Raw genomic sequence first — 115,343 nt, forward strand, 5'->3', positions numbered from 1 at the left:
CCATCAAGGCGCTCCCTGCCGCGATCATCGGCGGCCTCGACTCGCTCGGCGGGGCGATCGTGGGCGGCCTGGTCATCGGCATCGCCGAGGTGACCGTCGCCGAGTACCAGGACGCCCTCTCCTTCCTCGGGCGAGGGCTGGGGGACGTCGTGGCCTACGTGATCATGATCTGCGTTCTGCTGTGGCGGCCCTCGGGCCTGTTCGGCGCGAAGGAGGTCAGCCGTGCCTGAGACGTCCCGGCTCCCGATGGCAGGGCGTGTGCCGGCCCTGTGCGCGCTGACCGCCGCCCTGGTGGTCCTGCTGGCACTGCCCCTGTATGTCTCCGCGTTCTGGCTGAACATGGGCCTGTTCGCGATGGCGGCGGCGGTCGGCGCGATCGGCCTCACCATCCTGCTCGGCGCGGCGGGACAGTTGTCCCTGGGACACGCCTTCTTCGTCGCCGTCGGCACATACGGCTATGCCTTCCTGGCCGGAGAAAGCGGCGGCGGGGTGTCCGGTCTCGGCCTCCCCCCGCTTCTCGCCGCGGTCCTGGCCGTCCTGCTGGCGGGCGTCTGCGGCCTGCTGTTCAGCCCGGTCTCCAGCCGCCTGCGCGGCATCTACCTAGGTATCGCCTCCCTGGGCCTGGTGTTCCTCGGCCACCATCTGCTGCAGAACATGAAGCCGGTGACCGGCGGCTTCGAGGGCCGGACCGTCGTGCCGATGTCGATCGGCGGGTTCTCCTTCTCCGACCAGGCGGACGTCACCGTTCTGGGCGTTCCGTTCGGTGCCGCCGAGAGCCAGTGGTATCTGTTCCTCGTCGTCACCGTGGGGGCGGCGCTGCTCGGCCGCAACGTCCTGCGCGGCCGGCCCGGCAGGGCGTTGAGGCTCATGAGGGACAGCGAGATCGGCGCGGGCGCCATGGGCGTCGACATACGACGCACCAAGGCAGCCGTCTTCGTACTGTCGTCGATGTATGCCGGCGCTGCCGGTGTGCTCACGGCACTGGCCTTCCAGCGCACCGTCCCCGACTACTTCAGCCTCCACCTGTCGGTCAGCTATCTGGTGATGGTCATCCTGGGCGGCCTCGGATCCGTGGGTGGCGCGATCGCCGGTGCGGTCTTCGTCGTGACGCTGCCCCTGCTGTTCTCCCGCTACGCGGATTCCCTGCCGTTCGTCACCGGAGCCGGCGGGCAGGGACTGGACGCGTCGACAGCGGCACAGTTCGTGTACGGCGCGGTCGTCATCGTGGCCGTGATCGTCCAGCCGGGCGGTCTGGCGGCGCTGGCCGGCGCCGTTCGACCGCTACGAAGCCGCCGCCCGGCCGCGGCCGCCACTCCCTGAACCCCTGCTCCCCAGCCGTCCGACGCCTCAGACACTCCAGACCCGCCCCCCACCTTGCCGGACGTGTGCTGTCAACCACCTCATCCGCTTCTCAGCGAGGAGACACACCGATGCATAAAGCGCGCACAGTCGGCCTGGCGGCCGCGGCCCTGGCCTTCACGCTGGCGGTTGCCGGCTGCTCCACCAAGGCCGAAACTGCCGGGACCGCCGCCGCGCCCGGGGTCAGCGACTCCACCATCAAGCTCGGGGTGCTGATGGATCTGTCGGGCCCGTTCGCGGGCACCGGCAAGACGATCCTCGACGCGAGCGACGTCGCCGTGAAGGAGATCAACGCGGCAGGCGGTGTCTGCGACCGGAAGCTGGCACTCGTCACCCGCGACCACGGCTACGACCCGCAGAAAGCCGTTGCCGCGTACGACGAGATGGATCCGCAGGTCCTCGGGTATCTGAACATCCTCGGCTCACCGGTCGTCACGGCGCTGCGGGACAAGATCGAGGCGAAGGACGAACTCGCCGGCCTGACCACGTTCGCGTCGACCCTGCTCGGGGACGAGCACCTGATCGTCCTGGGCGCGACGTACGACATCCAGACGATCAACGGCCTGGACTGGCTCGTGAAGAAGGGCGAACTGCGCAGCGGCGATTCCGTCGGGCATATCTACCTCCAGGGAGAAATAGGCGAGAACAGCCTGCGGGGCAGCAAGTTCGCTGCGGGGAAGCTGGGGTTGAAGATCGTCGGCCAGCAGATCGACGCCACCGCGACCGACCTCACCAGCCAGGTCAACGCGCTCAAGTCGGCGAAGGTCAAGGCGATCGTGGTGGACTCGACGCCCAAGCAGGCGGCTTCGGTGGCGGCAGTGGCGCAGGCAGCCGGCATGGAGGTGCCGATCATGGGCGGGGTGTCGACCTTCGCCACCAGCCTGCTCAGGACGTCTGCGGCGCCCGCGCTCACCGAGCACTACTCCAGGCTCTCCGGGCTGGGCGCCCTCGGCGCGGACAACGCCGCCGCTCGCAAGCTGGCCGCTGCCTGGACGGACCAGTACGGTAAGGCACCGGAGGCCAGCAGCGGAGTCGTCCACGCCTACGCCATGACCAAGCTGTACGCCGAGATACTCGGCAAGAGCTGCGAGGACCTCACCCGCCCGGGCGTGCTCAAGGCCCGCAGCTCTGTCACCGACTTCTCGCTACCCGGCCTGCTCCCGCCTCAGGACTTCTCCGATCCCGCTGAGCCCAGTTCGCGCGAGGCCCAGGTGTTGGGTGTGGACAAGGGTGTCTTCGCCGGAGTCAAAGCACGCGGTGACTTCTTCGCATCGGACCTGGCGAAGGAGTACAAGGTTCCTTCGGCCGGATGACACTGGGGACTGTGCCCGGCGGGTCGGCGGTGGCGGTGCGCCGGCCCTCGGCTCCGCATGGCAGGAGAGCCGGCTTTGTCGATCGTTCGTTCATTCTGGGAGGCTGGGGCCATGGATACGACGAGCGGCAAAGCGGCGGGCAAAAGCGGCAAGGCAGCGGGTAAGAGCGGCAAGGCGGGGGGCAACGGTTCCTCCAGCCCCCGGGGAAACGGCCGGGACGCCATCATGGACGCCGCACGAGATGTCTTCGCGGAGCGCGGCTACTTCGGCGCCTCCATTCGTGACATCGCCAAGCGGGCCGACATGAGTCTGTCCGCCCTCTATTACTACTACTCCGGCAAGGCGGAGCTCTTCCACGCCCTGATCGAGGACTCGCTCGACGACTACTTCCGTCACTGCGAGAAGGAACTGGCCCAGGCCGGTGACGATCCCGCCGCGCGGCTGGCCGCCCTGGTCAGGGTGACCGTCGACTACCGGGTCCGGCGGCGGGTGGAGAGTCTGCTGACCCTCCAGGAACTCCGTTACCTCGAACCCGAGTACCGCAACCCCATCATCGAAAGGCGGCACGCCGTATCGGGACTCTTCCAGAAGGCCATAGACGACGGCATGGCCGGCGGAGTCTTCCGGACCCCGCACCCGGACGACGCCCGCCGGGCGGTCATGGCCATGTGTAACGCCGTCGCCCAGTGGTACGACCCGTCCGGCGACCTCGGGACGACGGAGCTGTGCGACCGGTACGTGCGGCTGGCGTTCGCACTGGTCGGGCACGGCGAGGCGCCGGCCCGGTAGGTCGCCCGCACTTTCGTCGCGGTCATTGACAGTGGGTGAGACGGCAACCAAACTTAACGATCGTTCGACAAGTACCTTCTCTGTATCGGCTGCGGTCCCGACCGCAACGGCCGGGCCCGCAGCCCGGCGTACGACGGCAGTCGCCGAGCCTTCGCGGCGCGGGCGGCGGCAGATCCGACACCGACTCGACCGACTGGAGCGTCCATGCAGACCAGCGGAATATCCGCAGTGGTGACCGGCGGCGCGTCGGGGCTCGGCCTGGCGACGGCACGGCGGCTGCTCAAGGCCGGCGCCCGCGTCACCATCGCGGACCTGCCCTCCTCGGACGGCGACCGCGCCGTCCGCGACCTCGGCCCCGAGGCCGTCTTCGTCCCCGCCGACGTGACGAGCACCGAGGACATGACCGCCGTCCTCGACACCGCCGAGCGGACAGGAGCGCTGCGCGCGGTCGTCCACTGCGCGGGCCGCGGCGGTCCGCTCCGCGTGGTCAACAAGGACGGCACCGCCGGTGATCTCGACCATTTCCGCGCCGTGGTCGACGTCAACCTCATCGGCACCTTCAACGTGCTCCGGCTCGCCGCCGCCCGCATGGCCCGCAACGAACCACTCGACGGGGACCGTGGAGTGGTGGTCATGACAGCGTCGGTCGCGGCGTTCGAGGGGCAGATCGGACAGGCCCCTTACGCGGCATCGAAAGCCGGAGTGGCCGGCCTCACCGTGTGTGCGGCCCGGGATCTGGCGAGCAGGAGCATCCGGGTCGTCACCATCGCTCCCGGCTTGTTCGACACGCCGATGCTCGGCAGAAGGCCGAAGGAGAAGCTCGACGCGCTCGCTGCCGCGGTGCCGCACCCGCCGCGCCTCGGTGCGGCGGACGAGTACGCACAACTCGCCCTGCACATCATCGACAACGCGATGCTCAACGGAGAGACCATCCGCCTCGACGGCGCGATCCGCCTGGCCCCACGCTGAAGGCCGGCGCTCAACCGCCACTCCCCAACCGCGACCACCGCTTGGCCACCGCAAAGGAGCTTCCGTGGCAGACGAAGTACTGGTCGAGTACGGCGACGACGGCATCGCCGTCATCACCATCAACCGGCCCGAATCCCGCAACGCGGTCACCCGCGCCGTCGCGAAGGCGATCGCGTCCGCGCTGGACGAGCTGGACGAGCGTGACGACCTCGCGGTCGGCATCATCACCGGCGCGGGCGGCACCTTCTGCGCGGGCATGGACCTCAAGGCGTTCCTGCGGGGCGAGCGCCCCCACGTGCAGGGGCGCGGTTTCGCCGGCCTCACCGAGACCCCGCCGCGCAAGCCGCTGATCGCCGCCGTCGAGGGCTACGCCGTGGCGGGCGGATGCGAGATCGCCCTCGCGAGCGATCTGGTCGTCGCCGCCGAGGACGCCAAGTTCGGGCTGCCCGAGGTCAAACGCGGTCTGGTGGCGGTGGCCGGGGGACTGCTGCGACTGCCGGGCCGGATCCCGTACCAGATCGCGATGGAACTCGCCCTCACCGGCGATGTCCTCGCCGCGGACCGGGCCTACCACTACGGACTGGTCAACCGGCTCACCCCGCCCGGCGGCGCGCTGAAGGAGGCGAGGCTGCTGGCCTCCGCCATCGCCGCCAACGGTCCGCTCGCCGTACGGGTCACCAAACGTATCCTCGTGGAGTCTCCCGGCTGGCCACGCGACGAGCTGTTCGACCGTCAGAAACCGATCACCGAGCTGGTGTTCAACTCGGAAGACGCTCGGGAAGGCGCGTCGGCCTTCACCGAGAAGCGCGCTCCCGTCTGGCGAGGCCGGTGAGCGGCCGGTGAACGAAGAAAAAGACCAGGAACGTGCGAACGGCGCCGTACCCGACGCGGCCCCGGGGCCGCTCACCGGGCTGCGGGTCATCGAGCTGGGGGGCATCGGGCCGGGCCCCTTCTGCGCGATGCTCCTCGCCGACGCCGGTGCGGACGTGATCCGTGTCGAGCGCCCGTCGGACGTGGCCGGCAAGCCCGATCCCGTCCTGCACCGGGGCCGGCGCTCGGCCGCCATCGACCTCAAGCACCCGGAAGGCGTCGGCGCCGTCCTCGACCTGGTGGCGGATGCCGATGTCCTCCTGGAGGGCTTCCGGCCGGGGGTGGCCGAACGGCTCGGTGTGGGCCCCGGCCCGTGCCTGGACCGCAACCCGCGCCTGGTCTACGGACGGATGACGGGATTCGGGCAGGACGGGCCGCTCGCGCCGCGGGCCGGGCACGACATCAACTACATCGCCCTGTCAGGGGCCCTGGGAGCCATCGGACCGGCCGACGGCCCGCCGGTCCTGCCGCTCAACCTGCTCGGCGACTTCGGCGGCGGTGGCGCACTGCTCGCCTTCGGTGTGCTGTGCGCGGTCGTGCAGGCACGCGCCACCGGGAAAGGCCAGGTCGTGGACGCCGCCATGGTGGACGGGTCGGCTCAGCTGATGGCCATGATCTACGGCCGTCTGCACCAGGGGCGGTGGACCGACCACCGGGGCGTCAACTACCTGGACGGCACAGCACCGTTCTACGGCGTCTACCGCTGCCGCGACGGCGAGTACGTCGCGGTCGGCGCGATCGAGGCGCCCTTCTTCGCCACCCTCCTGGAACGGCTCGGCCTGGTCGCGGATGCCGACTTCACCGGGCAGTGGGACCGGTCCCGCTGGCCGGTCATGCGGCGGCGCCTGGCGGAGGTCTTCGCCACCCGGACCCGCGACGACTGGGCCGCCGTGTTCGCCGACGCCGACGCGTGCGTCACCCCCGTGCTGTCGCTGGTGGAGGCACCGCGCCATCCTCACAACGCCGCACGCGGCACCTTCCTCACCGACGGCACAGGAGTCCTCCAGCCCGCCCCGGCCCCCCGGTTCGGCTCCTTCACCCCTCGCCGGCACACCCGGCCGGCCCCCCTTCCGGGCGAGCACACAGCGCAGGTCCTCGCCGAGACGGGCCGTAACCCCGAGCAGATCAAGAAGCTTTTCGACGCGGAGGTCGTGCGATGAACCGGCGTACCACGCGAAAGCCCTGCATGGCCGGCCGCGGGCCGGCGCGTGAAGGGAACGGCACATGACCGACTACTGGCCCACAGGACTGCCTCGCCGCCTCGACTACCCCGATGTCCCGCTCGGCGCGGTACTCGCCGGCTCGGCCCGCCGCTACCGCGACCGGGCGGCCATACGCGACGGCGACCAGGTTCTCACCTTCACCAGCCTGTATGAACAGGCTGCCGCGTTCGCACGCGGCCTCAGGGCGCACGGCATACGGCGGGGTGACGTGGTCGCCCTTCACCTGCCCAACACCCTGTGGTTCGCCGTCGCCTACTACGGCATCACGCTCGCCGGCGCGACAGCATGCCCGGCCAACCCCGCCCAGCCGGCCAGAGCCCTGCGCGCCCAGCTCGCCGACTGCTCCGCGGCGGCTGTGGTGACCCATCCGGAACCGGCACCGGTGCTGGCCGAGGCGATCGACGGGCTGCCGGTCCGGCTGGTCGTCATCGTGCCGCCCAGCGCATCGGCCCCGGCCGACAGGCCGGATGACTGCGCAAAGCTCTTCGGGGAGGCGGGCACCGCCCTGGAGGCGCTCGTCGCAGGCCAGAGTACCCACCCGCCAGAGGTGCTGGTCCCCACCGACTCCGTCGCCCAGTACGGGTACACCGGCGGAACCACCGGCGCACCCAAGGGAGTGCGCATACTGCACCGCAACATCGTCGCCAACACCATCCAGGTCGCCTGCTGGCGCTCCGGGGCGCTCCCCGGGCTCGACAGCGAAGGCGGTGTGGTGCTGAACCCCTTGGAGACCTCCGGCGACTACGCCCTGACACCGGGTACCTATGCCACGCTGTGCATCTCGCCCTTGTTCCACGCCCTTGGCCTGATCAGCCTCAACTTCTTCCTCCTGTGCGGCGCCACCACCATCCTGAGCGGCCGCTTCCATGCGGAGTCGTACCTGGAGCAGGTGGAACGGCACCGGGTCGCGTACATCCCGGGCGCCCCGGCGCTCTATCACGCCCTGCTGGCGGCACCGGACATCCGCACGCGGGACCTCAGCTCGGTCAAGGCCGTGGTGTCGGGCGGCGCCCCCATAGACACGCACTCGTTGGAGCAGCTGACAGAGGTCTTCCCCAACGCCGCCGTCATCGAGGGTTACGGCCTGACGGAGGCGACAGCAACCGTGTCCAGCGGCCCGATCGCGAAGGCCGGGCTGCGCAAACCGGGCAGCCAGGGGGTTCCCCTGTTCGACACCGAGTTGGAGATCCGGGACCCGTTGGATCCCGGCCGGAAGGTGCCGCGGGGCGAGCGCGGCGAGATCTGGATGCGGGGCCCTCAGGTGGCCTCGGGCTACCTCGATCGCCCGGACGAGACCGCCGCGCAGTTCGTCGACGGCTGGCTGTGCACCGGCGACACCGGCCACCTCGACGCGGACGGCTTCCTGTACGTCTCCGGCAGATCAAAGGACATGCTCATCTACAAGGGCTACAACGTGTACCCGCGCGAGCTGGAGGACATCCTCGGCGGACACCCCGCAGTGCTCCAGGCATCGGTCGTCGGGAGGGCGGTGCCTGCCGTCGGCGAGGTCCCCGTCGCCTTCGTGGTCCCCGCCGCTGAGCCGCGCGCGATGGCCGAGGAGTTGATGGAGTACGTCGCGGAGCGCGTGACGCCGTACAAGCGGATCAGAGAGGTCCGTTTCGTCGACGAACTTCCCCTGTCCCCGGCCGGAAAGGTGCTGAAAACCGAGCTCCGCCGCCTGGCCCGGACGACTCGGGGCCCGGGCGAACCCCCTTCGGGCACACAGGAAACCAGCGCGCCGGATACGGCGGAAAGGCAGGTCTGAACATGCGTGACGCGGTCATCGTGGACGCCGTCCGTACCCCCGTGGGCAAGCGGAACGGCTTGTTGAGCACTGTGCACCCGGTCGACCTGTCGGCGGTGGTGCTGCGGGCCCTGGCCGAACGCAACGACCTGGACCCGGCGTTGGTCGAGGACGTGTTGTGGGGCTGCGTCTCGCAGATCGGTGAGCAGGGCGGCTGCGTCGGCCGTTTCGCCGTCCTGGCCGCCGGATGGCCGGAGGAGGTGCCGGGCGTCACCATCGACCGGCAGTGCGGATCCTCGCAGCAGGCGGCGCAGTTCGCCGCCGCGGGAGTGATGAGCGGCCAGTACGACATCGTGGTCGCGGGCGGCGTGGAGTCGATGAGCCGCGTACCGCTGGGCTCCGGCCGCGAGCGGGGCCCCGGCGAGCCGTTCGGTCCGGCCGTGCGGACCAGGTACGGCGTCTCGCGGTTCAGCCAGGGGCTGGGCGCGGAGGAGATCGCGCGGCGCTGGCGGCTGAGCCGGGAGCAACTCGACGCGCACAGCCTCCGGTCGCACGCCAACGCGGCGGCAGCGATCGACGAGGGGCGGTTCAAGTCCCAGATCGTGCCGGTGGACGTGACGGACGAGGACGGTTCCGTACGCACCGTCGACACGGACGAGGGAGTACGGCGGGGCGGCACGGCCGCCACGATGGCGGGTCTGAAGCCCGCGTTCACCGAGGACGGCGTGGTCACGGCCGGCAACTCCTCGCAGATATCGGACGGTGCCTCGGCGCTGCTGGTCATGAGCGGCGAGAAGGCGCGTGAACTCGGTCTGCGCCCGATCGCCCGCTTCCACTCCTTCGCCGTCGTCGGAGTCGACCCCGTGACGATGCTGACCGGCCCCATCCCGGCCACCGAGAAGGTCCTCAAGCGCGCCGGTCTGGGCATCGAGGACATCGGCGCCTTCGAGATCAACGAGGCGTTCGCCAGCGTGACCTGCGCCTGGCTCGCCGAGACCGGCGCCGATCCGGACCGGCTCAATCCCGATGGCGGCGCCATCGCCCTCGGCCATCCCCTGGGAGCCTCCGGCGCCCGGCTGACCACGACGCTGCTCCACCACATGCGAGCCACCGGCACCCGCTACGGCCTGCAGTCGATGTGCGAGGGTGGCGGCATGGCGAACGCCACCGTCCTGGAACTCCTTCCCCGCTGAGCCTGAGCAGCCCGAGCTCTGGGGCCCGCTCGACAAGGCGCCCACAACCGAGGAGTGCGAAAAGCCAATGGAACCAGACGAGTTCGACGCCGTTCTGGCGGCGGTGCGGGCCTTCGTGCGCGAGAAGGTCGTCCCGCGCGAGAACGAGATCGAGGAGAAGGACGAGATCCCGGCGGACCTCCGCGAGAAGGCCGCGGCCATGGGCCTGTTCGGCTACGCGCTGCCCCAGGAGTACGGCGGGCTGGGCTTCTCCATGACGGAGGACGTACGCCTCTCCCTGGAGATCGGCTACACCACGCCCGCGTTCCGCTCGATGTTCAGCATCAACAACGGGGTCGCCGGCCAGCTCCTGGCGAGTTCCGGCACCGAGGAGCAGAAGCGGCGCTATCTGCCGCGGATGGCCGCCGGGGAGTTGATCGCGGCGTTCACGCTCACGGAGGCGGAGGCGGGCTCGGACCCCAGCGGTATCAGGACCCGTGCCGTACGCGACGGGGACGGCTACGTCCTGAACGGCAGCAAACGGTTTATCACCAATGCCCCGCTCGCCGGTGTCTTCATGGTGTTCGCCCGCACCGGGCCGCAGAGCACGGGCGCCGAGGGGATCTCCGTCTTCGCCGTCGACGCGGACAGTCCCGGCGTCACCGTGGGACCGAGGGACCACAAGATGGGCCAGTCGGGGGCCTTGAGCGCGGAGGTCTTCTTCGACGACGTACGCCTTCCGGCGAGTGCCCTCGTCGGAGAACGCGAGGAAGAGGGATTCCGCACCGCCATGCGGTCGCTGGCAAGGGGACGTCTGAGCGTCGCGGCGATGTGTGTGGGGCTGGCCGGGCGCATCCTGGACGAAAGCGTCGCGCGCGCCTCGGTCACCCGGCAGGGCGGACGTCCCATCGGCGAGTTCCAGCTCGTCCAGGCCATGCTCGCCGAGTCGCACGCCGAGATGTACGCGGCCCGCGCCATGGTGCTGGAGGCGGCCCGCGCGTACGACTCGGGCGAGGACCGCAGGCTGGCGCCGTCCTCCACGAAACTGTTCTGCAGCGAGATGGTGGGCCGGGTGGCCGACCGTGCCGTCCAGATACACGGGGGTATGGGATACATGCGCCACGTTCCCGTCGAGCGCTTCTACCGGGACGTGCGACTGTTCCGCATCTACGAGGGGACGAGCGAGATCCAGAAGCTCATCGTGGGCAGGCAGTTGCTGCGGGAGCACGCGTGACGGGCGGCGCGGACGGCCCCGTGAGCGAGGCGCGCGAGGCCACCGGCCCGTACGGGGAAGGCCACCGGCTGTCGCGCTGCGGACGTGGGCCGGCAACGGGGCCGCCATGTGCGACCGGACCCCAGGTACCGCCGTGCTCGTGGAGGACGACGGGCCGGTACGGGTGCGCCTTCGGCAGGATCGGGCTGATCGCGGACGCCGGACTGCTCTGGTCGCTGCCGGCGCGGGTCGGGCTGGGCACGGCGAAGCGTCTGTTGCTGTTCGGCGACGTGCTGGACTCGGGGGAGGCGGCCGCTCTCGGTCTGCCCGACGTCCTCTGCGAGCCCGGATCCGCACGGCAGGATGCGGTGCGGCCGGCCGGGCGGCTCGCAGAAGGCGCTCAGTCCTCCATCGCGGAGACCAAGCGGATCCTGACGTCCTGGCCCGCCGAACTCGCCGAGGACGTACGGGCACAGCCGCGACTGCCGGCCGGAGCGGACTTCGCCGAGGGCAGCAGCGCGTTCTAGGCCGGAGGCGCTCCGCGGTTCACCGGACCGACCACGACGGAGCAGGCATGAGGCGGGCGGCGCGGGCCACAGCACCGACGCGCCCGGCACAGCAGGTACGACAAGGTCGAGGAGAAACCTATGGCGAGGCCCGGCTTTCCTCCCCGCACCCCGAAGGGTGATCGGGTGAACGTGGCAGACACCGAGGGGGCGGAACGCTCCGAGTCGAGGCGGACCGCTCGTGACGCGGCCAAGCCTGCCGGGCCACTGGCGGGCATCACGGTGGTGTCTCTGGAGCAGGCGGTGGCGGCCCCCATCTGCACCCGCACCCTCGGTGACTTCGGGGCTCGGGTGATCAAGGTGGAGAACCCGGATGGCGGTGACTTCGCCCGGCACTACGACGACGTGGTGGGCGGCATGGCGGCGCACTTCGTATGGGTCAACCGGGGCAAGGAGTCGGTCACGCTGAACCTGAAGGATCCGGCCGGGATGGCGGTACTCCACCGGTTGCTCGACCGCGCCGATGTGATGGTCTCCAATCTTGCTCCCGGTGCCACGGCGAGGCTCGGTATCGCGCCCGCCGACCTGGCCGTCAGCCACCCGGAACTCATCGCCGTGGAGATCGACGGCTATGGGCCGGGAGGCCCGCTGTCCCACAAGCGCGCTTACGATCTGCTGGCCCAGGCGGAGTCGGGCGCATGCGCGATGACAGGCTTTCCCGGTGCGCCGGCCAAGCCCGGTCCGCCGATGGCCGACGTGTGCACCGGCCTGTATGCCGCGTTGTCGGTTCTGGCGCTGCTCTGCGGCAAGGAGCGTGGCCATGGTCGCGGCGCCGCCGCGGTCGCGGTGAGCCTGTTCGACACGATGACGGAGTTGATGGGGTATCAGCTCACCTACACGCTGCACACGGGTGTGGACCAGCAGCCGGTCGGGATGGGCTCGCCCGCGGTGGCGCCGTACGGCGCCTACCGCACAGCGGACGGCCAGACCGTCGTCCTGGGCACGACGAACGACCGCGAATGGCAGCGCTTCGCGCGTGACCTTCTCGGCCGGTCCGACCTGGCCGACGACGAACGCTTTCGTACGACCTCCGGCCGGGCCGAGCACCGCGAGTTCCTGGACGCGGAGATCGCCGACTGGTGCGCACGCCATGACCTGACGCAGGTGCAGAGCGACGCGGATGCCGCAGGGATCGGGAATGCCCGGTTCAACACACCGAGCGAGGTCATAGCCCATCCGCATCTGATGGCCCGCGACCGCTGGCGCCGGATCGACACACCTCACGGTCAGGTACCCGCTCTTCTTCCACCTCCGGTCATCGCCGGCTACGAGCCACCGATGGGTGGGATCCCCGCACTCGGTCAGCACACCGACGCCCTGCTCACCGAACTCGGCGTCACCGAGGACGACATCGCTGTGCTGCGCGCACAAGGCACGGTTGCCCCGGCCCCTCGCTGAGGTGCCGGATCCATGCCTCGACGGCGCCATCGGGATGACCCTCGGCGGTCGCAGCGCGTACAAAGACCGTGGGCAATGCTGACGGCGTACGACATGCCCGGACGGCGGGCGTTCGCGCGACGATCGCTCGGTGTCAGGTTCCGGCGCGGGTCACTTCCGTTCCCGTCATTCTTCGCCGCCATCACCAAACCCGCGCCCAAGGGCCTGGTGATCGACTCCATGTACGCCGTCCACAGCGTCGACGGAGCCATCGACTTCGCCACCGAACTGATCGAACTGGCAGAGAAGGGCTGACGCCGTTCCGGCCGGAACGGCGAACGAAACAGACTGGCAAGCGTCGGGCGTCGGCCTGTGTCTCTCGGCGAACGCGGTCCGTGCGCTGTACCGCCTCGCCTTCGGTGACGAGGGGGCAAGCGTGCGGAACGCGTCGTGCGACAGTGGCTGCAGGACCACCGAGGACGCACTCTCGCGGAGTTCGATGCCGGCCAGATCTGGGGCGACGTCGGCGACTGCCGCGCAGTGTGCTTGACACGTCTCGACCCTCCACCGCTTCGGCTGTGGCAGGAATCCCCGGTGCCCGGGGTCGCGTTCGACGATCTCGACGTCCACGACGACTGGCCCTCCTGGCACCCGGAACAGGAGCTGCCCACCACCGAGGCCCCATCGCGGCCTCCGGTGGAAGTCATCTGATCCGGATCGGCGACGACGCGGACCTGGCGATCGTGGACACCAACCCGCTGGACGACTACGCCCAGACCCTGCGCGAGAGGCCGGTGCACGCCACGATGCCGGCGGGCACGTGGACGCATGGGCCGTACTGACACCATGCCTTTGCAGGTGCGCCAGAGGTCCGGTCCCAGGTGGCGGCGGTGACGCCGCGTTCACGCAGCACCGCTTTGCGGACCTTGCCGGTCTCGGTGAGTGGCAGGGACGGGACCGTTTCGATGTAGCGGGGCACGGCGAACGTGGGCAGCTCCCGCGCGCAGTGCCGGGTCAGGTCCTGCGGGTCCAGCACGTTGCCGGGCCGGATGACGATCGCGACCATGACCTCGTCCTCGGCCAGCTCCGAGGCCATGGGGAAGGCGGCGGCTTCGGCGACGGCCGGATGGGTGCGGACGGCCGATTCCACCTCGTACGAGGAGATGTTCTCGCCGCGCCGCCGGATGACGTCCTTGATGCGGTCGACGAAGCGGAACCAGCCGTCCGGCTCACGGATCACGCGGTCGCCGGTCCGGCGCCAGGAGTGGGCGGTGGTGCGGAATCGCCCAAGTAGCCGGTGCAGAAGGCGAACGGCCGGTGACTGCGGACGAGGAGTTCGCCGGGCGTGCCGTCCGGGGCGGGAACGAGGGCCTGGGCGGCGGCATCGGCGGGCATCCCGCGTGCCCACGCGCCGAGTACGCCGTCGATCAGGTCGCTCTCCCGCCTGCGGCCGTCCGCAGTCGACAGCCGTTCGTCGGCGGCCAGTTCGGGGAGCCCGATCGCATGGCAGAGAGCCGTCCACTCCTCGTCCGTGCGGACGCTGACGGCGAGCCAGCGGTCGGCGCCCAGGCAGCGGTAGACACCCTGAAGAAGCTGCATGCCAGCGCGGGATCCGTGCCCTCGGGTACGGCGACCGCGGCGGCGTCGGGCACGACCGCATGCTCGGCCCAGCACCCGTCCCGGCGCGGTCCAAGACCCTTGCCGTTGATCCTGACCAGGCTGCCCTCGGCGTGCGTGTCCGAGGCCAGAACCTCCCCGCACGCCGTGGTGCCCGGCACCGCGGGCAGATCCGGAAGGATGCCGAACTTGCCGTCCGCGACGTTCAGATCGAGGTGGCCGACCTGCGCCGCCCGTACGCGTACGAGGGTCTGGCCGGGCTCCCGTACGGGCACCGGCCGCTGTACCAACCGGGGCAGGGCGCCGAACTCTTCAGTGCTACGGGTGTCGAGCGCTGGACCCGCAGGCAGGCACTCACCTGGCGGAGGGCTCTTTGGCCAGCAGTGTCTGGGGGGCATACCGCAGCACGGTCTCGACCGCCTCGTGGCCCAGACGCCGACGCAACCGCGGGACGAAGTCCCTGCCGAGCACATCCATGCCCGGCCCGCCACCGTAGGCGGTGAGCGAGGACTTGCGTCCGACGTCGGTCCCCAAGCAGATCTGGCCCAGTTTGCCGGCCTCGGCCATGCGCTCGATGAGCTCGAGGACAACCGAGTCCGGGCGGTATTTGATCCGCCCGATCGTGTCGTAGACGAGGTACGCGCCCCGGGCGATGAGGTCGAGGTGGAGTTCCGGATCGGGGTTGCGGTCGGTGTGGGCCAGCAGGACCCGTCCGGCCGGAACGCCGTGCTTGTCCAGGAGGTCCAGGGCTGCGTGCGCGGCGGTTCCGATCTCGGTGTGCACCGCCACGGCCACTCCCGTGCTCCGGGCCGCCGCCGCTCCCGCGGCGAACCAGCGCTCCTCGTGGCGGTCGATCCGGTGGTACGAGGCTCCGAGTTTGATGATGCCCGCCTTGTGAGGGCTGGGTATGGGGCGGGGAAAGTCCCAGTCGTGACTGTCCATGCCAACGCGAAGGTCGTCCAGGAGTACGTCGAGAAGCGTCGCGTCGTCGGCCTGGCGGGCCCAGTGGAAGGCCGGATAGTGCGCGCTGCGGTGGAAGCCGGTCGCGGCGATCACGTGGATCCCGCTCGTGCGGGAGACCTCGGCGAGTTGGCCCGGGCGGCGTCCCAGGCCGACCGGTGTCAGGTCGACGACGGTACGCATGCCGCTTGACGCGACACGCAGGAGTTCGGCCGCCGCACTGTCGGTGTCGAGGAACTCGTCACCCGGGTTGACCGGGGTGCGCAGGAAGACGTGCTCGTGAGCATCCACCTCGCCGAGTTCATGAGCGGCGACAGGGCCCAGGACGGTCTCGACGACAGGCAAGGCTGAGTCTCCTTCCGGGTACCGCCCTGTACCGCCCTCTCCGGCGCTAGGCGAGTTCTATGTGGAACACGAACCGGGAACCCGCGTAGCGGGATTCCGTGAGTTCGACGGGTGTCCCGTCAGCGGTGGTGATCAGTCGGCGCTCGACAAAAATGGGCGCACCGATGGGCAGTTCCAGGAGGGCGGCGTCGTCGTCGGCGGCGATGGCCGCTATCTGTGTTCCGGTCGCGCGCGTGGGGGCCAAACCCTTGTCGGTGAGCGCCTGGTGGAGCGAGCCATGGGCCAGATCCTCGTCCAACAGCCAGGCGCATGACGGTGGCAGGACGACGTTCTCGATCGCCATCGGCTGGTCGTCGGCCAACCGCAGCCGTCGTACGTGAACGACGTTGGACTGGGGCGCGAGCCTGAGCGCGGTGATCTCCTCCTGACTGCCCACACGCAGTTCACTTGTCAGGACAGTCGACGACACGGTCATGCCGCGCAGCGCCATTTCCTCGGTGAAGGAGCGCAGTCGGCCCATCTGGCGGTGGACCTGCGGTTCCCCGACGAAGGTGCCGACGCCGGAGATCCGGTAGATCACGCCTTCGGCGACCAGGCGCTGGGTCGCCTGCCTGACCGTCATCCGGCTGACTTGGAACAGGTCGCACAGTTCCGCGTCGGACTCGATCTGATCTCCGGGGTTCAGCCCCGCGATCCGACTGCGGATGTGCCGTTCGACTGCTTCATGTCGCGGCATGGGCCGCCGAGCCACGTCTTCTCCTTTGTCTATACCGGTATACGCCCTGCAGCATAGGCCGTCACTCGGTGTGCGTCCACACCTGCCGCGCGGGAACAGAATCAAAGATCAGCCAGCACTAGTGCTTGACGTGGTGCCGGTCGTCACTCTAGCGTCCGGCCAGTACTACCTGTCTAGACATACTCGCCCATATGCAAGTGCATGGCTGGCCCCGCATCGGGGCCGACCCAGTCTCTGCCTTCGCACCGAGAGGTTTCCGCACGTGCCATCGTGGATCCGTACCGCAGTCGGGATCGTCGAGCAGATTGCCGAGTCCCAGGCCGGCGCCATCGAGGCCGCGGCCCAGATCGCCGCCGGGTCGATCGCCGACGACGGCGTCGTCTACACCTTCGGCACCGGTCATTCGCGCATGCCGGTGGAGGAGTTCTTTCCCCGCTACGGCTCCTACCCCGGCTTCCAGCCGCTCGTGGAGCTCTCGATGACGTTCCACACCCAGGTGGTGGGGGCCAACGGACAGCGGCAGGCGATGTTCATCGAGCGCGTCGAGGGGCTCGCCGACCAGATCCTGGCCAACTTCCGGCTGCGCCCTGCGGACAGCATGTTCATCTTCAGCGTCAGCGGGCTCAACGCCGTCCCCATCGAAATGGCGATGGGCGCGAAGAAGGCGGGCCTGCCGGTCATCGCGGCCACGTCGCTGCAGGAGACGCACGCCGCCGAAGCGCGGCATCCGAGCGGATCCCGGCTCGCCGACCACGCGGATGTCGTGATCGATCTGGGCTCGCCGGTCGGCGACGCCATCTGCCAAGTGCCCGGCCTGGACGTCCCGGTCGGCCCGGTGAGTACCTTCACCGCGATCGCCGTGGTCAACGAGATCAAGGTCCGGGTCGCCGAACTGCTGGCCGAACGGGGCGCCATGCCGCCGGTCATCACCAGCTCCCGCCTGGTCGGCGCGGATCGCAGTAACGAGCTGTTCGAGGGCGCCTACCTCGAATTCGCCCGCCGCTCCGCCGCCGCTCTGCGCACCGCGGACGGTGCACGGTGAGGCGCCTGCTGGTGGCCGGTGCTCAGGGCGGGATCGGCGCCGCGTGCGTCAAGGCAGCGCGTGCCGCCGGCGCCCAGGTCTTCGAGGCCGACCGTGACACGTACGACGTCACCGTGTCCGCGGGTGCCGATGCGGCGGTGGCACGAGCGGCCGAGGCACTGGACGGTCTCGACAGCATCGTGCACGCGGTGGGCATGTCCGGCCGGCGTCTCGGCGACGGACCGGTGGACGAGTGCAGCGACGAGGCATGGAACGAAGTGCACCGGGTCGATCTCGACTCGGTGTTCTATCTGCTGCGCGCCGGTCTACGGCAGTTGTCCGGCGCGGGCGGGTCGATCGTCGTCATCGGCTCGGCCCTGGCGAGCACACTGGACGAGGACTTCCTCACCGCTGCCTACGCCAGCGCGAAGGGAGCCCTGGTCCCCCTGGTGCGCTCGGCCGCGTTCACCGGAGCCCCCAAGGGTGTGCGCGTCAACATCGTCGCGGCCGGCCTGGTGGACACTCCCATGGCCGCACGCGCCATGGCCGATCCCGCGATCCAGGACCGGATGCCACGCCTGATGCCGCTCGGTGCGCGGGCCTGCAGCCCCGACGAGATCGCCGACACCGCCCTGTGGCTGCTGTCGGACGCCGCCTCCCGCACGACCGGTGCGGTGGTCCCCGTAGACGGAGGGTGGCACCTGAGGTGAACAGCGCACGCATCAGTCAGGTGGCGGCCGAGCGGCATCCGCTGCTGTGGGACGGCGATGTGGTGGTCGTCGGCGGCGGGTCGGCGGGCTCCGCGGCAGCCGTCGCGGCCGCCCGGCGGGGCGCTTCCACCTTGCTCGTGGAGGGCGCCGCTCACCTGGGCGGCACCGGTGCGAGTGTCCTGGACACCTTCTACGGCTTCTACGCGCCCGGCACGGGCGATCGCGTCGTCGGCGGCGTCGGCTGGGAGGTGTGCCAGGCGCTCACCGACCGCAAAGCGGCCTTCGAACGCCCCAACACCTACGGTGCGGGCACCGGCATCACCTACGACCCCGAGACGCTCAAGCTGGTCTGGGACGAACTCACCGGCTCTGCCGGGGTGCGGGTCCTGTTCCACGCCCGTGCATCACGGGTGGTGATGGAGGGCGAGAACGTTCTCGGCGTGGTCGTCGAGACGGTTGCCGGTCCCGGTCACGTACGCGCCCGGGTGGTCGTCGACGCCAGCGGCGACGCCGACATCGCCTGGCGCGCGGGGGCGGCGCTGGAGCGGCCCGCCGAGGACCGCGTCGTACAACCGCTCACGCAGACGTTCCGCCTCGCCGGTGTCGACGCCGCGGCGACCCCGACGGCGGAGCTGCACCGTCTGATGGCCCTGCACGCGGACTCGGGAGCGTACGAGCTGCCCCGGCGTGAAGGGTCCGTCCACCGGACCACCGAACCCGGGGTCGTCCACACCAACGTGACCCGTGTGAGCGGCGTCGACCCGACCGACCCGTGGCAGCTTTCGGCAGCCGAGCAGGAGGGACGCCGTCAGGTCGTCGAGTACACGCGGTTCCTCAGAGAGCAGGTTCCGGGGTACGAACAGGCTTTCCCTGTCGGATCCGCACCGCGCATCGGTGTGCGGGAGAGCCGCCGCCTGATCGGCGAGTACGTCCTGGAGAGGGAAGACGTCCTGACCGCGCGCCAGTTCGAGGACGCCATCGCGCTCTGCGGCGCTCCGATCGAGGACCATGCAGCCGGGCAGAGGACGATCTGGCAGTACGTCGGCTCAGGTGACCAGACGCCCACAGGCCGCACCTACGGTGTGCCCTACCGATGCCTGCTCCCTCGCGGGGTCGACGCTCTGCTGGTCGCGGGCCGGTGTCTGTCGGCCACCCACGACGCCCACGCCTCGGTCCGTTCCATCGGGCAGTGCATGGCGATGGGGCAGGCCGCGGGGACGGCGGCGGCCCTGACGGTCTCTGCCGGATCACGGCCCCGCGATGTGGACGCCGACGAACTGCGTGAGCAGCTCGCAGCCGACGGCGCCCTGCTCTCACCCGACTGACCGCCACTTCTGGACGTCAAAAGGCTAGACAGGTCCAACCCTTCTGATTCTTTACGGCTCAACTGATTGACTGGGCGATTTACGCAGCCTAGCTTCTCATTAAGTCTATACAGGCAGTACTGATCAGGGATCAGGGAGTTCGCATGGTCGCGACCCGGAGCGGTCCTCGCCTCGCAGGTTCCGCCCTGGGGGTGGACATCGGGGGCACGAACATCAAGTGGGTGCACCGTGCCGACGCGGCCGTCGTCGCGCGGGGCACCCTGCCCACCCCGGCCGCCGGGCCGGCGCACGTCGCCGCAGCCATCGCCGAGATCGCCGCCGCGCGCACCGTCGAGGCCATCGGCGTAGCGCTGCCCGGCCATCTGAGCCCGGACCTGCGCTCCACCACCACCATCCCGAACATCGACGGCGACTGGCAGGGCTATCCGCTGGCGGACATGCTCGAGTGCGCGACCGCGAAAACGGTCCTGCTGATGAATGACGCACGCGCGTTCGCCTCGGCGGAACTCGCTCTGGGCTCCGCGCGCGGCCACAGCGACGTGGTGTTCATGACCATGGGCACCGGGATAGGCGGTGCGATCGCCCTCGGCGGCACCGTCCTTCGTGGTCCCGGGGACAAGATCGGCGAGATCGGGCATATGACCGCCGCGCCCGGCGGTGACCGTTGCGGATGCGGAGCCCGCGGCTGCCTGGAGACGGTGGCGGGCGGCCGGGCGCTGGCGACCGCCTGGTCCCGGGCCCTCGCCTCTCGCGGGAACGGGACCGGGAACGAGAACCTGTCGACCGGGAACGAGGACCGGTCGGCAACACCCGAGGACCTGGTCCAAGCCGCCCGATCGGGCGACACCACGGCACGGAAGATCCTGGACACCGCTGCAACGGCCGTGGGCACGGTGCTGGGGAGCGTGCTGGCCCAACTCGGCCTCTCGACCGTAGTCGCGGGCGGCGGCGTCGCGCCCGCCTTGGACCTGATGCGGCCGGCCATCGAGCCGGCCCTGCGTGACCGTCGGCGACTGATCGGGCCGGTGACGCTCCTCGCCGCCGCGCTCGGTCCGTACGCCGGCGCGATGGGGGCGGCTCTGAACGCCACGGCGGAGCCCCTCGCCGTGCCTTCGGCACTGCCTCGGTTATCGGTGATCTGACGGCCTTTCGCACCCGTCGGCGGGCATCACGCCCCGCGAACGGCCTCGCTTCCCGCCGGCTGGTCCGGCGACGCGGCGACAACGCGGCTCCGCCCACCCAAGGAATCCGTACCCCCTTGGCTCCATCGCTCCTCCTGCCAAGCCGCCTCCCAGCGCCTTCCATGGCGCAGGATCCGGCGCTCTGTCCACCGGCCGTCGTCCTCCCCGCTCGGCGGCCGGTTTCCATCTCGCCCATCCCAGGACGGTTTCCCGATGATCGACGCGTTCGTCGACGACGGCCCGGTACAGAACGAACCGCGCCCCTCCGAACGGTCCGAGCACACCGCGCAACAGCAGTGGTGGCGTACGGCCGTGATCTACGAGGTGTACGTCCGCAGCTTCCTCGACAGCACCGGGGACGGCATCGGCGACCTGGCCGGTGTCCGTGCGGGCCTGCCGTACCTCAAGCGACTCGGCGTCGACGGCATCTGGCTCAACCCGTTCTACCCCTCACCGCAGTACGACCACGGCTACGACGTCGCCGACTACTGCGACGTGGACCCGGTCTACGGAGACCTGGCGGAGTTCGGACACCTGGTGGACGACGCGCACCGCCTGGGGTTCAAGGTGCTCATCGACATCGTCCCCAACCACTGCTCCAGCAAGCACCCTTGGTTCCTTCAGGCCCTGGCCGAAGGCCCGGACGGGCCGGCCAGATCCCGCTTCCACTTCGCCGAGGGCCGCGGCGCAGCCGGCGAACTGCCGCCCAACAACTGGCACTCCATGTTCGGCGGACCCGCCTGGACCCGGGTCACCGAGCCCGACGGGACACCGGGCCAGTGGTACCTGCACCTGTTCGGGCCGGAACAGCCCGATCTGAACTGGCGCAACACCGAAGTCGGCGGCTACTTCGAGCAGGTGCTGCGGTTCTGGCTGGACCGCGGTGTCGACGGGTTCCGTATAGACGTGGCCACCGGCCTCTTCAAGCATCCCGAACTGCCGGACTCCCCGGACCCGGCGGCCGACGCGCGGGCCCGCGACACGGTCAACCCCCTGGCGTGGAACCAGCCCGAGACGCACGGTGTCTGGCGCACTTGGCGTGCCATCTGCGAGGAGTACACCGCACGGGACGGCATCGACCGGCTGCTCGTCGGAGAGGTGTCCGTACGCACCCCGGCCGAGCAGGCCGCCTATGTCCGCCCGGACGAGCTCCATCAGGCGTTCTTCTTCCACATGTTGACGGCCCCGTGGGACGCCGCCGTCTTCCGCCGGGTCATCAAGGACGCGCTGCGGGACATCGCCGACACCGGCTCGACCATCACCTGGGTGCTCAACAACCACGACCAGGTCCGCACCGTCACCCGCTACGCGGCCGCGGCCCGCGCCCGCGCCGCCGCGCTGCTGATGCTCTCGCTGCCCGGCGCCGCCTATATCTACCAAGGCGAGGAGCTCGGTCTGCCGGAGGTCGTCGACCTGCCGGACGAGGTGCTCACCGACCCGATCTTCTTCCGCAGCGGCAGCCGCGTGGGAATCCGCGACGGCTGCCGCGTACCACTGCCGTGGTCGGGGCACCTGTCCCCGTTCGGTTTCACCCCGGGCGAAGGCGTCGCCAAGCCGTGGCTGCCCCAGCCCGCCTGGTTCGCCGCGCACACCACCGAACGGCTCATGGCCGACCCCGGTTCCTTCTGGCACCTCTACCACGACGCGCTTCGGCTGCGCGCGAGCCTGCCGTCACTCGGCAACGGGACGCTGCGCTGGCTGGAGTCTCCGCCGCAGGTCCTGGCCTTCGTACGCGGTGACGGGCTGGTGTGCGCCGTCAACTTCGGCGACGTCCCTTGTCCGGCCCCGGCCCCCGGCACGCCGCTGCTCGCGAGCGGTCCCTGCCCGCCCGGGACACTCCCCGGCGGTACCGCCGCCTGGTGGGCGGCCGACGGCCTCACGGGCTGATTCCGCCGTCCCTCCCCACAGGTTCCGTCCGTCGTCACATCTTCCGTTTCCGTCGCTACATGTTCCTTCCGCCTTTTCACAAAGGAGTGACCCGATGAATGGCAGAGCGGCAGCACTGACGGCCGTGGCCGTCCTGATGATGGGGGCCGCCGGGTGCGGCTCCTCGGACAATGACGCCGCCGGCACCCCGGCGACCACCGGTGCCGAAGAGGCCTCCACGCTGAAGCTGCCCCAACTCGACGGGCAGGAGCTGCAGGTGGCCGGAGTCTGGACGGGGGCCGAGCAGAAGAACTTCCTCAAGGTACTGGCCCGGTTCGACAAGCTGACGGGAGCGAAGACCACCTTCGTGCCCACCGGTGACAACGTGTCGACCTTCGTCGGCAGCAAGATCCAGGGCGGCTCGCCGCCGGACGTGGCTCTGCTGCCCCAGCCCGGCGTGCTCCAGCAGTTCGCCAAGGCCGACTGGCTCAAGCCGCTCCAGCCTGACGTGACCAAGGAGTTGGACCAGAACTACAGCCAGGCCTGGCGCGACCTGGGCACGTACAAGGACAAGCAGTACGGCGTGTTCTTCAAGGTCACCAACAAGTCCCTCTTCTGGTACAACACCGCGGCCTGGGAGCAGGCCGGACTGACCGACACCCCCACCACCTGGGAGCAGTTGCTCAAGGACGGTCAGACACTCTCCGACTCCGGAACTCCTCCGTTCTCCATAGGCGGCGCCGACGGCTGGCTCGTCACCGACTGGTTCGAGAACATCTACCTCAGCCAGGCCGGCCCGGCCATGTACGACAAGTTGACGAAGCATCAGATCAAGTGGACCGACCCATCGGTGACCAAGGCGCTCACCACGCTGGGCCAGATCTTCGGCAGGCCCGATCTGATGGCCGGAGGCACGCGGGGCACGCTGCAGACCGACTTCCCCACCTCGGTCGGCCAGGTCTTCGCCAAGCCGCCCAAGGCCGCGCTGGTCTACGAGGGCGAGTTCATCGCGACCAACATCACCCAGGAGACCACGGCCAAGGTCGGCACCGACGCCAAGGTCTTCCCCTTCCCTGCCGTGGACGGCGGTAAGGCACCGGTGCTGAGCAGCGGCGACGTCGCGGTCGCACTCAAGGACGGCGAAGGTGCACGGGCGCTGATGCGCTTCCTCGCCTCCCCGGAGGCGGGAGAGATCGCCGTTCAGCAGGGCGGTTTCCTGTCACCGAACAAGGCAGTCGACTTCTCCAACTACCGCGACGACACCGTACGGAACATCGCGAAGAACCTGATCAAGGCCGGCGACGACATCCGGTTCGACATGTCCGACCAGGCACCGGCCGCCTTCGGCGGAACCAAGGGGCAAGGAGAGTGGAAGGACCTGCAGGACTTCCTCGCCAAGCCCTCCGACGTCGTGGGCGCGCAGAAGCAGCTCGAAGCGGACGCCGCGAAGGCGTTCGCCAAGGCGGGCTGAGGCAGTCGCCATGTCACAGACCCTGTCTCCTCCGTCCCCCGCCGCCCCCGCGGCGGGGGTACCCGCCCGCCGCGCAAGGACACCCCGAGGCCGTAAGTGGATCGCCGTGTTCTTCCTGCTGCCCGCACTGATCCTGCTCGGCGCGCTCGTGGTGTATCCGATCGTGTGGTCGGTGATACGCAGCCTCTTCGGCCCCGACGGCTTCACCCACTTCGTCGGGCTGTCCAACTACACCGGCATCTTCACCGACCATCAGACCCTCGTCGCCATCAAGAACAACGCGATCTGGGTCGTGGTCGCACCCGTCGCGGCCACCGGACTCGGCCTGATCTTCGCCGTGCTCACCGAGCGGATCCGCTGGGGCACCGCCTTCAAACTGGTCGTCTTCATGCCGATGGCCATCTCCATGCTGGCCGCCGGCATCATCTTCCGGCTGGTCTACGACCAGGACCCCGGCAAGGGCGTGGCCAACGCGGTGGCGACCGGTGTCCACGACACCTTCTTCAAGGCATCGGCATACCCCGGGGCCCATCCGAGAGTGGCGGGCCCCGGCAGCACCCTGACAGGTCCGGTCGGCGGCCCCTACACCGGCAAACTCGTCAGCCCCGGTGACGGTCCGGCCACGCTGGCTCTGGTCGGAGTGCAGCCCACTACCCTGACCGGCGCGGCGCAGTCCGCCGCACCGGGTTCGTGCCCCTCGGGCGCCTTGTGCGGCACGGTCTGGCTGGACTTCCAGCCGGGCGGCGGCACCCCCGGGAAGATCGACCGAGGAGAGAAGGCGCTGGCCGGCGTTCGGGTCGAGGCTGTGCGCGACGGGCGCGTCCTCGCCACGGCAACCGCGTCCAAGGACGGCACGTTCGCTCTGCCCGCCGACCGTATCGGCACCTCGCCGCTTCAACTCCGCCTGCCCGCGACGAACTTCACCGCCCAGTATGCGGGCGTCAACTGGCTCGGTCCGACCCTCGTCACCTGGTCGATCATCGGCGCCTACGTCTGGATGTGGACCGGCTTCGCCATGGTCCTGATCGCTGCCGGGCTGGCCGGGATCCCCCGGGAACTGCTGGAGGCCGCACGTGTCGACGGCGCGAGGGAGTGGCAGGTCTTCCGCCGCATCACGGTGCCGCTCCTGGCGCCGGTGCTGGGGGTCGTGCTGGTCACGCTGGTGATCAACGTGCTGAAGATCTTCGACCTGGTGTACATCATCGCACCCGGTGCCAGCCAGCAGGACGCCAACGTGCTCGCCCTGCAGCTCTACCTGTCCTCCTTCGGCGGCGGCAACGACCAGGGCACCGGCAGCGCGCTCGCCGTACTCCTGCTCGCCCTGGTGGCGCCGGTCATGTTCCTCAACATCAAGCGGTTCCGAAAGGAGAAGTCACGGTGACAACCCTTCAGACCGCCCGAGCCCCGCAGACCACGGCCCCAACCGCCTCCGGCCGCAAGGGGCCGGGCACTGCCACCCGTGCGGCACGTCGGCTCGCCGGCGGATCCACACGGCTCGTTCTGCTGGCTGTCGCCCTGTTCTGGCTGCTGCCCACGGTCGGTCTGCTGCTGTCCTCGCTGCGCGGGCCGCTGGACATCCAGTCCTCCGGCTGGTGGACGGTCCTCACCGAGCCCGCGCAGCTGACCCTGCACAACTACACCAACCTGCTGGACAACTCGACGATCACGGATTCGTTCCTGAACAGTCTGCTGATCACCGTCCCGGCCACGCTGCTGGTCGTGGTGGTCGGCTCGCTCGCCGGATATGTCTTCGCGTGGGTCGAATTCCCGGGCCGGGACTGGGTTTTCCTGCTGATCGTCGGCCTGCTCGTGGTCCCTCTCCAGGTCGCGCTGGTGCCTATCACCAGTCTGTTCGGGAAGCTCGGGATCTTCGGCAGCATTGTCAGCGTCGTCCTCTTCCACGTCGCTTTCGGTCTGCCGTTCGCGATCTTCCTGCTACGGAACTTCTTCGCGGCCATCCCACGCGAACTACTGGAGGCCGCCCGCCTCGACGGGGCGGGCGAGTTGTGGCTCTTCCTCCGGGTGGTGGTTCCGCTGGGAGGGCCCGCGATAGCTTCGCTCGGCATCTTCCAGTTCCTGTGGGTCTGGAACGACATGCTCGTCGCGCTCATCTTCGCCGACCCCGGCTCGGCCCCGCTCACCGTGGCCCTGCAACAGCAGACCCGCCAGTTCGGCACCAATATCGACGTGCTGTCCTCCGGCGCCTTCCTCTCCATGATCATCCCGCTGGTGGTCTTCTTCGCCTTCCAGCGGCAGTTCGTCAACGGCGTCATGGCGGGAGCACTGAAGTAACCGAGTGTGATCCAGATCTTGGGAGGCGCCATACGTTCGCCCACGCGTGTGGCACACGGACTCCTTTACTCGGCCGAGTACGCTCGACACCGACCTCGAAGAACGACCCGTCGCACGCCGCTCAGTGACCACCCAACTGGGGGTCAAGGGGTCGCAGGTTCAAATCCTGTCGTCCCGACGGCACGAAGGGTCTTCGCAGGCGAGAGCCTGTGGGGGCCCTTTTCGTGTGGGTCGTTTCCGATCTTCGAGGGTGAGCATGCCGCTCTTGGACTTAGGTGCTCGCCCAGTGCTACGGCCTGCTGGGCCGGTGCGGGGAGCGGAGTACGAGCAGGGTGATCTCGCTGGGGGCGAAGATGCGGAACGGCGGGCCCCAGAAGCCGGTGCCGCGGCTGGTGTAGAGGAGGGTGCGGGTGCCGTGGTGGCTGAGGCCGGCGAGGGCGGGCTGGTCGATGCGGACCAGGTGGTGGAAGGGCCAGATCTGGCCGCCGTGGGTGTGGCCGGAGAGTTGGAGGTCGATGCCACCGGCTGCCGCCCGGTCGACGAACTTGGGCTGGTGGGCCAGGAGCAGGACAGGGTGGTCGGGGTCGGCGCCGTCCAGGGCTCCGGCGAGGTGGGCGCGGTGGCCCGCCAGGCCGGAGGACTCGGCGGTGACGTCGTCCACGCCGGCGACCACGAGGGTGTCGCCGCCGCGTTCGAGCAGCAGATGGCGGTTGCGCAGCGGCTCCCAGCCCAGTTCGTCCATCAGGTCGACCCAGCCCTGGGCCTCGCTGTAGTACTCGTGGTTGCCGGTGACGTAGACCCGGGCCCGGGTGGCCTGCACCGTGGCGAGTGGGGCGGCCTGGGCGCGGCGGCGTTCGGCCGTGCCGTCCGCGATGTCACCGGTGTGGCAGACCAGGTCGGCTTCCAGCGTGTTCACCGTCTCGCACACCCGTGCCGACCAGCGAGCGCGATCGAGCGGGCCGTAGTGGGTGTCGGTGATGAGGACGACGCGGGTGCCGTCCAACCCGGCACCCAGCCGCGGGAGTTGTACGTCGAGGCGGCGCACGCGTGGCACGCGGCGGGCCTCGGCGTACCCCCAGGCGAGCAGTACGGCGGTGATGCCGAGGACGGCCCACGCGACGATGCGGGCCCGGTCCTGACTCTCGCCGACGCCGGCCACGGTCAGGGCGAGCCGCAAGAGGACGCCGAACAGAACGGACCAGGTGAACAGAACCCAGCTGGCGCCCAACAGGGTGTCACCGACGATCGCCGCCCGATCCTGCTGGCGCCGGCCGTGACCGCGCGCCATCGCGAGCGGCATACCGACGAGGCCGAGGGCGAACAGAGCGGTGCCGACCAGCGTGACGGGCGGCGGCCAGTGCTGGCCGGCATGCAGGAGCACCCAGCAGGGCACGGCCCACAGCAGGACGGGGGCGATCAGGGGAAGGTAGCCCATCAGGCGGTGCAATCGGCTCCGCCGCGGAGCTCGCACCTCGCTGTCGGCGGGTCGGGTGTCGCTGGTGTCGGTCACGCTTCCCCTCCCTGACCGGGCTGCCGTCTCACGCACTGTATCCGGTCGCCCACGGGCCGGCCGGACGGGCGTCAAGGGCCCCGAAGGGCGGTGGGGCCCGCTATCCCCGGGTGAGCTCGAGCACGGTTGCCATGTCGCTGAAGGGGAGCAGTTTGTCGCCGATGATCTGATGGGGCTCGCTGCCCTTGCCGGCGATCAGGACGATGTCGTCCGGGCCTGCGGCGGAGAGAGCGAAGGCGACGGCCTGACGGCGGTCGGTGAACCGTTCGAACGGTGTGCCGGTCGCCGCGATGCCCGGGGCGATCTGGTCCAGGATGGCCTGGGGGTCTTCGCCTCGGGGGTTGTCCGAGGTGAGGACGCACAGGTCGGAGTGGGTTCCGGCGATCTGGCCCATGTCCGCCCGCTTGGTGGTGTCCCGGTCCCCGCCGCAGCCGAAGACGGTGATGACCTGGCCGCGTGCGAAGTCGCGGATGGTGGTCAGGACCTTGTCCAGGGAGTCCGGTGAGTGGGCGTAGTCCACGATCACCGACGTGCCGCCCGGCGTCTGGAAGCGCTCGAACCGACCCGGGATCGCCGGCATCCGGTCGAGGGCGGCGACCAGCCCGCCCAGATCGTGGCCCAGAAGGTGGCAGGCAGCCACCGTGGCCAGCGCGTTGGCCACCGAGAAGCGGCCCGGAATCGGGATCGCCGCCGGATACTTGCGGCCGTCGTGGTGCAGGATGAAACGCGTGCCGGAAGCGTCCACGGAGAGGTCGGTGGCCCGGTAGTCCGCCTCGGCGTCCAGGGCGTACGTGGTCACCGCGCCCGGCATCATCGCCTGGATCCCGGCGCCCACCGGGTCGTCGGCGTTGACCACGGCGCGCCTGCACAAGCCCTGGAACAGACGCAGTTTGGCGTCCCGGTAGTTCGCCATCGTCCCGTGATCGTCCAGGTGATCCTGAGTCAGGTTGGTGAACACGCCGACGTCGATGAACGTACGGTCCACCCGGTGTGTCAGCAGCGCCATGGACGTGGCTTCCAGCACCGCGCTGCCGACTCCGCGGTCGCGCATGCACCCCAGCAGGTACTGCAGGTCCGGCGACTCCGGCGTGGTCAGCACCGACCTCGGCATCGGGATCAGCTCGTCGCCGATCCGGCTGCCGGCGGTCCCGATGACCCCCACCTTCGCGCCCTCGGAGATCCGCAGGACCGACTCGACCATGTACGACACCGACGTCTTGCCGTTGGTACCGGTGATCGCCACCATGTCCATCTGCCGCCCCGGCTCACCGAAATAGCGGGAGGCGACGACCGCGGCCGCTGTCCGGGTGTCCGGCACCCGTACGACGCACACCTCCGGTGCCGACGCCCACACCGACGCCGCGGGTGCCGGCGTCGCGGCGTCGACGAGTACCGCCGCCGCGCCGCATGCGAGGGCAGGTGCCACCGAGTCGGGGCCGCCTTCACGGTGGCCGGGCACGGCGACGAACAGCGAACCCGGCGTCACGCGGTCGGCGTCGAAGGTGGTTCCCGCGGTGATCCACGTCCTCGCCGGGTCGCCCTGCAGAACGTCGTGCTCCTGCCCGGCCAGCAACTCGCTCAGCTTCACAGTGATCCCTTCGAAGGTGGCTCGGGCGTCGTGCGGCCGTCGCCAGGCGGCAGCCCCGGCGGTGCGCCGGAGCTGCGGTGGTGCCGTTGAGCGAGTGCGCAGGTGTCGCGGACGCGTCCGGTCAGAATCGGATGCGGCGGCTCAGGCCGGCAGCAGAAGTCCTGCCGTGTTGCCTGCGGTGTGGTTACAAGAACAGCGAGCCGAGCGAGGCCCCAGGGTCCCGCCCCGGTGAGGGCGCGGAGAGTCGCTAGCCGTGGCCGTGCAGCGCGATACGGCCGCTCTCAGCCGGACACAGCCGACAGACAGCCTGCGGCAGGCTCTCCCTCATGGCACGTGTGCGACTCATGTGCCGAGTGTACGTCCGCCTGAGCGGCCCGACGGCCACGCTCGGCGCACCACCGAGCGCAGCGGTGAAACGCAACAAAGCGGTGGGCGTCGTCAGTACGACGCCCACCGCTCGGTAGTCGGACTCAGCTGCACTTACGTCCGGTGTTGATGCACTGGACCGCCTTGTTCATCAGCTTCGCGTCGAAGACGTTGATGAAGTCACCGTGGTCGGTGACCGGCTTGTGCTCCTGCTCGGGGAAGCTGTCCAGCGAGAAGAACGGACGGGTCTTGCCGTTGTCCTTGATGCTGGGCGCGTCCACGTCGTACACCAGACGCTGCACCAGCTGCGGAATGGCCTTGAAGCCGGTCGGGCAGTTGCCGCTCGCGTCAGCGAAGGCCACGTGCGTACGGTGGTTGGCGCTGTCGATGTTCCTGCCGTCCCAGCAGCTCTGGAACTTGAAGGTACGCACCACGTCACTGCCTGACGGGCAGAGGGGGTACTTGTCCTTCAACTGCACCTTGTTCTCGAAGCCGGTGCAGCTCCAGGAGGCGTTGGCGTTGGCCGTGCCGTTGACGAACGCCTTGGCGTCACCGGTGATGATGCGCAGGAACCTGGGCATCGCCACCACCTTGCCGCGGGGGCTGCCCACGAAGTCCAAGGTGGCCTTCTTCGCCGTCAGAATCCGGCCCGTGTTGCCCTCGGCGCCGCCGCCCTGCTTGTCGGCGTCGAACTCCTTGGTGCCGTCCTGCAGGCGCAGCACCGGCCAGTAGTACGACGACTTGTCGCCCCTGTTCTGGCAGCTGGTCCCGGCCTTGGCGAAGTCCTGGTCGCTCGAGAACGCGTCGTTGTCCTGGTTGCCGACGTAATCGTGCACGTGGTGTGCGCCGTTGGTGACACCGGGCGCGACGATGACGTTGTCGCTGTTGTACAGCTTGTTGGCGTTCACCCCGCACTTGCTGACGAAGACACCCTTCGAAGCCTTCGCCGACCTGGCCGGCGTGCGCACGTTGGCCCTCACCTTGGTGATGTCCACGAAGTCGGCGGCGACGGGGCCGTTGCCGGTCCCTCCGGCATTGTTGTTGCCACCCTGGTTGCCGCCCTGACCGTCGGCGGGCTTGTTGCCGGTGGCGCGCAGCGTGCAGGCCGCCAATGCGTCGAGGCCCTGCGGCTTGGCTGCCACACGGCCGATGGCGATGGCGATCCGGTCGATCGTCGCCTTCCGCTTGTCCTTCAGCGGACCCACGATCGCGTTCTGGGCGAAGTTGGGGTCCTGCTGAATCGCCTTCTGGGAGGTGGAAAGGCGCTGGTATGCCTCGGATATCTGCTTGTCGAGGAGTGCCAGTTCCTTGTCGACCTGGGCCTTCGCCTTGGCGGGCACTGATGTCAACTGCTGGCCGACGTCGGGGCAGTCGATGGTGGAGGTACCGGCCGCGAGCGCCTGGTTCTGGGCAGTGCCCTTCGGCGCGCTGGTTTCGTCGGCCGAAGCGTAGATGTTGACCGCCACCAGTCCACCGGCCCCTATGGCCAGTGCGGCCGCCGCGCCTATCGCCCGGCGGGCAGTCGTCGATCTTCTTCGCGTGTTGCGTCTCATCAGGCCTCTCAAGGACATCGCCGGAGCCGGCAGGACTTCCGGCATGGGGGAAGCACGTCCTCAGATACGCATGTGAGCGCCGAATGCTCAGTGAATTCCCAGGTTTTTAGGATTCTCCATCCACAAAACAGTGCATGAGGGCCTAATCCGGGCCGGGGTGCCACCGCCGAACTCGAGTCGGCATGCTGAAGGCATGCGCACCCTCGGCGTCGATCTCTCCGCCAGCCCTCCCCGCACCGCCGCCGTCGTCATCGACTGGTCGGCGGGCCGGGCCACGGTCCGCACCCCGCTACTGGGGTGCACCGACGAGCAGTTGCTGAAGCTGCTCTCCGGTCTGGGGGAGGCGGACCAGGCCGGAGTGGACTGCCCCTTCGGGTGGCCCGCCGCCTTCGTCGCGGCCATGTCCTCCCATGCCGGACCCCGGCCCACGTGGCCGGGCCGCGACGCCGAGGGGGCCGATGATCTGCGGGCCATGCGTTACCGGCGTACCGATCTGGTGGTCGCACCCCATGCGCCGCGACTGCCGCTGTCGGTCTCCTTCGACAAACTGGGGGCCGTCGCGGCTCGCTGGGCACGTCTGCAGGCACTCCTGGAGCACCTCGGCCACCCCGTCGACCGCGTCGGAGCCGGCCCGGTGGCCGAGGTGTATCCGGCTGCCGCCCGCCACCAATGGGGTCTGACGCTCGGCTCCGTGGACGAGGTGCGGGCCGCGGCGCCCTGGCTGGACATCCCGGAGGAGGCACGGCGGCTGCTCGCCACCAGCCGTGACGCCTACGACGCCCTGATAGCCGCCCTCGTCGCCAGGGCGATCAAGGCGCGGCTCACCACATGGCCGACGGCCGACGAGGCCGAACTCGCCCGCACCGAGGGCTGGATCCACTTCCCGGGCCGTGACACGTTGCGACACCTTGCGGCACCCACCGACCTGCCTTCGGCCGGCTGAAGGACGGGGACGGGACGACGGATGACAGGGCCGGACGGGTCCGGAGCGGGGCCGGCCGGCCCGCCCAGACCGGTCAGCAGCAACGGCTCTGCGGGTGATCCTCACGGTGCCGGGCTCGCAGCGTCTCGTACTCGCGCGGTGTCGGTACCGGCTCGAGTGGGTGGTGACGCAGGTGCCGTTCGCAGTAGCGGTCGTACTCCGCCTCTCCCGTCAGCTCGCGCAGGTACCAGCGCACGGCCCGCGCCCATCGCCTGGCACTCATGACCGGGCTCCCGCCAGCGGTTCGGCGGACTGCTCCGGTATGTCGATGCGGGACTCGACGTACGGCGTCTCGGTCGTCGGCAGCGGGACGGGCGACCGTATGGCGCGCACGCACACCACGGCCGCGTTGACGATCACCACGGCGACCAGGACCATGAACAGGGCGATGAGGACGCCGTCGACCGTGGAGTTGGTGACCACCGTGTGCATGTCGTCCAGGGTCTTGGCGGGCGGCAGGACCTGACCGGCGTCGATGCCGTCGGCATAGCGTGCGCGCTGGGCGAAGAAGCCGACCCGGGGGTCGTCGGAGAAGATCTTCTGCCAGCCGGCGGTGAAGGTGATCGCGACCACCCAGGCCAGCGGGATCCCGGTGACCCAGGCCCAGCGCAGCCGACCGGACTTGACGAGGACGGTCGTGCAGACGGTGAGGGCGATGGCGGCGAGCAACTGGTTGGCGATGCCGAAGAGCGGGAAGAGCTGGTTGATTCCGCCGAGCGGGTCGGTGGCGCCGGTGTAGAGGAAGTAGCCCCAGGCGGCCACGACGAGTGCGCTGCACAGCCAGATGCCGGGCTTCCAGTTGACCCGGCCGATCGGCTTCCAGACGTTGCCGAGCATGTCCTGGAGCATGAAACGTCCGACCCGGGTGCCCGCGTCGACCGTCGTCAGGATGAACAGCGCCTCGAACATGATCGCGAAGTGGTACCAGAAGGCCTTCATCGCACTGCCGCCGAAGACCCCGGAGAAGATCTCCGACATGCCGACGGCGAGGGTCGGCGCTCCGCCCGAGCGGGCGATCAGGGTCTGCTCCTCCACCGCCTTGGCCGCCTGCGTCAGCTGGTCGGGGGTGATGCTGAAACCCAGGCCCGCCACCGCCTGAGAGGCCGACTCGGCCGTCGTACCGAGCAGTCCGGCGGGCGCGTTCATCGCGTAGTACAGGCCGGGTTCGAGGGTGGCCGCGGCGATCAGCGCCATGATCGCGACGAACGACTCCATCAGCATGGCGCCGTAGCCGATCATCCGGACCTGGGACTCCTTCTGGATCAGCTTCGGGGTGGTGCCCGAGGCGACCAGCGCGTGGAAGCCCGACAGCGCGCCGCACGCGATGGTGATGAAGAGGAAGGGGAAGAGGGCCCCGGCGAAGACCGGGCCGGCACCCGAGGAGGCGAAGTCGCTGACCGATTCGGCACGCAGCACGGGCGCGGCCACGACGACGCCGACCGCGAGAAGTGCGATGGTGCCGATCTTCATGAAGGTGGACAGGTAGTCGCGCGGCGCGAGCAGCATCCACACCGGCAGCACGGAGGCGACGAACCCGTATCCGACCAGACAGAAGACGAGCGTCGTCGGGCTGAGCGTGAAGGTGTCGGCCAGCGAGGACTCCTGGATCCAGCCGCCGCCGATGATGGCGAGAAGCAGCAGCGCCACACCGATCAGGCTGGTCTCGACGACCCTGCCCGGCCGGATGCGGTGCAGCCAGAAGCCCATGAACAGGGCGATGGGCACGGTCATGGCGACCGAGAACGTGCCCCACGGGGAGTGGGCGAGCGCGTTGACCACGACCAGGGCCAGCACACCGAGCAGAATGATCATGATGGCGAAGACGGCGATCAGGGCGGCGGCCCCGCCCGCCCGGCCGATCTCCTCACGGGCCATCTGCCCGAGCGACTTGCCGTCCCGCCGCATCGACAGGAACAGCACGACCATGTCCTGCACCGCCCCGGCGAAGATCACTCCGGCGACGATCCACAGCGTGCCGGGCAGATATCCCATCTGGGCGGCGAGTACCGGCCCCACCAGCGGCCCGGCGCCGGCAATCGCCGCGAAGTGATGGCCGAGCAGCACCCGCCGGTCGGTCGGCTGGAAGTCGACGCCGTCCTCGAGGCGTTCGGCGGGGGTGGCCCGCCGGTCGTCGGGCCTCAGCACACGCCGTGCGATGAAGCGGGAGTAGAAGCGGTAGGCGATGGCGTACGAGCCGAGGGCCGCCAGCACCAGCCAGACCGCGGAGATCTCCTCGCCCCTGGCCAGCGCGAGGACACCCCAGCCGAGCGCGCCGAGCAGGGCCACGGCGGTCCACAGCAGCATCGACCGCGGTGTCATCCGGGAACGTGCGGCGGGTGGCCCCTCGGGCCCTTCTGGCGCCGGAAGACCGGATTCGGGCATGACGGACGTGGGCATGGCGGCTCCTCACCTCGACGGTGATGGTGTGGTGGGACGGATGCGTACGGATGCGTACGAATCGGCGGTGCGGACGGAATGCGTACGGAAGGCGTACGGACTAGGGGTCGTGGCGGTCGTGCCTGCTCAGCGCATACGCGGCCAGCAGACACAGACCGCAGCCGGGCACCCAGGCGAGCTGGTACCAGTAGAAGAACGGCGTCCCGGCGAGCCGCGGGCTCTCACCGGCGTACCAGGGGACCCACAGCAGTCCCGCCGCGGGCGCGAGGAGCAGTACGGCGATCGCGACGCGCCGTAGCCGGTGCTGACCTGTGGGTGCCATGACCGGTGCTCCTCTCCCGCTCGCTGTCGGTCTGTGCAAGAGTTGCCCACCCGCCGGAAGTGGTTGACAGCGAATGTCCAGAAGATTTCCCGCCGGTTCTCCGTCATCCGAACGAGCCGTCCGCGCAACTAACCGGTGAAGGCACAGGCACACCAAGGACGGTGACCCATGGCGGATGGCGCCATGACGGCGACATTTCTCGCCGTGACAGGCGGAGCGTCGCTGCTCGCCGTCACCGCACGCCGGCTGCGCCCCACCGACCGGCTGCCGTCCCTGGAGGGGTGGGCGCTGGCCGACCGGAGCCTGGGCCCGGTGTGGACCTGGCTGCTGCTGGGCGGCACGATCTTCACCGCGTACACCTTCACGGCCGTCCCCGGACTGGCGTACGGGAACGGTGCGCCCGCCTTCTTCGCCGTCCCGTACACGGTGATCGTCTGTCCGCTCGCCTTCGTCCTGCTGACACGCTTGTGGGCGGTGGCCCGGCGCCACGGCTATGTGACCGCCGGTGACTTCGTACGCGGACGGTACGGTTCGCCGCCACTGGCCCTGGTCGTCGCGCTCACCGGAATCCTCGCGACGATGCCGTACCTGGCGCTTCAGCTGCTGGGCATCCGCGCGGTGCTCACCGCCGGGGGCGTCTATCCGCGGGGTGCGGCCGGCGACCTGGTGATGGTGGCGCTCTTCGCGGGCCTCGCGGTGGCGACGTACCGGCACGGGCTGCGCGCCCCCACGGTGATCTCCGCGCTCAAGGCGGTGGCCGTCTTCGTCTCGCTCACCGCGGTCTGCTGGCTGGTCCTCGAACGGCTCGGCGGCCCCGGCCCGCTCTTCGACCAGGCGGCACGACGGCTCGGCGGCACGGACGCGGCGCACTCCGCGCTGCTCCTTTCCCCCGAGCAGCAGCCCGCCTACGCCACGCTCGCCCTCGGCTCCGCGCTGGCCCTGCTGATGTACCCGCACGTGCTGACCGCGGGCTTCGCCGCCGACAGCCCCCGCACCCTGCGCAAGGTCGCCGTGGCCCTGCCCGCCTGGACCGGCCTGCTCGCACTCTTCGGCTTCCTCGGCATCGCGGCCCTCGCGGCGGGGGTACGGGCCCCGGACGGAGGTGCCGAGGCGGCCGTGCCGATGCTGGTCGACCGGTTGATGCCCGGACCGCTGGCCGGGCTGGTGTTCGGCGCGATCACCGTGGGGGCGCTCGTCCCGGCCGCCGTGATGTCGATCGCGGCCGCCACCTGCTTCGTACGCAATGTGTACGTCGAGTACGTCCAGCCGACCGCCACCCCCAAACGGCAGGTGCGCATCGCGAAAGCGGTGTCGCTCACCGCGAAGGTGGGGGCGGTCGCGTTCGTGTTCGGGCTGCGCGACCAGGACGCGATCAACCTCCAACTCCTCGGCGGCGTATGGATTCTGCAGATCTTCCCCGCGGTGGCCGTCGGGCTGTTCACGAGTCGGCTGCATCCGCGGGCGCTGCTGGCCGGATGGGCCGTGGGCATGGCGGCCGGCACGTTCCTGGTGGTGCGCGAGGGGTTCTCGTCCATCGTGGACCTCGGTTCCGGCAGCCGATCGCTGGAGATCTACGCCGGGCTCGCGGCCCTGGTGCTCAATCTGGCCGTCGCCCTGATCGGCACCGCGGCCCTCGAACGGCTCGGCGTGCCGCGCGGCGCCGACGTCACCGACCTACCGCCCCGCCTGACCGTCAGGCGCCACCCCGAGACGGGAGCTCCCAACCCGTGAGACGCAGACAGCACACCCGCATGACGGTGACGCAGGCTGCTCCCGCCGCCGTCCCCGAGCCACGCGTCCCACTCGCCGGGGCGCCCGAAGAAGCGCCCCTCACTCCTACGGTCGGCGATCCGGCCGACCTGGAACGGGAGGCCGCCCTGGCCCGGCTCTTCGAGGTGCACTACGCCTCGATGCTGCGCCTGGCCGTGCTGCTCGGAGCCGACGACCCGGAGAACGTCGTGGCCGAGGCCTACTACCAGATCTACCGGAAGTGGCGCCGACTGCGGGACGCCGCGGCGGCGGAGGCGTATCTGCGCTCCACGGTGTGCAATCTGACCCGGATGCGGATACGGCACCTGCAAGTCGCGCGCAAGCACGTCGAGAACCCGCCGAGCGACGTCGTGGCCTCCGCCGAGAGCACCGCCCTGCTCCACGACGACCAGCGCGTACTGATCGACGCGCTTCAGCAACTGCCCGCGCGGCAGCGCGAGGCGCTCGTCCTGCGCCACTGGCTCGGCCTGAAGGAGAGCGAGATAGCCGCCGCGATGGGCATCTCCTGCGGATCGGTCAAGACGCACACCGCACGCGGCATCGCCGCCCTGACCCAGGCGATGGAGGCCCGGCGATGAACGACACCTCTCCGGACCGCACGGAACAAGAGCTGCGCGAAGCCCTGGAGGCGCTGGCCGGTGGGGTACGGGCCGCGCCCGACGCGTACCGGACGGCTCGCGGTGACTGGGTGCGCCGGGAGCGGCGTCGACGGGTCGTCCTCGCCGTGCTGATCGCGGTCGTCTTCACGCTCGCCACGCTGATCGGCCTGTGGGTCCTCAACCAGGCTCCCTCCGAACCCGGAGTCATCTTCTCGGGCCTCGGGAATCCGGCTGCTTCCGGTGGGATCGTCAGCACACCCACTTGACCGGTCGTTGCGGACCACGTACGGGATCTTGAGGCCACGAGCAGCCCATGGCAGGCTCGTGCCGCATGATCGATGAATTCGCGAAGGACAACCTGCACCAGAGACTGCGGCGGGACCGAAACGCGCTGCTCTGGAAACTCGACGGCTTGTCCGAATACGACGCCCGCCGGCCTTTGACAGCGACCGGGACCAACCTCCTCGGCCTGGTCAAGCACGTGGCCACCGTCGAGGCCAGGTACTTCGGCGAGGTCTTCGACCGCCCTTCGCCGGAACCGCTGCCTCGGTGGCAGGACTCCGACGGCAGCGATCTGTGGGCGACCGAGGACGAGACCCGCGAGCAGATCATCGGCTTCTACCGGCGCACGTGGGAACACTCGGACGCGACGATCAACGAGCTTCCCCTCGACGCCCCCGGCCACGTGCCGTGGTGGCCGGAGCCTTACACCACCACGAACCTGTTCGCCGTCGTGGTCCACGTCCTCGGCGAGTCCATCCGGCATGCCGGGCACGCCGACATCCTGCGCGAGAGCGTCGACGGCCGGACCGGGTTGCGCGCCGAGAACGAGCAGCAGATCGACGAGGAAGCCCGTGCGGCCCACTGCGCGAAGATCGAGCAGGCCGCCAGGTCGGCCGCACCGATCAAGGCTTAGCGGTGGCTTACTGAGCCTGATGCCGTTGTCATGACCCCTGAGGGCGTAGGGCGCGCCCACAGCTGGGAGGGCTGAGACGGATGGGAACCCTCGATGGAAAGACCGCGCTGATCACCGGCGCGGGTACCGGCATCGGCCGGGAAACGGCGCTGTCGCTGGCGGGGGAGGGGGCGCGGGTGGTCCTCGTCGGACGCAGGCAGCACATCCTCGACGAGGTCGCCGCAGTGATCGAGAAGGCCGGCGGCACGGCCTTCACCCACTCCACGCACGTCGAGAACGCCGACGAGGTCCGCGAACTCGTCGCCTGGACACGGGAGGTGGCCGGACCCGTCGACATCCTCGTCAACAACGCGGGCGGCGCGAGCAAGGTCCTGGACGTCCGCTGGATCAGCGAGGAGGAGTGGAACCACGTCATGGGTGTCAACCTCACCGCCGTATACCTGCTCACCCAGGCCGTGCTCCCGGACATGCTGGAGCGCGGCGGGGGCTCGATCATCACGATGTCCTCGCTCGCCGCGGTGCGGCCCACCCTCCTCGGCGGGGCACCGTACGGCGCGGCCAAGGCGGGCGTGCGCAACTTCATGACCTATCTGCACAACACCTTCCGCAACGACCTCATCCGCGCCACCTGCATCCTGCCCGGCGAGGTGAACACACCGATCCTGGACAGCCGCGCCGCCCCGCCGAGCGAGGAGAAGCGGGCGGCCATGGTGCAGCCGGAGGACGTGGCGCGAGCCGTGCTGCTGTGCGCCTCGCTCCCGCAGCGGACGGTCGTCGAGGAACTGGTGATCGCGCCCACGCTGCAGCGGGACACGTCCGCCGACATCGAGATCAGCCGCTGGATCGGCGCCCCCGAGGAGGCCCGCCGATGAATTGAGTGCCTATCCGAGCCACGCCTTGACCTTGTCGGGGTTCGCGTCCACCCACTTCTTCGCCGCCGCCTCCGGCGTCATCTTGTCCAGCGCTATGGATTTCGCCACCGTGTTCTGGTCGTCGTTGGTCCACTTGAAGTTCTTCACCAGGTCGTAGGCGGGGCTGCCGGACTCGGAGAACTTCGTGCTGACGATCTTGTCGAGGTCGAACACGGGATAGTCGCAGGCGACCTTCGCCGGATCGGCGTCACAGCCCTCCGTGTGCTTGGGCAGCTCGACGTGGACCAGCGGGACCTCCGAGAAGAACCACTGGGGCTCGTAGAAGTAGCCGATCACCCATTTCTTGTTCTTCTCGGCGTCCCGGAAGGCCTGGATGAGCGCGGTCTCGCTGCCCGCGTACACCACCTTGAAGTCCAGCTTCAGGTTCTTGACCAGGGCCTCGTCGTTGGTCTGGTACGACGGGTCGCCGTCGAGGAGCTGGCCCTTGCCGCCCGACTCGGAGGTCTTGAAGTTGGCGGCGTACTTGTTGAGGTTCTTCCAGTCGGTGATGTCCGGGTACTTCTTCACGATCCACGGCGGGAGGTACCAGCCGATGATGCCCTTGTTGCCGGTCGAGCCGAGATCGACGGCGGTCTTCTGCTGGGTGATGTACTTCTTCTTCAGGTCCTCGTGGCCCCAGTTCTCCAGGATGGCGTCGACCTCGCCCGTCTCGAACCCCTGCCAGCCGATCTCCGCCTTCAGGTCCTTCTTCTCCACCGTGCAGCCGAGTTCCTTTTCGGCGATGTACGCGATGACCGCCGCGTCCGCCTCGTAGCCCACCCACGGGTTGACCGCGAGGTTGAACGTGCCGCACTTGCCCGAGCTGTCGGAAGCCGAGGAGCTGTCGCCGCCGACCTTCGCCCCGCCGCACGCGGTGAGGGTCAGGCCGAGAACGGCCAGGCCGGCTGTACCGGCTCTCCAGTGTCTTGTCATGGTGTCTTGCTCCTTACGCGTCCGCGCGTTGCGGTGAGGGCTGAGGGCTGAGTGAGGGAATCGAGTCGAAGTCCAGGGCGCACAGCGACTCACTGGGCCCCCATGACGCGCCGGTGCAGCCCACCGTCGAAGTCCGACGGTTCGCCGGCCGCGGCGGGGGCCAGGTCGATGCGCACGGTGTGCACGGCGCCCGTGAACTCGTTGTCGAGGACGGGATAGGCGTCGGTCACCGGCGTACTGAGGTCCACTCCCACGTCGAGCGTCTCGTCGAAGGAGAAGTAGTACGGGATGGTCCGCTCGACGCGTCCGGTCGCCCGCCGTTCGCCGTCCACCAGGAGCGCGGCGGTCCCGCCCTTGCCGAGTCCGCCGCCGTCGTAGTCGAAGGCGAGCCGTACCTCGTGCCGTCCCGGTGTCAGCGGTTGGTCGACGCGCACGGTGTACAGGCTCATTCCGAAGTAGTTGTAGACGTACGCCGGCCTGCCCCCGGTGACGTACAGGGACCAGCCGCCGAACCGGCCGCCCTGCGCGATGAGCACGCCCTCGGCCGTCGCGTCGGGCACGTCGATGTCCGCGGTGATGCTGTGCGAGCGGTTCTTGATGTTGGGTGTGGTCTCCTCCGTGAACCGTCGCATGCCGCCGCGGTAGGTCACGGACGTGCGGTCACCGAGCAGGTCGATGCGCCCGGCCACGGCGGGGTTCTCCCGCTCGGTGACCCGGTCGTCCAGCGGGAAGACCTGGTACTTGGCTGCTTCGATCAGGAACAGGTCCTGCAACTGGCGCAGCTTCTCGGGGTGTTCGGAGGCGAGGTCGTGCGCCTGGCTCCAGTCCTTGTCCAGGTCGTAGAGCTCCCAGACGTCGTCGGAGAACCTCCGGTTCTTGTCTCCCACCATCTCCCAGGGGATGCCGTGCCGGGTGACCGCCATCCAGCCCTCGTGGTAGATGCCGCGGTTGCCGCACATCTCGAAGTACTGGGTGTGGTGGAACTCGGGCGCCCGCGGATCGGCGAGCGTGCGCCACATGCTCGTCCCCTCCAGGGGCTGCTGGGTCACCCCGTCGACGCTGAAGGGTGCCGGGATCCCCGCACAGTCCAGGATCGTCGGCAGTACGTCGATCACGTGCGAGAACTGGTGACGCAGGCCGCCGCCCTCGGGCACCCCTCGGGGCCAGTGCAGGATCATGCCGTCCCGGGTGCCGCCGAAGTGCGAGGCCACCTGCTTGGTCCACTGGTAGGGGGTGTTGAGGGCCAGCGCCCAGCCCGCCGGGGCGATCGGGTAGCTGTACGGTCCGCCGATCTCGTCGAGGTGATCGATCATCTCGTCGGGGTCGTCCACGATGCCGTGCCCGAGCCGGTGTTCGACGATCGTCCCCTCGATGCCGCCCTCGCCGGAGGCGCCGTTGTCGCCGAGGATGTAGAGGATCAGGGTGTTGTCCAGCTCGCCCAGTTCCTCCAGCGCGTCGAGGAATCTGCCGACCTGCACATCGGCGTGTTCGGTGAACCCGGCGAAGGTCTCCATGAATCTGGCCGACAATTGGCGCTGGTTGTCGGTGAGTTCGTTCCAGTGGGGAACGCCCTCGGCCCAGGGGGCGAGTTCCGTCTCCGGGGGTACGACGCCGAGTTCCTTCTGCCGCTCCAGGGTCGCCTCGCGCTGGCGGTCCCAGCCGTGGTCGAAGCGTCCGCGGTACTTCTCCTGCCACTCCCGGCCGACGTGCAGGGGCGCGTGCGCGGCACCGAGGGCGAGGTAGGTGAAGAAGGGGCGGCCCGGGGTGAGGGTGCGCTGGGTGCGGACCCAGTCGATGGCGTGGTCGACCAGGTCCTCGGAGAGGTGGTAGCCGTCCTCGGGCCGGCGGTCCGGCTCGACGGGGGTGGTGCCCTGGTACAGGAGTGGGTACCAGTGGTTCATCTCGGCGCCCATGAACCCGTAGAAGGTGTCGAAGCCTTCGCCTGTCGGCCAGCGGTCGAAGGGCCCGACCGCGCTGATCTCCCGCGGCGGAGTCTGGTGCCATTTGCCGAAGGCGGCCGTGCTGTAGCCGTTGCCCTGGAGGATCTGGGCCATGGTGGCGGCGCTGCGCGGCCGGAATCCGTTGTAGCCGGGGGCCGCTGTGGTCATCTCGGTGGTGCCGCCCATGCCGACCGAGTGGTGGTTGCGTCCGGTCAGCAGGGCCTGCCGGGTCGGTGAGCACAGGGCCGTCACATGGAAGCGGGTGTAGCGCAGCCCCTCTTCGGCGAGCCGGTCCGCGGCGGGCATCTCGCAGGGCCCGCCGAAAGCGCTGGAAGTGCCGAATCCCAGGTCGTCGACCAGCACGATCACCACGTTCGGGGCGCCCGGGGGAGGGGGGACCGGGCCGATCGGGGTGAAGGGGGACTTCTGGTCGTGGACGTCCATCGCGGTGGTGAGCGGTCGGCGGGTGTCGGGCCGCGGGAGTACGTGCCGTCCGGCGTCGAACTCAGTCATGTATTTCTCCGATGCCATGCCCGGCGGGGAAATGTCACACGTTCTTCGCGCGGCCGAATTGTCGGCGCAATAAAACGGGCTTGAGGGCCGGTCCGGGAATCTCGCCGACTGTCGTGGAGCAAAAGTGACAGTCACTGGGACAGCGGTCAACCAGCCGACTTGAATACCCCTGAACCGGTTTTGAATGGGGCCGGTAGACAACTTCTATACCGGCAGTGGGTTTCAGTCCTCGGCGAGCGCGGCTGCCAGGTCGACGAAAGCCTGGGCGGCGGGGGACAGCGGGCCCGACCGCCAGACCAGCCGGCCGTGGCGCACCAGCCGTGGCCGGTTGGACAGCATCCGGGCCCCGCGCAGCGCGGCGTCCCGGGCCATGGAGCCAGGCAGGAGCGATGCGCCGACGCCCGAGAGGATCAACGGCACGATCATCGCGCGGTGCGCGGTCTCCACCACGATCCGCGGCGTGACGCCCAGCGCGGTGCATACGTCGTCCACCGCCGCCCGGGTCTCGGTGTCCGGCGGGGTCACGATCAGGTCCAGTGCGGCCAGTTCGCGCGAGGTGATGGTGTCGCCCGGCGGATGCGGGTGGTCCGGGGGCAGCACGACGTGCATCTCCTGCTCGGGCAGGTCCATCCCGCGCAGGTCCGCCGTGGGCACCGAGGCGTCCACCAGACCCAGTTCGCACTGACCGGCGGCGACCATGTGGGCCACGGCAGGGCCCTGCTCCGGGTCGACCACGCGCACGGAGACCTTCGGGTGCGCGCGATGGAAACGCCCCAGCATGCCGGCTAGTGGATCGACCGAAAGGGTCGTCTGGGAGACGATGTCGAGCCGGCCGCCGCTGAGCCCGAGGACTTCGCGGACCAGAGAACCGGCCGTGGTGAGATCGCGCAGCACCTGCCGGGCCGGCTGGACGAGCGCTTCGCCCGCCGCGGTGAGTACGACGCCGTGCGGGAGGCGGTGAAAGAGTTTTCCACCGAATTCGCGCTCCAGAGTGCGGATCGCATGGGAAAGCGAGGGCTGCGCTACGTGGAGGGCAATGGCCGCGGCTGTGAATCCGCCGTGCTCGACCACGGCGATGAAGTATTCCAGCTGGCGTCGTTCCATCGGGTCTCCGTAAATTCCGGGCAACGCTATCACCGGTCGGCGGGCCGTCGTGCGGCGACGGTTTCGTCCGTCCGTCAGGATCCCGGGTCCTTGACCCCCAGGTGACCCGCGGGGCAAGGGCGCCCCCGTCAGCCTGGAGACGATCATCGTGCCCGACCCCGGTCCGGGGGAGGCGCTGGTGAAGATCGAGGCTTGCGGGGTGATGGCGGGCATCGACGCCGCGATCAACACTGGCAATGTCGGTCGCGGGGACACCGTGGCGGTCATCGGCTGTGGCGGCGTCGGGGACGCGGCGGTCGGCGGGGCGAACCTGGCGGGCGCGGTGAAGATCATCGCCGTCGACATGAACGACCGGAAACTGGCCACGGCCAGGAAGCTGGGGGCGACCCACACGGTCAACTCCAAGGAGGCCGACCCCACCGAGGCGATCCGCGAGCTGACCGGCGGCTTCGGTGCCGACGCCCGCGATCTCGCCGGCACGGTCCTCGTCGGTGTCCCCACTCCGGAGATGAAGCTCGAACTGCCCCTGCTGGACGCCTTCGTCACGGAGACCATCGCCCTGGACGAGGTCGAGAAGGCCTTCGGACTGATGCACGGCGGCGACGTCCTGCGCTCGGTGGTGGTCTTCTGACGGACGTCGGCTCGGGACCTCTGACCGTCCGGCGGACGTTCGGCAGTCCCTGACATCGTTCTCTATCGCGCACACAGTTGCGCAACAAGCAACCATCGCTGGCGCATATCCGCCGCCCTGGAATCCCTTGACAAGGATTCCGGGCCGACCTCAGACTGACGTTGCGCTTACCGCAATCCGTTTCGTTATACGCACCGAGGTGTCATGATGATTCCCGCGTGCCGTCTCGCGGATCTTCCGCGAGGTGAGGCCTTCCGGCTCGACATCGATCCGCCGGTCTCGGTGTTCCACACCGACGACGGTGAGGTCTTCGCCATCGACGACACCTGCACCCACCAGGACGCCTCGCTCGCCGACGGCTGGCTGGAGGGCTGTGAGGTGGAATGTCCGCTGCACTCCTCGAAGTTCGACCTGCGCACCGGCGCCGTCGACGCCCCGCCGGCCAAGCTCCCGGTCCGCACGCACGAGGTCATGGTCGAGGACGGCGTGATCTATGTCCGGGTCTCCACCGACGCCCCCAACCTGCCGCCCTGCGTCGCGGCCCGGCTCGCCGCCGGTCCCGCGTGAGAACCGTGGCCGTGGTCGGCGCCTCGCTGGCCGGACTGTCGGCGGCGCGCTCGCTGCGGAAGCAGGGCTACGACGGGCGGCTGGTCGTCATCGGTGACGAGACCCATCGCCCGTACGACCGTCCGCCGCTGTCCAAGGAGTTCCTGGCCGGCGCCCTCGGCGAGGCGGATCTGGCGCTGGAGGCGGACGGGGAGGACCTGCGGGCCGAGTGGCTGCTCGGCACCCGCGCCACCGCGCTCGACCGCGCCGAGCGTGCCGTCCGGCTCGCCGACGGACGGGAGGTCCGCGCCGACGGCGTCGTCATCGCGACCGGCGCCGCCGCGCGCACCCTGCCCGGCAGTGAAGGTCTGGCCGGAGTGCACGCCCTGCGCACCCTGGACGACGCCCGCGCCCTGCGCGACGAACTCGCCCTGGGCGGAAGGCTGGTGGTGATCGGCGGCGGCTTCATCGGCGCCGAAGTCGCCTCCACCGCGTACGCCCTCGGCGTCGACGTGACGGTCGTCGAGCTGGCACCGACACCGCTCGCCGGACCTCTCGGCGAGACCATGGGCGGGGTCGTCTCCGCCCTCCATGCGGACCACGGCGTACGGCTGTTGTGCGGCGTGGGTGTCAAGGGGCTGAGCGGAGAGACCCGTGTCGACGCCGTCCTGCTCGAGGACGGCCGGTCCATCCCCGCCGACATCGTCGTGGTCGGGGTGGGGGCGCGTCCGTGCGTCGAGTGGCTGGAAGGATCCGGCGTCGAACTCGACAACGGCGTCAAGTGCGGCGCCGACGGCCGCACCAGCCTGGCCGGGGTGGTCGCGGTCGGCGACTGCGCCAACTGGTACGACCCCCGCCTGGGCACCCACCGCCGGGTCGAGCACTGGACCGGCGCGCGGGAACGCCCCGACGCGGCGGTTGCCGCGCTGCTAGCGGGTGGCGAGCTGGAACCGGCCGTGCCCAGGCCGCCGTACTTCTGGTCGGACCAGTACGGGGTGAAGATCCAGTTCGCCGGTCATGCGGGGGTCTCCGACAGTGTGACGGTGGAGGTGGGCGCCGTGGACGACCGGAACGTTCTGGCCGTCTACCGGCGGGGCGGAGTGCCGGTCGCCGTGCTCGGTATGAATCAGCCGCGGCTGTTCATGCGCTGGCGCAAGCAGCTGAGCGCGGCTTGATGGGTTGTTGTGATTCCGCGGCGCCATCGTGGCTGGTCGCGCAGTTCCCCGCGCCCCTTACGGGGCGCTCTCCCCGACGTCCTCCGAGGAGTGCACCGTGACCTCGACCAGTCTGCCGGACAGTCTGATCGCCACTCTCCCCGGCTCCTCCTACACGGATGCGGCGGTCTTCGCCCAGGAGCAGGAGCGCATCTTCGAGACCATGTGGTTCTGCGCGGCCCGCGCCTCCGACCTGGCCAAGCCGGGTGCCTTCCGGACCGTCGACGTGGGCCGCGAGAGCATCCTCGTCACCCGGGCACGGGACAACAGCGTCCGTGCGTACTTCAATGTCTGCCGGCACCGGGGCGCCAGGCTCTGCACGGAGGAGGCCGGCGAGGTCAAGCGGGCCTTCCAATGCCCGTACCACGCCTGGACGTACGGACTGGACGGCGAGCTCGTCGCCGCGCCCAACCTCACCAGGATGCCCGACGTCGGCCGTACCGAGTACGGCCTGGTGAGCGTGGCCGTCCGTGAATGGCTCGGCTATGTCTGGGTCTGCCTGGCGGAGAACCCGCCCGACTTCGACGAGGAGGTCATCGGTGATGTCGTCGCCCGCCTCGGCGACGTCGAGTCGATCGGGCGCTACGACATCGAGAACCTCTCCGTCGGCAAGCGGATCGTCTACGACGTGCGGGCGAACTGGAAACTCATCATCGAGAACTTCATGGAGTGCTACCACTGCGCGACCATCCACCCCGAACTGACGGAGGTGCTGCCGGAGTTCGCGGACGGTTACGCCGCCCAGTTCTACGTGGGTCACGGCGCCGAGTTCGGCGAGGACGTTCAGGGCTTCACCGTGGACGGCTCCGCGGGTCTGGACCGCATCCCCGGGGTCGCCGACGACCAGGACCGCCGCTACTACGCGATCACGGTCAGGCCCCAGGTGTTCATCAACCTCGTCCCCGACCATGTGATCTTCCACCGGATGTATCCGGTGGCCGTCGACCGCACGATCGTCGAGTGCGACTGGCTCTACCTCCCGCACGTCGTCGAGAGCGGCAAGGACGTCAGCCGGTCCGTGGAGCTCTTCGACCGGGTCAACCGCCAGGACTTCGACGCCTGCGAGCGCACACAGCCCGGCATGCGCTCCCGCCTGTACGCCAAGGGCGGTGTGCTGGTGCCCAGCGAGCACCACATCGGCGCGTTCCACGACTGGGTGCAGGAGCGTCTGGGCGCCTGAGGGCAGTGGCCGGGGCCGCTCAGCCCAGGTACCCCATGCGGTGGCTGATCTCGTCAGCGCCCTTCATCAGTACGGGAGCGAGTTCGTGCAGGCGCTCCTGGCTGAGTCGGTACGCGGGCCCGGAGGCGCTCAGTGCCGCGACGACCTCTCCGTCCCGGTTGCGGATCGGAGCGGCCATGGCGTGGAGGCCGAGCTCCAACTCCTCCAGGGCCCAGGCGTAGCCACTCTCCCGGACGTCGGCGAGGTTCTTCTCGAGCTTCGTCTTCGCGGTGATGGTGCGCTCGGTGACCTTCTTCAGGCCGGAGGTGGCCAGCACCGCGGCGCGTTCCTTGGCGGGGAGGTAGGCCAGCAGGATCTTGCCGCTCGAGGTGGCGTGCAGCGGGGTCAGTTGGCCGACCCAGTTCTGTGCGGTGACGGCCCCCGGACCGCGCACCTGGTAGAGGTTGACCGCGTAATGCTCCTGCCGCACGGCGATGTTGACGGTCTCTCCGATCTCCTCGGCGAGGTCCTCGCAGACCGGGCGGCCCTGCTGGGTGATGTCGATGCGTCCGGTGACCGCTCCGGCCAGCCGTACGATGCCGAAGCCGAGACGGTACTTGCCGCGCTCGCCCGCCTGCTCCACCAGGCCGCGCGCCTCCAGGGCGCCGAGCAGGCGGAACGCGGTGGACTTGTGAACATCGATCTCGGCCGCCACCTCACTGACTCCTGTCTCGCCGCGGCGGGCCAGGATCTCTAGGACGCTGATGGCGCGGTCGACCGACTGCACTCCGCCAGCATGTGAATTTGAGGTTCCGGTATCAATGTCGTAGTTGCTCACAACGCAACTATACCCAGAGTAAACAACGCTACTGCAAGTAACGGCGCCGAAACGAAGTTGCGCTCAACGCAACCTGGTGCATATAGCGATACGTAGCTAGCATGCTCGCGTATCTACGGCGCGAGCGAGACGAGGCACCATGGCTCCCCTGCACTACGACTTCGTCATCGTCGGCGGTGGATCGGCCGGCAGTGCGCTGGCGAACAGACTCTCCGCGGATCCGGCGAACCGGGTACTGGTTCTGGAGGCCGGCCGCTCCGACCACCCGTGGGACGTCTTCATCCAGATGCCCGCCGCGCTGACGTATCCGATCGGCAGCCGCTTCTACGACTGGAAGTACGAGTCCGAGCCCGAGCCCCACATGGGGGGCAGACGCGTCTACCACGCGCGGGGCAAGGTGCTGGGCGGCTCCAGCAGCATCAACGGCATGATCTTCCAGCGTGGCAACCCCATGGACTACGAGCGCTGGGCGGCCGATCCGGGCATGGGGACCTGGGACTACGCGCACTGTCTGCCGTACTTCCGGCGGATGGAGAACTGCCTCGCGGCCGATCCGGACGACGAGTTCCGAGGCCATGACGGTCCCCTCGTCCTCGAACGCGGCCCCGCGACCAACCCGTTGTTCGGCGCCTTCCTCAAGGCCACCGAGGAGGCGGGCTACGCGCCCACCGACGACGTCAACGGCTACCGGCAGGAAGGCTTCGCCAAGTTCGACCGCAACGTCCACCGCGGACGCCGCCTTTCGGCCTCGAAGGCGTACCTCAAGCCCGTCAGGAAGCGGGCCAACCTCACCGTCAGGACACGTGCCCTCGTCACGCGCGTCCTCTTCGAGGGCAAGCGCGCCGTCGGTGTCGAATACCGGCGCGGCAAGGGCGCCCCCCAGCAGGTCCGCGCCAAGGAAGTCATCCTGTGCGGCGGCGCGATCAACTCCCCGCAGCTGCTCCAGCTCTCCGGCGTGGGTAACGCTCAGGAGCTGAGCGCCCTCGGCATCGACGTCGTCCACGATCTGCCGGGCGTGGGCGAGAACATGCAGGACCACCTGGAGGTCTACATCCAGTACGCCTGCAAGCAGCCGGTCTCCATGCAGCCGTACATGGCGAAGTGGCGCGCCCCCTTCATCGGGCTTCAATGGCTCTTCCGCAAGGGCCCCGCCGCGACCAACCACTTCGAGGCGGGCGGCTTCGCCCGCAGCAACGAGGACGTGGACTACCCCAACCTGATGTTCCACTTCCTCCCCATCGCGGTCCGCTACGACGGCTCCTCGCCGGCGGGCGGCCACGGCTACCAGGTGCACGTGGGGCCCATGTACTCCGACGCGATCGGCTCGGTGAAGATCAAGAGCAAGGACCCGCGCGAGCACCCGGCGCTGCGCTTCAACTACCTCTCCACCGAGCAGGACCGGCGCGAGTGGGTCGAGGCGATCCGCGTCGCCCGCAAGATGCTCAACCAGCCCGCGATGGCCCCGTACAACGACGGGGAGATCTCGCCCGGACCCACAGTGGATTCGGACGAGGAGATCCTCGACTGGGTCGCCAAGGAGGGCGAGACCGCCCTGCACCCGTCCTGCACCTGCAAGATGGGCACCTCCGCCGACGAGATGGCAGTCGTCGACCCGGAGAGCATGCGCGTGCACGGGGTGGAGGGTCTGCGCGTGGTGGACGCGTCGGTGATGCCGTACGTCACCAACGGCAACATCTACGCCCCGGTGATGATGATCGCCGAGAAGGCCGCCGACCTGATCCTCGGCAAGCAGCCGCTGCCCGCATCCGAGGCCGCGTACTACCGGCTCCGCGATGCCGAGAAGCAGGCCGGGTAGACCTTCGACGGCATCGATCGCCGTATACGACAAGGGCGGGGCCGGAGTCCGGTCCCGCCCTCGGTCATGTGCGGCTCAGCGGAAGACCACCGTGCGGTTGCCGTCCACCATCACGCGGTTCTCGCTGTGCCACTTCACCGCGTGCGCGAGGACCTGGGCCTCGACGTCCCGTCCGACCGTGACCAGCTCCCCGGGGTCGAGCGAGTGGTCGACCCTGACCACGTCCTGCTCGATGATCTGCCCCTCGTCGAGATCGGGCGTGACGTAGTGCGCGGTCGCGCCGACGAGCTTCACTCCACGGTCGTAGGCCTGCTCGTAGGGGCGCGCGCCCTTGAAGCTGGGGAGGAAGGAGTGGTGGATGTTGATGGCCCGCCCTTCGAGCTGCTTGCACAGGTCGTCGGAGAGGACCTGCATATAGCGGGCCAGCACCACCAGGTCGATGTCCAGCTCGCGCACCAGCTCCAGCAGCCGCGCCTCGGCCTCGCCCTTGGTGTCCTTGGTGACCGGGACGTGATGGAAGGGAATCCCGTAGGTATCCGCCAGCGACTCGAAGTCGGGATGGTTGGAGACGATCGCGGGGATCTCGATGTTGAGGGAGCCCGTGCGCCGGCGGAAGAGCAGGTCGTTGAGGCAGTGGCCGAACCTGGACACCATGATCAGGGTCCGGGTCGGTGTCGAGGCGTCCTGTAGGGTCCAGGAGATCCGGTAGGCCTCCGCCACGGGGCCGAATCGGTAACGCAGAGTTTCCAGATCCGCGTTTGGGTCGGAAACGTCGAAGTGGACCCTCATGAAGAATCGGCCCTGGAGTCGATCATCGAATTGCTGGCTCTCCAGGATGTTGCCGGAGTTCCGGACAAGGAAGCCGCTCACGGCGTGGACCAGTCCCGCGCTGTCGGGACACGAGAGGGTGAGGACGAACTCACGGCCGGGCCGTGATCGAGGGTACTTAGGGGTCACGTCGACCTCCGTCGGTGCGTAATGCACAACATGGTGAGCGATACGCAACATAGTTCAGGCGTAAAGGGGCCTCGGTCAAGAGAGAAGGGGCCGATGAGGCGGTGCTGAATCGTCATCCGGCAAACCCTTGACGTATGTCCGCACATTCGCGAGGGTGTTCCACCACTAGCAATCTGATGCACAATGCGCAACGAATTTCGGCTGAGGGGCTTGGCGCATGGCACATCTGTATGTGGACGGTTCCTGGCGGGATCCGGTGGCCGGAGGCCTCCGCGAGATCCGCTGCCCCGCTGACGGCACGCTCTCGGCGACCGTCGCGGAAGGGACGCGTCCGGACGCCGAGGCGGCGATCGCCGCGGCTCGCCGCGCCTTCGACGAGGGCCCCTGGCCGCGCACCCCCGAGCGCGAGCGCGGCGCGCTGCTGCTGCGGACCGCCGAGATCATGGAGCGCGACGCCAAGGAGTTCGCCCGCGCCGAGTCGCTGGACACCGGCAAGCGGCTGGTGGAGAGCGAGTACGACATCGCCGACGTCGTCTCCTGCTTCCGCTACTACGGAGGGCTCGGCGGCACCGACGCCGGCCGGGTGATCGACACCGGACGGGACGACGCCGTCAGCCGCGTCGTCTACGAGCCCGTCGGGGTGTGCGGGCTGATCACGCCCTGGAACTACCCGCTGCTGCAGGCCAGTTGGAAGGTCGCCCCGGCCCTCCTCGCCGGCAACACGATCGTCCTCAAGCCGAGCGAGCTCACCCCCTCCACCTCGATCCTGCTGATGCGGGCGCTGGAGGAGGCCGGGCTCCCGGCCGGCGCCGCCAACCTCGTCCTCGGCGCCGGGCCCGAGGTGGGCGCACCGCTCTCCGAGGACCCCGCCGTCGACCTGGTCTCCTTCACCGGGGGCGTGGAGACCGGCAAACGGATCATGGCCACGGCCGCGGCGAGCGTGAAGAAGGTGGCGCTGGAGCTCGGCGGCAAGAACCCGAATGTGGTCTTCGCCGACGCCGACTTCGAGACGGCCGTGGACTTCGCGCTCACGGCCGTCTTTCTGCACTCCGGGCAGGTCTGCTCGGCCGGCGCCCGGCTGATCGTCGAGGACTCCCTGCACGACCGCTTCGTCGACGAGGTCGTCCGCCGGGCCCGGCAGATCCGCCTCGGCGGCCCCTTCGACGCCGAGGCCGAGACCGGGGCGCTGATCTCCGCCCAGCACCTGGCGAAGGTCGAGGCGTACGTCGCCACGGGGATCGCCGAGGGCGCCGTCCTGCGCTGCGGCGGGGAACGGCCCGGCGACCCGGCCCTGGCGAACGGCCACTACTACCCGCCGACCGTCCTCGACGAATGCCGGCAGGACATGCGCGTGGTGCACGAGGAGTCCTTCGGGCCCGTGCTCACCGTCGAGCGCTTCACCGACGAGGACGACGCCGTACGCATCGCCAACGACACCGAGTACGGACTCGCCGGGGCCGTGTGGACGCAGGACGGCGGGAAGGCCCAGCGGGTCGCCCGGCGGCTGCGTCACGGCACGGTGTGGATCAACGACTACCACCCCTATGTGCCGCAAGCGGAATGGGGTGGCTTCGGCCACTCGGGCGTGGGCCGGGAGCTGGGACCGACCGGCCTGGACGAGTACCGAGAGCCCAAGCACATCTGGCAGAACATCCAACCCCGGCCGCAGCACTGGTTCCGCGGCTGAACGCCCAGAGAGGTCGATCATGACCCCAACACAGACCGAGGTGCCGCAGCGGCGCGGCACCCCCCAGGACTCGGATGGCACTCCGGTCATATCCGTGCGCAATCTGTGGAAGGTGTTCGGGCCGAAGGCGGACCAGGTACCGGCCTCCGAGGAGCTGCGCGGGCTCACCCGACGCGAGCTCATGGACCGCGCGGGGTGCACCGCCGCCGTACGCGACGTCAGCTTCGAGGTCGCGCCGGGCGAGGTCTTCGTCGTCATGGGCCTGTCCGGCTCCGGCAAGTCCACGCTGGTGCGATGTCTGACGCGGCTGATCGAACCCACCACCGGTGAGATCGTCTTCGAGGGCGAGGACATCCGCGACGCGGACGCGAAGCGCCTGCGCGAACTGCGCCGCAGCAAGTTCTCCATGGTCTTCCAGCACTTCGGGCTGCTGCCCCACCGCCGCGTCGTCGAGAACGTGGGCTTCGGGCTGGAGATCCGCGGCATGAGCAAGGCCGCCCGCACCAAGCGGGCCCTGGAGGTCGTCGAGCTGGTCGGCCTCTCCGGCTACGAGAACTCCTACCCCGACCAGCTCTCCGGCGGCATGCAGCAACGCGTGGGCCTGGCACGGGCGTTGGCGGGCGACCCCGACGTCCTCTTCTTCGACGAGCCGTTCTCCGCCCTCGACCCGCTGATCCGCCGCGACATGCAGTCCGAGGTCATCCGGCTGCACCACGAGGTCGGCAAGACCATGGTGTTCATCACCCACGACCTCTCCGAGGCCCTCAAACTCGGCGACCGCATCCTCATCATGCGCGACGGCAAGATGGTCCAGTGCGGCACCGGCGACGAACTCGTCGGCGCCCCGGCCGACGACTACGTACGCGACTTCGTCAAGGACGTCCCGCGCGGCGACGTCCTCACCCTGCGCTGGATCATGCGCCCGGTGGCGGAGGGCGACGCCCTGGACGGCCCTGAACTGGGCCCGGACGTCGTCGTACGGGAGGCCACTCGCGCCGTCCTCGCGGCCGAGAAGCCGGTCAAGGTGGTCGAGGACGGCAAACTGCTCGGCATCGTCGGTGACGAGGAGATCCTTGCGGTGGTCGCCGGGCAGGAAGGCGACGCGTGATGACCGTCGCCGTGGAGAAACCGGAGACGCCACAGAAGACGCAGGAGCCCGCGCCGCCCGCCACCCGGGTCCGCCAGGTCAGCCGGCGCACGATGGTGGCCGCGATCCTGGTCGCCTGGCTGGTGCTGTTCGCCCTGCTGCGCGGCAAGCAGACCCTGACGCTCGCCGCTGCCGACCTGACCGATCTGCACCGGTGGTTCAACGACCTCAACGACTCGATCGGCGCGAACCGCAACTCCAACCCGCTCTTCCTCTACTTCTTCAACGAGATCCGGCTGGTCATCGACAACCTGGTGACCTTCGTCCAGGAGCTGATCTCCCAGCCCTCCGGCACCCGCCCCGTCCCGCAGATCGGCTGGCTCGGCGTCGTCGGCATCACCGGCTACGTCTCCTGGGCCGTGGGCAACTGGCGGGTGGCGCTGCTGGCGGTGGCCGGCTTCACCTTCCTCGGGCTTCAGGGCCTGTGGCAGGAGAGCATGGACACCCTGGCGCTCACCCTCTCCGCGGTCTTCGTCGCGCTGCTGTTCGCGATCCCGCTGGGTGTGTGGGCGGGGCTCAACGACCGGTTCAACCGGATCGTGACGCCCTTGCTGGACTTCATGCAGACGATGCCGACCTTCGTCTATCTGGCCCCGATGACCCTGTTCTTCCTCATCGGCCCTGCCTCCGCCACCATCGCCACCGTCATCTACGCGGCCCCGCCGGCCATCCGCATCACCGCGCACGCCATCCGCTCGGTGCCTGAGACCACCGTCGAGGCGGCCGACTCGATGGGCGCCACCCAGCGGCAGGCGCTGCTCAAGGTCCTGCTGCCGATGTCCAAACGGACCGTGGTGATGGGCGTCAACCAGTCGATCATGGCCGCCCTGGCCATGGTGACCATCACCGCCCTGATCGACGCGCCCGGCCTCGGCAAGACCGTCCTCCAGGCACTCCAGTCGCTCGACGTCGGCACCGCCTTCAACGCCGGCCTCGCCATCGTCGTCCTGGCGATCGTCCTGGACCGGGTCACCACCGCGGCGAGCACCCGCGAGGAGGCCGCCCGGAAGTCGTCCGGCCGGTTCCTCGCCTGGCGGCGGCCCCTGCTGGGAGCGGGCGCCGCGGTCACGGCCGTACTCGTCTACATGTCGCACACGTACCTCTGGGCTGCGGAGTTCCCCGGCGAGGGCACGACCGGAAGCAAGATCGCGAGCGCGGCGGACACCGCGACCACCTGGGCGCAGGACAACCTGTCCGGCCTGACCAACGCCTTCCGTGACGCGATCACCAACGGCCTGCTCAACCCGTTCCAGTCGGTGCTCACCGATTCCCCGTGGTGGCTCGTCGGCGCCGCCCTGATCGGACTCGGCGTGGTGCTCGGCGGCCCGCGCGCCGCGATCACCACCGTCGTGTGCGTGGGACTGCTCGTCGGCACCGGGGTGTGGTCCGACGCCATGACGACGCTCGCGTCCACCGCCGTCGCGACCGTCCTCGTGATGCTGCTCGGCATCGTCTTCGGGGTGTGGATGGGACGCAGCACGCTGGTGGACCGGCTGATGCGGCCCACCCTGGACGCGGCGCAGGTCATGCCGCCGTTCGTCTACCTCGTACCGTTCCTGGCGCTGTTCGGCGCGACCCGCTTCACGGCGATCGTCGCCGCGATCGTCTACGCGGCTCCCGTGGCCACGAAGATCATCGCGGACGGGGTTCGGAACGTGCCCGCCACCACCGTGGAGGCGGCCACCTCTGCCGGGTGCAACACCTGGCAGATCATCACCAAGGTCCAGCTGCCGATGGCACGCGGCGCCCTGACTCTCGCGACCAACCAGGGCCTGATCTATGTGCTGTCGATGGTTGTGGTGGGCGGCCTGGTGGGGGCAGGCGCTCTCGGCTACGACGTCGTGGCCGGCTTCTCACAGGGACAGCTGTACGGGAAGGGGCTCGCCGCGGGGCTGGCCATCGTCCTTCTCGGAGTCATGTTCGACCGGATCACTCAGGCAGCGGCGCGACGCACCCGTGCATAAAAGGAGCAACTGACCATGGCAAGGCAAGCAAGACAGTGGAGATTCGGCGCGGTCGGCATAGCGGTGCTCGGTCTCACCCTCACCGCATGCGGCGGTACGAAGGTCGATGACGGCTCCTCGGACGCAGGCGCCTCGGCCGGCTCCGGCAAGTGCGGCACCTTCAACCTCGCGGTCAACCCGTGGGTGGGCTACGAGGCCAACGCGGCCGTCCTCGCCGAGGTCGCGGAGAAGGACCTCGGCTGCAAGGTCACCAAGAAGGACCTGAAAGAAGAGATCGCCTGGCAGGGCTTCGGGACGGGCGAGGTCGACGCCGTCGTGGAGAACTGGGGCCACGACGACCTGAAGAAGAAGTACATCACCGACCAGAAGACCGCCGTCGACGCCGGCGCGACCGGCAACGAAGGCCTCATCGGCTGGTATGTGCCGCCGTGGCTGGCCGAGGCGCACCCGGACATCCTCGACTGGAACAACCTCAACAAGTACGCGGCCAAGTTCAAGACGTCCGAGTCCGGCGGCAAGGGCCAACTCCTCGACGGTGACCCGTCGTTCGTCACCAATGACGAGGCTCTGGTGAAGAACCTGAAGCTGGACTACAAGGTCGTGTACGCGGGCAGTGAGACCGCCCTCATCCAGGCCTTCCGCAAGGCGGAGAAGAACAAGGAATGGGTGATCGGCTACTTCTACGAGCCGCAGTGGTTCATGTCCGAGGTGCCGCTGAAGAAGATCAAGCTGCCGGAGTACAAGGCGGGCTGCGACGCGGACGCCGAGAAGGTGAACTGCGACTACCCCGTGTACAAGCTGGACAAGATCGTCAGCAAGAAGTTCGCCGAGTCGGGCAGCCCGGCCTATGACCTGGTGAAGAACTTCACCTGGACGAACGACGACCAGAATGTCGTGGCGAAGTACATCGCGGTGGACAAGATGACGCCCGAGGCGGCGGCCGAGAAGTGGGTCGCGGCCAACCGCGACAAGGTGGACGCCTGGATCAAGTAGGACCTTCACGGATGCCCGGTGGGTGGTGCGCACGGACGCGCATCACCCGCTGGGCATCGCTGTGTTCCCAGCCGTTCTCCGACGTCACTGGACCCCTTGACACTCAACCTGCCCGACAGGCACATTGAGTTGCGCAACCTGAATCATGTTGCGCAGAAAGCAACCGGAGGTGCGGCGATGGCGGGACCCCGAGTGGTGATCATCGGAGCGGGCGTCGTGGGAGCGGCCCTCGCGGACGAGATCTCCGCACGAGGCTGGACCGAAGTGACCGTGGTCGACCAGGGCCCGCTGCCCGCCACCGGCGGCTCCAGCTCACATGCCCCGGGCCTGGTCTTCCAGACGAACTCCTCCAAGACCATGACGGAACTGGCCCGCTACACGGTCGAGAAGTTCTGCTCCCTCGACGTCGACGGCAAGCCCTGCTTCCTCCAGGTCGGCGGCCTCGAAGTGGCCACCACCCCCGAGCGCCTCACCGAACTGCACCGCCGCCACGGCTGGATCACCGCGTGGGGCATCGAGTCCCGCCTCCTGACCGCCGACGAATGCGTCGAGCAGCACCCGCTGGTGAACCCGGACCGGGTACTGGGCGGCCTCCTCGTCCCGACCGACGGCCTCGCCAAGGCCGTCCTCGCCGTCGAGGCACAGATCCGCCGGGCCACCGAGCGCGGCGTGCGCTTCCTGGCCCGCCACGAGGTTCTCGACGTACTCCGGGCCGACGGCGAGGTGACGGGTGTCCGTACCGACCAGGGCGATCTGGACGCCGACATCGTCGTGTGCTGCGCCGGCATCTGGGGCCCGAAGATCGCCCGCATGGTGGGCATGAACCTCCCGCTCACCCCGCTCGCCCACCAACTCGCCTGGACCGGCCCGGTACCCGCCCTCGCCGGCCAGACCGAGGAGGCCGTCCGCCCGATCCTGCGCCACCAGGACGCCGACCTCTACTACCGCGACCGCTTCGACGCCATCGGCATCGGCTCCTACGGCCACCGCCCGATGCCGATCACCGCCGACGAGATCCTCTCCGTCGACGAGGCCGAGGACATGCCGTCGGTCCTCAAGTTCACCGAGGACGACTTCGCGGACGCCTGGACCGAGACGCAGTCCCTGCTCCCCGCGACGAAGGAGGCGAAGGTCGAGGAAGGCATCAACGGCCTGTTCTCCTTCACCACCGACAACTTCCCGCTGCTCGGCGAGTCCCCGGACGTCAAGGGCTTCTGGGTCGCCGAGGCCGTCTGGGTCACCCACTCCGCGGGCGTCGGCCGGGCCATGGCCGAATGGCTGGTCGACGGCCACTGCTCGTCCTTCGACCTGCACGAGTGCGACGTCAACCGCTTCGAGCCGCACCAGCTCACCCCGGAGTACGTCCTGGCCCGCGACTGCCAGAACTTCGTCGAGGTCTACGACATCCTCCACCCGCTCCAGCCCTCGGGTAAGCCGCGCCCGATCCGCACCAGCCCCTTCCACACCCGCCAGCAGGAACACGGCGCGTTCTTCCTGGAGGCGAACGGCTGGGAGCGCCCGCAGTGGTACGAGGCCAACGCGGGCCTGGTGGAAGGCCGTTCCATCCCCACCCCGAACGACTGGGCGGCGCAGTTCTGGTCGCCCATCGTCGGCGCCGAGGCCCAGGCCACGCGCGAGACCGTCGCGATGTACGACATGACGGCCCTCAAACGCCTCGAAGTCAGCGGCCCCGGCGCCGCCGCGTTCCTGGAGCGCCTGTGCACCGGCAAGGTCGCCAAGTCCGTCGGCTCGGTGACGTACACCCTGCTCCTCGACCACGACGGCGGCATCCGCAGCGACATCACCGTCGCCCGCCTGGCCCGCGACCTCTTCCAGGTCGGCGCCAACGGCAACCTCGACCTCGACTGGTTCACCCGCCACCTCCCCGCCGACGGCACGGTCCAGGCCCGCGACATCACGCCCGGCACCTGCTGCGTCGGCCTGTGGGGCCCGCTCGCCCGCAAGGTCCTCCAGACCCTCACCGACGAGGACTTCACGAACGACGGCCTGAAGTACTTCCGCGCCAAGCGCGCCCACATCGGCAGCGTGCCGGTGACGGCGATGCGGCTGTCGTACGTCGGTGAACTCGGCTGGGAGCTCTACACCACCGCCGACCTCGGCCAGAAGCTCTGGGACAGCCTCTGGGCCGCCGCCCAGCCCCTCGGCGGCGTCATCGCCGGCCGCGGCGCCTTCAACAGCCTCCGCCTGGAGAAGGGTTACCGCTCCTTCGGCACCGACATGACCTACGAGCACGACCCCTACGAGGCCGGCGTCGGCTTCGCCGTCAAGCTCGACAAGGACGACTTCATCGGAAAGGCGGCCCTCGAGCGCCGTAAGACCGACGTACGACGCAAGCTGACCTGCCTCACCATCGATGACCCGCGGTCGGTGGTCATGGGTAAAGAGCCGGTCTACGACGGGGAGCGCGCCGTCGGGTACGTCACCAGCGCGGCCTATGGCTACACGATCGGCAGGGGCATCGCCTACGCCTGGCTGCCCACGGAACTCACCACCCCCGGCACCACGATGCACATCGGCTACTTCGACCAGCGGGTCGAGGCGGTCGTCGCCGAGGAGCCGCTGTTCGACCCGACGATGTCCCGTCTCCGTGGCTAGCCGAGGGGTGTCGCAAGTGACCGCACAACTCCTCGACGGCAAGGCGACCGCTGCCCGGATCCGCGGTGAACTCGCCGAACAAGTGGCCAAGTTGACCGCCGACGGCGGCCCTGCGCCCGGACTCGGCACCGTCCTCGTCGGCGACGACCCGGGCAGCCGCGCCTACGTCGCCGGCAAACACCGCGACTGCGCGCAGGTGGGCATCGCCTCCATCCGCCGGGACCTGCCCGCCGACGCGTCCCAGCGGCAGGTCGAGGACGTCATCGACGAACTCAACGCCGACCCGGCCTGCACCGGCTACATCGTCCAACTCCCGCTCCCCGCCCACCTGGACGCGGGCGCCGTACTGGAACGCATGGACCCGGCCAAGGACGCCGACGGTCTGCACCCCGTCAACCTCGGCCGGCTCGTCCTCGGCGTCGAGGCCCCGCTGCCCTGCACCCCGCGCGGCATCGTCGAACTGCTGCGCCGGTACGAGGTCCCGATCGCCGGAGCCCGGGTGTGCGTGATCGGACGGGGCATCACGGTGGGACGGCCGATGGGGCTTCTGCTGACCCGCCGTAGCGAGAACGCCACCGTCACCCTCTGCCACACCGGAACCAAGGGCCTGGCCTGGCATGTGCGCGAGGCGGACATCGTCATCGCGGCCGCTGGCTCGCCCGGCCTGATCACCAAGGACATGCTGCGCCCCGGCGCGGCCGTCCTGGACGTCGGCATCACCCGCACCGGCCACGGACTCGTCGGCGACGTGCACCCGGAGGCCGCCGGGGTGGCCGGATGGCTCGCCCCGATGCCCGGGGGCGTGGGCCCCATGACCCGCGCCATGCTGCTCGCCAACGTCGTCGAGGCCGCCGCGGGTTCTGCAAGGCGGGCGACTGCTCAGTTCTCCTGAATCTCAGTCCTCCTGAAGCACGGACAGGACGTTGCCCGCCGGATCCTTGAACCAGGCGATCGCCGTCGGGCCGCCCTCCGGGCCGCGGACGATGCCCTTGTCGTCGGACCCGAACTCCGGGTAGCGCTCCATGCTCACGCCGCGCTGCGTCAGCCCGTCGACAGCCGCCTCGATGTCGTCCACGGGGAAGTTCAGGATGGTGAAGCTCGCGGGTGTGTGGTTGTCCTTGGGGTAGACGAAGACACTGGCGCCGCTGCCCAGCTTGATCGTGAGCATCCTCATGTCGCCCTGCCCGCTCTCCTCCACCTGGAGGCCGAGCGTCTCGCCGTAGAACTGGCCGGCCTTGCCGAGGTCGTCGACCGAGAAGCCGCTGAACGCCTTCGACTGTCCGAACATGCCGTTGTCTCCTTCGCGTGGGCTGCCCCGGATTTCCGAGGCCACCCCAGCGGACCATCACCCGGACACCCGCCTCGCGCGCTCGCGTCCGGATGGTCGCCACGCGTCACCCTCTGGGAGTGCTCGGGTGTCAGGAGACGGTGAAGTGCTCGAAGTCCGCGATGCCCCGCGTGCCGGTTCAGCCGTTCGCGGCAGTCATGAAGACGCCCACGTCCTGCGCTGTCGCGACGCCGCCGGGCGTGGCGGTTCCGATCGTGGTCCAGGTCGTGCCGTCGGTGCTCGCCTCGCCGGATGGAGTCGAAGGGGCCGTTCGCGCCGCTGTCCCAGGACAGGACACAGCCGTTGGACGGTGTCACCGCCAGGTTGAGGTAACCCGCCGATCCGTCCGTCGACAGGTCGACGCGCACGATCAGTCCCGCGCGGGCCCATCCGCCGATGGGGTCCTGGGAGGTGACGGTGACTGTGGCGGTGGCGTCGGGACCGAAGGCGCCGGGGCGGTAGATGGCCCCGAAATGGTTGGTGCCGCCCCACAGGTCCGCGCCCGCACCTTCGACGGCCAGGGCGGCGCCGGACTGCCCGAAGACGGCTTCGTTGAAGTTCGCGGTGCGGTAGGGGTCCCGGACCCCGGTGGCCGCCATCAGCCGCACAAACGGCCAGGCACACGACGTCCTGATCCATCTGAACGACGTCGAAGCCACCACGTACGCGGTGGAGGGACGCCGCCACTCTGCGCGGGGCGGGGTGAGTCGGCACCCAGGAGCCGATCTCGACCTTGCCGCGAGCCTCCGGATCGTGGCAGTCAACGGCCAACTCGGTGAACCTACTTGTCCCCGAACCCCGGACGGTTCACCTACCGTTTCGGATCAAGGGTCGCGGTGTCGAGTATCCCTACGATTTCGGCGAGGGTCGCGGCCGAGGCGCCTCTGAGGCAGACATGGGCATCGACAGGGAATGATGCCTCGACAGGATGCGTCACCCAGCCTCGTTGGACCAGCTCCTGGTTCCCTCCCAGCGACTGACAGCCCTCGCCGGGGCCGGCGTACGGAATGAGCTCGGCTTTCCTCCCCGAGTCCCGGGCCTCTGGGCGTTCCGTCTGCCGGAAGGAGATCAGCGCCTCTCCTCCCGCGAGAGTGGACCGGGGTGCGCAGTCATACTCACCAACAGTCGTCGGCGGGCAGGATTCCGTCGGTCCCAAGGGCCTGTTGGCGACGAAGACAGTGGCCGTTCCCAGCTGGTCCGCCTGGTCACGCACATACCAGCCGTGGGGCAGGTCGAGGCCGAGCGTCCCGTCCGAGAGGTTGATCCGGCGCTCCTGGGAAGAGGGGGAGGAAACCTGAGTCTGGGGAGACGTGTGCATCCCGAACAGCTGTGAGCTGAGGGAGCCGTAGAGCAACGCAATCGCCGTCACACCTGTCACGGTTGCCCCGATTGTCTTACGACGCCGCCTGCGCGCCACCACCCGCCGGTGGACCTGGCGCATACGATCTGGCGGTGCCTGCAGAGACGGCACGGTGCGTTCGAGGAGTTCGCGCAACTGCCGCTCCTGCGAGTCTTCCTCGTCAGCGTTGTGCACCCTGCTCACCATCCTCCACGTGAGTCTTCAAGGCCGGCACACCGCGCAGCGCATGCAGTGCCTTGATGGCCTGGCTCTTGACCGTGCCCGGTCGGCAACCCAGCATCCTGGCCGTCTCCTCGATGCTCAGGTCCTCGAAGTAGCGCAGGACGACCACCGCGCGCTGCCGGGCCGGCAACGCACGAACCGCAGCAGCGAGCGAATGCTGCAGATCGACCTCCGCGAACACGTCCGACGTGGCGAACTCGGGCAGTTCCCCGTGCGGAACCTCGCCGCGCCAGCGTCGCTGCCACCACGACGAGAAGGTGTTGACCAAGGCCTTGCGGGCGTACGCCTCCGGGTTCTCCTCGGCGATCCGGGGCCATTTGGGCCACATCTTGGCCAGTACCGTTTGCACCAGGTCCTCCGCCAGGTGGGCATCGCCCGTCAGCAGCCACGCCGCGCGAAGCAGCCGTGGACCACGTGCGCTCACGAACTCCTCGAAGTCCGACGATGAATCCCTCACCGACGCTGACGCCCTGTCACCATTACACGCCTGCCTGTTTCGTTGACCCTTGACGCGGTCGGCCGGAGGGAGAGGCGAGCCGGTCGCCTCGGCGCGCTCACATGCCTGGACAGCTTGTGCCAGCCACACTGCGAATCGTCCTGCTCCGCCTGTGCCGAGCGCCTCCGGTCCGCGGGTGGTGGCGGTGCCGGCCAGTTCACCGCTCACGCCGGCACGCCCGTTGCGGCGGGCACGATCAGTGATCGTAACGTCGCCACGCCCCGCGAGACGAGCGACGAGACAGTTCCCTGGGCGCAGTTCAGGTTGTCGGCGACCTGGCCTTCCGACAGGTCGCAGTAGTGCCGCAGCACCACAGCTGTCCGTTGCCGCAGCGGTAAGTGGACCAGGGCGGCTTCCAGCCGAACGCGGTCTTCCACCAAGCCGGCCGCATCGGCCGTCGCCGCGAGTTCCGGCAGTCTCTCCGTAGGCCGCTCGCCTTGCCAACTTCGCTTGGCGGCTCGTGCGGCCGAACGCATCAGTATCCGCCGGGCGTAAGCCTCCGGCGCTCCGTCTCCGATCCGTGGCCAGGCCAGCCACAGCTTGACGAGTGCTTCCTGCAGCAGATCCTCGGCCGCGTGGCGGTCTCCGCCCGCCAGTGAGCCCGCGTAGCCCAGGAGCGCCGACCGGCGGGCCGTCACGAAATCGTCAAACGCTCGCTCCGGTGCATTTCTCATCTGCATGCGCTGCGCCCCTCTTCCACTGTGCTTGGCCGGTCGGGTGTGCGGCCCTCGCCGCGTGTCTCCAGCCTTGTAACCGGGTGGGGAGGGAGTACGGCGGCCTGGCCCCCACGAACTGTGGCGCGCATCACATGGGAAACGTGCAGGGAACGAGCACGGCCAGTGCCTTTTCCAAGGCGTGGTGGCGTTACGGCGTTGGCAACCCAAGCCCGACGCGAGAACCCTTCCGGGCCCCTGCCACGGCCCGACGACTCCCCATCGAAGGACAAGTGATCACCTTGCGGTTCCGCACGATCTGGATGGTGCTCGCGGCAGCGAGCATGCTGTCACTGTCGGCATGCAGCCAGAGCGACTCCGACAAGTCCCCTTCCGCCGCAAGCGACGAAGGGGACGCCCAGAGCGGAGGCAGCCCGTCGGCCGCGCCGGCCGGCGCGCTGACCATCCCCGAGGACGCCGACCCGGACACGAAGAACTACTTCCTCACCGAGAACGCCATAGCCGCCTGCATGAAAAAGCGGGGGTTCACCTACACGCCGAATCCCGGTTTCACGGAGAACGAGGCGAGCTCGTCGATCGACGGGGCGGACTACGCACTGGCGAAGAAGTACCGGCAGAAGTACGGATTCGGTATCTACGCGCGCGCCGTCTACCCCAACGATCCGGCCGCACCCGGCCCCGCCGAGAACAAGAACCCCAACGCCTCCTACCGCGCTTCGATGCCCAGCGCCCAACAGAAGGAGTACGACAAGGCGTTGGGAGCGCCGGGCCCGCTCCACGACAACGACAGATACGAGGGTCCTCCCAAGGGCAGCTGCAGCGCGGAAGCCCACCTGAAGGTGTACGGCCCGGCCAAGTCGGCGGCGGAGCAGGAGCAGGAGAACGCGAAGCAGGCAGAGCGCGACAGGCAGGCCGGGCAGGCTCTCAACGGTGACCCGCAACTCGTCTCCCTCGCCCAGGAGTACGCCTCCTGTCTGCGCAAGGCCGGCATCACGGTCGGCACCACTCAGCCGACCAGCATCGGCGACACGGTGAAGTTCCAGGTGAGCGCCGAGATTCCGCCGGACGCCCAGTCGCCGAGCAAGGAAGAGGCGATGCCGAAGCTGACCCGCGAGATCGACCTCGCACTCAAGGACCTCGAGTGCGGCAAGAACTTCAGGGCCGCGTACTGGCCCAAGTACAAGAAGAACCCCTACGTCGGGAACAACGGGTGAAGCGCGACAAGAAGCGCCAGAGCAGTCGTACGACGCGACTGGGCGTGATCGTCGGTGTGGTCGCCCTGGTCGGCGCGGGCGGCTGGGTCGCCGGCACCCGGATGGAGTCGCCCGCGGACGCCGCGGCCGCGCACCAGCCGCCCGAGGCGGGTCCGGTGACCGTCCCCGTGGAACAGCGGGCGCTGACCGCCACGGTGGTGGCCCAGGGAAGTCTGGAGTACGGCTCTCCGAGAAGTCTCACCCTGGCCGGCACCGTCGGCGCTTCCGAGGGGGACGGCGAGGGCGATGCCGCGGTCCAGCGGGTCACCAAGGCGCCCACCCGCGGAAGCGTTCTCAAGGAGGGCAGTGTCCTCATGCAGGTGAGCGGCAGGCCGGTGATGGTGCTGCGCGGATCGGTACCGATGTACCGGACCATCGGCCCCGGTACGTCGGGGGACGACGTCAGACAGCTGCAGAACGCCCTGAACAGGCTGGGCTTCACGACTGGCGGCGTCACAGGGACCTACGGACAGGGCACCGCGTCCGCGGTCAGCCGCTGGTACCGCAGCAGGGGGTATACGGCGCAGGAGCCCAGCACCGCCGACCGGCAGGAGCTGGGACAACTCGAGTCCGCGGTGTCCGACGCACAGCTCGCGCTGCTCACTGCCCAGGGCTCCGGCGAGGGAACGCGGGGCGAGCAGGGCGACGGCGAGTCCGTACCGGAATCGGACGAGGCGCGGGCCTTGCAGATCAAGTCGGCGAAGAAGCAGCTCGAGCTGGCGAACTCCGCGCTGAGTGCCTTCAAGTCCGGCTACGGAACCAAGGTCCCGGCGGGAGAGGTGATCTTCCTGCCGGAGCTTCCGGTCCGGGTCGACAAGACAAAGGTGCGCGCCGGCGACGCTCCGGACGGGGAAGTCGCCACGGTGACGAGCTCCGACGTCGTGGTGGAGGCGGTGGTGCCCGGCACGGACGCCGGTTCGCTGAGGAAGGGGATGGCGGTGCAGGTCACCACCCCGGACGGCAGGGAAGCCAAGGGTGTCCTCAGCGAGATCGGTGGTTCAGGCGCAGGGCCGGAGGGTTCTGCGGGGAATGCCGGGACCGGCGGGGAGGCCGAGGGTGCCGGGGGCTCCGGTGGTGGGGCATCCGCGCCTGTGCCACTGAGAATCACCATTCCGAAACCCGGCCCGCTGGCAGACGCCGGGGCGGGCGGCGCGGCGACGGTGACCATCAAAGTGGGCGACTCGGACGGCAAGGTCCTGGCCGTGCCTGTCGCCGCGGTCCAGACCTCGGTGGGCGGTCAGGCGCGCGTGCGCGTCCAGCGGGGCAAGCAGGTGGTGCGTGTCGAGGTCGATCTTGGGATCTCCGCCGATGGGCTCGTCGCGGTGAAGTCGGAGGGCAGCGCGCTCAAAGAGGGTGACCTCGTGGTGGTCGGCCTGTGACCGAACCACTCGCACACGGTGACATGCCGGAAGAGGGCGACGTCATCAAGCTGACCGGAGTCAATCGCACCTTCGACTCGGATCCGCCCGTGCACGCACTGCGTGATGTGAATCTGACGATCCGGCGAGGGGAGCACCTGTCGATTGTCGGACCGTCCGGTTCCGGGAAGTCCACCCTGCTGAACACCTTGGGGCTGCTGGACAGGCCGAGCACGGGGGACTACTGGCTCGACGGAGTGCGGACCGGCGCCCTCCCCGACCGTCAGCGCACCGCGTTGCGCGGAAGCCGCATCGGCTTCGTCTTCCAGTCCTTCCACCTGCTTCCCTACCGGACTGTGGAAGAGAACGTCATGCTGGCGGAGATCTACCGCAAGCCCCGCCAAGGCAGGGGGCGTCGGAGCCGTGGCGAACGGGCCAGAGCGGCCCTGGACCGGGTGGGACTCTCACATCGGCACGGCTTCCGGCCCGATCGCCTGTCCGGCGGTGAACGCCAGCGCGTGGCCATCGCCCGGGCTCTGATGAGCGAACCGGCTCTTCTGCTGTGCGACGAACCCACCGGCAACCTCGACAGCGAGAACACCCTCTCGGTCCTGGAGCTCTTCGACCAACTCTGCGCCCACGGCCTGACGCTGGCCGTGATCACCCATGACGATGCGGTCAGCAGGCGTGCGAACAGGCGCGTACGCATCCGTGACGGGCGGCTCAGCGAGGAGGCCGCATGAGGACCCGTCACCGTACTGAGGGACAGGGCACCGAGGGAGTCGAGCGTCCCTGGATCTCTCCCAGAGACCTGTGGGCGGAGGCGTTGTCGGGCGTACTGGCCCGCCCGGTCCGATCCGCGCTCACCACTCTGGGCACGGTGCTGGGCATCGGCACGCTGGTCATCACGATCGGGGTGGCGTCGACGGCCGCCAACCAGATCGTGGGCCGGTTCGACGCCCTCACCGCCACCTCGGTCTCCGTGGTGGTGCCGCCTCCACCCCCGTCGTCCGACGCCGTCCCGCTGGTGGACTGGCGAGGAGTCGACGCCGTGGACCGGCTGGCCGGGGTGGAAGCGTCCGCCGCGCTCGCGGAGTCCGACAAGACGGCTGCTGTGCAGGTACGCGCCAACGATGTGGTCACGCCCGGTGGCGTGTCCGGCCAGACGCTGGCCGTCGTCGCCGCCTCGCCTTCCCTCCCCGCGGCGGTACGAGGCGACGTCAGCGCAGGCCGGTTCTACGACACCGGAGACATCGACCGGCACGACCGGGTGGCGGTACTCGGAGACCAGGCCGCTCGCCTCCTCGGCATCAAAGGGGTGGAGGACGCGCCCGCAGTCTTCTTCAACGGACACTCCTTCACCGTCATCGGGATCCTCGGCGGATTCAAGCGTGAACAGCGCCTTTCCACCTCGGTGATCCTGCCTCCCACCACAGCGAAGGACCGCCTCGGCCTGGACCTGGTGAACCGAGTCCTGATCAACACCTCACTCGGTGCCGCACAGCAGGTCGCCAGGCAGTCGCCCATAGCCCTCTCGCCCAACAACGCGAAGGCACTCACCGTGCTCGCGCCGCCCGATCTGTCGAAGGCCCGCAAAGGTGTTCAGGGCGATGTCAACGGCCTGTTCCTGGTGCTCGGACTCGTGTCGCTGATCGTGGGTGCCATCGGTATCGCCAACGTCACGCTGGTGACCGTGATGGAACGGGTCGGGGAGATCGGGCTACGGCGTGCCCTGGGCGCGTCGCGTCGGCAGATCGCCGGGCAGTTCCTCATGGAGTCGACCACGATCGGCCTGCTGGGCGGCGTCATCGGCGCGGCCCTGGGCATGGTCGTCGTCGTGTCCGTGTCGGCGCTCAAGGACTGGACTCCCGTACTGGACGGCCGACTTGCCCTCGGCGCGCCCGTCGCCGGTGCACTGGTCGGGCTGCTCGCGGGGGTGTACCCGTCGCTACGGGCTTCCCGCATGGAACCAGTCGAGGCGTTGCGAGCCCCGTCCTGAGCGCCGGTTCGAGGCAGCGGCAGTGCGCACCGCAAGCGCGGCACACCGCCCGCGGACCGCCGAGTCGCGTCCTGCGATCGCGGGTTTTCGTCTTCGTACTCCTTCAACGAAAGATATGGACAGCTTCCATGCGCAGACCAAGCGGATATCTGGCGGGCGTCATCGCCTTCGCCGTGGCACTCACCTCAGGATTAGCCGGCTCAGCCGCGGCAGCGCGACCGGGCGGTGGCCAGGACGTGGGCGAAGGCTTCGGCCGGGGCTCCGGCGCCCAGGCGACCACGGTGACACTGATCACCGGTGACGAGGTCTCGGTCGGTGCGGACGGCTCGGTCACCGGGATCGAGCGGGCCGAGGGGCGGGAGAACGGCTCGTTCTCGGTCCGGGAACTCGACGGGCACCGCTACGTGATACCGGGCGACGCGGCCTCGGCGGTGGCCCAGGGCAAGCTCGACCGGCGTCTGTTCGACGTGACGCAGCTCGTCGCGTTCGGGTACGACGACGCGCGCCGGTCCGACCTGCCGCTGATCGTCACCTACGCCGGGGACGAGACGCCCGCCGCGAGCGCCTTCAGCAGGGCACGGGCCAGGGTCGGCAAGGAGTTGCCGAGCATCAACGGCTTGGCGCTGCGGGCCGACAAGCGCGGTGGCTCCGCGTTCTGGGACACCTTCACCGACGGCGGCGACGCCGGGCAGGGGACGGCGCGGCTGTCCGCCTCGGCGGCGGCGACGAAGCAGGTGAAGAAGGTCTGGCTGGACGGCAAGCGCCAGGCCAGCCTGGACAAGAGCGTGCCGCAGATCGGTGCGCCGACCGCATGGGAAGCCGGGTTCGACGGCAAGGGCGTCAAGGTCGCCGTGCTGGACACCGGGGTGGATCAGACCCACCCCGACCTGGCGGGCCAGGAGATCGCCGAGCGGAACTTCTCCGGCTCCGAGGACAGCGTCGACCGGTTCGGGCACGGCACCCACGTGGCCTCCACCGTGGGCGGCACAGGCGCCAAGTCGGACGGCAGCTACAAGGGGGTCGCGCCCGGCGTGCGGATCCTCGACGGCAAGGTCCTCGACGACGGCGGCGGCGGCGAGGACTCCGGCGTCATCGCCGGCATGGAATGGGCGGTGGCCGAGGGCGCCCAAGTCGTCAACATGAGCATGGGCGGCCCCGACACCTCCGGCATCGACCCGCTGGAGGAGGCCGTCAACCGCCTCTCAGCCGAGTCGGGGGCGCTGTTTGTCATCGCCGCCGGCAACGAGGGGCGCCAGGGCGAGCGCACCGTCGGTTCGCCGGGCAGTGCCGACTCCGCGCTGACGGTCGGCGCGGTCGACAAGGCCGACAAGCTCGCTGACTTCTCCAGCCGTGGACCGCGCGTCGGCGACGGCGGGGTCAAGCCCGATCTGACCGCGCCGGGCGCGGAGATCACCGCCGCGGCCTCCACCGCGAGTGACCTCGAATCGCAGGACCCCTCGGGGACACCCGGTTACGCCACCATGGACGGAACCTCCATGGCGACTCCTCATGTCGCGGGCGCGGCCGCCATCCTGGCCCAGCAGCACCCGGACTGGAGCGGTGCGCGGATCAAGGCGGCGCTGACCGGCTCCGCGAAGCCGGGCCCGTACAGCGCCTACCAGCAGGGCGCCGGCCGCACTGATATCGCCCGTGCGATGGAACAGACCGTCGTCGTCGAGCAGGGCCCGCTCAACTTCGGTCTGCGGCCGTGGCCGCACACCAAAGACCAGCCGGTGACGAAGGAGATCACCTACCGCAACCTCGGCTCGGAGCCGGTCTCTCTCGACCTGTCCGCCGAGGCGGTCGGGGTGGACGGCAAGCCGGCCGCCGAGGGCATGTTCACGGTGGCGGAGCGGCGGCTGACCGTCCCCGCGGGCGGTACGGCGAGCACCACGGTGACCGCCGACACCCGCGTCGGCGAGACCGACGGCTCGTTCGGGGGCGCGGTGAGCGCGGTCTCGCCAGACGGCCGGATCTCGGTGCGCACCGCCATCGGTGTGGAGCGCGAGGTCGAGTCGTACAACCTCACGGTCAAGTTCATCGGCGACGACGGCCGGCCGGCCACGGGCGGCTGGACGGCGGTCGACGGCCGGGACAGCAACTACTACACGGAGCTGTCCGACGCCAACGACGGCGAGGTCACCGCGCGCCTGCCCAAGGGCGGCTACGGGCTCACCGGGTTCATCGGCGGCGATGACGAGACCGGGGCCTCCGAATCCGTACTGCTGGCACCGGCGATCCGACTGACCAAGGACACCACGGTCGTGATGGACGCCCGCCAGGCCAGGCCCACCCGGATCACCGTCCCCGATGCGACGGCCGAGAACACCTACGCCCATCTCGTTTCCGGCTTCACCCGCTCGGACGGGAGCGCCATCTCGCCGTTCCTCCTGGACTTCCCCGGGTTCGAAAGTTTCAAGGTCGGACACCTCGGCCCCGAGGCCGCGGAGGAAGAGGCATACGCCCAGTACGCCGGCTTCTGGCAGCGCCGGACCGCGGGCGATCTGCCGGTGAACTACCGCCTGGCGTGGAACCGTACAGGCGATCTGGCCGGCTTCACGGCCGACGTCGAGGCCAGGGATCTCGCCCGGATCGACCTCTCGGTCGGCAAGCCCGGAAGGGACGCGACCGCGCAGCTGGCCGCGGCACCCAAGCCTCCGCTCGACGGCCCGGCGATCGACTTCAGCACCCCCACCTCCCTCGAACTGCCGCTGCGGACAACCGAATACGTCCTCGGCAACGGGGTCCGGTGGCTGTACTCCGTACACCCGAATCCGTCGGAGAGTACCTTCCTGGGCGGGTACAAGACGTACAAGGCGGGCAAGCGCTACACCGAGCGATTCAACGCGGGTGTCTTCGGTCCGGCGCTGCCGAAGGGCGAGGACGAGCCGCGGTGGGGCAGCCCCGGCGTGGCGCGCAGCGGGAACGCGATGCTCACCTACCTGCCGGTGTTCGGCGACGGCGCCGGCCACGTGGGCATCAGCCCGGCCACCAGCGAGGAGACCTCCCTCTACGCCGACGGCAAGGAGGTCGCCGCCGACTCGCGCGACTGGTATGGCATGCTCCGCTACACCCTCCCCGAACAGGACAGACGGTACGAGCTGAACGTCGACGTCACCCGGGATCCCGAGCTGTTCCCCGTCAGCACCCGCGTACGGGCGCAGTGGACGTTCCGGTCGGCGCGCACTTCCGAGGAAAGCTGGACCCGGCTGCCGCTCTCCGTGGTCCGCTTCTCGCCCGAGCTGTCGCCGACCAGCACGGCGAAGGCGGGTGAACGGTACAAGGTGCCCTTCACGGTGGAGGGCGCGGCCACGGCACGAACCGTCAAGAAGCTTTCGTTCGAGGTGTCGTACGACGACGGCAGCACCTGGACCGCGGCCAAGGCCGTCGGCGGTACCCATCTGTTGCTCGACCATCCGGCGCGGTCCGGCACCGTCTCGCTGCGGGCCAAGCTGACCGATCGGGACGGCAACACGCTGGTTCAGACGATCAACCGCGCCTACATCACTGAGTAGGCCGACGTCGAGGGCGTGCCCGGGGGCCTGTCCGCCCCCGGGCACGCCTCAACCTGGCGCTGATGTTCTACGGGTTGCCGCTCTGGTTCACGCACGTACCGGATGGCCCTCCTAGGCTTCGACGGAAGGGACATCTCGGGGCAATATTGAGGGCAATTTTCATGAATTTCATCGGTGGTTCCGCGTTCCCGACGCAGTCCGATATCCGGGTGCGACAGGCCGATCTCGGCAGGGATGGCACGGTGAGCACGATCGGGATGGCGCGTTGGCTGGAGGACGCCCGGTTACGGGTGCGACTGCCCCGCTTCGAACAGCTCGTGGGCGCCGGCGGATTTACCCCGTTCCATGTCTTGCTTGTCAGTCAAAGCGTCGAACGACTCGCACCGGTCACCCGCGCGGACCTCAACATTCAGGTGCGCACCGGCGTTCGCCGCGTTGGGCGGTCATCATTCACATTCGTACATGCAGTCCTCGTCGGCGACAAAGAAGTAGGGAGTGGCGAGGCCACAGTGGTGCTGCACGCTGCTGCGGGGCCCCTTCCACTGCCTGATGAGTTGATCGCGGACCTCACGGACTTGCAGATGCCGGAGTTGAGCCAGGCCGTCATGACGCGTCCGGGGGACGAGCGCCGCCAGCGGGATTATTACGCACATTTCACCCCACTGTGTGCACGGATCGGTGACGTCGACTCCAATCAGCACGTCAATTTCATCGCCCTGGCCACCTGGTACGACGAGGCTGTCGCGGCGTTTACCTCAAAGGAAATCGGAGTGGGCGAGGGAGGGGCCGTGCCGGACCTTCCGCCGTGGTCGTATCGAATTCAGTACGTCGGTGAAGTCACTTATCCCGGGACCTACGAGGTAGGCCTTCTCGTCCGCTCTTTCGATGTTGATTCCGTCCAATATGAGCTCGGCGTCTTCTCCGGCAACACATGCTTGGGCATCGCCGACGCCGTCGGGGCCAGTCCGGTCGAGCGGGCGTAGTCGGTGGGTGTCTGGCCGTAGTGCTTCTTGAAGGTGCGGATGAAGTGGCTGCTGTCGGCGAAGTGCCAGTGGGCGGCGAGCTCCGAGATGCTCAGTCGGTCGGACGGCGCGGTGAGCGCGAGCCGGGCTTCTTCCAGCCGCCGGTGACGGATGTAGGCGCTCACCGAGTCTCCCGTCGCGGCGAACGCCCGCTGCAACGTGCGTACGGAGACGTTGAGTTCACGTGCCAGCGTCGCCGCGGACAGCTCGGGATCGGCGAGATGGGTGTCAGCGAGGTCTTTCGCGGCTTGGGCGAGCGCGGGCGCCAGCCTGGGTTCCACGTCGTCGAACCGGCCTACCGCCACCGCCTTGGCCAGCTCGATCAGAGCGCTGTGAGCGGCGTGCACACCCGTCGGGCCGAGACCCGCCATGGTTTCGTGGAGCATGCTCGTGTGTGCCATCAGCAGTCGCATCTCGGCCGAGTCCGCCGGTCCGGTGATGGTGCGGTTCCGGACCAGTGCGGTGAGCATCACGGAGGGCAGAGTCAGGATCTTCACCGTGGTGTGCGGCGGCGCGGCAAAGTGTGACGGCCGCCCGTGCCGGAGGAGGAACTTCCCGGCCGTAGCAGTGTGTTCGCTGCGATCGTGCGGGCTCAGCGTCCATGAACCGCGCCGCACCACGTACATCCGTACCTGATCTTCGTAACCGTACGGGGTGCCCGCGGTTCGTATGGCCGATACGCCGTGGAGATCGGTGATCGCCACGTCGCGGACCTTGGCGACGCGGCTCCTGACGCGGAAGTCATCCGTCGTGGCAGGATCGAAGGTCGGCAGCGGAAAGCCATCGCCGATCTGCGTCTGCCACCCGCGCCGGAAGGCGTCAAATCCTCGCGGCAAAGCATCCGGGGTAGTGGAGTCCAGTGAGAACGCCCCACGTGATCCTGCAGCTTCCGCTCCTGTGCTGGGCATCGCCGTCGGTCCACCTCGCTTCGTTGCTCCGACATCATTCTGTCGAACTTGATGCCCTGAGCGCCGTTCTGGTTCAGGCAGTCCGCGTACTTATCGGGCGTTCACCTGCTCCGTGAGCTTGCCCTTGCGCAGGTTGAGGACGCGGTCGGACTGCGCGGCCAGCTGCTGGGAGTGGGTGACGACGACCACGCATGTGCCCTGCTCGTGGGCGAGTTCGCGGAAGGTGTCGATGATGCCCTGGGCGGTGTCCTCGTCGAGGTTTCCGGTGGGTTCGTCGGCGAAGAGGATGTCGACGTCGCAGGCGAGGGCGCGGGCGATGGCGACGCGCTGCTGCTGACCGCCGGAGAGCTGCAGCACATTGCGGGTGGCCATCGCCTTGTCGAGGCCGATCTTCTCGAGGAGCCGCAGGGCGTGGGCCTTGCGGCTTCCGGTCGCGGGCTTGGCGCCGGTGATCTCCATGGCGGTGGTGACGTTCTGGAGGGCGGTCATGTAGGTGAGGAGGTTGTACTGCTGGAAGACCGTGGCGGCGTGCTTGTTGCGGTAGCGGCCGAGCCCGAGCTCGGTGAGGTCCTGCCCGTCGAAGCTGATCGTGCCCTTGGTGGGGGTGTCGAGCCCGCTGGCCAGGCTGAGCAGAGTCGTCTTGCCGCTGCCGGAGGGGCCCAGAATGGTGTAGAACGTGCCGCGTTCGAAGGCGTAGTCGATGCCCTTGAGGACCGTGGTCCTGCGGCGTTGGCCGGCGTAGGTGTGGCTGACGTCGGCGAGGCGCAGGACGGGCGGGGTGGTGGTGGCGCTGGTCATGGCGGGTCACTTGCCCTTCGTGAGGATGGTGCGGGGGCTGAGGCGCAGCACGGCGCCGGCCGGGATGGCGGTGGCGAGGAGGCCGATGCCGAGGCCGATGGCGCCTACGGCGACGAGGTCCGCCGGGTCGAGCGCCACGGTGATCTCGTCGATGGGATCGGCGTTCTCGACCGGCTTGTCGTCCATGTCGATGCCTTCGCCGAGCCCGGTGCTGCCAGGGCCCGGGGGCTGCCACGAGTCGAGCTTCTGCCGGGCGGCGGAGGCTTCGTCGCCGAGCAGGGACTGGCCGGCGCTCTGGGTCAGGCTCGGGGCGAACAGGGAACTCACCCCGATGGCGATGGCGGCCACCACGACGATCTCCAGGGCCTGTTGGGCGATGAGCTTGCTCTTCTTCTCGCCCATGGCCAACAGGACGCCGTACTCCTTGCGACGTTGCTTGACGGCGAGGTTGACCAGGAGGGACAGGACGGCCGCACCGGCGACGGCCATCAGCCACATGGCGACGGTGGCCGTGGAGCGGATGCTCTTGAGCGGGCCCGTCATCTGCTGGATGGCCTTGTCGTTGGCGTCCAGCCTGAAGCCCTCGAGCGCCGAGCCGGCGATCCGCTTCGCCTCGTCCTTGAACGCGCCCTGCACATCGGCGTCCTGGAGGAGGAACGTCGCCTTGCCGACCTGTAGCGACCCCTTCGCTTCGGGCGCGAGTGCGGAGAGGCCGCCCACCGTTCCGTACACCATGTTGGCCGGGCTGACGCCGTACTCGGCGTCGGCTTCGGTGGTGGGTCGCGGGTCGCGGTAGATGCCGCCGACGGTGAAGTCGGCCGTGGTCTTCTCGTCGTTGCCGGTCAGTGTGATTCTGTCGCCGACCTTGAGAGCGTTCTTTCTGGCCAGCCGCTCCTCGATCAGCAGTTGCTTCTTTTCCTTGTCGGCGGCTGTGAGGTGCTCACCGGACAGGAGCGTGAACTTGCCGCTGCGGAAGTCGGGCAGCAGTGAGGAGTCGAGCATGCCGATGCTCGCGGTGCCGCCGGGGCCCATGGGGTCGGCCGGGCCGCCCTCGACCAGCTTGTACTTGCCCTTGAGGATGGCGCGGTCCCACATCGAGTAGGTGTACTTCTGCACCTGGGGCAGAGCCCCGAGCTTGTCGATGGTCGCGGCGTCGATGCGCGGGGCTTGCAGGCCGCCACCACCGGCGCCTCCCATCTGACCCAGATCCATCTCGAGGTTGACCTCGGCGCCCACGGAGCGCTTGGCGTCCTGCTCGGCCCCGGCCGTCGCGTCGTTGATCAGGACACCGGCCAGCACCATCACGGAGATGACGAGGAAGGTGGCGAAGGTGATCAGGGTGCGGCCCTTGCGGGCCCACAGGCTGAACCCTGCGCGTTTGACGAAGTTCATGGGTATCTCGGCTCTCTCGGTGCGTGCCGGTGAGTGGTCGTGCGCTGTTGGCGGCTGGTCCATGCGGTGCCGGTGGCCGGCTACTCGGTGTCGGTGAGGATGGAGCGGGGGTGCAGACGGAGAATCCCGATGCCCGGGATGACGGTGGAGACCAGGGAGATCCCGAGTCCGATGCCGGCGACCCTGCCGACGGTGGCGGGCTCGACCCGCACTACGGGCGGAGCGATCTCCGCGTCCGGCGCACCGGCCGACGTGACCGGCTTGCCGCTCTGGCCGCCGAGGAGCGCGTCACCCGCGGACTGCCCGGCGAGCGAGCCGGCCAGAGCGGCGATCGCGACGGCGGGCAGGGCCACGGCCGCCACCTCCACGGCGTGCTGGCCGATGAGCTTCCACTTCTTCTCGCCCATGGAGAGCAGCACCCCGAGCTCAGCGCGCCGCTCGCGGATCTGGAGCGTCACGATGAGGCCGAGGATCAGTGCTCCGGCCAGGGCGATCACCCAGACGATCAGTCCCGCGAACGTGCCCACCCGCTGGATGGGGCGGACCTGGTCGCGGTACGCCTTGTCGTTGACGCGGAAGTCGAAACCGCCCTTGCCGAGGAGTCGTTCGGCTTCGGCGTGCAGCTGCTTGGCCTGGCCCGGCGACGCGATCTTGAACACCGCCTCGCTGACCGTCTCGCTGCCGGTTCCGGCTTTCCGGGCCGTGTTCACCGGTACGTACAGCGCGTTGCCGGGCAGTTCGTGCGGCGGCGTCCAGTTCGGCGGATCCCGCATCGGGTCCTGGTAGACGCCGACGACCGTCAGCCGTACCGTGCGCTTGCCGTCCGACGACCGCACCCGCAGGGTGTCGCCGACCTTGAGGTGGTTCTCGTCGGCCAAGCGCTGCTCGATGACGGCGACGTCGCGGGCCGCGTCCTCGGGCGTGATGCCGCGGCCCGCCGTGATCTTCGTCGAGCCGTACGAAAAGGGCAGCAGCATGCCCGAGTCACGGACGCCGTTCACGGCCAGCGGGCCCTGTTCCTTCTCCTCGGTTCCGGCGCCGCCCGGCTTCGGCGCATTCGACGCCAGTGGTGTGAAGTCGCGCGCCCAGGACCGCACCGGAAGCTCCGGGTTGTAGCGGTGCACCAGGTCCGAGGCGCCGAGCCGGTCGGCGAGGGCCGGGGTGAGGTTCTGCCGCTTGACGGTGACGTCGACGCCGATGGCGCGTTGCGCGTCGGCCTCCTGGCGGGCGGCGGCGGCCTGCAGCAGGAAGCCGGCGAGGAGCAGGGTGCAGATGACGACGAAGATCGCCAGCAAGGCGGCGGTCCTGGATCTTCTGGCACCAAGGCTCATTGCGGCGCGCTTGACGAAGTTCATGCCCAGACAGAAGCAGCCTGCTGTGAGCAGCGGGATAAGGGTGTTACAGCGGTATAAGGGCCGGTCCGGCCCTGTCCAGCCCCGACAGGCTTGGAGCACACCGCTCCGCGTCTTTATCCGGCTGAACCGTGATCTTGGTTTCATGTCTGCATGAGAGTCCTGGTAGCCGAAGACCACCGCGTTCTCGCCCGCACCATCGCCACCGGCCTTCGCCGGCAGGCGATGGCGGTCGACATCGCCGCCACCGGGGCGGAGGCCGAGCGGATGTGCCTGCTCACCGCCTACGACGTGTTGCTCCTCGACCGCGACCTGCCGGTCATCAGCGGCGACGAGGTGTGCAGGCGGCTGCGTGAACTCTCCGACCCTCCGCGGATCCTGATGCTGACCGCGGCCGGCGAACTCACGGAAAGGGTCTACGGCCTGACGACGCTCGGCGCGGACGACTACCTCGCCAAGCCCTTCGACTTCGCCGAACTCGTCGCCCGTGTGCGGGCGCTGAGCCGCCGCGCGCCGAAGCCGCCGCCCGCCGTGCTGCGCTTCGGGAGCATCACCCTGGACGAGACGCGGCGCGAGGTGTCCGTGGACGGCCGTCCGCTGGAACTGACCCTGAAGGAGTTCGCGGTCTTGCACCGGCTGCTGAGCGCAGGCGGAACGCCGGTGCCGCACGACGAGCTCGTCCGCACCGTCTGGGACGAGCACCTCGACCCGCGCACCAGCGCGGTCCGCGCCGCCGTCAGCCGGCTGCGCGGCAAACTCGGCGACCCCGGCCTGATCGTCGCCGACAAGGGAGAGGGATACCGGCTGTGCGACTGAGCCCGCGGGCACTGCTGGGCAGGCTGCCCTTCCGCGCCCGGCTGGCCGCCGCCTTCTGCGGGCTCTTCCTGCTCGCCGGCATCGCCCTGCTCGCTTTCGTGGTGCTGCTCGCGCGCTACGGAACGGAGCAACAGGTCGAGGGGATCGCGGTCACGTATGGCGATGCGCCGAGCGGCCCTGCGACGCCCTTCGAGCCCGCGCACCCCACTCGCCCGGATCGCGCACCAACGGCCCTGAACGACGTAGCCATGATCCAGAAGGTCGACCAGACCGTGCAGGCCGTGCAGGACACCGCGCTGCGCCAGATGGTGCTCTGGTCCGCCGTCGGACTCCTGATCACGGCGTTCCTTGCCGGACTGCTCGGCTGGTGGCTGGCCGGACGGGCCCTGCGTCCCGTCGCCTCCATGACCGAGGCCGCCCGCCGCATCAGCGAACAGAACATGTACCAGCGCCTCGCGCTCACCGGCCCCGACGACGAACTCCACCGCCTCGCCGACACCTTCGACACCATGCTCGACCGGCTCGAGAAGTCCTTCGAGAGTCAACGCCGCTTCGTCGCCAACGCCTCCCACGAACTCAAGACACCCCTGGCGGTCCAGCGCACCAGCCTCCAGGTCGGCCTCGCCGATCCCCTGCCCGACGGCCTCGCCGACGTCCGCGAGGACCTGCTCACCGCCAACCGCGAGGCCGAACAGCTGATCAACGCCCTGCTTCTGCTGGCCCGCAGCGACCGCGGCCTGGAAACGACCGAAAGCGTCGACCTCGCAGCCACCGCCCGGCTCGTGACCGCCGAACTCGCCCCGCAGGCAGCCGAGAACGGCGTACACCTCGACCTCGACGCCGACACCCCACTGGCCGTCCCCGGTGACCCTGTCCTGCTGCGCCACCTGCTGACGAACCTGATGCGCAACGCCATCCAGTACAACCACCCCGGCGGCCACGTCCGCGGACGTCTCGATGCCCGCACCGTGACGGTGACCAATACCGGCCCCCACGTGCCCGCCGAACGGATCCCCGAACTGTTCGAGCCCTTCCGACGCCTGGACAGGGACCGCACCGCCGCTACCGGCCACGGCCTGGGACTGTCCATCGCCGCCTCCATCGCCGAGGCCCACCACGCCACGCTCACAGCGCACCCCGGCACCGAGGGCGGGCTCGCCCTCACCCTGCGCTTCCCCTGAGCGCCGACCAGGGCGCGAGGTGAGTTCAACTCACGCGCGAGGCGCATGATGCTGCGCAAGTCCCGTGCCGAAGGTCTCGGTCGCGAGGTACGGGTTGAGGTGCGGGTGACGGCTGGCGACGGCGACGTCTCGCCAATACCGCTGGAGTACGTTCGCGTTGTGGAAGCCGCTCGCGCCGTGCAGATCGAGCATCCGCTCGACCGCGGCCCGGCAGTCCCGGCCGGCGTCGGCGAGAGCCATGTGCAGGCGGGCATTGTCGGCTTCGGACAGTTCGGCCGTGTCCGCCTCCCGGGCGACCGCGAGCATGGTGTTTTCGGCGCGGTTCACGAGGTGGGTCGCCTCGGCCAGCCAGTGCCGGGCCCCGGGGGACTCGCCCATCCGGGAGTAGGCGGTCATGAACGGCTTGCGGTCCGAGGCGAACATCGCGTTGATCGCGTCGAGCGCGCCCTGGGCGGCACCCACCACCGGGCCGAGCGCCGTCATCGCGTACAGCATGAGGTCCCCGAAGGCGAAGGGGTTCCCTGCCGCGAGCCGCTCAGCCGACGCGACTCGCTCTTCCGACACCAGTAGGTCCTCGGCGACCAGGGTGTGGCTGCCCGTGGCGCGCATACCGGCCATGTGCCAGGTCCGCTCGATGGTCAGGTCGGCCGCCGGTACGACGGCGAAGGAGAGCTCGCCGTCGATCAGCAGAGCGAAGCCGGCCCAGGCCGCGTCCTCGCAACCGGAGACGTTCGGCCAGCGGCCATTGACGCGCACGCCCCCGGGCACGCGCTCGCCTTGGCCTGCGGGGACACCCGTTCCGCACAGGAGCGCGTCCGGGTCGGTGAAGATCTCACTCACCACTGCATCCGGGAAACACTTGGCGGTGATGTTCTTCGAGGTCACGCACGTCCCGGCGATCCAGGCCGTGGACGGACAGGCTCGGCCCAGGTCGGTCAGGCACCGGGCGACGGTCTCCGCATCCGCCCAGGCACCCCCGTACTCCCGCGGTGTCCGCAAGGCGAAGACCCCGGTCTTGCGCAGCGCCTCCAGGCTCTCCGCGGCGGGCCGATCGTTGTGTTCCGCGTTCTCGGCATGGGCCCGCAGGATCCGGAGGGTCTCAGCCTCTGTGGAGTAATCGATCATGGCGTCGACCCAATCACCGACCGCGCGTGCCGGACCATACGTGAGCCGCCCTGGTTCATACGCGGTTGTGCGCCGGACCCGTGAGCGTAGCGTGCGGGTCGGCCGCGCCGGCGGACGCCTGATCAGGCAGTCGGACTCCCGGGGACTCCGGTTCCCCACCTTCGCCGGCAGCGGATTCCACATCGTCCTGCGCGGCGCGACGTCACCACAGTGGTGGACGCCGGCCACGATCGCCCGCCAGGTCGGATACTCGACCGAGTTCGCCTTCTCGGCCGCGTTCCGCCGGGAGTACGGCGTGTCGCCGGCGCGCTTTTGCCGGACTCCGACGGCCGTCCGCGTCGCCGGAAACGCCTTGTCCGAACCGGTGGAGTGACGGTGACTCAGGGCTGATGAGTTCCGTTTCAGGCCGCGAACGCCCGTACAGGGCGGTGAACTTGGCGGCGTGGGAGGCCATGGGCTAACGGGCGCCCGCCAGGACTTCCGCCGCGGCCACCCCGGATGCGGCGGTGGCACCGTGTGTGAAGATCTGGACGGCTCCGGGAACGGGGGCGCCCGGCAGACCCATCTCCACGACGATCGCGTCGGGACGGGCGGCGACGAGGTCTGTGAGGGCGTGCGTCATCCACTCGTGCCGGGAGGCGTCCCGGACGACGACGACCAAGGGGCGTCCCGAGGCCGGTACGAGTGCGTGCGTCTCCAGGGCGGTGGTCCGGGAGCGCAGTTCCAGATGGTGCATCCGGACGCAGGTGGTGCCGGGCAGCCGCTCGCCCAGCGGGACGGCGACACCCCAAGGGGTCTCCTTGCCGATGGCCAGGTTGGTGGTGGGCACCAGCTCCACCACGTGCGGCGCGGCGGACAGGGGCAGGGTGTGCTGTGCGGCTCCGGTCAGCCGGATGGCCCGGCGGGCAGCCGCGAAGCCGATGTCGCTGCCATCGGTGTCGGCTGTCTCGACGGGGCCGGACGGGCCCAGGCCCGCCGACCAGGCCGCGAAATCCCGGACACGGCCGGCCGCCTCGTCGAGTCGCTCCTCGGTGAGATCTCCTGACCCCACGGCGCCGACGAGAGCGTCGGCAAGCATGGCGGTGGTGCCCGCCTCGGCGTTCTCGCCGCCGACGCAGACGGCGTCGGCACCGGCGGCGACGGCTCTCACGGTGGCCCCGCCTATTCCGTATCGGTCGGCGACGGCCCCCATCTCGATGGCGTCGGTGACGATCAGGCCGTCGAACCCGAGTTCCTGGCGGAGCAGTTCGTCCAGGATGCGTCGGCTGAGCGTAGCGGGCAGGTCGGGGTCGTAGGCGGGGACCAGAAGGTGGCCGCTCATCACCGCGCGAACGCCCGCGTCCAAGGCGGCGCGGAACGGAGGCAAGGCCTGGGTGACGATCTGTTCGCGGTCGGCATCGTAGGTGGGCAGACCGTGGTGGGAATCAACGGCGACGTCGCCGTGGCCGGGGAAGTGCTTGGCGCAGGCGGCGACCCCGGCAGACTGAAGGCCCCGGATCCACGCGGCGGTGTGCCGGGACACCACCTTCGGGTCGATGCCGAAAGACCTGACCCCGATGATCGGGTTGTCCGGGTTGGAGTTGACGTCCGCGCTGGGCGCGTAGTCCAGGCTCACCCCGGCGACGCGCAGTTGGCGTCCCAGATCGGCGGCGACGGCTTCGGTCAGCTCGGTGTCGTCGACAGTTCCGAGGGCGAAGTTGCCTGGCCGGGTGGATCCGGTCGCGGATTCGATCCGGGTGACATCACCGGCCTCCTCGTCGATCGCGATGATCAACTCGGGCTTCTCCGCGCGGAGTTGTCCGGTCAGCCGGGCGACCTGTTCCAGCGAGACGATGTTGCGGCCGAAAAGCACGACGGACGCCAGCCCGTCACCGATCTCGCGCAGCACCCACTCCGGCGCCTCGGTCCCCACGAACCCCGGCTGCAGGACCGCCAGCGCCAGTCGCCGCAACTCCTTGCTGTGCTTGCTGGAGACCATTGAGTGCGCCTTTCGGGTCGGGCTCGCGTGTCCAGGCCGCCGACGACCTCACATCGGCAGAGGACGCCAGATTGGTACGGACCAATGAGTCTTCATTCAGGCTAACCGCCCGTGTCAAGAGGGCTCGAACCTCGTCGACTTGATAACGACACGCCCTGAACTGGCCTGTTTGACAGTGCGAGTTGGTCTAGTCCAAGTTGGTGGTACGCGAGTTCGAAGAGGGGCTGGTGTGGCACGTGGTGCAGTGACCCTGCGGACACGACCACCACTCCTCAGGCGGGACCACCACCCTCAGGCGGTGCGGACACCCATCGCGTTCCTGCCAACCACCGCCCGCGCTCTGCGCAGTTCGTGACTCCCGGCCGGGAGTCACCGGTACGAGATCAAGGCCTGGAGCACAGCAATGCCGACGCCTGACCGTTATCTCCATCGAGCCCCCTCGGACGTCCCCTACTTCAGTTCGGACGGCGAGACGTACTTAGCCCAGACGCCCCTGCGGGATCTGAAGAAGACCCGCCCGCTCCGAGTGCTGTCCGAGGAGGACTTCGCCTTCTGGCAGACGTACGGCTACGTCGTGGTGAAGCAGGCGATCCCCGCCTCGTCCGCCCGACGCCTGCTGGACTTCTCCTGGGACTTCCAGGGGCTCGACCCCGACCGTCCGGACACGTGGTACGAGGACCGCGAGTACCGCTCGGACCTGGACCGTGAACTGCACATCTACGGGTTCGTAGAGGCGTACCACCACCAACTCATCTGGGACAGCCGCCAGACGCAGCGGGTCTACGACGCGTTCGTCGACGTATGGGACTGCGAAGAACTGTGGGTGACCCTCGACCGGCTCAACCTGAACCCGCCCAACATCAAGAACCGTGACCGCGCCCTGATCCCGCGCACGGAGGAGGGGTTCGACATCGAGCTCCACTGGGATGTCGACACCACGCTCGGTGTGCTGCCGCAGCGCGTCCAGGGGATCATCGCCCTGAACGACACCACGCCGGAGCTCGGCGGGTTCCAGTGCTGCCCCGAGCTGTTCCGGCGGTTCGACCGGTGGAAGGCGCTCCAGCCCGACGACCGCGACCCGATCCGGCCCAGGATCGACCGCGCGGAGTTCCCCGTAGTGCGACCGGAACTCCAGGCCGGCGACCTGTTGATCTTCAACGGCCTGCTGGCGCACGGCGTGGCACCCAACACCTCCGAGAACGGCGTGCGAGCGGTCCAGTACCTGTCGATGATGCCCGCGCTCGAGACCCGTCAGGAGCTCAGGCGCTCCCGGGTCGAGTCGTGGCGCACCCTCAGCACGCCGGACTGGAACGCGACGCTGCTCGGTGACGCCACGCGACACGAATCCCTGAGGTACGGCAGAGCCTCCCTCAACGAACTCGGTGCCAAGCTGCTGGGCCTCACGTCCTGGAGCGGGGCACCCCTGGAGGAGGCGGACGGGGCTGACGAGGCAGTCGAGCGGGTGGGAGAAGAGACATGCGCAGAATTTGTCTGACTCTCCCCACCAACAGGCCCTGTTCCCCGACGATCGCGGCCATCGGTGAGGAAGCGGCCTACGCCGCCGAGCACTTCGACACCGAGGTCCACCTGCTGATCCTCGACTCCTGCGAGGCCCCCGCGTACGCGGAGCACTCCGAGGCCGTGCGCCGCCTCCCCGGCAATCCGCGGATCGTCGTACACCACTTGGGCGAGGCGGAACAGCGGGACTTCCTCCAGCGAGTGATCGGCCGGTCCGGGGCCATGAAGCCCGACCTGCTGCTGGACCTGATGCTTCCGGCGGCCTCCTCCTACGGTGCCTGTACCAACCGCGCATTCCTGATCGCCATCGCGCTCGGCTGCGAATCCGTGCACCGCAGGGACTCCGACAGCCGATACCAGGTCGTGGACGGCGAGCCCGTCTTCCCCATCCATCACGAGCTCATGACGCTGGGCCGGCGTGCCGCCGACGCCGCGCACGACGTCACCGAGAACGCGCTGGCCGCGCGCCACGCGGACAAACGCGTCGCGATGGTCGGCAGCTCCTTCGTGGGCGAACTCTCCGTGGACATCGGCGAGATCCTCCGGCTCGACCCCGATGTCTACTACGACATGGTCAGCCTGTGGGCGCCCGTGCACTGGTCCGGCGAGCAGAAGAAGGCGCTCGTCGCCGAGTCCTTCCGAGGAGCGGGCTCGCAGACGTTCGTCCGCGACCACTCGACACTCACCCTGGTCGACCCCATGCGGGTGGACATGTGCAACATCAGCTTCCACGGGGTGCACGAACGCGTGCCGCTGCCGCCCGCGACCGACACGATCGGCAGTGACTACTTCCTGATCCACCTGGTCCACGATGCCGCCCTGCCGGGTGTGCTGCACAACCGGGACATCGTGAACTTCTACACCGGTGAACGGCGGACCGACTCCGGGTTCATGGCGTACCAGACGCGCTATGTCAAGTTCCTGCTGTCGATGCTGTACTTCAACTTCATCTACGACGGAATGGGCCGGGCCGGAGCGTCGTTGCTCGACGACCGGGGGCAGGTGCGCGCGTCCGTCGTCGCCCGGCTGGCGAGGGAGAGCACACGGCTCGACCGTGGCGAGAACGTCCAGCGGTTGGACATCCTCGACGCCGCGTACCGGCAACTGGGCGGCAGATACGCCACGTTCGCCGATCTCCTGGCGCGGCACCGCGAACGCCTCCTCGACGAAGCACGGAGCGACATCGAGGACTTCGCACTGCTGGTCGAGGCATGGGAGCCGCTGGTGGGGGCGGCCGGACTCACCCCCGTAAACCCGGCACTCGGGCAGCCGGAATGAGAAGGGCCATGGCACATGAGCCCGAGTCGTCATCCCTGTTCGCCGCGCTGGCGGCCGCCACCGAGGACCGGATCGTCTTCGACCTGTCCGGAATCGAGGACCGCTACGAGACGCTGCGGCGCGAACTGCCCGGAGTCGACGTCCGTTTCGCCATGAAGGCCTGTCCGGTGGACGAGGTACTCACGTGCCTGGCGAGAAGGGGTGCCGGGGTGGACGGGGCGAGCCCCCGTGAACTGGAGCAGGCGCTGCGGGCCGGCGTGCCGGTGGCGAGGATGCACTACGGCAACACCGTCAAGTCCGACCGGGACATCGCCGACGCCCACCGCCTCGGCATCAGGGACTTCGCGACCGACAGCCTTCAGGACGTGGCGGCCATCGCGGTCCATGCCCCCGGCGCCCGGGTCTTCTGCAGACTGGCGACCAGCGGGGAAGGGGCGCTCTGGGGCCTCAGCAACAAGTTCGGCTGCTCGCCCGCCGACGCGGTGCGGGTGCTGGAATCGGCGCGGGACAAGGGGCTGACACCGTCGGGCCTGTCCGTACACGTCGGTTCGCAGCAGATGACCGCCGACGCCTGGCACAGTGCCGTCGAGTCACTGGCCGACGTCCTGACCGCCCTGGGCCGGCGTGGCATGGTCCTGGACCACGTCAACCTCGGCGGCGGACTTCCGGCGCTCGGGTACCTCGACCGGTACGGAACGCCGCTGGAACCCCCGATGGACAAGATCTTCGCCGTGATCCGCGAGGGAATGCGACACCTCAGGGAAGTCCACGGCGGCCACCTCGAGTTCGTCATGGAGCCGGGGCGCCACCTCGTCGCCGACCACGGAGCCATCCGGGCCCACGTGGCCCGGCTGTCCGAACGGCAAAGACCGAACGGCGAGCGCCAGTACTGGCTCTACCTGAGCTGCGGCAAGTTCAACGGTCTCTACGAGATGGACGCGCTGCAGTACCGGCTCGTGTTCCCCACACATCGTGACGCCGAGTGCGTCCCCGCCGTCATGGCGGGTCCCACCTGCGACAGCGACGACTCCTGTCTCCCCGAGCACGGACTCGTCCAGGTACCGAAGGACCTGGCATCCGGAGATCCGGTCTGGGTGCTGTCCAGCGGCGCCTACGCGATCAGCTACATGACCCGGGGCTTCAACGGTTTCGACCCGCTTCCGTACACCTGCGCGAACGGGTGGCGCCCGTGAGTGAAGACATACGCGTACGCCACATCACCGAAGCCGACTGGGGCGCGATCGTGGCGATGGAGTCCCGTGCCTACGCCGGACTCGGTCTGTCGGAGGGGCGCGCGGCGCTGAGGTCCAGAGCGGACGCCTCACCGAGCACCTGTTTCGTCCTGGACGTCGGTGCCCAGCCGGCCGGGTATCTGCTGGCACTGCCGTATCCGGCCGGCCGGTATCCCGATCTGGAACGGGCGGAAGAGGCGGTGATCCCGTCGCCCTTCTCGCGCAATCTGCACCTCCACGACATCGTTGTCACCGAGCGCCTTCGCGGCAGAGGACTGGCACGACACCTCCTGAACCACCTCACTCTGACGGCCGGTTCGCGAGGGTACGAGCGGATCTCGCTGATCGCCGTCGGCCACAGCGAGCCGTTCTGGTCGGCGCGCGGGTTCACGGCGCACCCGGGGATCTCTCCCGGCGGTTACGGCCCGCATGCCGTCTACATGTCCAAGGCGACGAAGCGAGCTGATCTACTTGTTCCGAGTGCATGACCCCTTCTACCGCGGCCAGTTGGCGATCGCCGCACTGTTCTGTTCCCTCGGCTTCCAGTACGCCACCTGGGCCTCGCGGATCCCCGCCATCAAGGCGGACCTCGGTCTGACCGCGGCCGAGGTGGGTGTGTTGCTGATGGCGGCGGGGATCGGCGCGGTGGCGTCGTTCCCCCTGGTACCGGTGCTCATGAAGCGGCTGGGCTCCGCGCGGCTGGCGCTCCTGTCGACCCTCGTCCTGACTCTGCTGCTCCTGGCCCTGGCCGCGGCGCCGAACTATCCGGTCGCCTTGCTGGTCCTCCTTGCCGACGGAGTGTTCGTGGGATGCCTGAACGTCGGCATGAACGCGCAGGGAGCGGCTCTCGAGACGCGGCACGAGCGCAATGCCATGGCCAGGCTGCACGCGACGTTCAGCGCGGGTTCCCTGCTTGCGGCGCTCCTCGCCTCCGGTATGAACGCGGTGACCTCGTCGGTCGCGGGACACTTCGGCGTGGCGGCCGTCATCCTCGTACTGCTGGCTGCCTTGGCCCGCCCCGGTCTTCTCGCCGAGGACGCGCCTGCCGCAGAGAAGGAGGAGAAGGCGAAGAGCCGTGGCAGATGGACCCTGCCGTCCCGTATGACGTTGTGGATGTGCTGTGCCATGGCGTTCGGCACCGTCACCGAGGGCTCCATGAACGACTGGTCCGCCCTTTACCTGAGGGAAGTCGCCAAGGCGTCAGCAGAACTGGCGCCCATGGGCATCGCCGTCGTGTCGGGCATGATGGTGGTGGCCCGTCTCCTGGCCGACGGCTGGCGCAGCCGCTGGGGCGACGGACGCGTCGTCCTCCTCGGCAGTGCGCTGGCCGCCGCCGGGCTTGTCTTCGCCCTGGTGGGCGGGGGAGTGGTGACGGCTCTCATCGGGTTCGCCTGTGTCGGACTCGGAAGCGCGGCGGTGACCCCTTGCGTCTACGTGGCCGCGGCGAAACAGGGCTCGGACGCGCTGGCCCTGGTGGCCGCCATGGGCACGACGGGCCTGCTGGCCGGGCCGCCGCTCATCGGCTTCGTGGCGAATGCGAGCAGCCTGGTGTGGGGCCTGGCGCTTGTCGCGGCAGCGGCGGCCGCCGTCTCCCTGTGCAGCACGCGCATCCGGTGGACACCCGCGACCGGCTGAACCGCGCGTCTGAAGGTTGCCGCGCTCCGGGGTCCCCTGTCGGTGCGAGTCGCGGTTGCGTCCATGGCGATGGTGTACGGACGCGTATGGAACGGCGTCACCGGAGTATGTGCCCGCCGGCCGATTGCTGGTTGAGTCGACCCGGCGACCAAACGCATCGTAATCCTCGGTCGTGGTGCGGAGTTGAGCCGTCGACGTGCTGCCCGACCTGGACGCCCCGTGGTTCACCGACGAGCGGTGGTCGGTGCGCCGAGTGCTGACGCACATCGTCGCCGAGACCGCCCAGTACGCAGACCCCGCGGGGGAGAAGCCCGATCATGAAAGGCACATCGGTGACCAACGACGAGACACTCCGCATCGAAACTCTCTCGCCGGCCCACGCCGACGACTTCGACCTCATGTCAGCCGTGACCGCGCTGATCAACGAGGTCTACGAAGTGGCCGAGGAGGGCTTGTGGGCTCCTGGCACAACGCGGACCAGCCGCCAAGAGGTTGCGTCGCTCACCAAAGCGGAGGAGATCACCGTGGCGCGGCTGCACGAGGAGGTCGTCGGCTGCGTCCGGATCCAACAACTCGCCGCCACTGTCTGTGAGTTCGGCATGCTGGCTGCTGCGCCCAAGCGGCGTGGCACAGGGATCGGCCGAGAACTCGTGCGGTTCGCCGAACAGTACGGTCGGGAAGCCGGACTCGACGTCATGCAGCTGGAGTTGCTCGTTCCGCGCCGGTGGTCGCACCCTTCCAAGCAATTCCTGGCCGACTGGTACGGACGCATCGGCTACCGGGTGGTCCGCACAGGCTCGATCGACGAGTCGTACCCGGAGCTGGCTCCCCGCCTGGCCACGACGTGCGACTTCGTGATCTATCAGAAGAATCTGCACGCCTAGCCGAGTCCTTCAGCGGTCCTTCTTGGCCCAGAGGGTGGCGGCGGGCGGGCTGCGAGGTGCCTCCAGAACGTTTCTGTGGGGGAATCTTTGTGACTTCAGTGATGCCACTTGATATGCGTGCGTTCACAGTTGCTGGCCGACTGGTACGGACGCATCGGCTACCGGCTGGAGGGTGACTGCTGCCGTTCCGAAGGCCGGTACATCGACCGGGATGACGCCGTCCGGTTCCGGGGTGAGTTCGCTGGGGACCAGGCCGAGGTAGTTCGTGCGGAAGGCCTGGGTGAAGGAGAACGGGGTGCTCAGACGGCAGGTGACCGGGACGTCGGCGATGGACTGCAGACGGATCATGAGGCTTCCTTCGCTCGGGACGGTCAGGCCCACGAGGCGTACACGGGGATCCTCCACGGTCAGGAACTGCATCTGTGCCGGCGGCTCCGGCTGAGCCTCGGCACGGGCGCGGACCGCTACGAGCGGGTGGCTGGTGACGGCCGCGGTACGCATGGCCAGCTGCTCACCGAGCCCGCCGGAGGCGAAGCCGACGCTGTAGCGAAAGACGTGATCAAAGGCCTGCTGAGCGGGGAAGTTCGTGTCCCAGATGTTGTTGTGCACCCAGGAGAAGACGGTGGCCGGTTCCTCTTGCGGCAACGACTGCGGATAGGGAACGTAAGGGATCGCGATCCCGCCGAGCTGCACGAGGGGCGCGTCGGCCGTCGCCAGCGCGGCGTGGTGGCGGCCGTCGCTCAGACTGGTCCAGCGCCGGATGGCTCGCATGTGAGTGGCGGACCCTGGCACGGTCGCAAGTCCGGTACCCGTGACGCCGCCTGTCGCTTCCATGCGTACGGCGGGATCGTCCAGGGCGAAGGGGAAGGCGAAGAACGCACTCTCCTTGGTCAGCGTCGCGGTTTTGTCGATGCGGTTCTCTATGTCGATACGAGCCGCGTCGTGGGGGAGGCGCACCGTCACGCGGAGTCGGCGCGTGCCTGCCGGGGCGCATTCATAGACCAGCGTGTGGCCGGTGGCGTCGGCGCGGCGTTCGACGAGTGCCGCGGGCGGTGCCGTGTGGCGTGAGGCGAGCAGGTGCATCGAGTCGTCGGCGACGGTCTTGCTGGACTGGTGATTGAACGCCCCGGCGGTGGCGTACTCGTCGTACACGTAGCCGTTGAAGCCGATGACGGCGTCCTGCCGGACGAGTTCGCGCCCGGTGTGCTTGTCGAGGATGGAGCCGATGCAGGCCCGACTCAGATCAACCGTGACGCGCAGGTGATCGTTCTCCAGGACGGCCGGATCCGCGGGCAGGTCGGTGCTGTCACCGTTTTCCGTGGAAGAAGTGGCGGAAGTGGCACCGGGGAGGATGTCCAGGCGCACGGCTCCGCAGGCCGGCACGTCGGTGAGGGGCACGTGCAGGAATCGGCCGGCCGCCCGGTGGCGGTCGTTGCTCTGGGCTTCCTCCCTGAAAGGGAGGGACGTGCCGGTACGGGCATCGAGAACCCGCACCGCCTCGCTCAGGGCCACGGTGCTCTCGGGCAGGAACAGCCGTGCCGTCTCCGTGCGTGGCCAGCTGCAGGTGTTCACGATGTAGTAGCTGGCCAGAGCTCCTGCGGAGAGTGCGAAGGCTTCGCCGAGCAGCGCGGTGGCGGAGTCCAGCAGGGTCTCCGCCTCGTCGTGGGCGCGCAGGGCCTGCGCGTACTTCCAGTGCCACTGCGTTTCGCCGGAGCCCTGTCCATGATCGCCATGGGTCCAGGGGTCACCGGCGCCCCAGGTGTGCTCGTTGAACAGGGAGGCCGAACGGTAGACGGCCGGCGCGGTCTCGGTGACGACCGGGCTGCCGGGTACGCCCATCAACTGAGCGTAACCAGCCACGGTCTGCGCTTCGGCGAGGGCGGCCTGGCCACGGCGCGTGGCTGCGAGCGGGACGGCCCCCGCACCGACCCCGTCGACCCACCAGTCGCTCCAGTCGCCCTGGTAGGTCTCCAGCCGGTCCCCGACACGTTTTTCGGCGTCCTCGAAGAAGTCCTGGTTCCGGGAGGTCCGCAGCTGCGGGAACGCCCACTGCTCGTTCCAACGGCGCACGGTGTCGGAGATGATCCGCCGGGGCGGGCCGTTGTCCGCGAACTTGCCCAGCACCCGCAGGTGCAGCACGTCCCAGGGATACGGGTCGGATGTGACGGCGTGATCGAGGATGGGGAAGCCTGGGATCCCCCGGCCTTCGTGGGGGTAGGGGAATTCGGCCAGCGCGCTGAGGTAGGCGGGCAGGAGGTCGTCGACGTGGTGGTAGGACTCGTCGAAGCCCAGGATCGAGCCCTCCATGTACGCCAGTCCGTGCGGTGTGTCCGTGCGCCAGACCAGGAGGCTGTTGCCGCTGGGTGCCTGCCAGCGGAAGAGCCGTGGCAGGTGTTCCCCGCCGACGAGATGCGGTACGGCGCGTCCGGCCCAGTTGTGCGCCACGGAGAGGTAGCGGATGCCGTTGCCCGCCAGGACGTCGGGCAGGCCGACCACTTGGCCGGGCACGTCGGTCTGCATGGCTGTGCGGATGTCGATGCCGTGCCGGTCGCGCAGGTCCAGTACGGGGCGGAGGAGTTCGTGCAGTTCGTCCGTCGAGCAGGTCTCCGTATGGAGGTTGAACGGCATCGCCGTGAGTTCGATGCGGCCTTCGCGCACCCGGTCGAGGAAGCTCTCGACCTGGCGGCGAGGGCGGTTGGACTGCCAGTCCTGGAAGGAGTGGAAGCCCTCGACGGCCCACCGGAACCGGGCGGGTTCCGGCCAGTCGTCGGTGTCGTGGCAGAGCTCGAGCAGCGAGTCGAGGTAGGCGCGGTGCTCGGCCATCACCCGCCCCTGGGGGTCGGTGTAGCCGATGTCGAGGTGGGAGTGCTGCACCAGGTGGAGCGTCCAGTGACGCTGCGGGCGCGCCTCGAAGTCGAACCGGGTGCCTTCTTCCAGGTCGGGCAGCTCGATCAGCAGGCGTGTCGGTGCGTCCACTTCCGGCACCAGGATGCGGGTGTCGGAGCCCGCACCGGGGAGGATTTCGCAGGTGACCGGAGTGCCCCCGCTCGTGGTGACCCGGGCCCGGGTGATGCGCGGCAGGGCGTCGTGCGAGCCCGCGCCGCGGCGGCGCAGACGCAGTCGGATGGACTGGAGCAGTCCACCCTTGCCGTCGCGGCGCAGCAGGGGCTCGCCCGACAGCTGCACCCGCATGTCGCCGATGCCGGCGCTGGTGGTGACCACGCGGTCACGCAGGATGTCGCGCGCGATGTCGGAGTCCCACCAGGAGGGCCGGGTCAAGGGGGCCTTGGGCATGGTGCGTTGGTGTCCTTTTCGGGTCGGGCGGTCAGCCGACTGCGGGTGGTGGTCTCAGCGTCTGGTACGGGCCAGAGTGGCGAAGATCTGGATCATGGCGGACTGTTCGAGGGTTTCGGCCGGAATATTGGGGTCGTAGTCGCCGCCGCCCGACGGCTGGAAGTGGAACAGCCCGGTCGCGGCGTTTCGGTTGGTGGCGTACGTGCTGTCCGCGTAGGTGCTCATGGCCTGCCGGTAGGCGGGGTTGCGGCGTACGGCGTCCAGCGCGAGCAGGTCCTTGAAGTAGAAGGCGTTGAAGATGGCCGGCTGATCGTGCAGGCGGGTGCCCTGGGTCCAGTACGCCAGGGAGCCGCGGGCGTCCTCGACGGCCTTGTTGAGGTAGCCGGCGTTGCCGGTGCCGCGGTAGAGGGCGGTTGCTGTGCCGATCATGGAGCCTGAGTTGTAGGTCCACAGGGTCGGGTTCGTGCTGCCGTCGTCGCCGCAGTCGTTGGCGTAGAGGCCCGGTTCCTTCCGCATGCACGAGTACACCCAGCCGTACCACTGCTCGGCCTTGTCCAGGTAGGCGCGCTTGCGGGTGTGCTCGTAGAGCCTGGCGGCGAGCTGGGCGGACAGGGCCGTGACATTGGTGGCGCGGACGTTGTTGTTGGGGGAGTCGAACCAGTCCATGCCGCCGGGGCAGGGCTTGGCGGGGTCGGCGTCCCAGGCGCGTGTGACGATCGGCACGACCTGCTCGGCCCGGTTCAGGAACTTGGTGTCGCCGGTGCTCTCGTACTGGTCGAGTTGGCTCAGCGCGACCACGGCGTTGTCGTCGTAGTACACGTCACCGCCCGTTCCCAGCGGGGCCGGCAGGTAGGACTGGTAGCCCGGCCGGGCGCCGGGTGCGAAGTACAGCTCGACGGTGTCGAAGCGCTCGGCCGCGTCCGGGCGGTAGGCCGGGCCGGTGCCCGGGAGTCGCTGCATGTCCACGGTGGCCGCGGCGGCCTCGCGCAGCGGCCACAGGTAGGAGTGCTCCCGGTCCGTAGGCTGCCGGGGCGTGCGCTCCAGGTACAGGCCGTGGTGGTCGGCGCCCTCGTACAGGTGGGTCTGCAGGGCGTCGTAGGCGCTGGTGGCACGGTCGGCCCACACGGCGGAGGACACGGGGTGAGGGCGTGCGGGAGGAGTGGGCTGGGCGTGCGCGGGGACGGCACTCCACAGCAGGGCTGCGCAGGCGGCGGTCACGGTGGCACGGCGGAGCAGCGATCTCAGCATGATTGCCCTTCGTGGCTGGAAGGAAGCGTGCGGGGGTCAGCGGTGGATCTTGAGGCTGCTGATGAAGAAGCGCTGGGCGGAGAAGAACAGCACCAGGGTCGGCAGGGAGACGAGGAGGGCGCCGGCCAGCACTACCGGGGGCCCGACGTTGGAGTAGTTGCCCTGCAGATCGGCGAGCGCGGCCATGATGGGCCGGATGTTGCGGCTCGTGGTGAGTGTGATGCCGAACATCAGGTCGTTCCACACGGCCACGAACTGGAACACGAACACGGCGATCATGGCGGATCTGCTCAGCGGGACATGGATCTGCCAGAACAGCCGCCACCAGGAAGCACCGTCCACGCGCGCCGCTTCCACGACTTCCCGCGGCAGTGTGAGGGCGTAGTTGCGCATGACGAAGAAGGCAAAGGGAATCGCGATGGCCGTGTAGATCAGGACGAGCCCGATCTGGGTGTCGTAGAGGGACGTCTCCGCGTAGGAGAGGAACAGCGGCCGGATGAAGACCTGCAGAGGCAGGAGCGTGCCTGAGTAGATCACCCAGAACCACAGCACCTGCCGCTTCACGGGCATGATGATGGTGGCGAAGGCGGCGCACGTGGCCACCGCGACAGCGGCCAGCGCGCTGACAACGGCGTACAGCAGACTGTTGCCGAGCGCCGGGCCGAGTTGGGCCTTGTCCCAGGCCTGGGACATGTTGTCGAACAGTCCGAAACTCTCCGGCAGCCAGTGCGGACTGCCCGAGTAACTCTCGGCCGGCACCAGCGCGTTGACTACCAGGAGCCAGGTCGGAACCAGCCACAGCACGGCGAGCACCACGACGGTGCCATTGCGCAGAACTCGGCCCAGAGACATTGGTTATTCGCCTTTCACGTCGAGCTGACGGCGCAGATAGAGCCAGGAAGCCGCCAGCACGATCACGGTGAGAACGACGGCGATGGCCGCTCCCGCACCAGGCCGCAGTTCCAGGAAGGTCTCGTTGTACATGGACACCGCAAGGGTCTCCGTGGCACGTCCGGGGCCGCCCTGGGTGAGCACCCAGATCAGGTCGAACGACTTGAGGCCGTTCACGAGGCTCATACCGATCACGATGATCGAGACAGGCCGGAGCTGAGGCAGCACGATGTGGCGGAACTGCTGCCAGCTCCCCGCTCCGTCCAGGGCGCCGGCCTCCAAGGTCTCCGGCGGGATGGATTGCAGGCCGACCAGAAAGAGGATGACTGCCACGCCGACGGCCTGCCAGGCGTTGGCGAGGATCATCACGACGGTGTTGCCCGGCCAGGTCAGCAGCCAGCCCTGGGCGAGTGAGTCCAGATTCAGCGTGGTCAGGACCTGGTTGACGGCACCGTCGGTCGTGAGCATGAAGTTCCAGACCACCGCCACCGCGGAACCCGACAGCGCGTAGGGAAGCACTACGCACAGCCGCGCCAGACGCGACCAGCGGGTGGCGTTGGTCATGACGGCGATGGCAAGTCCGAGCACGAAGGGGAGCAGGACGGTGCCCACCACCCACATCAGCGTGTTCTGGATGGAGCGGGACAACGCCGGGTCGGAGGCGAACAGCGAGTAGTTGTCGAACCAGCTGAAGGTCGAGGTCCGGGTGTCGCTGAAGAAGCTCCGATAGACGGTCCAGACGAACGGGGCGAGCAGGAAGGCGGTGACCAGGAGTACGGCCGGAGCCATGAACGTCCCGGCCGTCAGGCGCTCACGCCTCTTGCGCCATGTGTGCGTCGGGGGCGAAGGCGGTGCACTGCCGGGTGAGGGCACACTGGGGAGGCCGCCGCCGGTGGCGGACGTGCGCTGGTCGGTCGAGAAAGTGCTCATGCTTCGTCACGCCTCCAGGCGGCCCATTCGTCCTGTGCACGCTCCTGCATCCGGCGCAGCGTGGTGGCCGGGGAGGTCTGCCCGGCCATGAAGCCGCCCAGGTCGTTGCTGTTGCCCTGGATGAGGCTCGGGGGGCTGGCTTCCCAGTACCTGATCAGTGGGAGCCGGCGCTCCCGGGCGATGTCCCGCTGCAGCTCCGCCACGACCGGGTTGCTCGAACGCACCGTCGGATTGGCGGAGCTGTCCTGCAGGAAGTCGCTCCACACCCGCTGAACCGACGGGTCGAGCCAGGCTCCGACATTCCTCATGGCCGCGGCGTGCGACGAAGCGCGGGCGGGCACCGCGAAGACGCCCGACTCGGTGATCACACTCTTGGGGACGGAGGGCCGCACCGTGGGCAGAATGAAGGCACCGTAGTCGGCGCCCGGTTTCATGCCGACGGCGCTCATTCCCTGCGCCTGCCATGTGCCGTGCAGGAACATGCCCACCGTGCCGGCCTTCAGCGCGCCGGGGCCGCGGGCCTGGTCGAAGTCGGGCGATGTCATCCAGCCCTTGCGCATGAAGTCGTGCCAGATGTCCATCGCCTGGCGGGCCGCGTCGTCGAGATAGGAGGCCTCGCCTGCCACCAGCTTCTGATAGAAACGCGGGTCGACCTTGGTGACCAGCTCCTGGAACCACTCGATCGCGGGCCAGCCCCCGACCTGGCTGGCCAAGAACGGCGTGATCTTGTTCCGCTTGAGAACCTCCGCACAGCGCAGCAGCTCAGCCCAGCTGGACGGGGCGGACAGTCCCAGCTTCCGGAACACGGGCTTGCTGTAGAACAGCACGTAGTACGACTCGTACAGCGGGACGCCGTAGACCTTCCCGTCGTACGACATCGTCTCCCGGGTCGCGTCGCGCACCCACCCCTTGGCCGCGTACTGCGCCCAGACGCTCGACAGGTCGGTGAGTCCGCCTGCGCGGGCCAGACGCTTGAGCTGATAGCCCGAGGCCCACTTGACCATGTCGGAGGCCTTCGAGGTCTGCAGGGTCATCTGCACGACCTGCTGATACGAGGTCACCGAGGGGTTCGACAGCGGCCGCAGCGCATACCCGGTGATCTTCTTCAGTTCGTGCCCGGCCGAGCGATACCCCTCGTCCCACGTGGCGTTGTCGTTGGCGATGCTCGTCGTCCCCGGCTGCGGGGAAGTGCTCGCCCCGCGAGCGCAGCCCGCGACGGCGAGAGTGACCCCGCCTGCGGTCATCCCGGCGAGGAAGCGACGCCGAGCAAGCGGCGCGGCTGCGCGGCGGGGTGTGCCCGATGCTGTCATTGATCACCTTCACGAACGGGCCACCTGGGATGGCCGGATGTGACCCTGGAAGTTAACGACAACATTCCAGTGGGGGCAAGGGTTCGGTGCCATGTGATGTCACTTCCGTAGCACCCTCCGGGAAGAACAGCAGGTGAGCGCGTGATGTGGACGAAGAAGCGGTTCGTTGGAAGGGGTGGGTCGCTCCAGTCATGGACTGTTATCGTTAACTGAGATGACGGAGCCCAGCGAGGAGATGAAGTGCATTCCGCCTCTCGTGCGTACGACCCCCACCCCAGCTACGACGCTGTCGACGGGCAGGTGATCGCAGGCTGGCCGGCCGCCGTCGCCACGCTGCCGTCCGGCCCGCTCGCTCTGGCGGTGGACGGTCCTGCCGCGCTGGACTGGGGTGCGCTGGCCGACGGTCTGGCGACGGCCCTGCGCTCCGCGGGGCGTGAGGTGGAGTTGCTGGATGTGCGCGGCCACTATGCGCCGTCGGCCACCGAGCGGATCACCGCTCGGCCCGTCCCTGCCGACGACCCGTTCTTCACCCCGCTGTCCCAGGCGCAGGTCGCCGACCTGTTCGACTCCGTTCAGCAGGCCGAAAGGTCCCTGAACGACGGCGTGCTGGTGGTGTTCGGGCCGGGCGCGGCGCTGTTCGGGACGGACGTGCTGTGGTACGCGGACCTGCCGAAACGGTACGCCGAGGCTGCCGTGGCCCACGGGCAGCTGCCGGTGGGCGTCAATCTGGGCCGCGCCGGCGAGCCCGGTGATCTGGTGCGGCTGTTCTACACCGACTGGCCCGTCCTGGACCGGCACCGCGACGCGTATGCGGGCCGGATCGACCGGTGGATCGACATGCAGGACACGGCATCGCCCACCTCGCTGGACGGCACCGCGCTGCGCGGCACCCTGGCCCACCTGGCCGGCGGACCCGTGCGCACCCGCCCGTACTTCAACTCCACCCCGTGGGGCGGCCAGTGGGCGGCAAGCGAACTGGGCTTCACCCCGCAGGCCGGCAACACCGCTCTCGGCTACGAGCTGATCGCTCCCGAGGCGGGAGTCCTCATCGGCGAAGAGGGCGGGGCGCAGGTCGAGGTCCCCTTCCAACTCCTGTGCGTCCTGCACCCGATGGACATGCTCGGCCAAGAGGTGCACCGCCGGTTCGGCACGTCCTTCCCGATCAGGTTCGACTACCTCGACACGATGCGGGGCGGCAACCTGTCCCTGCACTGCCACCCGCAGGAGCAGTACATGCGGGAGGTGTTCGGCTGGCCGTACACCCAGCACGAGACCTACTACGTCACGGACAGCGAGGCAGGCGCCCAGGTGCTGCTCGGCCTCACCGAGCACGCGGACGTCGACGCCATGCGCCACCAGGTGGAGGACGCCATCACCGACGGCACCCCGCTGCCCGTCGACGACCACATCCAGACCCATCCGGCCACGGTGGGCCAGCTGTTCATGATCCCCGCCGGCACCCCGCACGCCTCCGGCGCGGGCAATCTGGTGCTGGAGGTGAGTGCGACGCCGTATCTGTACTCCCTGCGCTTCTACGACTGGCTCCGCAAGGACGCCACCGGTGCGTCCCGGCCCTTGCCCTACGAACACGGATTCGCCAATCTGGACACCGCCCGGCGAGGGGAGGACGTGACGAAGGACCTGATCCAGCGGCCTCGGACGCTGCGCGCGGGCGAGGGCTGGCGGGAGGAAGTCATCGGCGCCCTGCCGGAGATGTTCTACGCGGTGCACCGCTTGGTCGTAGCCCCGGCCGCCGGCGTCGTCGACGACACAGCCGACCGCTTCCACATCCTCAACCTCGCCTCGGGCCAGGGCGCCGTCATCGAGACCAGCGACGGACGCACCCACTTCCTGGCCTTCGCCGAGACCATCACCGTGCCCGCCGCGGTCGGCTCCTACCGCGTCCGTGCTGTGGGCGACGACGAGGTGCACCTCGTGAAGGCTCTGGTGGTGCAGCCGTGACCGATGCCGAGCGGACCCATGCGCCGATCCCCGTTCTCGACATCGGCGGAACGCACGTCACCGCCGCCCTCGTCGACCCCGCGGCCAACCGCCCCCTCTCTTCCTCGGTGATCCGCAGACCCCTGGACTCGCACGCCCCGGCCGCCGGCATCCTCGACGCCCTCGCCCTGGCCGCCGTGGAACTGCCCGCAGGGCACCGGCTGTGCTGGGGCGTGGCCATGCCGGGCCCCTTCGACTACGACACCGGGATAGGCCGGTTCACGGGTATCGGGAAGTTCGAGTCACTGTCCGGTGTCGATGTCGGGGCCGGTCTGCGTCAGCGGCTGGGCCACCGGGCCGAGCGACTGTGCTTCCTCAACGACGCCGACGCCTTCGCCCTCGGTGAATACCGCGCCGGCGCTGCCGCCGGGCACGAGCGTGCGGTGTGCCTGACGCTGGGCACGGGCGTGGGCTCCTCGTTCCTGCGCAAGGGCCTGCCCGTGCACGACGGCCCTCAGGTGCCGCCCGGCGGACATGTGCACCGCCTGACCGTGCGCCACGTCCCGCTGGAGGAAATGGTCTCGCGCCGTGCCATCCGCGCGCATTACGCCCGCCTCGCGACCCTTCCGGACGATCGCCTCCTCCCGGATGTCCATGAGATTGCCGCGCTGGCCAGGCAGGGCAGTACGGCGGCTTCGGAGGCTTTCCGCTACGCTTTCGACGCCCTGGGTCAGGCCCTGGCCCCGTGGATCGCCCGTTTCCATGCCACCGCGGTGGTCGTCGGCGGGTCCGTGGCCCAGTCGTGGGACCTGATTCACCCTGCGCTCTCGACAGGGCTGGCTCAGGCCGCCGAGCCCGCTCCGCGCGTCCTGGCGGCCAGGCAGCCCGCGGAGGCGCCGCTGATCGGGGCTGCCCACTGGGCACAGGGCAGAGGAGGGTGAAGGAGCGTGACTGGTCGCCGAGGCGGCGGGCCGACCATGCATGACGTCGGGAAACTCGCGCAGGTCAGTGCCATGACCGTCTCACGGGTACTCAAGAACGATCCCGGCGTGTCCGAAGCCACGCGCGAACGCGTCTTCGCCGCGGTGGACCGGCTCGGCTACCGCCGCAACGAGACGGCGCGCAGCCTGCGGCTCGGCGGCACCGGAATGATCGGTCTGGTCGTCACCAACCTCGCCAACCCGTTCTACTCGCGTCTCGCGCTAGGAGTCCAGGAAGTCGCCACCGAACACGGCTTGCGGATGATGCTCAGCAACACGGCCGAACAAGTGGAGCGGGAGCCCGGCCTGATCGACGGCCTCATCGATCACCAGGTCGAAGGGTTGATCGTCGTCCCCGCCGGAAGCCGGCAGCAGCACTTGGCCGACGCCATGCGCCATGTCCCCGTCGTCCTCGCCGCACGGCCGCCGGCCGGACTCGACACCGACTGCGTGCTGGTCGAGGACTTTCACGGCGCCCGCGAGGCCACCGCGTGCCTGCTCGCCGAAGGGCACACCCGCATCGCCTTCCTCGGCAACCCGCCGGCCCTGTATACGGGGGCTGAACGGCTGCGGGGGTTCTGGGCAGCCCACGAGGAGGCCGGCGTCGAGCCCGACAACGCCCTCATCTGCCAAGGCCTCGTCGACGCCGCGACGGCCGAGCGAGCGGCACTCGAACTGCTCGACCGGCCCGAGGGTCCTACCGCGCTGTTCTGCACGAACAACCGCATCAGCCAAGGTGCGATCCGCGCCCTCTACAAAGCCGGGATCACCCTTCCCCTGGCAGGCTTCGACGACTTCGAGCTCTCCGACGTCCTCGGCCTCCCCCTGACACTCGTCTCGTACGACGCCGACGAGATCGGCCGGCAGGCCGCGCGCCTGCTGGTCGACCGCCTGAGTCACCGGGACGGCGAACCGCCCGCCTCCCGCCGCATCACCGTCCCGACCCGCGTCATTCGCCACGGCCCGCACACCCAGCGTTGCGCGGAAGGTCTGACATGAGTGCTTTCTTCATTGTTGCCGCCCTTACCGCCGTCATAGCAGTAGTCACCGGTGCTGTGACGTACCCTCTCGTCCGGCGTGACCTCAGCTCGGCGGGAGCGCTGCTGGCCGTCGCCTGCGTTGCCGTGGCCGTGAGCGTCGGCTGGCTGTTGACGCTTTTCCATGCGTTGCTCGGTTTCGTGGCCGGGCTCGTGGTCTATCTCGTGGCGCGCCGACGGCTGACGGGTAAGCAGGCCATGGTGGCCGGTGGCGCAGGTTATGTCGTCGGCACGCTGCTGTCCGTCGGTGCCCTGATGATTGCCCTCAGCGGCATGTAGAGCATGGCCCGATGGACACGTTGTCGAAGGAGGCGGCGGAGTCGAAGACGCGGACGCCGTTCGCGCCGCTCAGGTGGGTGCCGTCGCTGACGGAGATCTTGGGGGTCGTCATGTCGTCGACGTACACCTTGATCGACGGGCCGACGGCGGTGACGCGGATCCGGTGGGTCGAGCCTGGTTTGACGGATGTCAGGGCGGTGCCCAGTTCGGTCCAGGAGTCGTTCGCCCGGCCCAGGACCACCTTGCCGCTCGGGCTGATGCCCGCGTAATACCCCGAGTAGCTGTCCACGCCGACCGAGGGCCTGGTCGTCCGGAACACCAGCCCGGCGTCCCCTCGCCCTGAGGCCACCGTGACGTCGGCGTCGTACGTGAAGTCCGCGAAATCGGTGTCGAGGAGGGACTTGCCGCCCAGGCTGCGGCCCACCCGGTACCGCCCGTCGCCGGCCGACCAGGTCCCGCCGTACGTCTTCCAGCCCAGCGCGTTGCCGTCGGCGAAGTTGTCCTTCACCCGCATCGCGATGCGCCGGATCGTGCCGTCGGGGTTGAAGTACATGCGGTCGTAGGCCAGTTGACGGTGGTTGCCGTCCGTCTCGCTGAGCGGACGGCGGTGGTAGACGATGTACCAGGTGTCGGTGCCCGGCACGTTGACGACGGAGTTGTGGCCCGAGCCCTTGGCGACCGCCGGATCCTGGGCGAGTACCTTGTCGATCTTCCGGAAGGGGCCCGTCGGCGAGTCGGACATGGCGTACGACACCGAGTAGTCGGGGCCGGTCCAGCCGCCCTCCGACCACATCAGGTAGTACTTGCCGTTCCGTTTGAACATGTAGGAGCCCTCGGTGTAGTTGTCCGGCGTGATCTCCTTGTAGGTCGATCCGTCCTCGAAGGTGCCCAGGCTGGTCATGTCCGGGTTGAGCTTGACGACGTTGGCGTGGCGCCAGCCTCCGTAGTACATGTACGCCTGGCCGTCGTCGTCGATGAACACGTCCTGGTCGATCGGCTGGGCCCCGTTGTGGAACTGCGAGATCAGCGGTTTGCCGAGGGCGTCCTTGTAGGGCCCTTCGGGGCGGTCGGCGACGGCCACGCCGATGCCGCCGAGCTGGGAGTTGTTCTGGATGTCGTTCGCGGCGAAGTACAGGTAGTACTTGCCGCCGCGCTGGACCGGCGCCGGCGCCCACACCGCGTACTTGGCCCAGGAGACGTTCGCCGTTGTGAGGACGTTGCTGTGCTTGGTCCAGTGGATCAGGTCGGTCGAGGAGAACGCGTCGAGGTAGGTCTGCTCGGCGTACGGCTTCGAGGCGGTGGGAAAGACCCAGTACTTGCCGTCGTAGATCTCGATGTCGGGGTCCGCGTACCAGCCGTCGACGAAGGGGTTGCCGGCCTCGGCGGTCGAGTACTCGGGCACCGCTGCGGCGCCGGGCAGGGCCGCGACCTGGGGAGTCAGGCAGAGCGCGGCGCCGGCGAGCAGGGCGATGAGCGCTTTGAGCGGGGTTCGCATCGTGCGTCGCCTCCTTGTCACGGCAGGGTCCATTTCTGGTTGGGTCCTGTGTGGCAGGTCCACAGGTGGACCGGAGTTCCGTCGTTCCAGGTGCCGCCGGAGGCGTCGAGGCATTTGCCGGACTGGGGGTTGCGGACGGTGCCGTCGGGTTGGGCCGCCCACTTCTGGGCGCCGGTGTTGTTGCACGTGTAGAGCTGGATCTTGGTGCCGTCGGTGGTGCCTGCGTTGTCGATGTCGAGGCACTTGCCGAGTGCTTTGAGGGTGCCGTCGTCGCCGACGGTCCAGCGTTGTGCGGCGGAGGTGTTGCAGGTGTAGATCTGAACCTTGGTGCCGTCGGCGGTGCCCGCGTTGTCGACGTCCAGGCACTTGCCGTTGACGCCCCGCACCTCACCGGAACGCGGACCGGGCGAGGTCCCGGCCTGCTTGATCCTGACGTTGCGGAAGGCCACCTCGTCGCCGTCGCCGTGGTTCTGGAGGCCGATGTGGCCCTGCTTCAGACTGCGCGCCGGGTCGGTGTTGGTGAAGTCGTTGATCTTCCGGCCGTTCAGGAAGATCTCCAGTCGCTCCCCGGTGACCCGGATCTCGTACGTGTTCCACTCGCCGGGTGGGTTCAGCGCGGCGTCCCGGGCGGGAATGTCGGCGGACTGGAACCCGTACACGGCTCCCGTCGTGCGGTCCGTGGTGTCGGTGGCGTCGATCTGGATCTCGTAGCCGTTGTTCACCGCCGACCACGGGTCGTCGGAGGCCGGAAAGCCCACGAGGACACCGGAGTTGTCGTCGCCGCTCGCCTTCCAGTCCAGCTTGAGAGAGTAGCCGCCGGTGAACTCCCGGGCGTTGTACCAGAGCATGCCGAGGCCGCCCTGCGAGGTGAGGGTTCCGTCGGCCAGGGTGAAGCCGCCGGGTCCCGCCTGCTTCCAGCCGGTCGTGCCGGTGCCGTCGAACAGGGACGTGTAGCCGGTCTCCGGGCGGCAGTCGGCCTGGGTGGTGCCGGCGGCCCAGCGGATGCCGCCGAGCAGGTGCCGGCGGAAGGCCGGGTCGGCGTAGGACTCCTCGGTGTGGCCGCCGCCGGTGTAGAAGGCCCGGCCACCGGCGTAGTCCTTGCACCAGGCGATCGGATGGTCGCCGGACATGGTGCCGCCGGAGTAGCTGGACTCGTCCAGTGAGGCGAGCACATGGGCGGTGGTGCGGGGGTTGGTGCGGTAGTTGTACCACTCGTCGGTACGCTGCCAGGTGGGGCCCAGGTGCGCGGTGGCGTCGTGCGCCCGGTCCTCGACCTTGACGGTGGCGGGCTGGATGGCGGGGTGGGAGTGGAAGTAGGCGCCGGCCAGTCCCTCGTAGAAGGGCCAGTCGTACTCGGTGTCGGCGGCGGCGTGGATGCCGACGTACCCGCCGCCCGAGCCGAGGTACTGCTCGAAGGCCGTCTGCTGGGCGTTGCCGAGTACGTCGCCCGTGGTCGACAGGAAGACGACGGCCCGGTACTGGGCCAGGTTGGCCGTGGTGAAGGCCTGCGGGTCCTCGGTCGCGTCCACGGTGAAGTTGTTCGCCGCGCCGAGGTCGCGCAGCGCCGTGATGCCCTCGTCGATCGAGGAGTGGCGGAAGCCCACCGTCCGGGAGAAGACGAGGATCCTGTACGCCGGGTCGGCCGCCGCCGGTGCGGCGTCGCGCGGGGCGGTGAGCGCGGCCGGTGTGGCGCCGGGGAGGGCCGCGACCTGGGGAGTCAGGCAGAGCGCGGCGCCGGCGAGCAGGGCGATGAGTGCTTTGAGCGGGGTTCGCATCGTGCGTCGCCTCCTTGTCACGGCAGGGTCCATTTCTGGTTGGGTCCTGTGTGGCAGGTCCACAGATGGACCGCGGTTCCGTCGTTCCAGGTGTCGCCGGAGGCGTCGAGGCATTTGCCGGACTGGGGGTTGCGGACGGTGCCGTCGGGTTGGGCCGCCCACTTCTGGGCGCCGGTGTTGTTGCAGGTGTAGAGCTGGATTTTGGTGCCGTCGGTGGTGCCTGCGTTGTCGATGTCGAGGCACTTGCCGAGTGCTTTGAGGGTGCCGTCGGCGGCGACGGTCCAGCGTTGTGCGGCGCTGGTGTTGCAGGTGTAGAGCTGGATCTTGGTGCCGTCGGCGGTGCCCGCGTTGTCGACGTCCAGGCACTTGCCGTTGACGCCCTTCACCTCGCCGGTGCGGTCGCCGCCGGTGGCTGTGGTGAAGGAGAAGTCGTCCACGTCGAACAGCGGGCCGCTGCCGCCCTTGAAGACGAGGTAGAGGGTGGTCGAGGCGGCCGGCTGGTTGACCAGCGACGCCGTGACGTCCTGGAAGGTCTCCCAGTCGCCGGTGACCGGCGCGGTGGCCGTGCCGAGCAGGGTGCCGGTCGGGGAGCCGGCGCGTACCTCGATGGTGCCGCCGGCGCCCGCCGAGGAGACGCGGGCGGTGAAGGTGCGGGCATTGTCGAGGCTGTACGGCTTGAAGGAGATCCAGTCGCCGTTGTGGATGTCGCCGGCCGTCTTGCCGCCGTGCGCGGGGGCGTGGCTGATGACCGACACACCGGACGAGTCGCCGTAGTGCTCGGCCTGCCGGTGGCTGGGCTGGGTGATCCGCTGGTCGTGCGTGGTGAGCGCGGGCTGGCCGTTCGCGCCCTTGTCGGTGTACTCGGCGTCTAGGACGCCGAATATGTTGGCGTTGGGGTCGTGCTCGCCGTCCGCCAGCGTCTGCAGGGTGCCGGTGCAGCCGGTGGCCGAGGTCTGCGGGTGCCCGTGGCTGTCGTGGCCGACGATGAAGTTGACCTTCACCTTGGAGCAGTCGATCGCGCCGTCCTCCGGGTCGGTGACCGTCACCTTGAACGGGATGGCGGCGCCGAAGTCGTAGATCCGGCCGTCGGCGGGCGTGTCGATCCGCACCGTCGGGGCGGTGTTGCCGACGGTGATCCGCACGGAGGCGGTGGCCGACTTGCCGGTGGGGTCGGTGACCTTCAGCGTGGCGGTGTACTGGCCGTTGGCCGTGTAGGTGTGGGACGGGTCGGCCGCGGTGGAGGTGGCGCCGTCGCCGAAGGTCCACTCGTGGGCGAGGGTGCCGCCCTCGGGGTCGGAGCTGCCTGCCGAGGAGAAGGCGACGGCCAGGGGCGCCTTGCCGGAGGTGACGTTCGCCTTGGCCTGCGCCACCGGGGCACGCCCGCCGGTCACGTGCTCGATGCGGTACAGCGCGGAGTTCTCGTCGCCGTCGAAGTAGCCGGTGCCGTAGTCGAGGACGTAGAGGGCGCCGTCGGGGCCGAAGGCCATGTCCATCACCTGGGTGCCGCTCCAGGGGAAGGCGTTGATGGACTGCACGGTGCCGTCGCCGCTCGCCTCGATGCGCTTGATCCAGCGGCGGCCGAACTCGCCGGCGAAGAAGTCGCCGTCGTACTCCTGCGGGAACTTCACGTCCGAGGTGGACGCCGCGTCGTAGCGGTAGACGGGGCCGCCCATGGGGGACTCGGAGCCGCCGCCGAACTCCGGTACGGAGGTGCCGTCGTACGGGATCCAGGCGGGCTGGGCGGGCGGCAGGTCGGTGAGGCCGGTGTTGCGCGGCGAGGTGTTCCTCGGTGCCGCGCAGTTGAAGGCGGGGCCCGAGGCGCCGGTCGCGAAGTCGAAGTCGACGTAGGCGTCGTTCTTGCCGGTGCAGTACGGCCAGCCGAAGTTGCCGGCCTTGGTGATCCGGTTGAACTCGACCTGCCCGCCGGGGCCGCGCGACGCGCTGGCGGTACCCGCGTCGGGGCCATAGTCACCCACGTAGACGATGCCCGTGGCCTTGTCGACGCTCATCCGGAACGGGTTGCGGAAGCCCATCGCGTAGATCTCGGGCCGGGTCTTCGCGGTGCCGGACGGGAAGAGGTTCCCGGACGGGATCGTGTACGAGCCGTCGGCGCCGACCTTGATGCGCAGGATCTTGCCGCGCAGGTCGTTGGTGTTGCCGGAGGAACGCTGGGCGTCGTACGCGGGGTTGCGCGAGGCGCGTTCGTCGATCGGCGTGTAGCCGTCGGAGGCGAAGGGGTTGGTGTCGTCGCCGGTCGACAGATACAGATTGCCCGCGGCGTCGAAGTCGATGTCTCCGCCGACGTGGCAGCACAGGCCGCGGGAGGCGGGCACGTCGAGGATCTTCTTCTCGCTGGCGAGGTCCAGGGTGTTGTCGGTCTTCAGGACGAACCGGGACAGCCGATTGACCCCGTCGAACGGGGTGAAGTCGGAGGCCGCACCGTCGGACGGGGCGTCGCCGCCCGGCGTGGTCAGCGCGGGCGCGTAGTACAGGTAGACGAACCGGTTGGAGGAGAAGCCGGGGTCGGCCGCGATGCCCTGGAGGCCCTCCTCGTCGTGGCTGTAGACGTCGAGCGTGCCCGCCACGGCGGTGTTGCCGGCCGCGTCGGTGCGGCGCACCGTGCCGTCCCGCGACGTGTGCAGCACCGAGCGGTCCGGGAGGACCGCCATGGTCATGGGCTCACCCGTCTCGGCCACGCCCTTGGCGAGGGTGACCTGCTGGAAGTCCTCGGCCGCCGCGGCGGCGGGGCTCAGTGGGAGCGCCAGGCCCATGGCACACACCATGGCCGTGAGCAGCGTACTGACACGTCTGTGTCCGAGCAGTCTCGTGCGCACAGAGTTCTCCCGGGGGAGTGGGGGGTGGTGGCAGGCCGCGGAGGGCCTGCCATGGGGGAGTGACGGCGCGCGCCGTCGCGCCGTCAACACAGAGGCCAGTAGGCCCTGTTGGAGCTCTGACTGCTTCAGTTCCGGGAAGTTAGCGGGATTGGTCCGTACCCGTAACCCCTTTGACGCAAGATCTCGGAACTTTTTCCCCGCGAGAGACAAAGTGCGTGAGCTGCCCGGCGTGCGCCCGTATCAGCTAACATAGAACAAAGAGTTAGATGAATGCGCCGCCAGCGCACGCGAGGGAGTGGCCGTGGACTTCGGGCTGACCGACGAGCAGGATCTGTTGCGCGCGACGGCACGGCAGTTCGTCGCCGATGTGTGCCCGGCCGAGAAGGCCAAGGGCTGGGACGAGCAGGGTGTCGTACCGCCGGAGCTGTTCCGGGGTATGGCGGAACTCGGCTGGTTCTCGTTGCCGTTCACGGAGGAGGAGGGCGGCGACGGTGGGGGGCCGCTGGAGCTGATCCTGATCGCCGAGGAGCTCGGGCGGGCCAGCTTCGATGTCGCCATGTGTTATATCGGTGTGCTCATTCCCGGGATCACGGTGTTCCGCTGGGGCAGTGAGGCCCAGCGCGCCTTCATCCGTGAGCAGGTCATGACGGGGCGCCACCGGCTCGCCGTGGGCCTGAGCGAGCCGGACAGCGGCTCCGACGCCGCCGCCCTGCGCACCACCGCCGACGACCACGGCGACCACTTCCTCGTGCGCGGCCAGAAGGCCTGGTGCACCGGCGGCGGACTGCCCGACACCACCATCGCGACGTACGTCCGTACCGGCCCCCGCGAGCCCAAGCACGGCGGCATCAGCCTGCTGCTGGTGGACCCCACCACGGACGGCGTCGAGGTCCGCCGGACACCGACGCTGGCCCGGCACATCCTCGGCACCAACGAGGTCTTCTTCAACGACGCCCTGGTGCCCAGGGAGAACCTCGTCGGCCCCCGCGACGAGGGCTGGAAGGTCATGCTCTCCAACATCGAACTCGAGAAGGTGATCATCACCGGCGGCTATCTGGGCGCCGCCCAGGCCACCCTCGACGAGATGCTGGAGTACTCCCGCACCCGGCACGCCTTCGGACGCCCGATCGGCAACTTCCAGGCACTCGCCCACGCCATGGCCGACCTCCAGACCGAGATCGACTCCGCCCGGCTGCTCGCCTACCGCGCCGCGTGGCTGCTCGCGCAGGGCAAGCCGTGTACACGGGAGGGTTCGATGGCCAAGCTGAAGGGCTCGGAGACATATGTGGCGGCCGCCCGGCTCGGGATGCAGGTCTGCGCGGGGCACGGCTTCTCCACGGAGAGCGTGATGAGCTTCCGCTACCGGGAGTCGATCGTGGCGACGATCTCCGGGGGGACGAGCCAGATCCAGCGGAACGGGATCGCGCGGAGCATGGGGCTGCGGTCCTACTGAGCCCCCGGGTGGCCCTGAGTCCCGCGTCGCTCTGGGCCCTCGCGTGGCTCTGAGTCCCAGCGTGGCTTTGAGTCCCCGGGCGGCTCTGAATCCCCCGCGTGGCTGAGCCCTCGCGTGGCGCTGAGTCCCCGCGTCGCCCTGACCCCCCAGCGTCGCTACTCCCCTTGGGCGTCCGCGTCCTGCCCCGCCAGCCACTCCTTGTGCCGCGCGAAGTGCCCCTGGTCCCGTGTCACCCAGATCCCGGACGCGCGGGCCAGGACGGCGCGGGTCGGCAGCAGCACCATCTCGCCCTGGATGTACCAGCGCCTGCCCTCGCGCTTGTCCACCCAGGCCCGCACCTCCAGCGGCCGCTCCACCGGCACCGGCTTCACGAAGCTGACGCTGAGCTCCGCCGTCACGCTCAACACGCGGTGCAGCAAGGGGAGATGGCCGAGGCAGTCGTCCAGGACGGCCGCGGTCCAGCCGCCGTGCGCGACATCGGGCCCGCCCTCCTGATCGCGCGGGCAGTGCAGCTCGAACAGCGCCGCCCCGTCCTCGTCGAGCCGCTCGTGCTCCACGCCCAGCCGGCAGGAACCGGCGGCCCGGCACGCCCCGCACAGCGCCACACCGCCCGGTGTACGCGGCGGCTCCTGGAAGTCGGCCCCCGCCCAGGGCCCGGTCGACGGCGTGGCAGACATGGCGTGACTCCTCGTGTCGGACATGCGGGGATCAGATCGTGTCGGACATGCAGTGATCAGACGTCGGCGAGCAGCGGACGCAGCTTCCCCGCGATGAGCTGGACCTGCCGGGCCACCATCTCTTCCGGCATCCCGGCGAGAGACGCCCACAGGAACACCCCCTCGACGGGCAGCCCGGTCACGTACTCCCGGATGGCCGCCGCGGTGTCCTCCGGTGTGCCGTAGAGAAACTGGCCGAAACCGGTCGAACTCAGCCCCCGCTCCCGCCACTTCTCCGGGTCGATGGGGCGGGGGACGGGCTGGTCGGTGCCCTCGACCATGTACCGGCGATAGCTGTCCCACTGGTACGACAGATGCTTGCGGACCACCGGCCAGTCGGCGTCGGGATCCTCGGTGACGAACGTCGTGAACGAGCCCTGCATCCGGGCCGTCGAGACGTCGTACCCGCTCTCGGCGAGCCCCTCGCGGTAGGGGGACAGCAGGGCCGGGTTGAGCGACAGCAGTCCCGTGCCGAGCCGGCCGGCTCGGCGGGCGCCCTGCGGGCCCTGGTAGCCGAGCCAGATCGGCAGCGGATCCTGGACCGGACCCGGGGTGACCAGGGACTCGGCCCACAGGCCGCGGATGTCGCGGACCCGCTGATCGGTGGTGGAGTAGCGCTTGCCGAGGTCGCCGCCGTAGAGCCGGTACTCGGGTACGCGGTAGCCGGTGCCGAGCCCCAGGTCGAGCCGTCCGTCGCTCAGGATGTCGACGAGGGCGGCCTGTTCGGCGATCTCCGGTGCCGCGTGCAGCGGCGCCGGGATGACGGCCGTACCCAGCCGAATGCGGCGGGTGCGGGCGGCTACCGCGGCGGCCATGGTGAGCGGCTGCGGAAGGTACCCGTCCTCGAAGCCGTGGTGCTCGGAGAACCAGACCGAGTCGAGGCCCAGCCGGTCCGCCTCCTCGCACATCTCCAGCGCGAAGCCGTACACCCGCGACCAACTCTGCCGCCACGGCGGCGGATTGCGCAGGTCGAAATAGATGCCCACCTTCATGACGGGCTCCCTCCCGGTGAGTTGTCGGTCAGCCTGATCGTCACGTGCGCGACGGCGACTCCGTCCCCGGGCGGCAGCAGCCGCACCGGACGCAGTTCCAGGGCCTCGATCTCCGGCAGGTCCTCGACCATCGCCGAGATCCGCAGGACGGTCTCCTCCAGCGCCGCCAGATCCACACCCGCCAGCAGCGGGGCCGCGCGCAGCGACCGGACCATCTCGCGGGCGTCCCGGTCGCTGAGCGGAGTGATGCGGTACGCCACGTCCGCCATGAGGTCGGCGTAGTCACCGGTCAGGCCGAAGGAGACCACCGGCCCGAAGACCGGATCGGCGCTGACGGACAGGAACGCGTCGGGGCCCCGGCTCTCGGCGTCCGCCACCGTGATGCCGTACGAGTCCAGCAGCTCGACCGCGACCTCCGCGGGTACGGAACCGGGGGCACACCCGCCGGCCAGCGACCTGGCCCGGTCCGGGTCGACTCCGGTCAGGTCCGGTACGACACCGGCGGGCGTACTGCGCCACGCCTGATACGCCGCCGCGTGCCCGAGGGACGCCGCCGCCGATTCCGGGAACGTGTAGGTCGGTACGACGAGTTCGCCCCGGCGCAGCAGATCGGCGACGCCCCCGTCACCGAGGAAGCTGGTCACGACCGGCTTGTCCGGGACGGCGGAGGCCGCGTCGAGGATCGCCGAGGCCACCTCGTCGGCCTTGTCGGCGAGCGGGGGCATGAACAGCACGACGGCGGCGTCGACTTCGTCGTCGGCGAGTACGGCGGCCAGCGCCTGCCGGTAGTGGTCGGCGGTGGCCATCGGGGTGAGGTCGATCGGGTTGCCGACGTCGGCGCGGGACGGCAGGGCCGAGCGGAGCGCCTCCCGGGTGGGCTCGCCGAGCGCGGGCACCCGCAGTCCGCTCGCCGCGCACGCTCCGACCGTCAGCGCGGCGGGTCCGCCGGCGTTTGTGATGACGGCGACGCGGTTGCCGGGCGGCGGAGGCTGGTGGGCGAGCAGCAACGCCACGTCGAACAGCTCCTGGAGGCTGTGCGTGCGGATCACGCCGGACTGGGCGAACAGGGAGCTCACCGCCGCGTCCTCGTGACCGGGATGGACGGCGACGATCGGCTTGCGCGGCGCGACCCGGCGGGCGATCCGGGCGAACCGGCGCGGATTGCCGAAGTGCTCGACGTGCAGCAGGATCACCGAGGTCTCGGGGTCCTCGTCCCACCACTGGAGCAGGTCGTTGGTCGACACGTCCACCGCGTGACCGACCGACACGAAACCGGAGAAGCCGAGGCGCAGCCGCCGCGCGAGGTCGAGCACGGCCAGGCCCAGCGGACCGGACTGGCTGGACATCGCGACCCGGCCGGGAGCGGGCAGCGCGGGCGAGAAGGTGGCCGCGAGCCGGGCCGCGGACGTCGTGTTGACCACGCCCATGCAGTTCGGGCCGACCAACCGCATACCGGAGGCCCGCGCGAACCGGGCCAGCTCCAGCTCGGTCGCCCGCCCGGCCGCCCCGGTCTCCCCGAAGCCCGTGGACACGACGACCACCGCTTTCACCCCGGCGTCCGCGCACTCCCGTACGACCTCGGGCACCGCCTCCGCCCGCACGGCGACGAGCGCCAGATCCGGCACCTCGGGCAGATCGAGCACGCGCGGATACGCCCGCACCCCCGCGACCTGTCCGGCGTGCGGATTCACCGGGAATACGCCGCCCTCGAAGCCGCCGCGCAGCAGGTTGGCCACGATCTCGTGACCGATGGTCAGCGGGCTGCGGTTCGCGCCGATCACCGCGACCGACCGGGGTTCCAGCAGGGGCCGCAGGGAGCGTCGTACGGCCGTGTGTTCGCGGCGCTCGGCCCGGGCCACGGCATGCGCCTGGGGGTCGATGGCGATGTCGAAGTGGAGGATCTGGCCGGGCGGCCCGGCCTCGACCCGGTAACCGGAGCCGAGGAACACATTGATCATGCGGGTGTTGTCCGCGAGGACGTCGGCCTCCAGCACCCGGATGCCGCGGGCCCAGGCGGCGGCAGCGATGTGTTCAAGGAGCAGCCTGCCGAACCCCTCGCTCTGGTGGTCGTCCCGGATGGTGAACGTGACCTCGGCGTGGTCGGGTTCCTCGGGACCGCGGACGTAGCGGACGAGACCCGCGATCTCGTCCCCGGCCAGCGCGACCAGCGCCAGCTCGTTGAGGTAGTCGACGTGTGCGCCGCGCCGGATGACGTCGTCGCGCATCCGCACCACCGGGCCGAGGGAGCGGTAGGCCAGCGTCGCCCGCGACAGACCGCCCACGAAGGCGACCAGGCGGTCGGCGTCCTCCGGCCGGATGGGCCGGACGAAGGTCGACCGCCCGGTCCGCACCAGCCCGGGCCGCTCCAGGTCCTCCGGATACGACGGATACGAGGCGTACGAGTCGTACGGGGGAGTGGTCATGGGCGCCGCATCCCCGGCATGGCTCTCCTTCGGGTCAATGGACTGAATCAGTTAGCTACATTAGATGTATCAGCCCGCGGTACGGAAGCCTCAGGCCCCGCGGTTGTCGATCTCCTCCACCAGCTGCGGCAGCACCTGGAAGAGATCGCCCACCACGCCGTAGTCGGCCAGCTCGAAGATCGGCGCGTCCTCGTCCTTGTTCACGGCGACGATCGTCTTGGACGTCTGCATGCCGGCCCGGTGCTGGATCGCGCCGGAGATACCGGCGGCGAGATAGAGCTGCGGGGAGACCTGCGTGCCGGTCTGGCCGACCTGGTGGCTGTGCGGGTACCAGCCGGCGTCCACCGCGGCCCGGGAGGCGCCGACGGCCGCGCCGAGGGCGTCGGCGACCCGCTCGACCACCGAGAAGTCGCCGTTCACGCCCCGCCCGCCGGAGACCACGATGTCGGCCTCGGTCAGCTCGGGCCGGTCGCTGCGGGTACGCGGCGTGCGCTCCACCACCTGCGCGGCGGCGGAGGCCGGACCGAAGGCGACGTCCACCTTCTCCACGGTCGGCGTGCCAGGAGCGGGCTCGGGGGCGGTGGCGTTCGGCTTGACCGTGATGACCGGGACGCCCTGGGTGACATGGGCGGTGACCTGGTACGTCGCCGCGAACACGGACTGCTCGGTGACCGGTCCGTCCTCGCCCGCGGTGACATCCACGGCGTCGGTGATCAGCCCCGACCCGAGCCGGAGCGCGACGCGGGCGGCGGTCTCCTTGCCGTCCAGGGTGGACGGCACCAGGATCGCGGCCGGTTCGGCGCTCGCCGCGATCTGGGTGAGGGCGTCGACGGCCGGGGTGACGAGGTACTCGTCGACCGGCGGCGCGTCCACGACGTAGACCTTCTGTGCGCCGTACCGGCCGAGCGTCTCGGTGGCGGCGTCCGCGCCCGTTCCGAGGAAGACGGCCGACGGCTCGCCCAACCGGCGTGCCAGGGTGAGCAGTTCGAGGGTCGGTTAACTCGATCGTGTGATGGTCGACTTGGGGGATTGCGATGCCCTTGGGGAGCCGAAGTAGCATCGCCGTGCGATCTGGGACGCCGAAGCCGGAGTCAGCGTGCGGGGCCCCTGCTCCACCAGCGAGATGGTCCAGGGCCTCCCCGTCGCCTTTGGCCGGATTCACATGGCCAGGTCGTGAGGGACTCCGCCCTTCCGGGCTCGGACCGCGGACAGGATTCGTGTCGCCCCCCGGAGGCGAAAGCGGACGACCAGTGCGCCCAAGACCGTTTGGGGCGTGCCGGTGAGCGGACTTACTTCCGTTCACCGCCCAGGAACGGTAGCGGGCGTCGCCGTAGCGGAGCACATTCCGGCCTCACGGGCGCCTCGGGCAGTACGGTGCCGGTCGCTCTTACGGCGGTCGGTCACCGTGCAGTCCTCTTCCTTGCCTGCCAACTCCTCGACGTCGGTGCGGCCGGGACGCCCAGCCGCTCGGCCAGCAGTGCGGGCAGTACCCCCATGCCGCCGTCGGTGGAGGCCATCCCGCAGACGACCAGGTCGAAGCCGTGCCGCTCGATCGCCTTGGCGAGGACGAGCGAGGTGCCGAAGGCGTCGCTGCCCCGGATGTCCTCGTCGCTGACGTGCAGCGCGGAGTCGCCGCCCATGGCGAGTGCCTTGCGCAGCGCGTCCTTGGCGTCGTCGGAGCCCACCGTGAGGTAGGTGATCTCGGCGTCCTCGCCCGACTCGCCGACCCGCAGGGCCTGTTCGACCGCGTACTCGTCGAGCTCGGACAGCAGGGAGTCGACCGAGTCGCGGTCGGTGGTGCCGTCCTCGGTGAAGGTCCGGTCCGCCGTCGCGTCGGGCACGTGCTTCACGCAGACAACGATCTTCACAGCGGCACCTCCGGGTGGCTTAATAAGTTCTAATAGTTAACTATATAAGCCGAGGGTTGGCTTCGGTGGAAGTGATTTAGACGAATTAGTTGACTGATTGCGCTGATAGCTGGAACATCTGAGCAGCCGGGACGCAAGGAGGCGCCATGGTCGGTGACAGGTACTTCGAGCCGCAGGTGGAGACCATGCCCCGCGAGCAGCTGGGCGCGCTCCAGGAGGAGCGCGTACTGGAGCTCGTGGAGTACGCCTATGCGCACTCCCCCTTCTATCGAGAGCTGTGGGACGCGCACGGCGTGCATCCACGGGACATCCGGACCCTGGACGACTTCCGGGCCCGTATCCCCTTCATCACCAAGGACATGATCCGCGCGCACCGGGCCCGCACCGGCGACCCCTTCGGCGGTCTGCTGTGTGTCCGGCCCGACGAGCTGACCTCGGTGTCCTCCAGCTCGGGCACCACCGGTGACCCGGAGTTCTTCGCGGAGATCTGGGAGGACGCGCCGCCCCTGGTGACCGCGCAGGTGCGGGACCTGTGGGAGCTGGGCCTCAGGCCCGGCGACCGGGTGCTGAGCCCGCCCGGCACCTTCCGCAACCTGATGGACCCCGGTTTCCAGGCGCTGGGCGCCGTGGTGATCGAGGTGGACACCTGGATCGGCCGGATGCACGAGGTGGTCGAGGCGCTGCGGAAGTACCGGCCCGCCTATCTGCAGATGATCTATCCGCAGATGGTCGAGCTGGAGCACCTGGCCGAGAAGACGGACCTCAAGGAGGCGTTCTCCTCTCTCAAGGGCGCCTCCTGTGCCGGCCAGCCGCTCAGCCGGAAGATGCGTGAGCGGATCGTCAACGACTGGGGCATCGAGGTCTACGAGTACACCAGCGCCGCCGACACCGGCACCGCCTGGGAGTGCCGGGAGCACGACGGCTTCCACCTGTGGGAGGACACGGTCTTCGCCGAGTGCGTCGACGTGAAGGACGACGGGTGGACCGACGCCGTGGAGGGCGACCTCGGCGAACTCGTCGCCACCGACCTCGACAACCGGGCCGCCCCGCTGATCCGTTACCGCAGCGAGGACCTCGTCCGGCTGTCCCGGGACCGCTGTGGCTGCGGACGTACCCACGCCCGGATGTGGGTGGCGGGCCGGCGCGGCGACGAAACCCTCGTCCGCGGACGCTCCGTCGTCCTGCGGGACATCTGGCAGGCGGTGGAGGACCAGCCGGAGACGGGCGCCGGGGTGTTCCAGATCGTCCGGCAGCGCCGCGAGGTGGAGGAACTGCGGCTGCGCGTCGGATACGACCCCGAGCGCACCGCTGATGTCGACGCCCTGGCGGGGCGGTTGAGCGAAGCCGTGCGCGAGCGGACCGGGGTGAAGCCGGTGCTCGATCTGCGGACCGAGGAGGAGCTGTTGCGGACCATGCCGAGCGTCGCCAAGTTCCCCCGGGTGGTGAAGAGCTGATGGCACGCG

95 protein-coding genes and 4 pseudogenes (2 of these 99 running past the window's edge) are annotated in these 115,343 nt (G+C 69.3%); 59 read left to right on the forward strand and 40 right to left on the reverse strand.

The window, feature by feature from the left end; translation table 11 throughout:
- The 13 genes from KCH48_RS00520 to KCH48_RS00580 all read left to right on the forward strand — a co-directional run.
- Positions 1 to 230 carry the end of a branched-chain amino acid ABC transporter permease gene (locus tag KCH48_RS00520; RefSeq protein WP_210569234.1) on the forward strand. Its footprint begins 661 nt before the window's first position, so only the last 230 of its 891 coding nucleotides appear in the window; the start codon falls outside the window, past its left edge; the stop codon is at positions 228 to 230.
- The gene (locus tag KCH48_RS00525) at positions 223 to 1,320 is read left to right on the forward strand and encodes a branched-chain amino acid ABC transporter permease (protein ID WP_307840757.1); all 1,098 of its coding nucleotides are present in this window, start codon (positions 223 to 225) and stop codon (positions 1,318 to 1,320) included. Before KCH48_RS00520 ends, KCH48_RS00525 begins: the two co-directional genes overlap by 8 nt.
- 110 nt (positions 1,321 to 1,430) lie before the next feature.
- The gene (locus KCH48_RS00530; protein ID WP_210569236.1) at positions 1,431 to 2,672 is read left to right on the forward strand and encodes an ABC transporter substrate-binding protein; all 1,242 of its coding nucleotides are present in this window, start codon (positions 1,431 to 1,433) and stop codon (positions 2,670 to 2,672) included.
- Between the two features lie 111 nt (positions 2,673 to 2,783).
- Entirely contained in the window at positions 2,784 to 3,461 is a 678-nt protein-coding gene (locus tag KCH48_RS00535) for a TetR/AcrR family transcriptional regulator (RefSeq protein WP_210569238.1), read from the forward strand.
- Positions 3,462 to 3,665: 204 nt separating this feature from the next.
- Positions 3,666 to 4,430 (forward strand): SDR family NAD(P)-dependent oxidoreductase, encoded by a 765-nt coding sequence (locus KCH48_RS00540; protein ID WP_210569240.1) that lies wholly within the window; start codon positions 3,666 to 3,668, stop codon positions 4,428 to 4,430.
- 64 nt (positions 4,431 to 4,494) lie between these two features.
- Positions 4,495 to 5,262 (forward strand): crotonase/enoyl-CoA hydratase family protein, encoded by a 768-nt coding sequence (locus KCH48_RS00545; RefSeq protein WP_210569242.1) that lies wholly within the window; start codon positions 4,495 to 4,497, stop codon positions 5,260 to 5,262.
- A gap of 7 nt (positions 5,263 to 5,269) precedes the next feature.
- Positions 5,270 to 6,460, forward strand: coding sequence for a CaiB/BaiF CoA-transferase family protein (locus KCH48_RS00550; protein WP_210569244.1), 1,191 nt, complete (start codon positions 5,270 to 5,272; stop codon positions 6,458 to 6,460).
- Positions 6,461 to 6,524: 64 nt separating this feature from the next.
- The gene (locus tag KCH48_RS00555) at positions 6,525 to 8,288 is read left to right on the forward strand and encodes a class I adenylate-forming enzyme family protein (RefSeq protein ID WP_210569246.1); all 1,764 of its coding nucleotides are present in this window, start codon (positions 6,525 to 6,527) and stop codon (positions 8,286 to 8,288) included.
- Positions 8,289 to 8,290: 2 nt separating this feature from the next.
- On the forward strand, positions 8,291 to 9,460 hold the full coding sequence (locus tag KCH48_RS00560) for a thiolase family protein (RefSeq protein WP_210569248.1): 1,170 nt from the start codon (positions 8,291 to 8,293) through the stop codon (positions 9,458 to 9,460).
- 67 nt (positions 9,461 to 9,527) lie between these two features.
- Positions 9,528 to 10,673 (forward strand): acyl-CoA dehydrogenase family protein, encoded by a 1,146-nt coding sequence (locus KCH48_RS00565; RefSeq protein WP_210569250.1) that lies wholly within the window; start codon positions 9,528 to 9,530, stop codon positions 10,671 to 10,673.
- The gene (locus tag KCH48_RS41895; protein ID WP_210569251.1) at positions 10,670 to 11,179 is read left to right on the forward strand and encodes an enoyl-CoA hydratase/isomerase family protein; all 510 of its coding nucleotides are present in this window, start codon (positions 10,670 to 10,672) and stop codon (positions 11,177 to 11,179) included. Before KCH48_RS00565 ends, KCH48_RS41895 begins: the two co-directional genes overlap by 4 nt.
- Before the next feature lie 171 nt (positions 11,180 to 11,350).
- Complete coding sequence (locus tag KCH48_RS00575; protein WP_307840758.1) at positions 11,351 to 12,616, forward strand: CaiB/BaiF CoA-transferase family protein; 1,266 nt, start codon at positions 11,351 to 11,353, stop codon at positions 12,614 to 12,616.
- 75 nt (positions 12,617 to 12,691) lie between these two features.
- Positions 12,692 to 12,910, forward strand: a complete 219-nt coding sequence (locus KCH48_RS00580; protein ID WP_210569255.1) for a hypothetical protein — start codon at positions 12,692 to 12,694, stop codon at positions 12,908 to 12,910.
- A 451-nt stretch (positions 12,911 to 13,361) separates the two neighbouring features.
- Here the strand turns inward: KCH48_RS00580 and KCH48_RS41900 are convergent, their stop codons facing one another.
- The 5 genes and pseudogenes from KCH48_RS41900 to KCH48_RS00595 form a co-directional block, all read right to left on the reverse strand.
- Positions 13,362 to 13,835: a hypothetical protein gene (locus tag KCH48_RS41900; protein ID WP_307840759.1), complete on the reverse strand. Its 474-nt coding sequence runs from the start codon at positions 13,833 to 13,835 to the stop codon at positions 13,362 to 13,364.
- Positions 13,832 to 14,194: a CoA transferase gene (locus KCH48_RS41905; protein WP_246884664.1), complete on the reverse strand. Its 363-nt coding sequence runs from the start codon at positions 14,192 to 14,194 to the stop codon at positions 13,832 to 13,834. Before KCH48_RS41905 ends, KCH48_RS41900 begins: the two co-directional genes overlap by 4 nt.
- 32 nt (positions 14,195 to 14,226) lie before the next feature.
- Positions 14,227 to 14,685, reverse strand: a pseudogene (locus tag KCH48_RS43345) (alcohol dehydrogenase catalytic domain-containing protein); the annotation flags it as partial.
- The gene (locus KCH48_RS00590) at positions 14,567 to 15,517 is read right to left on the reverse strand and encodes a phosphotriesterase (protein WP_210569257.1); all 951 of its coding nucleotides are present in this window, start codon (positions 15,515 to 15,517) and stop codon (positions 14,567 to 14,569) included. The pseudogene KCH48_RS43345 and the gene KCH48_RS00590, both read right to left, overlap by 119 nt.
- 46 nt (positions 15,518 to 15,563) lie before the next feature.
- The gene (locus KCH48_RS00595; RefSeq protein ID WP_210569258.1) at positions 15,564 to 16,268 is read right to left on the reverse strand and encodes a GntR family transcriptional regulator; all 705 of its coding nucleotides are present in this window, start codon (positions 16,266 to 16,268) and stop codon (positions 15,564 to 15,566) included.
- Between the two features lie 247 nt (positions 16,269 to 16,515).
- Here KCH48_RS00595 and KCH48_RS00600 point away from each other — a divergent pair, with 247 nt between their 5' ends.
- From KCH48_RS00600 to KCH48_RS00635, 8 genes are all read left to right on the forward strand, one after another.
- Positions 16,516 to 17,295, forward strand: coding sequence for a sugar isomerase domain-containing protein (locus KCH48_RS00600; RefSeq protein ID WP_210569260.1), 780 nt, complete (start codon positions 16,516 to 16,518; stop codon positions 17,293 to 17,295).
- Complete coding sequence (locus KCH48_RS00605; RefSeq protein WP_210569262.1) at positions 17,292 to 17,984, forward strand: SDR family oxidoreductase; 693 nt, start codon at positions 17,292 to 17,294, stop codon at positions 17,982 to 17,984. Before KCH48_RS00600 ends, KCH48_RS00605 begins: the two co-directional genes overlap by 4 nt.
- On the forward strand, positions 17,981 to 19,309 hold the full coding sequence (locus KCH48_RS00610; RefSeq protein ID WP_210569264.1) for an FAD-dependent oxidoreductase: 1,329 nt from the start codon (positions 17,981 to 17,983) through the stop codon (positions 19,307 to 19,309). Before KCH48_RS00605 ends, KCH48_RS00610 begins: the two co-directional genes overlap by 4 nt.
- A gap of 143 nt (positions 19,310 to 19,452) precedes the next feature.
- Entirely contained in the window at positions 19,453 to 20,451 is a 999-nt protein-coding gene (locus KCH48_RS00615) for an ROK family protein (protein WP_210569266.1), read from the forward strand.
- A 252-nt stretch (positions 20,452 to 20,703) separates the two neighbouring features.
- Entirely contained in the window at positions 20,704 to 22,377 is a 1,674-nt protein-coding gene (locus tag KCH48_RS00620; protein WP_210569267.1) for a glycoside hydrolase family 13 protein, read from the forward strand.
- Positions 22,378 to 22,471: 94 nt separating this feature from the next.
- Complete coding sequence (locus KCH48_RS00625; RefSeq protein WP_210569268.1) at positions 22,472 to 23,827, forward strand: ABC transporter substrate-binding protein; 1,356 nt, start codon at positions 22,472 to 22,474, stop codon at positions 23,825 to 23,827.
- Positions 23,828 to 23,837: 10 nt separating this feature from the next.
- Positions 23,838 to 25,208 (forward strand): carbohydrate ABC transporter permease, encoded by a 1,371-nt coding sequence (locus KCH48_RS00630; protein ID WP_210569269.1) that lies wholly within the window; start codon positions 23,838 to 23,840, stop codon positions 25,206 to 25,208.
- Entirely contained in the window at positions 25,205 to 26,119 is a 915-nt protein-coding gene (locus KCH48_RS00635; protein WP_210569270.1) for a carbohydrate ABC transporter permease, read from the forward strand. The genes KCH48_RS00630 and KCH48_RS00635 overlap by 4 nt, the downstream gene beginning before the upstream one ends.
- Before the next feature lie 289 nt (positions 26,120 to 26,408).
- On the opposite strand, the gene KCH48_RS00640 is transcribed toward KCH48_RS00635, so the two are convergent.
- From KCH48_RS00640 to KCH48_RS00650, 3 genes are all read right to left on the reverse strand, one after another.
- Complete coding sequence (locus KCH48_RS00640; RefSeq protein WP_210569271.1) at positions 26,409 to 27,629, reverse strand: metallophosphoesterase; 1,221 nt, start codon at positions 27,627 to 27,629, stop codon at positions 26,409 to 26,411.
- A gap of 100 nt (positions 27,630 to 27,729) precedes the next feature.
- A complete protein-coding gene (locus KCH48_RS00645; RefSeq protein ID WP_210569272.1) occupies positions 27,730 to 29,217 on the reverse strand; it encodes a UDP-N-acetylmuramoyl-L-alanyl-D-glutamate--2,6-diaminopimelate ligase in 1,488 nt (495 codons plus the stop codon).
- Between the two features lie 470 nt (positions 29,218 to 29,687).
- The gene (locus tag KCH48_RS00650) at positions 29,688 to 31,136 is read right to left on the reverse strand and encodes a DUF1996 domain-containing protein (protein ID WP_210569274.1); all 1,449 of its coding nucleotides are present in this window, start codon (positions 31,134 to 31,136) and stop codon (positions 29,688 to 29,690) included.
- A gap of 193 nt (positions 31,137 to 31,329) precedes the next feature.
- On the opposite strand from KCH48_RS00650, the gene KCH48_RS00655 reads away from it, so the two are divergent.
- On the forward strand, positions 31,330 to 32,079 hold the full coding sequence (locus KCH48_RS00655) for a DUF429 domain-containing protein (RefSeq protein ID WP_210569276.1): 750 nt from the start codon (positions 31,330 to 31,332) through the stop codon (positions 32,077 to 32,079).
- 73 nt (positions 32,080 to 32,152) lie between these two features.
- Here the strand turns inward: KCH48_RS00655 and KCH48_RS00660 are convergent, their stop codons facing one another.
- The 3 genes from KCH48_RS00660 to KCH48_RS00670 form a co-directional block, all read right to left on the reverse strand.
- Entirely contained in the window at positions 32,153 to 32,341 is a 189-nt protein-coding gene (locus KCH48_RS00660) for a YbdD/YjiX family protein (protein WP_210569279.1), read from the reverse strand.
- A complete protein-coding gene (locus KCH48_RS00665; protein ID WP_282615089.1) occupies positions 32,338 to 34,515 on the reverse strand; it encodes a carbon starvation CstA family protein in 2,178 nt (725 codons plus the stop codon). The genes KCH48_RS00660 and KCH48_RS00665 overlap by 4 nt, the downstream gene beginning before the upstream one ends.
- 100 nt (positions 34,516 to 34,615) lie before the next feature.
- Positions 34,616 to 34,837: a DUF3311 domain-containing protein gene (locus KCH48_RS00670; protein ID WP_210569280.1), complete on the reverse strand. Its 222-nt coding sequence runs from the start codon at positions 34,835 to 34,837 to the stop codon at positions 34,616 to 34,618.
- Positions 34,838 to 35,005: 168 nt separating this feature from the next.
- Between KCH48_RS00670 and KCH48_RS00675 the strand changes: the two genes are divergently transcribed.
- The 5 genes from KCH48_RS00675 (at position 35,006) to KCH48_RS00695 (ending at position 38,994) form a co-directional block, all read left to right on the forward strand.
- Complete coding sequence (locus KCH48_RS00675; RefSeq protein WP_210569281.1) at positions 35,006 to 36,568, forward strand: sodium:solute symporter; 1,563 nt, start codon at positions 35,006 to 35,008, stop codon at positions 36,566 to 36,568.
- Positions 36,565 to 37,185 carry a sigma-70 family RNA polymerase sigma factor gene (locus KCH48_RS00680; RefSeq protein WP_210569282.1) on the forward strand — a complete coding sequence of 207 codons (621 nt, stop codon included), beginning with the start codon at positions 36,565 to 36,567 and terminating at the stop codon, positions 37,183 to 37,185. Before KCH48_RS00675 ends, KCH48_RS00680 begins: the two co-directional genes overlap by 4 nt.
- Positions 37,182 to 37,472, forward strand: coding sequence for a hypothetical protein (locus tag KCH48_RS00685; RefSeq protein ID WP_210569283.1), 291 nt, complete (start codon positions 37,182 to 37,184; stop codon positions 37,470 to 37,472). The genes KCH48_RS00680 and KCH48_RS00685 overlap by 4 nt, the downstream gene beginning before the upstream one ends.
- Before the next feature lie 65 nt (positions 37,473 to 37,537).
- Positions 37,538 to 38,122: a DinB family protein gene (locus KCH48_RS00690; RefSeq protein ID WP_210569284.1), complete on the forward strand. Its 585-nt coding sequence runs from the start codon at positions 37,538 to 37,540 to the stop codon at positions 38,120 to 38,122.
- A gap of 80 nt (positions 38,123 to 38,202) precedes the next feature.
- Complete coding sequence (locus KCH48_RS00695) at positions 38,203 to 38,994, forward strand: SDR family NAD(P)-dependent oxidoreductase (protein WP_210569285.1); 792 nt, start codon at positions 38,203 to 38,205, stop codon at positions 38,992 to 38,994.
- Positions 38,995 to 39,003: 9 nt separating this feature from the next.
- On the opposite strand, the gene KCH48_RS00700 is transcribed toward KCH48_RS00695, so the two are convergent.
- The 3 genes from KCH48_RS00700 to KCH48_RS00710 all read right to left on the reverse strand — a co-directional run bounded on the left by KCH48_RS00700 (position 39,004) and on the right by KCH48_RS00710 (position 43,523).
- Entirely contained in the window at positions 39,004 to 39,966 is a 963-nt protein-coding gene (locus KCH48_RS00700; RefSeq protein WP_210569286.1) for an ABC transporter substrate-binding protein, read from the reverse strand.
- 89 nt (positions 39,967 to 40,055) lie between these two features.
- On the reverse strand, positions 40,056 to 42,419 hold the full coding sequence (locus KCH48_RS00705; protein ID WP_210569287.1) for an arylsulfatase: 2,364 nt from the start codon (positions 42,417 to 42,419) through the stop codon (positions 40,056 to 40,058).
- A 222-nt stretch (positions 42,420 to 42,641) separates the two neighbouring features.
- A complete protein-coding gene (locus tag KCH48_RS00710; RefSeq protein ID WP_210569289.1) occupies positions 42,642 to 43,523 on the reverse strand; it encodes a LysR family transcriptional regulator in 882 nt (293 codons plus the stop codon).
- A 148-nt stretch (positions 43,524 to 43,671) separates the two neighbouring features.
- On the opposite strand from KCH48_RS00710, the gene KCH48_RS00715 reads away from it, so the two are divergent.
- From KCH48_RS00715 to KCH48_RS00730, 4 genes are all read left to right on the forward strand, one after another.
- The gene (locus tag KCH48_RS00715; protein ID WP_307840761.1) at positions 43,672 to 44,154 is read left to right on the forward strand and encodes a zinc-binding dehydrogenase; all 483 of its coding nucleotides are present in this window, start codon (positions 43,672 to 43,674) and stop codon (positions 44,152 to 44,154) included.
- Positions 44,155 to 44,358: 204 nt separating this feature from the next.
- Complete coding sequence (locus tag KCH48_RS00720) at positions 44,359 to 44,721, forward strand: bifunctional 3-phenylpropionate/cinnamic acid dioxygenase ferredoxin subunit (RefSeq protein ID WP_210569291.1); 363 nt, start codon at positions 44,359 to 44,361, stop codon at positions 44,719 to 44,721.
- Positions 44,718 to 45,875, forward strand: coding sequence for an NAD(P)/FAD-dependent oxidoreductase (locus tag KCH48_RS00725; RefSeq protein ID WP_210569293.1), 1,158 nt, complete (start codon positions 44,718 to 44,720; stop codon positions 45,873 to 45,875). The genes KCH48_RS00720 and KCH48_RS00725 overlap by 4 nt, the downstream gene beginning before the upstream one ends.
- Positions 45,876 to 45,972: 97 nt before the next feature.
- On the forward strand, positions 45,973 to 47,094 hold the full coding sequence (locus tag KCH48_RS00730; protein WP_210569295.1) for an aromatic ring-hydroxylating dioxygenase subunit alpha: 1,122 nt from the start codon (positions 45,973 to 45,975) through the stop codon (positions 47,092 to 47,094).
- Positions 47,095 to 47,113: 19 nt separating this feature from the next.
- Here KCH48_RS00730 and KCH48_RS00735 read toward each other — a convergent pair whose 3' ends face one another.
- Complete coding sequence (locus tag KCH48_RS00735) at positions 47,114 to 47,860, reverse strand: IclR family transcriptional regulator (protein WP_210569297.1); 747 nt, start codon at positions 47,858 to 47,860, stop codon at positions 47,114 to 47,116.
- 190 nt (positions 47,861 to 48,050) lie between these two features.
- On the opposite strand from KCH48_RS00735, the gene betA reads away from it, so the two are divergent.
- Positions 48,051 to 49,727 (forward strand): choline dehydrogenase, encoded by a 1,677-nt coding sequence (betA, locus tag KCH48_RS00740; RefSeq protein WP_210569299.1) that lies wholly within the window; start codon positions 48,051 to 48,053, stop codon positions 49,725 to 49,727.
- A 75-nt stretch (positions 49,728 to 49,802) separates the two neighbouring features.
- On the opposite strand, the gene purU is transcribed toward betA, so the two are convergent.
- The gene (purU, locus tag KCH48_RS00745; RefSeq protein WP_246884666.1) at positions 49,803 to 50,735 is read right to left on the reverse strand and encodes a formyltetrahydrofolate deformylase; all 933 of its coding nucleotides are present in this window, start codon (positions 50,733 to 50,735) and stop codon (positions 49,803 to 49,805) included.
- Between the two features lie 166 nt (positions 50,736 to 50,901).
- Between purU and KCH48_RS00750 the strand changes: the two genes are divergently transcribed.
- From KCH48_RS00750 to KCH48_RS00775, 6 genes are all read left to right on the forward strand, one after another.
- On the forward strand, positions 50,902 to 52,371 hold the full coding sequence (locus tag KCH48_RS00750; protein ID WP_210569302.1) for an aldehyde dehydrogenase family protein: 1,470 nt from the start codon (positions 50,902 to 50,904) through the stop codon (positions 52,369 to 52,371).
- Positions 52,372 to 52,390: 19 nt separating this feature from the next.
- A complete protein-coding gene (locus KCH48_RS00755; protein ID WP_210569303.1) occupies positions 52,391 to 53,479 on the forward strand; it encodes a glycine betaine/L-proline ABC transporter ATP-binding protein in 1,089 nt (362 codons plus the stop codon).
- On the forward strand, positions 53,479 to 55,482 hold the full coding sequence (locus KCH48_RS00760; protein WP_210569304.1) for a proline/glycine betaine ABC transporter permease: 2,004 nt from the start codon (positions 53,479 to 53,481) through the stop codon (positions 55,480 to 55,482). The genes KCH48_RS00755 and KCH48_RS00760 overlap by 1 nt, the downstream gene beginning before the upstream one ends.
- A 15-nt stretch (positions 55,483 to 55,497) precedes the next feature.
- Positions 55,498 to 56,475, forward strand: coding sequence for an ABC transporter substrate-binding protein (locus KCH48_RS00765; RefSeq protein WP_210569305.1), 978 nt, complete (start codon positions 55,498 to 55,500; stop codon positions 56,473 to 56,475).
- A gap of 177 nt (positions 56,476 to 56,652) precedes the next feature.
- Positions 56,653 to 59,091, forward strand: coding sequence for an FAD-dependent oxidoreductase (locus KCH48_RS00770; RefSeq protein WP_210569306.1), 2,439 nt, complete (start codon positions 56,653 to 56,655; stop codon positions 59,089 to 59,091).
- Positions 59,092 to 59,107: 16 nt separating this feature from the next.
- Positions 59,108 to 59,983, forward strand: coding sequence for a bifunctional methylenetetrahydrofolate dehydrogenase/methenyltetrahydrofolate cyclohydrolase (locus KCH48_RS00775; protein ID WP_210569307.1), 876 nt, complete (start codon positions 59,108 to 59,110; stop codon positions 59,981 to 59,983).
- A gap of 3 nt (positions 59,984 to 59,986) precedes the next feature.
- Here KCH48_RS00775 and KCH48_RS00780 read toward each other — a convergent pair whose 3' ends face one another.
- The 5 genes and pseudogenes from KCH48_RS00780 to KCH48_RS00795 all read right to left on the reverse strand — a co-directional run bounded on the left by KCH48_RS00780 (position 59,987) and on the right by KCH48_RS00795 (position 63,170).
- Positions 59,987 to 60,379, reverse strand: a complete 393-nt coding sequence (locus KCH48_RS00780; RefSeq protein WP_210569312.1) for a VOC family protein — start codon at positions 60,377 to 60,379, stop codon at positions 59,987 to 59,989.
- Between the two features lie 744 nt (positions 60,380 to 61,123).
- Positions 61,124 to 61,189, reverse strand: a pseudogene (locus tag KCH48_RS43350) (VOC family protein); the annotation flags it as partial.
- Positions 61,190 to 61,229: 40 nt separating this feature from the next.
- Positions 61,230 to 61,952 carry a hypothetical protein gene (locus KCH48_RS00785; RefSeq protein WP_210569315.1) on the reverse strand — a complete coding sequence of 241 codons (723 nt, stop codon included), beginning with the start codon at positions 61,950 to 61,952 and terminating at the stop codon, positions 61,230 to 61,232.
- Positions 61,939 to 62,457 (reverse strand): SigE family RNA polymerase sigma factor, encoded by a 519-nt coding sequence (locus KCH48_RS00790; protein ID WP_210570858.1) that lies wholly within the window; start codon positions 62,455 to 62,457, stop codon positions 61,939 to 61,941. Before KCH48_RS00790 ends, KCH48_RS00785 begins: the two co-directional genes overlap by 14 nt.
- A 203-nt stretch (positions 62,458 to 62,660) precedes the next feature.
- Positions 62,661 to 63,170 carry a SigE family RNA polymerase sigma factor gene (locus tag KCH48_RS00795; protein WP_374104649.1) on the reverse strand — a complete coding sequence of 170 codons (510 nt, stop codon included), beginning with the start codon at positions 63,168 to 63,170 and terminating at the stop codon, positions 62,661 to 62,663.
- Positions 63,171 to 63,442: 272 nt separating this feature from the next.
- Here KCH48_RS00795 and KCH48_RS00800 point away from each other — a divergent pair, with 272 nt between their 5' ends.
- The 5 genes from KCH48_RS00800 to KCH48_RS00820 all read left to right on the forward strand — a co-directional run bounded on the left by KCH48_RS00800 (position 63,443) and on the right by KCH48_RS00820 (position 71,295).
- Positions 63,443 to 64,384 carry a hypothetical protein gene (locus tag KCH48_RS00800; protein ID WP_210569319.1) on the forward strand — a complete coding sequence of 314 codons (942 nt, stop codon included), beginning with the start codon at positions 63,443 to 63,445 and terminating at the stop codon, positions 64,382 to 64,384.
- Positions 64,381 to 65,802 carry a peptidoglycan-binding protein gene (locus KCH48_RS00805; protein WP_307840762.1) on the forward strand — a complete coding sequence of 474 codons (1,422 nt, stop codon included), beginning with the start codon at positions 64,381 to 64,383 and terminating at the stop codon, positions 65,800 to 65,802. Before KCH48_RS00800 ends, KCH48_RS00805 begins: the two co-directional genes overlap by 4 nt.
- A gap of 23 nt (positions 65,803 to 65,825) precedes the next feature.
- Positions 65,826 to 66,524 carry an ABC transporter ATP-binding protein gene (locus tag KCH48_RS00810; RefSeq protein ID WP_210570862.1) on the forward strand — a complete coding sequence of 233 codons (699 nt, stop codon included), beginning with the start codon at positions 65,826 to 65,828 and terminating at the stop codon, positions 66,522 to 66,524.
- A complete protein-coding gene (locus tag KCH48_RS00815; protein WP_210569321.1) occupies positions 66,521 to 67,780 on the forward strand; it encodes an ABC transporter permease in 1,260 nt (419 codons plus the stop codon). Before KCH48_RS00810 ends, KCH48_RS00815 begins: the two co-directional genes overlap by 4 nt.
- A gap of 128 nt (positions 67,781 to 67,908) precedes the next feature.
- Positions 67,909 to 71,295, forward strand: a complete 3,387-nt coding sequence (locus KCH48_RS00820; RefSeq protein WP_210569323.1) for a S8 family serine peptidase — start codon at positions 67,909 to 67,911, stop codon at positions 71,293 to 71,295.
- Positions 71,296 to 72,148: 853 nt separating this feature from the next.
- Here KCH48_RS00820 and KCH48_RS43090 read toward each other — a convergent pair.
- The 4 genes from KCH48_RS43090 to KCH48_RS00840 form a co-directional block, all read right to left on the reverse strand.
- Entirely contained in the window at positions 72,149 to 73,153 is a 1,005-nt protein-coding gene (locus KCH48_RS43090) for a helix-turn-helix domain-containing protein (protein WP_374104636.1), read from the reverse strand.
- A gap of 162 nt (positions 73,154 to 73,315) precedes the next feature.
- A complete protein-coding gene (locus KCH48_RS00830) occupies positions 73,316 to 74,023 on the reverse strand; it encodes an ABC transporter ATP-binding protein (protein WP_210569324.1) in 708 nt (235 codons plus the stop codon).
- A gap of 6 nt (positions 74,024 to 74,029) precedes the next feature.
- Positions 74,030 to 75,415 carry an ABC transporter permease gene (locus KCH48_RS00835; protein WP_210569326.1) on the reverse strand — a complete coding sequence of 462 codons (1,386 nt, stop codon included), beginning with the start codon at positions 75,413 to 75,415 and terminating at the stop codon, positions 74,030 to 74,032.
- 80 nt (positions 75,416 to 75,495) lie between these two features.
- Complete coding sequence (locus KCH48_RS00840) at positions 75,496 to 76,770, reverse strand: ABC transporter permease (RefSeq protein WP_210569328.1); 1,275 nt, start codon at positions 76,768 to 76,770, stop codon at positions 75,496 to 75,498.
- 150 nt (positions 76,771 to 76,920) lie between these two features.
- Here KCH48_RS00840 and KCH48_RS00845 point away from each other — a divergent pair, with 150 nt between their 5' ends.
- A complete protein-coding gene (locus KCH48_RS00845) occupies positions 76,921 to 77,583 on the forward strand; it encodes a response regulator transcription factor (protein WP_210569330.1) in 663 nt (220 codons plus the stop codon).
- Positions 77,574 to 78,764 carry a cell wall metabolism sensor histidine kinase WalK gene (locus tag KCH48_RS00850; RefSeq protein WP_210569332.1) on the forward strand — a complete coding sequence of 397 codons (1,191 nt, stop codon included), beginning with the start codon at positions 77,574 to 77,576 and terminating at the stop codon, positions 78,762 to 78,764. The genes KCH48_RS00845 and KCH48_RS00850 overlap by 10 nt, the downstream gene beginning before the upstream one ends.
- Before the next feature lie 30 nt (positions 78,765 to 78,794).
- On the opposite strand, the gene KCH48_RS00855 is transcribed toward KCH48_RS00850, so the two are convergent.
- The gene (locus tag KCH48_RS00855; protein ID WP_210569334.1) at positions 78,795 to 79,889 is read right to left on the reverse strand and encodes an acyl-CoA dehydrogenase family protein; all 1,095 of its coding nucleotides are present in this window, start codon (positions 79,887 to 79,889) and stop codon (positions 78,795 to 78,797) included.
- 91 nt (positions 79,890 to 79,980) lie between these two features.
- On the opposite strand from KCH48_RS00855, the gene KCH48_RS00860 reads away from it, so the two are divergent.
- Complete coding sequence (locus tag KCH48_RS00860; RefSeq protein WP_210569335.1) at positions 79,981 to 80,262, forward strand: AraC family transcriptional regulator; 282 nt, start codon at positions 79,981 to 79,983, stop codon at positions 80,260 to 80,262.
- A gap of 84 nt (positions 80,263 to 80,346) precedes the next feature.
- Here the strand turns inward: KCH48_RS00860 and KCH48_RS00865 are convergent, their stop codons facing one another.
- The gene (locus tag KCH48_RS00865) at positions 80,347 to 81,867 is read right to left on the reverse strand and encodes a glycoside hydrolase family 3 protein (RefSeq protein WP_210569337.1); all 1,521 of its coding nucleotides are present in this window, start codon (positions 81,865 to 81,867) and stop codon (positions 80,347 to 80,349) included.
- Between the two features lie 403 nt (positions 81,868 to 82,270).
- On the opposite strand from KCH48_RS00865, the gene KCH48_RS00870 reads away from it, so the two are divergent.
- The 6 genes from KCH48_RS00870 to KCH48_RS00895 all read left to right on the forward strand — a co-directional run bounded on the left by KCH48_RS00870 (position 82,271) and on the right by KCH48_RS00895 (position 88,414).
- Positions 82,271 to 83,362 carry a phytanoyl-CoA dioxygenase family protein gene (locus KCH48_RS00870; RefSeq protein WP_210569339.1) on the forward strand — a complete coding sequence of 364 codons (1,092 nt, stop codon included), beginning with the start codon at positions 82,271 to 82,273 and terminating at the stop codon, positions 83,360 to 83,362.
- On the forward strand, positions 83,344 to 84,663 hold the full coding sequence (locus KCH48_RS00875; RefSeq protein ID WP_210569340.1) for a DUF6271 family protein: 1,320 nt from the start codon (positions 83,344 to 83,346) through the stop codon (positions 84,661 to 84,663). The genes KCH48_RS00870 and KCH48_RS00875 overlap by 19 nt, the downstream gene beginning before the upstream one ends.
- An 8-nt stretch (positions 84,664 to 84,671) precedes the next feature.
- The gene (locus tag KCH48_RS00880; protein WP_210569342.1) at positions 84,672 to 85,856 is read left to right on the forward strand and encodes a type III PLP-dependent enzyme; all 1,185 of its coding nucleotides are present in this window, start codon (positions 84,672 to 84,674) and stop codon (positions 85,854 to 85,856) included.
- Positions 85,853 to 86,383, forward strand: a complete 531-nt coding sequence (locus KCH48_RS00885) for a GNAT family N-acetyltransferase (RefSeq protein WP_210569344.1) — start codon at positions 85,853 to 85,855, stop codon at positions 86,381 to 86,383. The genes KCH48_RS00880 and KCH48_RS00885 overlap by 4 nt, the downstream gene beginning before the upstream one ends.
- On the forward strand, positions 86,367 to 87,530 hold the full coding sequence (locus KCH48_RS00890; RefSeq protein WP_246884668.1) for an MFS transporter: 1,164 nt from the start codon (positions 86,367 to 86,369) through the stop codon (positions 87,528 to 87,530). The genes KCH48_RS00885 and KCH48_RS00890 overlap by 17 nt, the downstream gene beginning before the upstream one ends.
- Before the next feature lie 332 nt (positions 87,531 to 87,862).
- Positions 87,863 to 88,414: a GNAT family N-acetyltransferase gene (locus KCH48_RS00895; RefSeq protein ID WP_307840763.1), complete on the forward strand. Its 552-nt coding sequence runs from the start codon at positions 87,863 to 87,865 to the stop codon at positions 88,412 to 88,414.
- Positions 88,415 to 88,537: 123 nt separating this feature from the next.
- On the opposite strand, the gene KCH48_RS00900 is transcribed toward KCH48_RS00895, so the two are convergent.
- From KCH48_RS00900 to KCH48_RS00920, 5 genes are read right to left on the reverse strand one after another with little or no spacing between them, the layout of a single operon-like run.
- Positions 88,538 to 91,708 carry a glycoside hydrolase family 38 C-terminal domain-containing protein gene (locus KCH48_RS00900; RefSeq protein ID WP_210569350.1) on the reverse strand — a complete coding sequence of 1,057 codons (3,171 nt, stop codon included), beginning with the start codon at positions 91,706 to 91,708 and terminating at the stop codon, positions 88,538 to 88,540.
- Between the two features lie 54 nt (positions 91,709 to 91,762).
- A complete protein-coding gene (locus tag KCH48_RS00905; protein WP_210569352.1) occupies positions 91,763 to 92,956 on the reverse strand; it encodes a glycoside hydrolase family 76 protein in 1,194 nt (397 codons plus the stop codon).
- A gap of 36 nt (positions 92,957 to 92,992) precedes the next feature.
- Complete coding sequence (locus tag KCH48_RS00910) at positions 92,993 to 93,808, reverse strand: carbohydrate ABC transporter permease (RefSeq protein ID WP_210569354.1); 816 nt, start codon at positions 93,806 to 93,808, stop codon at positions 92,993 to 92,995.
- Between the two features lie 3 nt (positions 93,809 to 93,811).
- On the reverse strand, positions 93,812 to 94,777 hold the full coding sequence (locus KCH48_RS00915; protein WP_210569356.1) for a carbohydrate ABC transporter permease: 966 nt from the start codon (positions 94,775 to 94,777) through the stop codon (positions 93,812 to 93,814).
- A complete protein-coding gene (locus tag KCH48_RS00920) occupies positions 94,774 to 96,021 on the reverse strand; it encodes an ABC transporter substrate-binding protein (protein ID WP_246884669.1) in 1,248 nt (415 codons plus the stop codon). Before KCH48_RS00920 ends, KCH48_RS00915 begins: the two co-directional genes overlap by 4 nt.
- 306 nt (positions 96,022 to 96,327) lie before the next feature.
- On the opposite strand from KCH48_RS00920, the gene KCH48_RS00925 reads away from it, so the two are divergent.
- The 4 genes from KCH48_RS00925 to KCH48_RS00940 are packed head-to-tail and all read left to right on the forward strand — an operon-like array spanning position 96,328 to position 100,324.
- Positions 96,328 to 98,049: a class I mannose-6-phosphate isomerase gene (locus tag KCH48_RS00925; RefSeq protein WP_210569359.1), complete on the forward strand. Its 1,722-nt coding sequence runs from the start codon at positions 96,328 to 96,330 to the stop codon at positions 98,047 to 98,049.
- Positions 98,046 to 98,969 (forward strand): ROK family protein, encoded by a 924-nt coding sequence (locus KCH48_RS00930; protein ID WP_307840764.1) that lies wholly within the window; start codon positions 98,046 to 98,048, stop codon positions 98,967 to 98,969. Before KCH48_RS00925 ends, KCH48_RS00930 begins: the two co-directional genes overlap by 4 nt.
- A gap of 36 nt (positions 98,970 to 99,005) precedes the next feature.
- Entirely contained in the window at positions 99,006 to 100,007 is a 1,002-nt protein-coding gene (locus KCH48_RS00935) for a LacI family DNA-binding transcriptional regulator (RefSeq protein ID WP_210570866.1), read from the forward strand.
- Positions 100,004 to 100,324 (forward strand): hypothetical protein, encoded by a 321-nt coding sequence (locus KCH48_RS00940; RefSeq protein WP_210569362.1) that lies wholly within the window; start codon positions 100,004 to 100,006, stop codon positions 100,322 to 100,324. The genes KCH48_RS00935 and KCH48_RS00940 overlap by 4 nt, the downstream gene beginning before the upstream one ends.
- Here KCH48_RS00940 and KCH48_RS00945 read toward each other — a convergent pair.
- Genes KCH48_RS00945 through KCH48_RS00955 form a run of 3 tightly spaced genes read right to left on the reverse strand, consistent with a single transcriptional unit; the run spans position 100,311 to position 106,377 of the window.
- A complete protein-coding gene (locus KCH48_RS00945; RefSeq protein WP_210569365.1) occupies positions 100,311 to 101,819 on the reverse strand; it encodes a family 43 glycosylhydrolase in 1,509 nt (502 codons plus the stop codon). The genes KCH48_RS00940 and KCH48_RS00945 overlap by 14 nt on opposite strands.
- Positions 101,820 to 101,836: 17 nt before the next feature.
- Positions 101,837 to 103,594, reverse strand: coding sequence for a lectin (locus KCH48_RS00950; protein ID WP_210569367.1), 1,758 nt, complete (start codon positions 103,592 to 103,594; stop codon positions 101,837 to 101,839).
- 17 nt (positions 103,595 to 103,611) lie between these two features.
- Positions 103,612 to 106,377, reverse strand: a complete 2,766-nt coding sequence (locus KCH48_RS00955) for a PQQ-dependent sugar dehydrogenase (RefSeq protein WP_210570870.1) — start codon at positions 106,375 to 106,377, stop codon at positions 103,612 to 103,614.
- A 352-nt stretch (positions 106,378 to 106,729) separates the two neighbouring features.
- On the opposite strand from KCH48_RS00955, the gene KCH48_RS00960 reads away from it, so the two are divergent.
- Positions 106,730 to 107,881 (forward strand): acyl-CoA dehydrogenase family protein, encoded by a 1,152-nt coding sequence (locus KCH48_RS00960; protein ID WP_210569369.1) that lies wholly within the window; start codon positions 106,730 to 106,732, stop codon positions 107,879 to 107,881.
- A gap of 155 nt (positions 107,882 to 108,036) precedes the next feature.
- On the opposite strand, the gene KCH48_RS00965 is transcribed toward KCH48_RS00960, so the two are convergent.
- The 5 genes and pseudogenes from KCH48_RS00965 to KCH48_RS00985 form a co-directional block, all read right to left on the reverse strand.
- Positions 108,037 to 108,558, reverse strand: coding sequence for a PaaI family thioesterase (locus tag KCH48_RS00965; protein WP_246884670.1), 522 nt, complete (start codon positions 108,556 to 108,558; stop codon positions 108,037 to 108,039).
- Positions 108,559 to 108,614: 56 nt separating this feature from the next.
- The gene (locus KCH48_RS00970; RefSeq protein ID WP_210569371.1) at positions 108,615 to 109,589 is read right to left on the reverse strand and encodes an LLM class flavin-dependent oxidoreductase; all 975 of its coding nucleotides are present in this window, start codon (positions 109,587 to 109,589) and stop codon (positions 108,615 to 108,617) included.
- Entirely contained in the window at positions 109,586 to 112,012 is a 2,427-nt protein-coding gene (locus KCH48_RS00975) for a GNAT family N-acetyltransferase (RefSeq protein WP_210569373.1), read from the reverse strand. The genes KCH48_RS00970 and KCH48_RS00975 overlap by 4 nt, the downstream gene beginning before the upstream one ends.
- Positions 112,013 to 112,102: 90 nt before the next feature.
- A pseudogene (locus tag KCH48_RS00980) lies at positions 112,103 to 113,008 on the reverse strand (electron transfer flavoprotein subunit alpha/FixB family protein); the annotation flags it as partial.
- A 384-nt stretch (positions 113,009 to 113,392) separates the two neighbouring features.
- Positions 113,393 to 113,880 (reverse strand): annotated as a pseudogene (locus KCH48_RS00985) (electron transfer flavoprotein subunit beta); the annotation flags it as partial.
- Between the two features lie 146 nt (positions 113,881 to 114,026).
- Between KCH48_RS00985 and KCH48_RS00990 the strand changes: the two are divergent.
- Positions 114,027 to 115,334 carry a phenylacetate--CoA ligase family protein gene (locus KCH48_RS00990; protein ID WP_210569375.1) on the forward strand — a complete coding sequence of 436 codons (1,308 nt, stop codon included), beginning with the start codon at positions 114,027 to 114,029 and terminating at the stop codon, positions 115,332 to 115,334.
- Positions 115,334 to 115,343 carry the start of a hypothetical protein gene (locus KCH48_RS00995; RefSeq protein WP_210569377.1) on the forward strand. Its footprint extends 716 nt past the window's final position, so only the first 10 of its 726 coding nucleotides appear in the window; the start codon lies at positions 115,334 to 115,336; the stop codon falls past the right edge of the window. The genes KCH48_RS00990 and KCH48_RS00995 overlap by 1 nt, the downstream gene beginning before the upstream one ends.

Origin of the sequence: Streptomyces sp. GESEQ-4, assembly GCF_017948455.1 — a bacterium.
Lineage (GTDB): Bacteria > Actinomycetota > Actinomycetes > Streptomycetales > Streptomycetaceae > Streptomyces.

Bases quoted from the DNA above. Each gene is read 5' to 3' on its own strand.
- KCH48_RS00565 (WP_210569250.1), top strand. From the start codon at position 9,528: ATGGAACCAGACGAGTTCGACGCCGTTCTGGCGGCGGTGCGGGCCTTC.
- KCH48_RS00530 (WP_210569236.1), top strand. From the start codon at position 1,431: ATGCATAAAGCGCGCACAGTCGGCCTGGCGGCCGCGGCCCTGGCCTTC.
- KCH48_RS00660 (WP_210569279.1), bottom strand. From the start codon at position 32,341: ATGAGTGCCAGGCGATGGGCGCGGGCCGTGCGCTGGTACCTGCGCGAG.
- KCH48_RS00690 (WP_210569284.1), top strand. From the start codon at position 37,538: ATGATCGATGAATTCGCGAAGGACAACCTGCACCAGAGACTGCGGCGG.
- KCH48_RS00950 (WP_210569367.1), bottom strand. From the start codon at position 103,594: ATGCGAACCCCGCTCAAAGCACTCATCGCCCTGCTCGCCGGCGCCGCG.
- KCH48_RS00870 (WP_210569339.1), top strand. From the start codon at position 82,271: ATGCCGACGCCTGACCGTTATCTCCATCGAGCCCCCTCGGACGTCCCC.
- KCH48_RS00655 (WP_210569276.1), top strand. From the start codon at position 31,330: ATGCGCACCCTCGGCGTCGATCTCTCCGCCAGCCCTCCCCGCACCGCC.
- KCH48_RS00795 (WP_374104649.1), bottom strand. From the start codon at position 63,170: ATGAGAAATGCACCGGAGCGAGCGTTTGACGATTTCGTGACGGCCCGC.
- KCH48_RS00695 (WP_210569285.1), top strand. From the start codon at position 38,203: ATGGGAACCCTCGATGGAAAGACCGCGCTGATCACCGGCGCGGGTACC.
- KCH48_RS00770 (WP_210569306.1), top strand. From the start codon at position 56,653: ATGGCGGGACCCCGAGTGGTGATCATCGGAGCGGGCGTCGTGGGAGCG.
- KCH48_RS00940 (WP_210569362.1), top strand. From the start codon at position 100,004: ATGAGTGCTTTCTTCATTGTTGCCGCCCTTACCGCCGTCATAGCAGTA.
- KCH48_RS00855 (WP_210569334.1), bottom strand. From the start codon at position 79,889: ATGATCGATTACTCCACAGAGGCTGAGACCCTCCGGATCCTGCGGGCC.
- KCH48_RS00625 (WP_210569268.1), top strand. From the start codon at position 22,472: ATGAATGGCAGAGCGGCAGCACTGACGGCCGTGGCCGTCCTGATGATG.
- KCH48_RS00965 (WP_246884670.1), bottom strand. From the start codon at position 108,558: ATGTCTGCCACGCCGTCGACCGGGCCCTGGGCGGGGGCCGACTTCCAG.
- KCH48_RS00990 (WP_210569375.1), top strand. From the start codon at position 114,027: ATGGTCGGTGACAGGTACTTCGAGCCGCAGGTGGAGACCATGCCCCGC.
- KCH48_RS00970 (WP_210569371.1), bottom strand. From the start codon at position 109,589: ATGAAGGTGGGCATCTATTTCGACCTGCGCAATCCGCCGCCGTGGCGG.
- KCH48_RS00755 (WP_210569303.1), top strand. From the start codon at position 52,391: ATGACCCCAACACAGACCGAGGTGCCGCAGCGGCGCGGCACCCCCCAG.
- KCH48_RS00620 (WP_210569267.1), top strand. From the start codon at position 20,704: ATGATCGACGCGTTCGTCGACGACGGCCCGGTACAGAACGAACCGCGC.
- KCH48_RS00845 (WP_210569330.1), top strand. From the start codon at position 76,921: ATGAGAGTCCTGGTAGCCGAAGACCACCGCGTTCTCGCCCGCACCATC.
- KCH48_RS00615 (WP_210569266.1), top strand. From the start codon at position 19,453: ATGGTCGCGACCCGGAGCGGTCCTCGCCTCGCAGGTTCCGCCCTGGGG.
- KCH48_RS00720 (WP_210569291.1), top strand. From the start codon at position 44,359: ATGATGATTCCCGCGTGCCGTCTCGCGGATCTTCCGCGAGGTGAGGCC.
- KCH48_RS00905 (WP_210569352.1), bottom strand. From the start codon at position 92,956: ATGCTGAGATCGCTGCTCCGCCGTGCCACCGTGACCGCCGCCTGCGCA.
- KCH48_RS00685 (WP_210569283.1), top strand. From the start codon at position 37,182: ATGAACGACACCTCTCCGGACCGCACGGAACAAGAGCTGCGCGAAGCC.
- KCH48_RS00955 (WP_210570870.1), bottom strand. From the start codon at position 106,377: ATGGTGTGTGCCATGGGCCTGGCGCTCCCACTGAGCCCCGCCGCCGCG.
- KCH48_RS00580 (WP_210569255.1), top strand. From the start codon at position 12,692: ATGCTGACGGCGTACGACATGCCCGGACGGCGGGCGTTCGCGCGACGA.
- KCH48_RS00665 (WP_282615089.1), bottom strand. From the start codon at position 34,515: ATGCCCACGTCCGTCATGCCCGAATCCGGTCTTCCGGCGCCAGAAGGG.
- KCH48_RS00780 (WP_210569312.1), bottom strand. From the start codon at position 60,379: ATGTTCGGACAGTCGAAGGCGTTCAGCGGCTTCTCGGTCGACGACCTC.
- KCH48_RS00920 (WP_246884669.1), bottom strand. From the start codon at position 96,021: ATGACCGCAGGCGGGGTCACTCTCGCCGTCGCGGGCTGCGCTCGCGGG.
- KCH48_RS00630 (WP_210569269.1), top strand. From the start codon at position 23,838: ATGTCACAGACCCTGTCTCCTCCGTCCCCCGCCGCCCCCGCGGCGGGG.
- betA (WP_210569299.1), top strand. From the start codon at position 48,051: ATGGCTCCCCTGCACTACGACTTCGTCATCGTCGGCGGTGGATCGGCC.
- KCH48_RS00810 (WP_210570862.1), top strand. From the start codon at position 65,826: ATGCCGGAAGAGGGCGACGTCATCAAGCTGACCGGAGTCAATCGCACC.
- KCH48_RS00835 (WP_210569326.1), bottom strand. From the start codon at position 75,415: ATGAACTTCGTCAAACGCGCAGGGTTCAGCCTGTGGGCCCGCAAGGGC.
- KCH48_RS00540 (WP_210569240.1), top strand. From the start codon at position 3,666: ATGCAGACCAGCGGAATATCCGCAGTGGTGACCGGCGGCGCGTCGGGG.
- KCH48_RS00705 (WP_210569287.1), bottom strand. From the start codon at position 42,419: ATGACTGAGTTCGACGCCGGACGGCACGTACTCCCGCGGCCCGACACC.
- KCH48_RS00820 (WP_210569323.1), top strand. From the start codon at position 67,909: ATGCGCAGACCAAGCGGATATCTGGCGGGCGTCATCGCCTTCGCCGTG.
- KCH48_RS00900 (WP_210569350.1), bottom strand. From the start codon at position 91,708: ATGCCCAAGGCCCCCTTGACCCGGCCCTCCTGGTGGGACTCCGACATC.
- KCH48_RS00670 (WP_210569280.1), bottom strand. From the start codon at position 34,837: ATGGCACCCACAGGTCAGCACCGGCTACGGCGCGTCGCGATCGCCGTA.
- KCH48_RS00840 (WP_210569328.1), bottom strand. From the start codon at position 76,770: ATGAACTTCGTCAAGCGCGCCGCAATGAGCCTTGGTGCCAGAAGATCC.
- KCH48_RS00915 (WP_210569356.1), bottom strand. From the start codon at position 94,777: ATGAGCACTTTCTCGACCGACCAGCGCACGTCCGCCACCGGCGGCGGC.
- KCH48_RS41905 (WP_246884664.1), bottom strand. From the start codon at position 14,194: ATGCAGCTTCTTCAGGGTGTCTACCGCTGCCTGGGCGCCGACCGCTGG.
- KCH48_RS00975 (WP_210569373.1), bottom strand. From the start codon at position 112,012: ATGACCACTCCCCCGTACGACTCGTACGCCTCGTATCCGTCGTATCCG.
- purU (WP_246884666.1), bottom strand. From the start codon at position 50,735: ATGTTGCGTATCGCTCACCATGTTGTGCATTACGCACCGACGGAGGTC.
- KCH48_RS00830 (WP_210569324.1), bottom strand. From the start codon at position 74,023: ATGACCAGCGCCACCACCACCCCGCCCGTCCTGCGCCTCGCCGACGTC.
- KCH48_RS00910 (WP_210569354.1), bottom strand. From the start codon at position 93,808: ATGTCTCTGGGCCGAGTTCTGCGCAATGGCACCGTCGTGGTGCTCGCC.
- KCH48_RS00710 (WP_210569289.1), bottom strand. From the start codon at position 43,523: ATGGAACGACGCCAGCTGGAATACTTCATCGCCGTGGTCGAGCACGGC.
- KCH48_RS00560 (WP_210569248.1), top strand. From the start codon at position 8,291: ATGCGTGACGCGGTCATCGTGGACGCCGTCCGTACCCCCGTGGGCAAG.
- KCH48_RS00765 (WP_210569305.1), top strand. From the start codon at position 55,498: ATGGCAAGGCAAGCAAGACAGTGGAGATTCGGCGCGGTCGGCATAGCG.
- KCH48_RS00750 (WP_210569302.1), top strand. From the start codon at position 50,902: ATGGCACATCTGTATGTGGACGGTTCCTGGCGGGATCCGGTGGCCGGA.
- KCH48_RS00875 (WP_210569340.1), top strand. From the start codon at position 83,344: ATGCGCAGAATTTGTCTGACTCTCCCCACCAACAGGCCCTGTTCCCCG.
- KCH48_RS00865 (WP_210569337.1), bottom strand. From the start codon at position 81,867: ATGGTCTCCAGCAAGCACAGCAAGGAGTTGCGGCGACTGGCGCTGGCG.
- KCH48_RS00675 (WP_210569281.1), top strand. From the start codon at position 35,006: ATGGCGGATGGCGCCATGACGGCGACATTTCTCGCCGTGACAGGCGGA.
- KCH48_RS00650 (WP_210569274.1), bottom strand. From the start codon at position 31,136: ATGAGACGCAACACGCGAAGAAGATCGACGACTGCCCGCCGGGCGATA.
- KCH48_RS00555 (WP_210569246.1), top strand. From the start codon at position 6,525: ATGACCGACTACTGGCCCACAGGACTGCCTCGCCGCCTCGACTACCCC.
- KCH48_RS00880 (WP_210569342.1), top strand. From the start codon at position 84,672: ATGGCACATGAGCCCGAGTCGTCATCCCTGTTCGCCGCGCTGGCGGCC.
- KCH48_RS00700 (WP_210569286.1), bottom strand. From the start codon at position 39,966: ATGACAAGACACTGGAGAGCCGGTACAGCCGGCCTGGCCGTTCTCGGC.
- KCH48_RS00945 (WP_210569365.1), bottom strand. From the start codon at position 101,819: ATGCGAACCCCGCTCAAAGCGCTCATCGCCCTGCTCGCCGGCGCCGCG.
- KCH48_RS00760 (WP_210569304.1), top strand. From the start codon at position 53,479: ATGACCGTCGCCGTGGAGAAACCGGAGACGCCACAGAAGACGCAGGAG.
- KCH48_RS00815 (WP_210569321.1), top strand. From the start codon at position 66,521: ATGAGGACCCGTCACCGTACTGAGGGACAGGGCACCGAGGGAGTCGAG.
- KCH48_RS00535 (WP_210569238.1), top strand. From the start codon at position 2,784: ATGGATACGACGAGCGGCAAAGCGGCGGGCAAAAGCGGCAAGGCAGCG.
- KCH48_RS00935 (WP_210570866.1), top strand. From the start codon at position 99,006: ATGCATGACGTCGGGAAACTCGCGCAGGTCAGTGCCATGACCGTCTCA.